Genomic DNA, 110,041 nt, shown 5'->3' with positions numbered 1-110,041 from the left:
GGTTGCCGGCACGGCAAGCGCGGCACGCAGACCGTCCAAGCCGTTCTTTTCCGCCTGAAAGGGCTGTTCGCAGGCATTTTGCATCACTTCAGATGGGGCGGCATAGCGATCCTTGCGTCATGACGATGTCGCGCGACCGCCGTAACGGCCGGTTAACCATGGATATTTACGGTGTCGAAAGCCTCTGAGCTTCGTCTGTCAGTTGATTTCGAATAGAGCCCATGGCGTTCGGTAGCCGCGTATCTCCGCGAAGCATCGCCCCGACGGAGCCCGCGGCTTCGTGGGAATCGCCGCGGGCTGCGCGATTGAGGCCCGACGGTGCCGCGCCGGCGCTGCTCAAGGGATCGCTGACCGTTTCCGGAACGCTCGCTTTCCTGCGCGAGAACGGGCGGCGCATCCTCACGCTGGCGCTGGCGCTGTTCGCCCTCGGCGTGCTCGCCCTGATGGTTCTGCCGGTCCGCTATGCCGCGACGGCCCTGGTCGTCCTCGATCCCCGGGAGCTGCGCATCACCACGGAGCAGGACGTCTTGCCCGGCATCGGCCAGGACGCCGCTGCGCTGCAGAGCCAGATCGAGATCGCCAAATCGGACGGCTTTCTCCGCCCCCTGATCGAGCAGCTCAAGATCGCGGATGACGATGATATCGCGGGTGGTCACACCGACATGACGCGCCTGCTCGAGAAGTTCCGCAACCGCCTCGAGATCACGCGTCGCGGGCTCACCTATGTCATTGCGATCTCCTTCACCTCGAACCGCGCCGACCGGGCCGCCTACTACGCCAACGCCATCGCCGAGGCGTTCGTCGCCAGCCAGGGCCGCGTCCGCACCGAGGCCACGGACGAAGCCGCCGACTGGCTCAAGAATCGGCTGAACACGTTGAGCGAGCGCCTGCGCGCGTCGGAGGACGCCGTCGCCGCGTTCAGGCTCGAGCACAAGATCCTCAATGCCGGCAAGGATTCCACCACGCAGCAATTGCGGGTGACCGATCTCAATCAGCAGGTCTCCGCGGCGCGTCTTCGCACCGAGGAAGCCAAGGCGCGCTACGAGCAGGTGCAGCGCGACCTCAAGGCCAATGTCGAAGGGCCGGTGAAGCAGGATCTGCTCAGCATGCTGCGGGCGCAGCGCTCGGCCCTGAACGACCAGATCGCGCAGAAGAAGGCGGTGTATGGCGAGCGCCATCCCGACCTCGCGATCTCCTACAGCCAGCTGGCCGATATCAACCGCCAGATCGAGGTCGAGCGGAAGAAGAACATCGATACCGCCAAGTCCGAATATGAGGCCCAGCTGGAGCAGCAGAACGCGCTGGAAAAGCAGCTCAAGGCGGTCGAGACGCAGATGCTGGTCGACGGCCAGGCGCTGGTGAAGCTGCAGGAGCTGCAGCGCGACGCCGATGCCAACAGGAACATCTACGAGCAGTTCCTGTCGCGGTTCAAGACCACCAACGAGCAGCGTCAGCTGCAGGCGTCGCAGACCAAGGTCGCTTCGGCGGCCATCCCGCCGCTGCGCTCGACGCGCCCGCCGCTCGCTCTGCTGCTGGCAGCGCTGGCGATCGGCTCGCTGCTGACATCGACGGCTGCCGTTGCCGTCATGACGACCATGTCAGCCCAGCCCGCGCCCCTTGAGGCGCCCATCCACGTAGCCGTGACGGGCACGCAACCCCGGCAGGTTCAGTCTCAAGTCCAGCCGCAGGCTCCGCCACAAGTTCAGCCTCCGGCCGCTGCCGTGGACCGGCCCGAGGCGATACCGCGGCTTCCGGTCTGGGCCCGTATCCCCGAACTGGCGTCGGGGACCGCGACCAACACCGTCTGGCAAAAGCCGATTGCGAGCGCGGCCGAGCTCGATCTCGGGGCCTATCTGGGGCCGCTGCTCGAGCGGATCGATCGCGTGCCGGTGCGCGGTTGCAAGGTCGCCCTCGTGCTGTCGGTTGGCAAGAGCGCCGGCGGCAACACCGTTGCGCGCTCGCTGAATCGCGCCGCCGTGAAACGCGCCATGATGAGCGTCTTGATCCGCCTGCAGGGCGAATTCGCAGGCCACCAGCCGCCGGTGACCGAATGGAATGACGGCTCGACCACGGCGGGACTTCAGTCGATCGACGAGCTGCTGAGCGCCGGCCGCAAAGCCGATGCGAGACCTGAGGACGACATCCGGTCCGAGTTCGATCTGATCATCGTCCATGCCGGCGATCTGGCTTTGCAGCCCGACGCCATCGCGCTGGCGGCGCATGCGGATTTGATCGTCCTGGTGGCGCGCGCCGGCGAGCTCGGTTCGGCGGCGATGCGCCGCGTGACTGCGGCGCTGTCGCGGTACGAGACTGTCCCAACGGGGCTCGTGGTCAATCACGCGCCCGCGGGCTCGCAGGCGCCGCAGCCCGAGGGCGGCGCATTAGGCCTTGCGGTCTGACGATGGCCGCATCGCGCCGTCGCCTGCTGACTGCGGCGATGCTGCTGTCGATCTCGCTCGGTCCGCCGGCCGTCGCCAGCGATTGCGTGCCGGTGCCGCAGACGGTTGCGCCGGGAAGGCTTGCCGCGCTGGCGCGCGGCTTCAATGCCGACGGCTGGATCAACGGCGAGTTGCCAAGCCGCGAGTTGCTGCAGCAATTGCGCAAGTCGGGAATGAGCCATGTCCGGCTGCCGGTGCCGGCAGAGCGCGTGATGCCCCGTTTCGCTGCCAAGGCCGAGCGCGACGAGACGCTGCGCGTGCTCGACAAGGCACTGAAGCAGCTCACCGCGCTCGGCTACGCAACGTCCGTCGATCTTCATCCCGGCGAACGCTTCAATCGCCTGCACAAGGATGATCCGGACGCGGCGTTGCAACAGATGCAGAAGGCCTGGAGCGGCCTTGCCGAGGTCATCCGATTCTATCCGGCTGATCGCGTCTTCGCCGAGCTGCTCAACGAGCCCGACATCGACGCCGGCAAATGGCAGAGGGAGGTCGAGACGCTCGCCGCCGTCGTGCGCCGATTGCTTCCCACCACGACCCTCATTGTCGGTCCGGTCAACTGGCAGCGGGCGGACTCGCTGCCGAGCTTCCGTCCGCTGCCGGATCCCGAGGTCGTCTATGCCATCCACTTCTACGATCCCATGGTGTTCACCCATCAGGCCCATTGGGATGCGCAGGATCCGCTGCACGACATCATCGATCTGCCTTACCCGATCAACGCCGGCGATCCCAAGGTTCGGGCGCTGCGCCAGGACTTGCAGGATCGGGGCGCGACCAAGGCGCTCGGCATGCTCGACACGGCGATTGCCGCGGCCAAGGACAGACCAAGCGTCGATCGCTGGCTCGCGCCCGCGCTCGCATGGCAGCAGAAATTCGCGCGTCCGATCATCGTCAACGAATTCGGCGTGCTGAAAGCCGGCGCGCCCAGGGAAAGCCGGTTGCGCTGGCTGGCCGAGGTCACAGCTTATGCCCGCGACCATTGCTGGGGTTGGACGCATTGGGAGCTGGCGCAGGGCTTCGGCCTCGTCGACCGAACTACCGGCAGGCCCGATCCCGACGTGATGCGGGCGCTGCTCGGCGCACCGCAGCCCGGCCGGCGCTGACGGTGCACTCCGCTATCGTTAACGAATCCTTACACATCGCCCCGCTATCGTCTCTTTCGCGCGATGCCGAAGGACGATTGATGAGCGCCCGCTACTCACCGCAGGATCAGAGCGTGCAGGCCGTGACGTCGCCGCCGGCCTGGCGCGAGCTGGCCGCCACATTCTGCATCGCCACCGCAACGATCGGCTTTGCGCCGGTCCTGCATCTGGCCAATCCGGCGCTGGCCATCGCCGTCGAGGTCCTCGTCGGCATCGCCATCGTTCTGGCGGTCCCGACCTATGCGCCGGCGATCGCGATCTTCGTCCTGTTCTTCCAAAATCTGTTCGTCTCGATCCTGTCGCCGCTGGTGCCGCTGCCGTCCGATCTCGACTTCATCAAGGGCTACAATTTTCTCGTCTGCTCGGTCATGTGGCTGGCGACGTTCGGCCTCTACGTGCTGGGCCAGCGGACTCAATCGGCCGAGGTCAACCGCATCATGCGCTGGGGCGTCGTCACCCTCGCCGTGGTGTCGCTGTATTTCGCGATCGGCTTCAGCCAGAACGGACAGCCCGCCGCGGTTTACTTGCGCAACATCGTGCTGCCGCTGTTCCTGTTCCAGCTCTCGCTTCTGACGGCGGCGACCTATGAGGTGCGCATCACGCCGTTCCTGGTGACGCTCGCGGTTATCCTCATCTGTTGCGGCTATGCCGAGCTCGCCTTCCGCGACGTCTGGCTGGCCATCACCAACGGCTATACGTTCTGGGGTTTCGACGAGCTCAAGGCGACCCATTCGGGCGTCTGGGAAGCCGAGATGCGGGCCACCGGAAACGTGCCCGTCGACCTCAAGGATCGCTTCAGCTTCGACTTCCTGAACACGCCGCTGCTCGAAGGCTTCGGCCTGTCGAAGATGCTGCGCATCCACGGCCCGAACATGCACCCGATCAGCTTCGCCTACGGGATCGGCTTTCTCGCGCTGTTCCTGTTCTCGGTCGGACGTCCGCTGCTGGCTCTCGCGGCGCTGCCGCTCCTGGTGTTCTGCAGCGTGAAGGGCGCGCTGATCGTGGTGATCTTCGTGGCCGCGGCCTGGCTCTCGACCCGGCTGCTCGGCGCCGTGCTGACGCTGCTGCTCGGTTTCCTCGGCCTGATCGGGTTCGCGATTCTGGCGGTCCGCGTCGGCCTGCAGATCGGCGATTATCACGTCATCGGCCTGATGGGCGGCCTCAACGGATTTTTGGAGAAGCCGCTTGGCCGCGGCCTCGGCGTCGGCGGCAATCTGTCCGAGAGCTATTTTTCGATCGACTGGAGTGCCGCGCAGGCGGCCGGGACGATCGACGGCGCGGTCGAGAGCGCGATCGGCGTGCTGTTGTACCAGATGGGCATCGCCGCCCTCGTGCCGCTGGCCTTCTATTTCGCGATGGCGCTCAAGGCCTGGCGTCTCTATGCATCGTCGGGCTACCTGACGCAGGGGCTTGCCGGCTTCGGCGTCCTGGTCGTGCTGCTCAACGGCTTGTTTCAGGAAGAGGCCCTGTTCGCGCCGCTCGCGCTGGGCCTGATGCTCTCGCTCTCCGGCCTCGTCATCGGCAGCCATGAGAGAATGCAGGCGGTCGCCAGCGAGGATGCAGGGCTCGAGCAGATCAGGCGCTACCAGCCCGTGACGTAGCTCGGCGGCCGCCGGCGCGCCTTCCGACGGCAGGTAGGAACTTCCACTTTTTCCCGACGTTGAGCCGCGGTCCGCATCAGCGGCCGGCTTGCGCGATGAAGAACTTTTCCAACGCTGCATTTTCCCCCGAGGTGATCGAGATCATGACGACCGCCCTGGAAGCTGCGGTTGCGAGCCTGCCGGAGCCAGTGCATGCCTCGCACGTCAACGCACTCGCCGAATCCATCCTGCGCACCGCGGGCGCGGGCGAGCGCAACGTCGCCGATCTGCAACGGATCGCCTTGATGGAGCTGCAACTGATGCCGCGCAAGGGATGAGGCGGGACATGAGAACCACACTCGCTGCCACGCTGGCGCTGCTTGCCATGGTGTCTGCCGCCCGGGCCGATATCTGGACCAGCTATCGGATTGCCGAGACCGGAACGTCGGTCGAAATTCCCGCGTCGCTGTTCACGGAGGTGGCCGGCAAGCCCGATGGTTACGGTCAGCAATTTCGTACGGCCGACGGCAGGGCCGATCTCACCATACAGGCCGTTTCGAATCGGCAGGGTCTTTCGCCGGCGGAATTCCTGGCCAGGAAGAATCCACCATCCGGAATCATTTATAGGCGCGTGGCGCGTGACTTCTTCGTGGTCTCGAGCATCAAGCGCGACACGATCTGGTACGATCGCTGCAATTTTTCTCGGGCCTATGTGCACTGCGTGCTGATCAATTATCCCGAGGCCGAGAAGCGCCAATGGGACCCCATCGTGACGCGCATTAGCCGCAGCCTGAGCGCCGACTGAGCGGATCAAGAAAAAGAGCTGCCCGAGCAAGTCGGGCAGCAGGTCGTGAGGGTTAGCGTGCGGTCGTTGACGTGGTCGACATCGTCGGCTTCGAGCCCGGCACATGCGACATCGTCTTGGTGGTCGAGCCCACCTCTTCGCCGGCCTTGACCTTGGTGCGCGTATGCGAGCGGCTGAACGTGCCGCCCTCATGGGCCTGCGCTCGGGCATTCGAGTTCATCACCGGGCCATTGCCCTTGTTCATGCTGACGCCGGTTTGCGTCTTGCCGCTTACGGCAGCGGCGCTGCCGCCGGCCGCGATCGACGAGCCGGTGCGGCCCGTCGCCGAGGTGGACGTGCCACCGGTGCCGACCGTCGAGGCCGAGGTGCCGCCCACCGCGGCCGAGCCACCGCTTCCGCCGGTGATACTGGTCTGCGCGAGAACCGGTGAGGCGGCAAGCAGAGCCGCAGCCGCTGCGGTCATGACTAGGTTTCTCATGTTCAATCCTCTCTGGGTCTGGAGCATGATCCGGACAAATGCTCAGCGCTTTTCCGAAACGATCATGCGCGAACGATTAGGGTGACGAGGTCGAGATCGTGCAGCCGTTGACGGTGATGGTGCTGGCGCTGGTCGTGCCAGGGCCGCCCGCCGTCGACGAGGAGCTCGAGACGTTGCCGCCGCCCGCCTGCACGTGAACGGACGATCCGCCGGCCGAGCTCGAGCTCGAAAGCGAACCGCTCGACGCCGTCGACCCGGTGGTGCCCGAACCCGACGCGCCGACTGCGCTGATGCTGCCGTCTGCATGTTTCTCGACGGTGACCTTGCAGGTCTCGCCCGATGACGTCTTGCCAGTCTTTTCCATGGTTTCTGCCGATGCAGCGCCGCCCATCAGAACCAGTGCCGCGATCGCAACGATTGACTTGTTCATGGCAGCTCCTCCTCAACATGGACGAAGGGAGCGGCACGCGGCCGCTCCCGGGATCGGACTAGTTCTTGTCCTTCTTCCACTCGTCCTTGTTGTGGCCCTTGCCCTTTTCAAGGCCCATCTCGCTGGCATGGCTGCCGGACTTGCCGTCGCCCATGCCCGGCGACTTCGACGAGCCGGACTGGCCGACGGTCGAGCCACTGCCCGCGGCCGAGCCGCCGGTGCCGACACTGGACGAGCTCTTGCCGCCGCCGGCCGACGAGCCGCCGGTGCCGAGCGTCGAGGCCGAGCCGCTGCCCGTGCCGCTGCCGGCTGCGGAGCCGCCGGTCCCCACGGTCGAGCTGCTGGTGCCGCCGCCCGCCGACGAGCCGCCGGTGCCAAGCGTCGAGGCCGAGCCGCTGCCCGTGCCGCTGCCAGCCGCCGAGCCGCCGGTGCCGACGGTCGAGTTGCTGGTGCCGCCGCCCGCCGACGAACCGCCGGTGCCGACCGTCGAGCTCGATTGCGCAACAGCGAGTGCCGTGCCGGCCAGCAGCGCGGCCGCAGCCGCAGAAAGCTTCAGGGTCCTCATGTCCATCTCCTCCAAGGTTTTGCAAAGACAAATCGCCAAAGCAGGCTCGGGATAAATTGGTAATCGTGCAAACGTTCCTTGCGTCGGACACGCTGACGCATCGATTCAGTGCTGATGGGAGTTCCGGCCCGAGCGCGGCGCGCATCGCATTCGTTCATTCATTCAATGTTCATCTGCGCCGAACGCGAGCAGTTCGTGCGCGCGATGCCGGGACCGACGCCGGCAGCTGTCAGAATGCTCCGACCATCGCCTGACGATCATAAGAGCGGTGCGAAGAGGCGGCACGCGCAGTGCGCTTCGAACGAAGGCTCGTCCCGTGAGCGGCGTTCGGCTGGGATGCCGGCGGCGTTTTCGTCTCCGGCTTCTGCGGCGCAGCCATCGCGAACGCATGGCCGGCATGATCGTCCTGCGGCTGCTGGCCGGCAAACAGGGGCGAGGAAACGGCTGTCGCGATCTGGCTGGACGTGTCGAAGATGATCTTTTCAGGCCAGGTGCGCGCGGAGTGGATGCGAATGATGCTGCGGTCGACCGCGGGCGCCGAGGCGAGCTCGGCGAGCGGCGGCAGCGAGCGATCGAGTGCGAACAGCAGCGCCACAATGAAGGCGCCGGCAAACAGGACGTAGCGAACGATGGGCATCGAAGCTACCGCAGCAAGAACGGGTGCGATGCAGGCGGGCCGCTTCTCCGCGGCCCGCTGCGTGGCGGCGTTAGTCGACTTCCTGGACGACCATGCGGGTCTCGGGATCGACCAGCATCACGTGGCTGCCTGAATAGACGTAGCGATATTTGGTGAGCGAAGGACCCCAGTCGCTCGGAACAGTCGCGAGCTCGACGTCCCGCGGCACCGGCGAGCCGACGACGATCTTCTCGCGCGTTTCGACGGGGCGGATCTTGTGTTCGGTGACGTAGGACCGGATCTTGGTGCGATATTCCGGTTCGATCTGCACGGCAGCGCCATGCGCCGCACCGGTCGTCGTCGTCGTGACGGTGGTTTGCGCCATCGCGCCGGTCGACACGAGCAGCGCGGCGGCCGATATCAGCAGGAATTTCTTCATTGCATTCTCCCTCGCCGCTTTATGCGGCGCTGCGATGAACTCGCCATCGGCCTTCCCGTTCCGTCTGCGGCGGAACATCTACCTTTTTTTCCCGTTGCGTTACGGGAGCAGTGATTGGAGGAGAGGAAAATGCCTGTATTGATTCTCTGGGCCGTGCCCGCCATCCTGGTCGTCGGCGGCGGCATCTATCTGATCGGCCACATGCACTGAATGCGGAGGGCCCCGGCTTCTGCGATGTAGAAAGCCGGGGCCGCGCAATTTGCCTGTTTATAGAGTACGCGCGGCCGAACCGACGATCGTGCCGGTGCAAGGTTGCGACGGGTTACCTTCAGCGCAGCCGCCAGCTCACCTGTAATCTGCTTCACACGCAAAGTTGTCCGATGAGGTTAGATGAACGAGGCCTCGCCACCGCGCGGCCTGGTTCGGAGCTGGCGATGATGGCTGCATTGGCAAGGGCAATATCCCGTGCGACGCGAACGACTGTCGAGGTCGAGACTCTCAAGGTGCTCGTGATTTTCTCCGCCTCGGGTCTGCTGCTCTCCCTTGTCGCCGCCATGATCTACAAACAGGCCTTCAGCGCGGCGCTATTTTGAGACCGTGCCAGCCGCCGTTTGGCCGCGGGGCAATACCTCGTCCCGAGCTTGCCGATGTCAAGGCGGTGATCGAACTGTCGTAGGATGCGCCCCCATCATCGAACTGTCACCGCCCTGTCATTCGCCCTCTATTGATCGCTGCTCCTTTCGCCGCGCATTGTGGAGGCTGATATGCACCTGACTGAAACGATTTCGTCCGAGCGCCGGTCGCTCCTGAAGGGCCTTGTGGCCGCAGCGGTGGCGCCGCTTGCGGCGCCCGCGATGGCGGCTGAGGGCCTTCCGGCGCAGCCGACCGGTTCGGCCGGCGCGCTGCCGACCGACAAAGTCTATTGGGCGGACGTGAAGCAGCTCTATGCCGTGACGCCCGACATCGTCAATTTCGAGAACGGCTATTGGGGCATCATGGCCGAGCCCGTGCGGCGCGAGTTCATCCGTCAGTCCGACATGGTCAACTATCAGAACACCTACTACGCGCGGCTGCGTGCCGGCGCGGACTTCGAGGCCGTGCGGGCCAAGGTGGCAGAGGCGGTCGGCGCGCTGCCCGAGGAGATCGCGCTCACCCGCGGCGCGACCGAAGCGCTGCAGCTCCTCATCGGCGGCTACAACAGGCTGAAGCCCGGCGACGGCGTGCTCTATGCCGACCTCGACTACGATTCGATGCAATATGCGATGAACGCGCTGCGTGCGCGCCGCGGCGTCGACGTGGTCAAGTTCGACGTGCCGGAGCCCGCCACGCGCCAGGCGGTGCTCGACGCCTATGCCCGCGCCATCGAGGCCAACCCGAAGACGCGACTTCTGCTCCTGACCCATGTCAGCCACCGCACCGGCTTCGTGATGCCGGTGGCCGAGATCGCCCGCATGGCGAAGGCCAAGGGCATCGACATCATCGTCGACGCCGCGCATTCCTGGGGGCAGATCGACTTCAAGGTGAGTGAGCTCGAGGCCGATTTCGTCGGCTTCAATCTGCACAAATGGATCGGCGCGCCGCTCGGCGTCGGCTTCCTCTACATCAAGAAGGATCGCCTCGCCGCGATCGATCGCGACATGGGCGACGAGGACTTTGCGGAGAGCGACATCCGCTCGCGGGTCCATACCGGCACGGTCAATTTCGCCACGGTGCTGACGGTGCCGACCGCCGTGGCGCTGCATCAGCAAATCGGCGCGGCGGCGAAGCAGGCCCGCCTGCGCTACCTACGCGACTATTGGGTAAGCCGCGCCCGCGGATTCAAGGACATCGAGATCCTGACGCCGGACGAAGTCGGCTCCTACGGCGCGATCACCTCGTTTCGTCTCGCCGGCAAGACCAGCAAGGCTGACAACGAGGCGACCGTGGCGAAGCTCCGGGACGGCCACAAGATCCTGACGGTGCGCCGGGCCGGCGTCGCCAAGGGCCAGTGCATCCGCGTGACTCCGGCGCTCTTCACCGATGAGGCCGATCTCGACCGCCTCGTCGAGGCGCTGGCGGTCATCACGGGGACGAAGACAGGGTGAAGGAGCGACGCGGCGTCAGCTGCGTTTGATGGACTGGATCAGGTCCCAGCGGTTGCCATAGAGATCCTCGAAAACCGCCACGATGCCATAGGCCTCATGCCGTGGCGCCTCGATGAACCGCACGCCGGCGGCCATCATGCGCGCATGATCGCGCTCGAAATCGTCGGTCTCCAGAAACAGAAAGACCCGTCCTCCGGTCTGATCGCCGATGCGCGCCGTCTGCACCGGACCGTCCGCCCGCGCCAGGAGCAGACCAGAACCAGGATTGCCTCGGGGCCGCACGACCACCCAGCGCTTGCCGCCACCAAGCGGCGTGTCCTCGCAAAGCTCGAAGTTCAGAGCGCGCGTGAAGAAGGCGATCGCTTCATCATAGTCGGCGACCACGAGACTGACGAGGGAAAGGTGCTGAGTCATCGCCCAGCCCTGCGAGGGATTGCTGCTCGCCTCACCGCCACCCCAGCGCCGGTGCCACATGCTTCAGGATCGCCTCGATCGCATGTGCGCAATAGTCGACGCCGAGCTGGTTCGGGATCGTCAGCAGCAGCGTATCCGCCTCAGTGATCGCTTCGTCCTGCCGCAGCTGCTCGACCAGCATGTCCGGCTCGGCGGCATAGGAGCGGCCGAAGATCGCGCGCGTGCGCGGGTCGATGAAGCCGATCTGGTCCTCGCTGCCGCGCTCGCCGCCGAAATACGCGCGGTCGCGATCGTCAATCAGCGCGAAGATGCTGCGGCTGACGGAGACGCGGGGCTCGCGGCTGTGGCCGGCTTCCTTCCACGCAGCGCGATAGGCCCGGATCTGTGCCGCCTGCTGCACATGAAAGGCCTCGCCGGTCTCGTCGTTCTTCAGCGTCGAGCTCTGCAGGTTCATGCCGAGCTTGGCCGCCCACACAGCGGTCGCGTTCGAGCCGGCGCCCCACCAGATCCGCTCGCGTAGGCCTTCCGCATGCGGCTCCAGGCGCAACAGCCCCGGCGGATTGGGGAACATCGGCTGCGGATTGGGTTCGGCAAAGCCTTCGCCGCGCAAGAGGTCGAGGAAGACCTCGGCGTGGCGCCGGCCCATGTCGGCATCGCTCGCGCCCTCGGCCGGCCGGTAGCCGAAATAGCGCCAGCCGTCGATCACCTGCTCGGGGGAGCCGCGGCTGATGCCGAGCTGCAGCCGCCCGCCGGCGATGAGATCGGCGCTGCCGGCGTCCTCCACCATATAGAGCGGGTTCTCGTAGCGCATGTCGATCACGGCCGTGCCGATTTCGATCCTGCTGGTTTTGGCCCCGACGGCCGCGAGCAGCGGAAACGGCGAGGCGAGCTGGCGCGCGAAGTGATGCACGCGGAAATAGGCGCCGTCCGCCCCGAGCTGCTCGGCCGCGACCGCGAGCTCGATCGATTGCAGCAGCGTGTCGCGCGCAGAGCGCGTCTGCGATTGCGGCGAGGGCGTCCAGTGCCCGAAGGAGAGGAATCCGATCTTTTTCATGAGGGCAACATATGGATGATCGGAACAGTTTGCGAGACGTTGGCCGAGGGAAAATGGCTTGATCTGCCCCGCCTGAAGCGGCCTTCAGATTTCGCAACCGGTCAAGTTCAACGCCTTGAGCAGGCCGCCGAACGCCTTGAGTCGACAGGGCTCGGCCCCGCTGGCGGCCTTTGCACGCTGAGCATCGGCAGTTGGCCTGGCCGCAATTGCCTTTGGCTTCGGCTTGGGTTTCGGCTTGGGACGTTCGGCGGTCGCGATCGGCTTCGCGTCGCGCCGACGATGGGCGATCGTTTCCGGCGCGGACGAGCCGCCTTGGATGACTTGCGGAGCAACGGGATTATCGACTGGAGCAGCCTGTATGGGCATCGCACTGCTCACGGTGGCAACCTCGAGGCGATCGGCCTTCGGCAACGCGTCATGTGATGCAGAGACACTTGCGCTCTGCTCGGCGCGCGGCTGGTTGATAGCGACGACGCGACGCGGTGGAGCGTTCAGCTCCATTGCCGACAGCACTCCCGCACTCAACAGGATGAGGAGGCCCAACAACGCCATTTTCAACATAACGCGCCTCTAACGCAGGTGAGTGCGGCCCGGAATTCTCCGCGCCAATAAGGCAACTTTGTCGGCGATTGCCTGCCACCGGCGAATCATTTGCCGACAGGGTTAACGTCGGCGCTGCTCCTGCAGCCGCGGAGGATGCCGCCGCTCACGTCGGTGAGCAGACGGTGCGTCGCCGTCCGAAGATGGTGGATTGGCGGCCGCGAACTGAGTGCCAAGAGGCTCATCGTCATGTCTGCTGTCGGAGGGAAGCCGGACATCGACTGAGCGAGTGACGACCGCTGCTCTTGACCCATTGCAGAAGTGAGATGGAGTGGTGTGATCTCTGACGCCCTTACGCGATTTCGGCAACCTGAACTTAACCAAGGACATGAGCGGGAAATTCACCGGTGCGCTCTACCCAAAGTGGGCTCTAGTTGAACGCCTCAAGCAGCTTTGTGGGGCGGTGAAAGGGTGCCGGGCATGGAAGTACAGGCGGCAAGGCCTCTCTTGAAGACGGTCGGCTTCGTATTCGGGTTGTTCTGTCTTCTTATGACCTATGCTTCGGGCGTTCGTCTTTACGAACACGTGCTGGGAGGCCACTCCATGCCACAGCACGGAGTAAGCCTTGTGCTCGATACTGGCGGGAATGTCCTTCTTTTTGGCATGAGTTGCTTCGGGGTGATTGCAGTATTGCTCATCGGCCGAAGAGGGTTGGACGGAGTTTTAGGAAACTGGCCATACGTCCTTCCCGGCGTGCTGGTCGCTGTATTCTGCGCGACAATGGCCGCTACGCTGGGCGCTAGACGAATGACCTGGGTTCTTCCTGCGGCCAGTCTCTTCGGCCTGATCGGGTTATGGGCCGGATGGAGTGTTCTTAGACAGCACGGATTGCGTATCACTGCCCGCGTCTCGGACATGTCTCTAATTCGAAGACAGAACGAGACCGGTCAGTGACGGGACATCCGAACGTACGTCCGCTTCTGGCCCATCGCGTCGCTTCCGGCGGTGCCGCGCCATGTCTGAAGTCGAGAGTTGATCGGACATGGGCAGTTACCAGCCAAATCGGCACTTTTGACCCGTTGCGGACCTCGAACAGCCGGATTAAAAATTGGACCTTGAGGCCAAGCCGTCGGCTTCAAGTGGACGCCGCAAAGGCCAATCTATACCGCACCCGACACCGACAAAATGCCATCAAGAAAGCAGCTTATTGCGGACGCGATGGTCGTTGATGGTCGAGGGCGCGTCTTTGTGCAAAGGCGCTCGTCAACCCGTCGCTTGTTTCCCGGGTGTTGGGACTTAATCGGCGGGCACGTCGGAGACGACGAGGACGTTCTTTCTGCTCTGCGCCGCGAAATACATGAGGAGACCGGCTGGTACCTCAAAAACATCGTTCTTGAGCTAACACCTAAGTATTGGAGCTATGGGCCGACACCCTACGAAGAACGACAGTTCATCGTGACCGTCGACGGGGATCTCACAACTCCAACTCTGGAAACCGACAAAGTGTCAGAAACTCTCTGGGTTGATCGCACGAACGTGGAGAAGCTCAAAGAGAACCGTAAGCCGGATGACCAATTGATCTACAATTCGGTGGTGGAGGCTCTGAAAGCTCTGGAGACGGTGCGCCCTCGGATATGAGATCGTCGTTGCGATTTGCTCCGCAACTGCGACGTCCGTTGTTGGCCCGTCGCTGCCGTATCCCACGGCCGAGGATGTCGGCTGTCAGGCGTAGACCGGCTCTAACTTAAACCGGGCCAAACCGTCGCGATTGAGCAGAAGCAGACTTCGGTTCAGTTGCATCTACTCACTTCGCTCACCGTGCAGCTCCGCTTTGAAGCCATCAGTGTTTTCGAAGTTCACCGTCACTTTGTCGCCTACGAAAGTCAGCGTCCAAGCTTGAGTTTCGCTATGGCCTAAAATCCGGCGCTCCATCACAAACGTATGATCACTGGTCCAGCGGCCCCTCGCGGCATTGATGCCATACCGTGCCGGAGGACTTTTTCGATAACGGCCGTCCAATCCAAGCAGTCCCGAAAATCGGTTACTACCATTCTCGCCATACGTCGTAATAACCCACGACGAGTCCGAATCATAAAAGTTAAGGGTGAAGCTCTTCACCCGCAGCTTGTTGTCGTTGAAACCGTAGACCTTACCCGAAATTGCGCTGGCCAATTCAGGCGTGTTGGCAACAACGTAAGGCTTCTCCTCCGCTGCGCGCTGTATGGCTTTGGCCAATAACGCTTGTGCGACTGGGTTCTCAGGTAACGGCTGATCAGATCTAACCGCGCTGGAAATATCGTCGATCAATGACGAGGCCGAATAGAATTCGGTGTCATTCAGGAAGCCGGTCATGACAGCGATGATATCGAATTTGGGAATCACGAGTATCAGTTGGGAATGACGGCCCCGCGCCATGTAGGCGCCCTTCTCCGGATAGGACCACCACAAATTTCCATAGTGGAATCCAAATGTCGCAGCGACTGGCCCGGATTTCGCTCTCTCGACCCACGATGACGGGATAATCTGCCGTCCTTCCCATTGTCCGTTGTGCAGGTAGAGATATCCGATCCTGGCCATGTCGTGAGGGGATAGGGAGAGACCCGCTTCGCCGTCCGTCACGCCCTGTGCGTCCACCTTTCCCCATTTGGCGCTCTTGATTCCAAGCGGCTCGAACAACTCCTTCGTTGCATATTCAAATGCGCTCTGTCCGGTCGTTTTGGTGATGAGCGCCGAGAGAAGATAGGGGTTGCCGCTGTTGTATTGGAAAGTCGAGCCAGGCGTGTCGGCCATCGGCTGGTTCAGGACGAAGGCTGTACGATTGGCGCTGTCGTACATCTTCATGATAGTCTCGCCTGGCGTATACAGCTTCTCGACCCATTCGATGCCCGAGGTCATGTCGAGAAGGTTTTGAACCGTCACCGCTTTCTTTCTAGCGTCGACGTTTTGAACTTGTCTGTCCGAAAATAGATCGACCACCGAATGCTCGACGCTATCAAGACCGCCTTTCTCCAGGAGAATAGCAGTCAGCGTGCTTACAACGCTCTTGGTGACGGACCTCAAATCGTGACTGACACCCGGGACATAGGGAGCATAGTAAGCATCGGCAACGATCCTTCCGTGGCGAATGATCGTAAGACTATCCTGTTTGTAGGTGCCGACAGCCTCTATGAGTCGAGCCAGGCTGGCTGAGTCCATCCCCTGTAGTTCCGGACTCGATGTCTGCCAGGATTTCGTGGGCCAGACGACTTCCTGGTTGTCTTGATTTTCAGCCGCGACAGCGAACGACCCGAATGCTCTTAAACTGGCAACGAGGACGGCAGCCATCAGCATTCTGGTCCGCATACGATCCTCATGGTTGTGAGTATGTTTTCGTGCTATCCTAGAGCGCGCTTCGGCCGGAAGCTAGCCCGAAATGAATGTCGCCTGCTGGCCTTTGCTGCCCAGCAGGGGTGAACTGGCCACATCCGGCTCTGGCAGGAATGCCCGGCCGTGCTGACGAAGCAGCGCCTCACGCGTAGGCGACCCAGCCCCGGAAGGCGAAACCGGTATAGAACAGGGTGGGGTTCGAGAAGCCGGCCTCTCGCAGGATCGTCTCGTCCTGCGCGGGCGCGAGGATTTCCAGATGGTTGGTGACGGCGTCTTTCGCGGCCGTCGCCTTGTCGGGCTCGACTCCGGACGCAGCCAGGAAGGCTGAATAGCGCGACAGCCACAGCGGGCGTTCGTCTTCGCCGTCCGGTGCGCTCAAATGCGCGACCACGAACGGGGCGCGCGGCTTCAGACGGCGGCGGATTTCCGCGGCGATGCGGCGCCGCTCCGCGACATCGACGAAGTGCAGGGTCAAGAGGCAGGTGGCGCCGTCGAACGGTCCTTCCGGCGCGTCGTCGACATAACCTTGATGAAGCTGCGCGCGCGGCGCGAATGCGCCGAGGGTTTGCTTCGCGAGCGCCAGCATCGCGGCGGATGGATCCACGCCGTCGAACTGCCAGCCCTGATGCGCCTGAGCAAAAGCCTTCAGCTCCAGGCCACCGCCGGCGCCAAGCACGAGCACCCGTGCATCGTCGGGAGCGCGCTCGGCAAGAAGGATCGCCGCCATGGACAGCATCGCATTGTAGCCCGGGACGAAGCGGGGCGGCCCGTCGGTATAGCTCGCCACGGCCTGCGGATCGGCGAACATGGTCTGAATGTCGGTCATGATGCGGCCTTGCCGGATGGAGTTCATTCAGGCGTGATGGGCGCTCAGGCCCTGAAGCTTTCGGGAGCCGAGCCGCTTGCGCAGATCCTCGGCCAGCATCGCCAGCGTCACCTCGCCGAGGCGTGCCAGCAGCACCGCCTCGGCGTCGGCAAAGGCCCGATCGAGCGCGGCATTGACCGCCTGCTCGACGAGGCAGCCCGGCGCCTCTGTCCGATTGCCCATCGCCAGCAGCGATGGGCTGCCGAGCGCGGCATAGACGTCGCGCAGCGTCACCTTCGACAAGTCGCAGGCGAGCGACCAGCCGCCGCCATGCCCCTTCTCGGAGCGGACGTAACCGAGCTCCCTCAGGCCCGCCATGATGCGCCGGATCACCACGGGGTTGGTGTCCATGGCCTTGGCCAGCCTCTCGGATGTGAACGGCCCAGGCTGCTGCGCCATGTGCAAAAGGACATGCAGCACGCCGGATAATCGGCTGTCTCGTTTCATGTAACATTATATGTTACATGAGGGCGCCGAAGTCAATGGGTTTGCTCAGGACGTGCCGCCACGGCGCGGCGACATGCGCGCAGCGCGGGAAGAGGCTTTGGGACATCAGTGCTGAGCAGCGGCGGGAACGGACATCATCCCATCTGCCGATGGTGGCATCCTGCGCCTGTTTTGCCCGACGAAGCAACGTTTCCCTGCCCGATCGATCAACTCGTTTGCGCGCGCCTTAAGCCATTGATCTGGCTAGCCCCGTCTACTGTGCATGGGGTTGTTTTCGAGATTCTTGTCCTGAAGGCGAGGCTGGGCCGGATCGCTGCCCGCTACTTCATCACCCGCAGGCCCTTGGTCGTGAACTTCTGCGTCTTGCCGCCGGGGCGAACGGGACGCCTGGTGCCGGCGGCCTTGCCGGTGCCGGGCGGCTGGTGTGCGGGCACGAGCTGATGGGGCTGCGAGCCGATCAGGTCGCGCCGGCCCATCTCGATCAGGGCCTCGCGCAGCACCGGCCAATTGTCGGGATCGTGGTAGCGCAGGAACGCCTTGTGCAGGCGGCGCTGGCGCAGGCCCCTGATCGCCTCGACCTTGTCGCTGCCGCCGTGGCGCACCCCGCGAAGCGGATTGACGCCGGTGTGATACATCGCGGTTGCGGTCGCCATCGGCGAGGGCAGGAAGGTCTGCACCTGGTCGGCGCGATAGCGGTTCCTCTTGAGCCACAGCGCGAGGTTCATCATGTCCTCGTCGGTCGTGCCCGGATGCGCCGCGATGAAATAGGGGATCAGGTAATATTTCTTGCCGGCCCGTTCGGCCGCTTCGTCGAACATCCGCTTGAACTTGTTGTACGCGCCGATGCCCGGCTTCATCATCTTGTCGAGCGGACCGCGCTCGGTATGTTCAGGCGCGATCTTGAGATAGCCGCCGACGTGATGGGTGACGAGCTCCTTGATGTATTCCGGGCTCTCGACCGCAAGGTCGTAGCGCACCCCGGAGGCGACCATCACCTTCTTGATGCCACGGGTCTCGCGCACCTTGCGATAGAGCCGGATCAGGTCGTCATGCGAGGTGTTGAGGTTCGGGCAGATCTCGGGGAAAACGCAGGACGGCCGGCGGCACGCCGCCTCGACCTTCGGATCCTTGCACGCCATCCGGTACATGTTGGCGGTGGGCCCGCCGATGTCGGAGATCACGCCGGTGAAGCCGGGCGTCTTGTCGCGGATACGCTCGATCTCGCGCAGGATCGATCCTTCCGAACGGTTCTGGATGATGCGGCCCTCGTGCTCGGTGATCGAGCAGAAGGTGCAGCCGCCGAAACAGCCGCGCATGATCGTGACCGAGAACTTGATCATCTCCCAGGCGGGAATTCGCGCATCGCCGTAAGACGGATGCGGCGCGCGCGCGTAAGGCAGATCGTAGACCGCGTCCATCTCCGCGGTGGTTAACGGGATCGGCGGCGGGTTGAGCCAGAGGTCGCGGTCGCCGTGACGCTGCACCAGCGGCCGCGCATTGCCGGGATTGCTCTCCCGGTGCAGCACGCGTGAAGCGCGGGCATAGGCTTCCTTGTCCTGCTCGACCTGCTCCAGCGCCGGCAAGCGGATCACGGTTAAGCCCTTCTGACGCGTTGCGCCTTCATCGGCGGAATCGAGATCGTCGGCGTGCAGCTCGGTGTAATCCTCAGGCACCTTGCGGAACAGCGCGACGCCCCTGATGTCGTCGAGCGCACGCGGCGCTTCGCCGGCGGCGAGCCGCTGCGCCACCTCGACCACGGCGCGCTCGGCATTGCCGTAGAGCAGCAGGTCGGCCTTGGCGTCCGCCAGCACCGAGCGGCGCACCTTGTCGGACCAATAGTCGTAATGCGCGATCCGGCGCAGTGAGGCCTCGATGCCGCCGAGCACGATCGGGGTGTCCTTGAACGCCTCGCAGCAGCGCTGGGCGTAGACGATCGTGCAGCGGTCCGGCCGCTTGCCGCCTTCGCCGCCGGCCGTATAGGCATCGTCATGGCGCAGGCGGCGGTCCGCGGTGTAGCGGTTCACCATCGAGTCCATGTTGCCGCCGGTGACGCCGAAGAACACGCGCGGCTTGCCGAGCGCCTTGAACGGCTCGGCCGAATGCCAGTCCGGCTGCGAGATGATTCCGACCCGAAAGCCTTGCGCCTCCAGCAGGCGGCCGATGATCGCCATGCCGAAACTCGGATGGTCGACATAGGCGTCCCCGGTCACCAGCACGATGTCGCAGGCATCCCATCCGAGCGCGTCCATCTCGGCGCGGCTCATCGGGAGGAACGGCGCCGGCTTGCGTGGCCGGGCCTGGGCCATCAGCGGCTTTTCGGCGGTGATCATCTGGGTATTCATGGGGCCAAGGGATAAGACCCCACGCTTGCGAATACAACCGACGGAGGCGTGAAAGATTGCAGGTTCCCTGCCGGGCGGATGCGGCCCCGCATGCTCTGCGCGCTGCTGGCGGTGCTCTCGGTCTCGGTCACGCGGACCCAGGTCGCACCGACGCTGCTCGCCGGTGTTGCCTCGACCCATTAAGCAGCGTCGCAATCGTCACATGCGGCGATCCGGGTTCTCACCGCCGCGGGCATGGCGTATTGGGTCGCTCCATGGGCAAGGGAACATCAGAGGACGGCAGTGAGCCGGTCGCCGGCGCGGTATCGCCTGCGGGGGTCTGGCTCGGCGCGGTTGCGCTGATCGGCTTCATTCTGGTGGCGACCGCGCAGGCCTCCAATCAGATTCTGGCGCGCGGGCTTGCGGGCTCCGTCCCGCCGTTTGCTCTGGCCTTCTTTCGCTGGAGCATCGTCGCCATCGGGCTCGCGCCGATCGCGCTCAAGGAAATCCGCGACGGGCGCGTGCAGCTCGGACGAAACATCTGGCCGATCCTCGCCGCCGGCTTCATGGGCATGTTCCTGTGTGGCGGTCCGGTCTATGCCGCCGGCGTGTCGACGACGGCGATCCACATTGCGCTGATCATGGCGCTGTCGCCGATCGTAGTGCTGCTGATCTCGGCCATGCGCGGCATCGAGCATGTCGGTCCGCTGCAATGGCTCGGCACGGCGCTCGCGCTCGCAGGCGCGCTGCTCATCATCTCCGGCGGCCAGCCGCGGACGCTGATCGAGCTTCAGACCGCCTCGGGCGATGGCCTCGTCGTGATCGCGATGCTCGGCTGGTCCGGCTACACGCTGCTGCAATCGCGCGCCGCGCCGAAGGCGTCGCTGCTCGCACGGATCAGCCTGTTCTCGGGCGCCGGCGCGCTGTTCTCGCTGCCGCTTGCGCTGATGGAGATGTGGGCGATGCCGGGGCAGGTCTTCAGCACCAGGGCGCTCTCGGCCTATGTCTTCGCCGGGATCGTTCCCGGCCTGCTTGCCTATGCCGGCTTCGCCTGGCTCGGCGGCAAGTTCGGCTCGGTACGAACCTCGCTCGTGCTCTATCTCGGGCCGATCGCAAGCGCGCTGCTATCTTTCGTCATCCTGGGCGAGCCGCCGAAGCTGATCCATCTTGTCGGCGGGTTGCTGATCCTGGGCGGCGTCTGGGCCAGCCTGCGCCGCTAGTTCCATCAGCGTCCGGGTTCACCTGCAGGAACCATCCGTCGTCGTGGACATTCTGATGCAGGGGTTGCTGCGAGCCCGGCTCGCGCGCGCTCGCAAATGTTCGCCTCTGGCGATGGGGGAGCTGTGAGTACAGTCATAGAGAACTTGCTGTTGCGAAAGCAGAAGCTCGTGGAACAGCTCGAACAGGCGCCGTCGATCGAGGATCGCGACAAGATCGAGCACCAGCTCGAACAGATCAACACCGCGCTCGACTTCCTGGACAGGCCCGGACCGCAGGATGCGAAATAGTCGCGCTCAATCCGCCCTGGGCGCCTCCACCTTCAGAGCCCTGGCATAGACCACGCCCGAATTGGTGATGTGCGTGGTCATCAATTCTTCGAAGGCGGCGAGCTCGCCGCGCGCGAACAAATCGAGCAGCTTGCGATGCTCGTCGAACGAGGTGCGGGTCCGGACGTCGATCGGCGAGGTCAGATTGGTGCGGAGCGCGGCGACGCGGCCGGAAACCAGCTGATAGGATTCGGCGAGGTAGCGGTTGCCGCAATGCGCGAAAAGCGCCTCGTGAAAGGCGGCGTCGGCGCGGCCATAAGCAACGTTGTCCTTTGTCGCGACCGCCGGCTCCATCGCCGCGATCGCGTCGTTCATCGCCGCGACAGCGCCGTCGCGGTCGTAGCGATGGGCGAGCTCGGCCGCCTTCGGCTCGAGCGCGATGCGGAAGGTGCAGAGCGCGTTGATGTCGTCCGCGCTCGGCGTGAAGACAAAGCTGCCGACTTGCGGGCGGATCACCACGAGGCCTTGCGCCTGCAGCTGTCCCATGGCCTCGCGCACGGGCGTGCGGCTGACGCCGAAGGAGTTCGCCACCATCTCCTCGGAGATGGCGGCGCCGAGCGCGAACTCGCCCTCGATGATCGCCTGCCGCAGCCGCTGCATCACCCGCTGCGACAGCGATTTCGGCGTATCGAGCTTGAGCGATCGCATGCGCGTTGCTCAGATCACCTTGCCGGGATTGAGCAGCTGATCGGGATCGAGCGCGGCCTTCAGCGTCCGCATCAGCGCGATCTCGGCGTCGCTCCTGGCATGACCCAGCCACTGCTTCTTCAAGGTGCCGATGCCGTGCTCGGCGGAGACGCTGCCGCCGAGCTCGCGCACCAGCCCGTAGATGATCGCATCCATCTCTTCCTTCGGCTGCTGCTCGACGGGAAGGCCGGCGACCCAGGAGACCAGATGCAGATTGCCGTCGCCGATATGGCCGTAATAGACGCTCTCGCAGCCCTTGATGCCGGAGGCGAGGGCGGCCTTGCAGCGCGTGACGAACTCGTCCATCCGGGCCACCGCAAGGCCGAGGTCGTAGGAGATGTGCGGCCCCAGCACCTGGCCGAATTCGGCGCAGATGTCCCGCACGCGCCAGAAGGCCTGCGTCTGCGCCAGCGATTGCGCCACGGCGGCATCCGCCAGCAGCCCGCGCTCCATCAGCTCCTCAAGCCAGGCCTGGAAGCGTGGCGCATCGACGCTCTCGTCGGTGCCTTGCGCTTCCACCAGCACATAGAGGCCGTGGCCGGCGACCGGCGGCTTCACGCCGGCGCGGGTCGTGATCACGTCCCAATAATCCGGCCACATCACTTCGAACGCCGACAGCAACGGGCCGAGCCCGCTGCGCGCGGCGCCAAGCAGGGCGATCACCGCAGCATAATCCTTCAGCGCGCAGAGCGCCGCCATGGTCGAGCGCGGCTTCGGGAACAGCTTCAGCACCACGCGGGTGATGATGCCGAGCGTGCCTTCCGAGCCGATGAAGAGGTGTTTCAGATCGTAGCCCGCGTTGTTCTTCATCAGCTTGTTGAGGCCAGTGATGATGGTGCCGTCCGGCAGCACGACCTCGAGACCGAGCACCAGCTCGCGCGTCATGCCATAGCGGATCACGCGGTTGCCGCCGGCATTGGTCGAGAGATTGCCGCCGATCGCGCAGGAGCCCCGCGAGCCGAGGTCGAGCGGAAAAAAGAAGCCGGCCTCGTCCGCGGCCTTCTGGATCGTCTCCAGCGGCGTGCCCGCCTTCACCGTCATCGTCGCGGAGGCCGCATCGATCTCCTCGATGCCGGTCATGCGCTCCAGCGAGATCGCGACCCAGCCGGCTTCGGGCGAGGCGCCGCGGCATAGTCCGGTCAGTCCACCCTGCGGCACGAACGGCAGACGTGCCTGCCGGCAGGTCGCAATCGCATCGGCCACGCCTTGCGCATCGACGGGGCGGATCACCGCCAGCGGCGTCTGTGGCAGGCTCGCGCTCCAGTCGTTGCAATTGCGTGCCGGCACGTCGTTGCCCACAAGCACTGCGGTCGCGCCGAGCTTGTCACGCAACGCGCCGAGCAATTGGTCGGGTTGCCCGATGGGGGTCACCATGTTCATGCGAGACCTCCTCAGAAATGGGCCGCACGGTGGAAAGGGTTTGCATGCGTCTTGTATGTAAGGTACAAGATAAAAAGTAAAGCAAAAACAAGGTCCGACAAAGCTTCGTAAGATCGTTTGGGATCAGAGGCTTAGGTCGGAGTCGAAGCAAAGGGCAGTGTGATGACCGAGGCAATTCGCGGGTTCTGGGTGGCGTCGGCGACGCCGCTGGCGGACGACGGCAGCGTAGACTCGGCAAAGCTCACGGCTCACGCCAAGCAGCTGTTCGGCAAGGGTGTCGATGGCGTCGTGCTGTTCGGCACCACCGGCGAAGGTACCTCCTTCAATGTCGCCGAGCGCGTCGCGACCGTCGAAGCCGTGCTCAAGGCCGGCGTCGCTCCGGAACGCATCGGCATCGGCGGCGGCTTCCCTGCCATAACCGACAGCATCGCACTCTCGCGCGCCGTGCTCGGCCTCGGCCTGCGCCATGTGCTGGTGCTGCCGCCCTATTTCGACCGCGGCGTCTCGCCCGAGGGTATCGAAGATGCGTTTGCCGCAATCATCGACGGCGTCGCCGACGATCGCTTGCGCGCCTATCTCTACCACATCCCGCAAATGTCGGGCGTCGCGATTCCGACCACCGTCGCGGCGAGCCTGCGCAAGCACTACGGCAAAGTCGTCGCCGGCCTGAAGGACTCGAGCGGCGACTTCAAGCAATTCCAGGCCTTCCGTGCCGCAGCGCCCGAGCTCGCCATCACCGTCGGGAACGAAGCCGATATCGCTCGAGCGATCGCCGGCGGCGGCGCCGGCACCATCTGCGGCATGGCCAATGTCGTGCCCGACCTTGTCAAGGGCATGGTCGAGGGCAGGGATGTCGAGGCGCGCATGCAGGCTGCGATCGACATCGTGCTGAAGACGCCTTCGTTCACCGCGACGCTGAAGGCGATCCTGGCCGCGCAGACCGGCGATGCCGCCTGGCAGCGCGTGCGCCCGCCGCTGCGGGCCTCGTCCGACGGCGCGGCGTTCAAGCGAATGCTCGATGAATTGACCGCTCCCGCCATCGCGTGAGACCGCACGAAATCGTGATGGGTCGCCGCGAATCCTCGTGCAGCGTGTCGCGGTCTCCACGATCGCAATCGCAGATTGGTGTTCGGGGCCGCTCCATCCTTAGAATGATTCAACACTAGAGCGATTCAACTCCGCCTCCGGTTCTCTTTGCGCACAGCGACTGTTAGACGCGCCAGCTTCAATGCTGCGTCTGACCTGGAAGTGAATCGAACGTGCCTGCTTATCTGGATGGCCTCTGTATCAACGGCCGTCGAACCCGCGCCGGCAAGAGCCGGGCGGGTCTACTCATCGGAGCGGCTGTGCTGCTCGCTGAATGTCCCTCCAGCATGACGACTGCGCAGGCGCAATCGGCCCTGCCGCCGGTGACGGTGGAGGCACCGGGACCCCGGTCGAAGCCGGTGCGCGCGTCGGACCCGTCTTCACGCCGCACGCAGACCGCCGCGCGCCAGCGCAATCGCAATCCGGCACCCGCCGCGCCGACGCTCTCGGAGCGCGCGGCCGCGGAAGCCCCTGCGCAACAGGCCGCAAAGCTCGGCTATCGTGCAATGCCGAGCGCGACCACGTTGCGCAGCGGCGCTTCGCCGCTCGACACCTCGCAGTCCGTCAACGTCGTGCCCGAGCAGGTGTTGAAGGACCAGCTCCCGCGCAACATCGACGATGCCCTAGTCAATATCAGCGGCATCACCCAGACCAACACGCTCGCCGGCACGCAGGACGCCGTGATCCGCCGCGGCTTCGGCGACAATCGCGACGGCTCGATCATGCGCAACGGCATGCCGCTGGTACAGAGCCGCAGCCTCAATCCCGCCGTCGAGAGCGTGGAGGTACTGAAGGGGCCGGCGTCGCTGCTCTACGGCATCATGGATCCCGGCGGCATCGTCAACACCATCAGCAAGCGCCCCGAGCTCTATCAGCACGGTTCGGTCACGCTGCTCGGCTCGGCCTTCAGTGCTTCGAAGACCGGAGCTGACGGCACGCTCGACATCACCGGTCCGATCGGCGACCAGGGTCTCGCCTATCGCTTCATCGGATACGGCGTCAGCGAGGATTATTGGCGCAATTTCGGCAGGCATCGCGAGATGCTGGTGGCGCCGTCGCTCGCCTGGTACGGCCAGGACACCACGGTTCAGCTCAATTACGAGCACCGCGAGTTCATCTCCCCGTTCGATCGCGGCACGGCCTTCATCAACGGTGTACCGCTGGCGATCCCCGCGACGCGCCGTCTCGACGAGCCCTACAACAACATTTGGGGGACATCCGACCTGATTCAGGCCTCGGTCGAGCATCGCCTCAACCAGGACTGGAAGGTGACTGCCGCTTACAGCTACAACACCGAGACTTTCCGCGCCAACCAGCTCCGCATCACTGGCGTCAACGCGAAGACCGGAGTCGAGACGCGCAGCAATGATGGCACGCAGGGCTCGCTCAGTAATTCGAGCTACGGCACGTCCTACATCTCGGGCGGGTTCTGGCTCGGCGACATGCGCAACGACGTGCTGTTCGGCGGCGATGGTCAGTACCGTACGATCTACCGCGACAATCTGATCCGGCAGGCGACGCCCTCCTTCAATGTCTACAATCCCGTCTACGGCCTGATCGGGCCGGGTACGACGGTGTCGAACAGCGACAGCGCCCAGACCGACAAGCTCGGCCAGTGGTCGCTGTTCTTCCAGGACACGCTGCATCTGACGGAGCGGTTCGCGCTGGTCGGCGGTGTGCGTTACATGGACTACGACCAGATCGCCGGCCGCGGAAAGCCCTTCATCACCAACACCAACGTGTCGGCGGACGCGGTGCTTCCTCTCGGCGGAGTGATCTTCAAGCTCACCGACCAGATCTCGCTCTATGCGAGCTACTCGCAGTCGGTGAAGCCGAACTCGACGATCGCTCCGCTGAGCAATGGCGGTGGCGTTGTGCTGGGATCGAACATCGCCCCCGAGGAGGGAACGCAGTACGAGACCGGTGTGAAATTCGATCTCGACAAGCGCCTGTCGGGCACGATCGCCGTCTACGACATCGAAAAGCAGAACGTGCTGGTCAGCCAGATCAACGCCGCGACGGGCCTCAACGTGTACACCGCGGCCGGCAAGGTCCGTTCGCGCGGCCTCGAGATCGACGTTACCGGCCGGCTCTCCACCAATTGGAGCATGATCGGAAGCTATGGTTACACCGATGCGCGTGTGACCGAAGACCCGACCTATGCCGGCAAGCAACTGCAAAACGTTGCGATGAACACGGCTTCGCTCTACCTGGTCTACGATTTTGGCACCATGCTTCCCGGCCAGCTCAGGCTCGGCGGGGGCGCCCGCTATGTCGGCGACCGGGCTGGCGATGCGTTGAATACGTTCGTGCTGCCGTCCTACGTCGTCGCCGACATCTTCGCGACCTATGAGGCGAAGCACCAGGCATTGCCGGTTGTCTATCAGCTCAACGTCAAGAACCTGTTCGACACCGTTTATTACACATCCGCACAGAACAATCTGGGCGTCGCCATCGGCGACGCGCGTCGGGTATCGCTCTCGGCGACGGTGAAGTTCTAGCGATGACGGGGCTGAGGGGGCATACGATCAAGGCGGTCCTGTTCCAGGTCCATTCCATCGCAGGACTGATTCTTGCGCTGTTGCTGTCCCTGGTCGCGCTGACCGGCGCGATCATGAGTTTCGAGGACGAGATCGTCGATCACCTCAACGCTGGCATCATGCAGGTCGCGCCGCGTCAGGCGCCGGCGCTGATGCCTGACGCGCTGGTGGCGCAGCTGAAGGCGGCGCAGGACCTCGGCAAGGTCTCGGCCGTCACGTTGTCGAGCGATCCGTCGGCAGCGGTCCATGTCCGCTTTGCGCGTGACGAGCGGGGTGATCGGCCGACCTCGCTTTATGTCGATCCCTATGATGCGCGCGTGCTGGGCTTGCCGCGCGGCGAGGCGTTCTTCGCGACCGTGCGCCGGCTGCATCGCTGGCTGCTCATTCCCGGTGACGGCAAGGGCTGGGGGCGCCCGATCACCGGCACGATCGCACTCTCTCTGATCATCATGCTGGTCTCGGGCCTCGTGCTGCGCTGGCCGCGTCGTGCAGGCAGCGTAAAGATGTGGTTGAAGCCGAACCTCGCGCTTGGTGGGCGCGCCCTGCATCGGTCTCTGCACACCGTGATCGGCACCTGGGTCCTGCCGATCTATCTGGCCATGACGCTCACCGGACTGTATTTCTCCTTCGAATGGTACAAGGACGGCGTGGCCTGGCTGCTGGCGCGTCCGCACACCACGGCGGTGAAGATGCAGTCCAAGATGCCGCCAAAGCTGCCACGCGCGGATAACCCTGCCAGGGCCGCGCAGCCGATCGGATTCGATCAGGCATGGACGACTTTCCTACGCGAGGAGGGCGATCGGTTCTCCAGGGCCTCGCTGACGCTGCCGGGCGGTCCGGGCACGACGATCCGGATCCGGTCGTGGGGGAAGGCATCGCTGCTCGAGACCACACGCGACGAATTCCGCATCGATGCCGTCACCGGCCAACTGGTCTCCGCCGATCGCTACGCCGACAAGACCTTCGGCGAGAAGATCATCGCTGCCATCTACGACATCCATCGCGGCGCGATCCTGGGGTGGCCCGGCAAGCTCGCCTTCATGATGGCGGCGATCCTGATGCCGTTGTTCGCGGTCACCGGCATCCTGCTCTATCTGTCGCGCCGCAAGCTGCGACGCCCGGCGCAAGCGCCGCTCGGACGTCTCGTTCCGGGCGAGTGAGCGCGCAAGGCTAGCCAGCGCGCCAAGGCTAGCCAACGCGCTTCTAATCGTTCAAAAGTCCAGGGCCTGTCCTTCCCCCTAGGGCCCACGTCATGAAGCTTCCCACCGTCGCCCCCGCCGATATCCGCCGCGCGCTGCTGCTGCGCGAGGAGATCGCACTGCTCGATCTCAGATACGAGGCGGGCTTTGCGACCGGGCATCCGCTATTCGCGGCCAATATGGCCGTCGACCGGATCGAGATCGAGGCCGAGGCGAGATTGCCGCGCAAGGACGTGCCGATCATCCTCTACGACGACGGTGAGGGGCTGGTCGCGACAGGCGCCGAGCGTCTGGCAGCGCTCGGATACACTGACATCAGCGCGCTCGACGGCGGGCTGAAGGCCTGGCGCGCGGCGGGCTATGAAGTCTTCCAGGACGTCAATTCCTATTCGAAAGCGTTCGGTGAGCTGGTCGAATCGCGCAGGCACACGCCCTCGTTCAGCGCCGACGAGGTGGCCAAGCTCATCGCGGACAAGGCCAACATCGCCATTCTCGACGTTCGTCGTTTCGACGAATATGCGACCATGAACATTCCAGGCTCGGTCAGCGTGCCCGGCGCGGAGCTGGTGCTGCGGGCAGGGCAGGTCGCGCCGGATCCCGAGACCACCATCATCGTCAATTGCGCCGGCCGCACCCGCTCGATCATCGGCACTCAATCGCTGATCAATGCCGGCGTGCCCAACAAGGTGCGGGCGCTGCGCAACGGTACCATCGGCTGGACGCTGGCGCGGCACACGCTCGACCACGGTGCTAACAGGCGTGGCGCGATCGGCTCGTTCGATGGCGGCCCGGCCAATGCACGCGATGTCGCCTATCGCGCCGGCGTTCGCCATATCGGCGCGAGCGAGATGGCCACGCTCGTCGCGCAGACGGATCGTACGCTCTACCGCTTCGACGTGCGCGACGCGGAAGAGTATGCGGCCGGCCATCTCCCGGGCTTCCGTCATTATCCGGGCGGGCAACTTGTGCAGGAAACCGACATGGCCGCGCCGGTGCGCGGGGCGCGCATCCTTCTGACCGACGACCGGAGCGTCCGTGCCGACATGACGGCATCGTGGCTGGCGCAGATGGGCTGGGAGGTCTATGTGCTCGAAGGCGGCTATGACGGTGCGCTCGAGATCGGCCCGCCGCGCGTGCTGCCCAAGCCGGATCCGGCCCACCGCTATCGCCGGCCCTATGAAGGTACCGATGTCGCGGAGAAGGCGATGCAGGCCTATCTCGACTGGGAATACGGCCTCGTCGAGCAGCTCCGCCGCGACGGGACTCACGGATTTTATGTGATTTGATTCCGCTATCCGTCACCCCGCGCAACGGCGCGCCGGATGCCAAGCCCACCCATCGCCCGCCATCTTCTCCCCGTATCCAAACCCTATTGTGCTCGGCCTCGTCCGCAGTCTATGAGCTGCGGCAAAGCCGCTATTTCAGGAGATACCATGTCAGCCCCAGGCCAAAGCCCTGAGCGGAGCGCGAAGGCGCTGTTGCTCGAAGGCGTCAATGATAGCGCTGTCGATCTTTTCAGGGGCGCGGGCTTCACCAATGTCGAGCGGCTGACCAAGGCGCTGGACGGTGAGGATCTGCGCCGGGCGCTCGACGGCGTCTCGCTGCTCGGCATCCGCTCGCGCACCCAGATCACCGATGAGGTTCTCGGGGCCGCCAACCAGCTTCTCGCGGTCGGCTGCTTCAGCGTCGGCACCAACCAGGTCGACCTCCTGGCCGCGCGCAAGCGCGGCATTCCCGTGTTCAACGCGCCGTTCTCCAACACGCGCAGCGTCGCCGAGCTCGTGATCGGCGAGATCGTGATGCTGCTGCGGCGGATCTTCCCGCGCTCGGTGTCGGCCCATGCGGGCGGCTGGGACAAGTCGGCGACCGGCAGCCGCGAGGTGCGTGGCCGCACGCTCGGCATCGTCGGCTACGGCAATATCGGCTCGCAGCTCTCGACGCTCGCCGAAGCCATCGGCATGCGCGTGATCTATTTCGACCGCACCGACAAGCTCCGTCACGGCAACACCGAGCCGGTCGAGAGATTGGAAGAGCTATTGGCGCAGAGCGACATCGTCAGCCTGCACGTGCCGGAAACGCCGGAGACCGCAGGCATGATCGGCGAAAAGGAACTGCGGGCGATGAAGCCCGGCTCGTTCCTGATCAACAACAGCCGCGGCACCGTGGTCGATCTCGATGCGCTCGCGCGCGCCTTGCGCGACGGCCATCTCGCCGGCGCCGCCATCGACGTGTTTCCGATCGAGCCGTCCTCGAACGCGGAGCGTTTCAATAGCCCGGTGCAGGGCCTCGAGAACGTCATCCTCACCCCGCATATCGGCGGCTCGACCGAGGAGGCGCAGGAGCGCATCGGCGGCGAGGTCGCGCGCAAGCTGGTCGACTATTTCATTACGGGCTCAACCATGGGCGCGGTGAACTTCCCGGAAGTGCAGTTGCATTTGCGTCCCTCCGGCGCGCGCTTCAGCCACGTCCATCGCAACGTGCCCGGCATGCTGCGGCGGCTCAACGAGGTCTTCCTCCAGCGCGACATCAACATCGCCGCGCAATATCTGGAGACCTCAGGCGATCTCGGTTACGTCGTGCTCGATGCCGATCTTGGCGGCCAGGATTCGGCGACGCTGCTGCAGCAGATCCGCAGCCTCGAAGGCACGGTCGGCGCGCGGCTGGTGTTCGAGCACTAAAGGGTTTTCGCACGACCGGTTCGCGTCAGGAAAACGCGTCATTGACGGCTGGCCGGAGGTCGCATTGAATGCGGCCTCTGTCGGGCTGAATGAGAACACAAACCGGGTGGGAACGATGACGCTGACGAGAGCGAAGCTGTGCGCATGGTTCGTGGGCACGGTGACGGCCCTGAGCGCGAATTCCGCTTTGGCGCTGACCCTGGCGGAGGACGCGGAAACCGTCTGCAAGGGCCTCGTCGGCGGCACTGAAGCCGTGAAGATCGATTCCGCAGCGTTGCAGGCGCCCTCGCAGCTTGCCGTGGCCGAACGCGGGCCGACACCGTCCGGCCGCATCACGCCGGCCAACCCTGCTTTCTGCAAGGTGCTCGGCCATATCGACCCTGTCGATCCCAAGGCCCCGCCAATCAGATTCCAGGTCAACCTCCCCGTCGAATGGAACGGGCGCTCGCTGCAATATGGCGGCGGCGGATTCAACGGCGTGCTGATCACGGGCCTTGCGCTGCCGCCGGCCTATCCCTTCGACAAGCCGTCGCCGCTGGCGCGCGGCTTCGTCACCTATGGCACCGATTCCGGGCATGAGACCAAGCAAGGCGAGCCGCCGCAGGTGTTTGCGCTGAACGACGAAGCCTTCGAGAATTTTGCCCATCGCGCCTACAAGCGCGTGCGCGACGGCGCGGTTGCGCTGATGGAGCGCGCCTACGGCAAGAGACCTGAGAAGATGTATTTCATGGGCTCGTCCGAGGGCGGCCGCGAAGGCCTCACCATGGCACAGCGATATCCCGATGATTTCGACGGCATCTTCGCCCGCGTGCCCGTGATCAATTGGGTGGGCCTGCAGCACGCCGGCACGCGTTCGGGTCTCGTCACCATGGGGGCAGGCTGGATCAATCCGGTTCAGGTCAAGCTCGTCGGCGAGGCGGTGCGGGCGGCATGTGACAAGGCCGATGGCTCCGACGATGCGCTGGTCCAGGACCCCGTCGGGTGCAAGGCCGCGTTCAAGATCGAGACGCTGCGCTGCGCAGCCGGTGAAAGCGGCGATCAGTGTCTGACCGATGCGCAGATCAAGGCGATCGAGACGCTGCACAGTCCTTACAAATTCCCGTTCGCGCTGGCCAACGGTCTCGACGATTATCCGGGCTGGGGCGTATCGGGCGAGGACACGCCGGCGATCGGGCCGACCGGCGGCTGGGTGGCATGGTGGCTCGGCACGGCGCCGCCCGCGCAGCCGCCTGCGCCTAACAACGGCATCGCCTGGATCTACGGCGCCGGCGGCATCCAATATGTGTTCGCGCGCGATCCCAAACTCGACGTCACCACCTACAAGGTGGAGGAGCACAAGGCGCGGCTGCTCGAAGTGTCGAAGCTGATGGATTCGACCGATCCTGATCTCAGCCGTTTCCGCGCCCGCGGCGGCCGGTTGATCGTGCTCGAGCACATGGCCGATTACGCCCAGAGTCCCTATGCCGGAATCCGCTATTTCGAGAGCGTCGAGCGCAAGATGGGCAAGGCCGAGACTGCGGAATTCGCGCGGCTCTACACCGCGCCCGGCGTCGACCATGTCGGCTCCGGCGCTCCGGCCAATGTCGATATGCTCAGCGTGCTGGTCGATTGGGTCGAGAAGGGCAAGGCGCCCGGCGACCTCGAAGTCGCCGAGCAGAAGCTCGACGCGCCATCCTTTGCGACGCTGCGCGCGCTGCCGCTGTGCCGCTGGCCGGCCTGGCCGCATTACAAGTCCGGACCGGTGACGGAGGCGACCAGCTTCACCTGCGCGTCGTAAGCGACAAGGCCAGTTTGACAATGAGCGTGCGTCCGATTATCTATTTCGCATGCGAAACAATAACGCCGACGCGCGGCATCCTCGGCTGATCTATCTGCTCAACGTCGCCCAGCGCCGGCTGCAGCGCTGGATGGCGGCGCGGCCGGAAAACGAGGTGACGCCGGCGCAGGCGGGGCTGTTGTTCATCCTTGGCAAGCAGGACGGCGTCCTGATGGGCGAGGCGGGCGCGGCGCTCGATATGGGGCCGGCCGGCATCTCCGGCCTCGTCGACCGCACCGAGGCTGCGAAGTTGATCGAGCGGCGGGCCGATCGCGGGGACGGGCGCGCCTGGCGCATCTTTCTGACGCCGAAGGGGCGGGCCGCGCTGGCGCAGGCGAAAGCTGCCGCGGCGGAAGTCAACGCTGCGCTGACGGACGGATTCACGGCTGCGGAGATCGACATCGTGGCGCGCTGGCTGACCAGCATTCAGGACAAGTTTCCAAGATCTTCGGAAACAAGACATTCAGACGAATAGAAGGAGAGACCCATGACCGAACATGTCCGGATCGAGAATAGCGGCGGAATCCTCACCCTCACGCTGGCGCGTCCCGACAAGAAGAACGCGCTGACAGACGCAATGTACGGCAAGCTCGCCGACGCCATCGAAGCCGCGGAGCGCGATCCCTCCGCCCGCGTGATCCTGATCCGCGGGGAGGGCGACATGTTCACCGCAGGCAACGACGTCGGCGAATTCGCGGCGGTCGCCACCGGCAAGTCCGAAGGCAGCCGCAATGTGGTGCGCTTCATCCAGTCGCTGGCGCGGTGCACCCGGCCGCTGGTCGCGGCGGTGCAGGGCCGCGCGGTCGGCGTCGGCACCACGATGCTGCTGCATTGCGACCTCGTCGTGCTCGCCGACAACGCACAACTGTCGACCCCCTTCGTCAGCCTCGCGCTGGTGCCGGAAGCGGCGTCCAGCCTGTTGGTGCCGGCCCGCATCGGCTATGCGCGCGCCTATGAGATGTTCGCGCTGGGCGAGACGGTGCCGGCCCAGGCCGCGCTGCATTGGGGCCTCGCCAATCGTGTGGTGCCGCTCGACAAGCTCGATGCCGAGGCGCTCGCGCTGGCGCAGCGTCTCGCCTGCCAGCCGGCCGGTGCGCTCACGGCCACCAAGCGCTTGATGCGCAACGGCGAGGCGCTGGTCGCGCAGATGCAGGCCGAAGGCGAGCAGTTCGCCCAGCGCCTGCGCACCGCCGAGGCGCGCGAAGCCTTCACGGCCTTTGCCGAGCGCCGTCCGCCAGATTTCACCAAGGTGACGTAAAGCCGGCGACCGGAAGGGCTGGCGATTAACATTTGATATAAGCTTAACTGAACGTTGGCATGTCACAGTGCAGGATGGCCTCTCGCAGAGTAGGTCCCCCGGCCCATGTCAATTTTTAAGAAATCAGTAAGCAAGCTGCTTCTTGGTCTGATGGCGCTTTTGGCCGTCGGCGCGCTGACCAGCACGGCGATCCAGATGATCGGCGCCTTCGGTCGGTACAGCGACAGTCTGGAGACCGAGCGGCTTGCTGCCGCCGACAAGGCGATCTTCCAGGGCGTGCTCGCGCTACGCACCAATCGTGGCGATGCCCAGAGCGCGCTGCTTGGCGAGGACGATCCGCGCGCCAAGCTCGAAGCGGTGGAGAAGGCCGAGCAGGCCGGCTATGAGGCCATCGCAGCCGCCCTCTCGACCGTCGAATTCGCACGCCGAGATGAATTCGCCGGCACGCTGAAGCAGCGCTGGGCCGACGCCGCACCGCAGTTCCAACTGTTCTACGACGAGGCCAAGCGTCCGCGCGCCGAACGCAAGATCGAGCGAACCAATTCCTGGTACGATGCCGTCACCAAGGTGATCGACACCGCGAACCTTGCGTCCACGGCGGTGTCGAACCGCGCCTGGATGAACGATTCCTATATCGCGCGCATGATCCAGGTCCGCCGCTTCGCCTGGCAGGTGCGCGATCGCTACGGCATCCATTGCTCGTCCCTTCGCTCCAACGTCAACGGCAGCAAGCCCCTCGACGATGCCCAGAAGCGGTCGGTGGCGCAATGGGATGGCACGATCACTTCCGCCTGGGCAGGGATGGCGGAACTACTGGCGGCGCCCGACGTGACCGCGGAGCTGGTGGCCGCGGCCAACGACGCCAGGGCCAAGACCGATGGCGCCCTCAAGCAGATCAACGAGCTCACCAGGAATTTCGACGGCAGCGGCAAACCCGCGCTCCCCGCGGCGGAATGGAATGCGCTGTGCCAGTCGCCCTTCGCGCCGATCGTCGCGGTCGCCAACAAGGCATTGGACCAGTCGATCGCGCGTGCGGAAGCCGTGCAGGCGAAAGCCCTCACCAACCTCATCGTGCAGTCCTTCGCGTTCCTGCTTGCGCTGGCTGTGACCCTGGCCGGCGTGTACGTGGTGCGCAGTCGCCTGATGCGCCCGGTGCGGGCCATCCTTGGCGCCATCGCTCGCATCAGCGCGCACGATTATGCGACGCCGGTGCCGCAATCCCGGCATCCCGACGAGTTCGGCACCATGGCCGCCGCGCTCGAAAGCCTGCGCGAGAGTGCGGCGACCGCCGAACGGCTCGGCCGCGAACGCGAATCGCAGCAGGCGCTCCAGCTTGCCCGCTCCAGCACTGTCGATGCGGCCTGCCGCAGCTTCGACGACACCGTGCAGGCGGTGATCCAGAGCGTCGCGGCCTCGACGCGGGAGCTCGATGCCACCGCGACCGGTGTGCGCTCGCTGGTTTCGCAATCGAGCAGCCAGACCGCGGCGGTCTCGTCCGCCGCCGAGCAGGCCACCAACAATCTCGAAACCATCGCGGCTGCGACGGAAGAGCTCTCCGCATCCGTCGGCGAGATCTCCGCGCAGGTGCAGTCCAGCGCCCGCGAGGCCCGCGAAGCCGTATCGCAGGCCGAGCAGACCAACGCGACGGTCGAGATCCTCGACCAGACCGCCAGCCGTATCGGCGAGGTCGTGAAGATGATCAACGCCATCGCCGCCCAGACCAACCTTCTGGCCCTGAACGCCACGATCGAAGCCGCGCGTGCGGGCGAAGCCGGCCGCGGTTTCGCCGTGGTCGCGGGCGAGGTCAAGAGCCTCGCCTCCCAGACGGCGACGGCGACGGAAGAGATCTCGCGCCAAGTCCAGGAGATCCAGGGCGCGACGGGCCAAGCGGTTGCAGCGATCCGCTCGATCGGCAGCGCCATCAGCGGCATCGACGAGAAGATGACGGCGATCGCCGCCGCAGTCGAGCAGCAGCGCGCCGCTACTACCGAGATCTCGCGCAACTTCCAGCAGGCCGCGCAAGGCACTCGCGAGGTCACCGACACCATCGGCAGCGTCGCGAGACTCAACCAGGAGACCGGCAATGCCGGCACGGTGTTGTCGGAATCGGTCAAGAGGATGTCCGCCGACGCCGACCGTCTCCGCGTCGCGGTCGAGGGCTTTTTGGGCGCGGTGAAGACTGCGTAGTTCCGCCATCGCATGTGGCAGCTCAGAATTGCCCTCGCGTCCCGGGCCTGCGTGGTTCGAGGCGCCCGCTTCGGCGGGCTCCTCACCATGAGGCTCTGATATCTCGCCAGGAACCGAGACCTCATCCTGAGGGCCCGCCGGAGGCGGCGTCTCGAAGGATGGCCGCAAGCAAACTCTTTTCCATTCTTCATCTGACCTGGCGCGGGCATTGCCGCAGCTCTCCGCGGCAGGTACATCTGTGCCGCCTCGCTCCGCGAGCGTAGCGCCAGACGCAAGACACAAGACACATCAGGGATGGAGAGTTCGATGCCGGTCACCCCACACAAGGCCCAGCGCCCCTATCGCGGCGTGTTCCCGGTCGCGCCCACCATCTTCGACGAGCGCGGCGAGCTCGATCTCGAGGGCCAGCGCCGCTGCATCGACTTCATGATCGATGCCGGCTCGCATGGCATCTGTATCCTTGCGAATTTCTCCGAGCAATTCGTGCTCACCGATGCCGAGCGCGAGACGGTGATGCATGCGGTGCTGGAGCATGTCGCGGGGCGAGTTCCAGTGATCGTCACCACCACCCATTTCAGCTCGGCCGTCTGCGCCGCGCGAAGCAAGCAGGCCGAGGCGGCGGGGGCCGCCATGGTCATGGTGATGCCGCCCTATCACGGTGCGACCTTCCGGGTGCCTGAGAAGGGCATCGTCGAGTTCTTCAGGGTGCTCTCGGGCGCGATCGACATTCCCATCATGATCCAGGACGCGCCGGTGGCGGGCACCCCGCTATCGGTCGAGCTGCTGGCGCAGCTGTCGCGCGAGTTCTCCAATATCCGCTACTTCAAGATCGAGGTGCCAGGCGCGGCTTCAAAGCTCCGGAGCCTGATCGAGGCGGGCGGCAAGGACATCGAGGGTCCGTGGGACGGCGAGGAGGCGATCACGCTGCTGGCCGATCTCGATGCCGGCGCCACTGGCGCGATGACCGGCGGCGGCTATCCCGACGGCATCCGCCAGATCGTCGATCCCTATTTCGCCGGCGATCGCGAGAAGGCCAAGGCCGCTTACGAACGCTGGTTGCCGCTGATCAACTACGAGAACCGTCAATGCGGCCTGATCGCCTGCAAGGTCATGATGCAGGCTGGCGGCGTGATCAAGTCGGACGCCGTGCGCCACCCGCTGCAGCCACTGCATCCTGCAACGCGCGCGGGATTGCTGGAACTCGCCAAGGAGCGCGACGCGCTAGCGCTGAGGTGGGGGAAGTAAGTCTCTCGAATCGCCTGCTGTCGCCAAATACTCCGCTGTCGTCCCGGACAAGCGCGCAACAAGCGCGCGCAGATCCGGGACCCATACGCCGCAGCAGGAGTTTGGCGGGGACTCTGAGTTACCAGCGCGTCCCATAACCGCTCCCTGTGGTTATGGATCCCCGCGTTCGCGGGGATGACACTGAGTGTGTCGTGCGATCTCGCCTAACCAGCCAGCGTCCACTCGCCGATGATGCGAAACCGCGCCTTGCCATCGTCCTGCCTGAACAGCGCGATGCGGTCGATCTCGAGCGTCTCGATCCGCAGCGCCGCAAACCGCGCCCTCAGCATCTCCAGGATCGGCCCGCGCCGCTCCGCATCCAGCCGCCCCGTCAGCGTCATGTGGAAGCGGAATTCTTCCATCACGTAAGGATAGCCCCAGCGATCGAGATAATCCCGCTGCCGTTCGCTCAGCTTCTCCGGCTTGCGCCGCGCGCGGTCTTCCGCCGTCAGCGCGGTACGAAACGAATCGAAATCGCGGACGCAATCGGCGGCGAGCTGCTGCAGCGCCTCGACCGGCCGGGCCGGAATGACGGCAATGAAGCCGCTGATGGTGTCCACAATCGGAGCGATCACGGGCCGTGGCCGCGCCTTGCCGGCGAATGCCGCGCAAGCGGCCATCAGCTCCGCTTCGGTCCTGCCTGATGCCAGCGCCATCGGCGCCTTCAGCGTGGCATGAAAGCCGTATTTGCGGGGATCGCTGGTGACGTCGCGCCAGTCTGGCGCGACCTGCAGCGCATCTTGCGGAAACGAAAGCTCGTCACCCGAATAGGCATCATAGCCGAGCAGCTCGGCGCCGAAGCGGGAGAGGGGGCTGTTGCGCCCAGCGGCAAAATAGATCGCGTAGCGGGGAAAACCTGTCATTGGCTCAGCATAACCAATTTATGCCGCAACGATAGCCTCGCGCGGCGTTGCTGCCGCGGTGAGCAGTCGAGCCGCATCGGTGAGATGCACGAGCTTGCCGCCCGAGATCACCGCGATCAGCCGCGGCCGCAGCGGCACACTGTCGTCGACCAGCAGAATGTCGGCGCGGCGACCTTCCGCGAGCATACCGCGATCAGTGAGGCCGGTTGCGCGTGCAGGCCCGCCAGAGACCAGATCCCAGGCTTCCGTCAGCGGCAGCACGCCATCGGCAGCAAGGCGGAACGCGGCGAGCAGCTGCGCGGGATAGTAATAGTCCGACGCCAGCACCGAGCAGAGCCCCTTGGCGATCATGTCGGAGGCCTTGGTCCAGCCGGTGTGGCTGCCGCCGCGCACGACGTTCGGCGCGCCGTAGACGATGGCATCGCCGTGACTGGCCGCGGCCCGCGCCGTCTCCTCGTTGATCGGAAACTCCGCGATCAAGGCGCCGAGCTCGCGAAACTCGCGGCGCATCGCCGGCGTCGCGTCATCATGCGAGAGCATCCGCACCTCGGCCCCGCGGGCGGCGGCAGCGAGCCGCGATACCGAAGCGGGCACCTCATCGGCGCGCGACACCACGCGCTCGACCAGGCGGTCGAATTCCTCGGCTGACAATCCGGTGCGCTCCACCATGCGGTTGCGCTTGCGCGGCTTGGCCATGTCGGCGACCGTGCCGTCCATGTGGTCGTTGAAAGCAAACAGGTCGACGCGGCCTTCAGCCAGCCATTGGGCGATTTCGGCCTCGGCATCGAGATTGTAGGTCTCGTGCCGCAGATGGAAGCGGGTGTCGGCGGCGAATTGCGGACGCTGCCGCTCGATCGCCTCCATCAGGCCGCGCGCGTTGTCTGCGCTGCGCAGGCCGGGCTCCCAGGAACAGGTCGTAGCGTGAAACACCGTGGTGATGCCGTTGCTGATCGCCTGGCGATCGCTGTCGGCCAGTGCGACGTCGATCGGAAAGTCGACGCCGGCGCGGGGCATCATCTGCCGCTCGAAGGCATCGCCATGAAGATCGACGATGCCGGGCAGCACCAGCAGGTTGCGCGCATCGATCGCCAGCCGTGTACGGCCGCGAGAGGCGTCGATCGCGGCGATGTCCTGCCCGGACACCGCCAATGACGTTTCGACGAGTTCGGCGTCGATCAGGGCCCGGCCGCCTTCGAGAAGAATGTCTGTCACGCGACCGCGCTTCGTTTGCTGGGAGAATTGGCGAGAGAGCCCGTCCGTGCTTCGTATGCCGCAAGAAAATCTTCAATCCCGAGCTTGCGGAAATCGGGCAGGGCCTCGCGCAATTTGTCGTGATCCCAGTCCCACCAGGCGAGCCGCGCGAGCCGTCCGGCGATCTCTTCAGAGAACCGCCGCCGCACGATCCGGGCGGGATTGCCGGCGACGATGGTGTAGGCCGGCACATCCTTGGTGACAATGGCGCCGGCCGCGATCACCGCGCCGGTGCCGATGTTGCGGCCCGGCAGCACGATCGCGCCGTGGCCGATCCAGACGTCGTGGCCGATATGGACGTGATGCTGCCGCCGCCAGTCGAAGAACTCGGCATCGTCGCTCTCGCCTTCGAAATAGGCGCTGGAGCGATAGGTGAAATGCGCCTGCGCCGCGCGGTGCATCGGATGGTTGCCGGGATTGATCCGCGTCATTGCCGCGATCGAGCAGAACTTGCCGATGGTGGTGTAGGTGATCTGCGAATCGTTTACGACATAGGAGTAATCGCCCATCGCCACTTCATGCAATATCGTGCGCGCGCCGACCTCGGTATAGGCGCCGCTTGGCCGAGGGGTCGATGGTCGGCTGAACCGAAAGAGCTTTGGCGGCCATGTCGAATCCGGGGAGCGCGAGGGCGGGCGTTCCTCTTCGAGCGACTTGATGACAATGTCATGACGTTGCGATGACAGGGGATGAGGTGTGTAGGATCGCCGCACCGCAACGCGGCTGTCACACAAGTGTTAAGCGCCGGCGTTAGCGGTTGGCTCCAGTAATCTGGAGCCCTGCATGCTGGTGGTGGAAGGTCTGACGTGTCGCTTCGGCGCAAAGGCCGCGGTGGACGATGCCTCGTTTCAAATCTCCCCCGGCGGCTTCGTCGGTGTGATCGGACGATCCGGCGCCGGAAAGTCGACGCTGCTGCGGACCATCAACCGCCTGGTGACGCCGACTGAGGGCCGCATCCTGTTCGACGGGACCGACGTCACCGCGCTGCGCGGCAAGGAGCTGCGGCAGTGGCGGGCGCGCTCGGCGATGATCTTCCAGCAGTTCAACCTGGTCGGCCGGCTCGACGTCCTCACCAACGTCCTGATGGGACGACTTGCGACCATGCCGGCCTGGCGCTCGCTGTCGCAGATCTGGCCGGAGCAGGACAAGGCGCTGGCGATGTCGGCGCTCGAACAGTTCGACATCGCCTCGCTCGCCGCCCAGCGCGCCGACCAGCTCTCCGGCGGCCAGCAGCAGCGCGTGGCGATCGCGCGCGCCCTGGTGCAGCAGCCAGACATCATCCTCGCCGACGAGCCGATCGCCTCACTCGATCCGCGCAACACCAAGATCGTGATGGACGCGCTTCTGCGCATCAACAAGCATTTCGGCATCACCGTGCTCTGCAACCTGCATTCGCTCGATCTCGCCCGCAATTATTGCGATCGCCTGATCGGCATGGCGGCCGGACGCGTCGTGTTCGACGGTGCACCGTCCGCGCTGACCGATCACGTGGCGCGCGAGCTCTACGACCTCGAAGCCGCCGACGTCATGGGCGGGATGCCTGTTCCGGCGCCCGACGCCGTACCGGCGCTCGGTACGGCCGCAGCCGCCTGAGCGGCTTCTGTTTCGTTGCAAGTTTTTGCGTCAACCGACCCCAACCGATGAAGAGGGTATCATGATCACTCGCAGATTAATCCTTGCCGGCGCCGTTGCGCTCGCCTTCACCGCTTCCGCCTCCGCCGAGGACTGGAGAGTCAAATATCCCGAGCTGACCTTCGCGGTCATTCCTGCAGAAAACGCCTCGGGCGTGACCGAGCGCTGGGCGCCCTTCATGAGCTATCTGTCCAAGGAGCTGGGCGTGAAGGTCACGCTGCGCATCGCCAATGACTACGCCGCGGTCATCGAAGGCCAGCGCGCCGGCAACATCCACATTGCCAGCTACGGCTCGGCATCGTTCGCGCGCGCCCGCCTGACCGGCGTCAAGACCGATGCCTTCGCCAACGACATCAACGCCGACGGTTCGACCGGCTATTACTCGGTGTTCTTCGTCAAGGCGAACAGCCCCTACAAGAAGATCGACGACCTCAAGGGCAAAAACCTCGGCCTGGTCGATCCGAACTCGACCTCCGGCAACAACGTCCCGCGCTTCGAGCTCGACAAGATGGGCATCCACGATGCCGATGCCTATTTCGGCAAGGTCGTCTTCACCGGCAGCCACGAGAATGCGATGCTGGCGCTGGCGCAGGGCACGGTCGAGGTCGCCGCCAACCAGTGGACCAGCGATGACGATTCCACGCTGGCGCAAATGCTGACGAAGGGCATGCTCAAGAATGCCGACGGCACGCCGATGAAAAAGGACGATTTCCGCATCATCCACAAGTCGGCGCCGATCATCAACGGCCCGTACGCCTACAATTCCGACCTGCCGGAGGAGGCCAAGGCGGCGATCGCGAAGGCGTTCTTCGACGCGCCGGCCAAGGACAAGGCGGCCTTCGACCGCCTCCAGGACGGCCAGAAGAAGGGCTTTCATCCCGCCACCACCAAGGACTGGGATGGCACGATCGAGCTGATCAAGTTCGTCGACGCGTTGCGCAAGAAGAAGGCGTCCTGAGTTTTCGGGACGATGCATCTGAGCCGGGTCCCGAGGACCCGGCTCTTTCTTTGACGGACCTGTTCGACCCATGACGACAGCGGTTTCGATCCTCCCCGCGCAGCAGCTTGCCGCGCTGAATGCCGCCTATCGCCAAGCGGTTTCGCGCCGGCGGCTCCGCCTGCTGTTGGGAACCGCGATCTTTGCCGCGGCGCTGGTGCTCGCCGCGGTCGGCGCCGAAGTGAATCTGCGCACGCTTTTCACCTATTTCGGCAACTTCCTCAGCTATTTCGACCGCATCCTCACGCTCGAGAACGGCCAGCGGGTCTGGACCGATGCCGGCGAGTGGTTCTGGGGCTGGCGCAAATGGCTGAAGATGCTGGGCGAGACCCTGCTGATCTCCTATGTCGGCACACTGATCGGCGCGACTTTCGCATTTGGCCTGAATTTCTTCGCAGCCGAAAACACCTCGCCGTCCCTCTGGCTGCGCTTCGTGGTCCGGCGCCTGCTGGAATTCGCCCGCACGGTTCCCGGCATCGTCTTTGCGCTGGTCTTCGTCATCGCCTTCGGGCTCGGACCGATGGCGGGCGTGCTGGCGATTGCGATCCACTCTACCGGCGCGCTCGGAAAACTGTTCTCGGAGATCGTCGAGAATGCCGACATGAAACCGGTCGAGGGCATCCGCTCCACCGGCGCGAGCTGGCTCTCCTGCATGCGCTTTGCCATCGTGCCGCAGGTCACCGCCGGCTATGCCAGCTATGCGCTGCTGCGCTTCGAGATCAACGTGCGCGAGGCTTCCGTGATGGGCTTCGTCGGTGCCGGCGGCATCGGCCAGGAGCTCGTCGTCGCCATCCGCAAGTTCTACTACTCCGACGTCAGCGCCATCCTGCTCACCATCATCGTCACCGTCTTCATCATCGACATCACCACCGGCTGGCTGCGCGGCCGCCTGTTCGGCAAGGAGGTGCGGACGTGACGAAGCCGCACGAGGTCGACGCGCGAGAGATTCGCGCGCGCTACCCCGACGTGTTCGACCGGCCGGCCTCGGCGCGTCTTGCCATGCCCGCGATGATCGTCGCGGCGTTCGCGCTCCTCGTTTACGGCCTCGTCGACCTCGATTTTTCGCCGTCGCGGTTCTTCGCGGGCCTCAGCCAGCTCGGCTGGATCACGTTCATGATGATCCCGCCCGATCCCGGCTCCTCGCTGCCGGCCTATCTGAAGGCGCTGGGCGAGACGCTCTCGATCGCGCTGCTCGGCACGACGCTCGCCGCTGTCTTCGCGCTGCCGGTCAGCCTGCTGGCCGCGCGCAACGTCATACCCTCGCAGATCTTGCGCTTCCCTGTACGCCGCATCCTGGATTCGATCCGCGGGGTCGACACGCTGATCTGGGCGCTGGTGTGGATCAACGTGGTCGGGCTCGGCCCGTTCGCCGGCGTGCTCGCCATCGCGGTGTCGGATTTCGGCGCCTTCGGCAAGCTGTTCTCGGAGGCGATCGAGGGCGCCGACCAGAAGCAGGTCGAAGGCATCCGCGCCTCCGGGGGCAGCGCGCTGCACGAGATCCGCTTTGGACTATTGCCGCAGGTGCTGCCGGTCATCGCCGGCCAGGTGCTCTATTTCATCGAGTCGAACACCCGCTCGGCCACCATCATCGGCATCGTCGGCGCCGGCGGCATCGGCCTCCAGCTCGCCGAGCAGATCCGCGTGCTGGAATGGCAGAAGGTGTCGTTCCTGATCCTGATGATTCTGGTCGCGGTCGCCGCGATCGATTTCATCTCGGGCAAGCTGCGGTTTGCGATTATTGGAAAGCGGGCAGTGGCGTAGTCCTTCCCTTCTCCCCTTGTGGGAGAAGGTGGCGCGAAGCGCCGGATGAGGGGTTCTCTCCGAGAATTCAATAAGCATTGGTGCGCGCGGACAGAACCCCTCACCCGTCTCGCCGCTGCGCGGCGAACCACCCTCTCCCACAAGGGGAGAGGGGAAGACAGCGCACCGCTCAACAGAAACCTCACCCGTTCTCCACCAGAAACTCGACCCGCTCCGCGGCAAATCGCGAATGCTTCGTCACCAGCGGCTTGCCCTGGAGATCGTGGTCGGTGGCGTCGACCACCAGGATCGGGCGTCCCAGCGCGAGATCGAGCCGGGCTGCGTCGGTGGCGTCCACGATGCCGGCCGTGATCCGGGTGGCGCCGCGGCGATAGTCGCGCACGCCATAATGCGCGAGCAGCTTCGTCATCGAGCGCGTGGCGGCGAACACCGCGCCCGCATTCGGAAACAGCTCGGCCGACAGCCAAGTGGTCGAGACGCAGATCGGCGTGCGGTCGGCGAGGCGGATGGCCTCGATTCGGACCAGGGGAGCGCCGGCTTTCAAGCCCAGCTCGCGCGCCAGCTCCCGGGTCGCGACATCATCGGAGGCCTCGATCAGCTGGCCGCGCGGCTCGCGGCCGCCGGCGCCGACGATCTCCGAGAAGCGGGTGCGCGAGCGTAAGGGATAGGCGAGCTTCTGCGCCTCGACATAGGTTCCGCTGCCGCGCTCGGCGCGCACAAGGCCGCGCTCGGCAAGGGCCGCCAGCGCGCGCCGCACGGTGTGGCGGTTCACGCGATAGGTTTCGGCGATCTCCATCTCGCCCGGCAATTTGTCGCCGGCCGCAAAGCGGCCGTCGGCGATGCCGCGTTCGATGCCGTCGGCAACGAGGCGCCAGAGTGCCACGCCGGACGATGCAGTGTCTTGCATGCTCATATCGCCGGTCAGCCTAGCCCAGAAATCACGGACTTGTCACGAAACAGTCATGGCGCTCCCGTATGAAGTTGTCTATTATCATAGACAACTTGGGCGCGGCAAGTTCTCTCAAGAGGTTCGGTGGATCGGGTGACCCAGCACAATGACCAGCAAGCCCAGCGCAAGGCCGCGATGGCCGTGCTGGCGAACGCGGAGGCGGGCGAGATCGCCGCCCGCCTCCGCAACCTAAGCATCCCGGCCCATCGGGATCTGCGGGCGCCGGAAAACGGCCTGGTCATGCTGCGCGGCCGGATTGGCGGCGACGGCGCGCCGTTCAACCTTGGCGAAGCCACGGTGTCGCGTGCCGCGGTCCGGCTCGAGAGCGGCGAGGTCGGCTTCGGCTACACGCTGGGGCGCGACGGCGAGAAGGCGCGGCTGATTGCGCTGTGCGATGCGCTGGTGCAATCCCGCGATTTCGGTAGCGCGGTGGAGCGGGACGTGATCGCGCCCCTGCGCGAGCAGCTGACGGCCGCGCGCCAGCGGGCTGCGGCCGAGACCGCTGCGACGAAGGTTGATTTCTACACCATGGTGCGCGGTGAGGGGTGAGGTCATGACGACGATTGCGGAACTGCCGCCGGGTTTCGCCGACAAGGTGCTGTCGGCGCAATCGACCTTTCGCTCGGTGATGGATGCGATGGCGCGCCCCGGCTCGGTCCAGCGCATCGTGCCGGCAGCGGGGACGCCCGGGACGATGATGCGCGGCACCGCCGCGATCGCGCTGACTCTGTTCGACCACGACACGCCGCTGTGGCTGGATGCGCGGATGGCGGAGAGCCCGGACGTGGTGAAATGGCTGAAATTCCATACCGGTGCGCCCGTGGTGCAGGATTGTTCGATCGCGAGCTTCGCCTTGATCGGCGACGGCGCCTTGCTGCTAGCGCTGGAGCGCTTCGCGCTCGGCACCAGCGAATATCCGGATCGTTCGACCACGTTGATCGTGCAGGTCGAGAGTCTCGAATCGGGCCGCCCCTTCGAGCTGCGCGGACCGGGCATCGACGGCACCGCGACGCTGCAGGCGTCGATCAGGCCGTTCGATCTGTTCGAGCGCCTGCATCTCAACGAGGCGTTGTTTCCGCGCGGCATCGACGTGGTGCTGGTCGCCGATGATGCCGTGGTCGCGATCCCCCGCACCACCCGCGTCGTGAGCAAGGGAAGCTGAAAGCATGTATGTCGCAGTCAAAGGCGGCGAACGCGCCATCGAGAACGCCCATCGCCTGCTCGCACATGAGCGGCGCGGCGACCAGCGCGTTCCGGAGCTCACGCTCGACCAGATCTCGGAGCAGCTCGGCCTCGCCGTGGATCGCGTCATGAGCGAAGGCTCGCTCTACGATCGCGAACTCGCGGCGCTCGCGATCAAGCAGGCACGCGGCGACCTGATCGAAGCGATCTTCCTGACCCGCGCCTTCCGTGCCACGCTGCCGCGTTTCGGCGCGAGCGAGCCGGTCGACACCGGCACGATGCGGGTGCAGCGGCGGGTGTCCTCGACCTTCAAGGACATTCCGGGTGGCCAGATCCTCGGGCCGACTTTCGACTATACCCACCGCCTGCTCGATCCCTCGCTCGCGCAGGGATTCGTGCCGGAGGCGCCGGCGGCGGCTGAAGCGTCCACCGCGCCGACACCGCGCGTGACGGACATTCTCGGCCGCGACGGCCTGATCGAATCCTCGCCGCAGGCCGAGGACGGCGCCAGCGTCGGGGATCTCACCCGCGAGCCGCTGAATTTTCCGGCGGACCGCGATTTGCGCCTGCAGAACCTCGCGCGGGGCGACGAAGGATTCTTGCTGGCGATGGGCTATTCCACCCAGCGCGGCTACGGCCGCAACCACCCGTTCGCCGGCGAGATCCGCTTCGGCGAGGTCGAGGTGGAATTCTTCGCGGAAGACGCCGGCCTCGTCGTGCCGCTCGGCGCGATCGAGCTGACCGAGTGTCAGATGGTCAATCAGTTCAAGGGCTCGGCGACCGAAGCGCCGTGCTTCACCCGCGGCTATGGCCTCGCCTTCGGCCAGAGCGAGCGCAAGACCATGTCGATGGCGCTGGTCGACCGCGCGCTTCGCGCCCGAGAGCTCGGCGAAGAGGCGCTGGCCCCGGCGCAAGACGAGGAATTCGTGATGTCGCATTCCGATAATGTCCAAGCGACGGGCTTCGTCGAGCATCTCAAGCTGCCGCATTATGTCGACTTCCAGTCCGAGCTCGGACTGCTCCGCAAGCTGCGTCAGGAGTTCGCGGATGCCAATGCGCCCGCTGCCATGAAGGAGGCCGCGGAATGAACGCGCCCGCCTACAATTTCGCCTATCTCGACGAGCAGACCAAGCGGATGATCCGCCGCGCCATCCTGAAGGCGATCGCGATCCCCGGCTATCAGGTGCCGTTCGCCAGCCGCGAAATGCCGATGCCCTATGGCTGGGGCACCGGCGGCGTGCAGGTCACCGCCGCGATCCTCGGTCCTGCCGACGTGCTGAAGGTGATCGACCAGGGCTCTGACGACACCACCAACGCGATCTCGATCCGCAAATTCTTCGCCAAGACCGCCGGCGTCGCCACGACGACCGCGACGATTGATGCGACCGTGATCCAGACCCGGCACCGCATCCCGGAGACATCGCTGCGTGCGAACCAGGTGCTGGTCTATCAGGTGCCGATCCCGGAACCGCTGCGCTTCCTGGAGCCGCGCGAGACCGAGACGCGGCGCATGCATGCGCTCGCCGAATACGGCCTGATGCATGTGAAGCTCTACGAGGACATCGCCCGCTTCGGCCACATCGCCACGGCCTATGCCTATCCGGTCAAGGTGAACGCCCGCTATGTGATGGACCCGTCGCCGACGCCGAAATTCGACAATCCCAAGATGGACAATTGCCCGGCGCTGCAATTGTTCGGCGCCGGCCGCGAGAAGCGCATCTATGCGATCCCGCCCTACACGCAGGTGGTGTCGCTCGATTTCGAGGATCATCCGTTCGAGCCGTACCGGTTCAACGCACCTTGCGCGCTGTGCGGGGCGGAAGATTCCTATCTCGATGAGATCGTCACCGACGACAAGGGCGGGCGGATGTTCGTCTGCTCCGACACCGACTATTGCGAGAGCCGCCAGGCCGCCGGCCATCACGGCAGCCTCAGCGCCGCGCCGTACAAGGAGAAGGCGCAGGAGAGATCAAATGGTTGACCAGGGCGCGCTCGACAACGATCAGCCGCTGCTGGTCGCGGAATCGCTCAGCAAGTCGTTCGGCCGCATCGCTGCGTGCCGCGATGTCTCGTTCTCGCTCTATCCCGGCGAGGTGCTCGCGATCGTCGGCGAGTCCGGCTCGGGCAAGTCGACGCTGCTGCAAATGCTGTCGGGCCAGCTCGCAGCCAGCGCAGGGCGCGTCTCCTATCGGATGCGCGACGGTGTCGCGCGCGATCTCGCCACCCTCGGCGAGGCCGAACGCCGGTTCCTGTTCCGCACCGATTGGGGCTTCGTGCACCAGGATCCCGCGCAGGGCCTGCGCATGGCAGTCTCGGCCGGCGCCAATGTCGGCGAGCGGCTGATGGCGGTGGGGTGGAATCACTATGGCCGCATCCGCGAGACCGCGTCCGACTGGCTCACCCGCGTCGAGATCGACATCGCGCGCATCGACGATGCGCCGCGCACCTATTCCGGCGGCATGCGTCAGCGGCTCCAGATCGCGCGCAACCTCGTCACCGAGCCGCGCCTGGTGTTCATGGACGAGCCGACCGGTGGCCTCGACGTCTCCGTGCAGGCCCGCCTGCTCGACCTGCTGCGCAGCCTCGTCGCCGAGCTGCACCTCGCCGTCATCATCGTCACCCACGACCTCGCGGTGGCGCGCCTGTTGTCGCATCGCGTGATGGTGATGAAGGCCGGCCGCGTCATCGAAACCGGCCTGACCGATCAGGTTCTCGACGATCCGCGCGAGCCCTATACTCAGCTCCTCGTCTCCTCGATCCTGCCGCCATGAACTTTACAAGATGAGTTTTCCGATGACCGCCATGATCGACATCGCCGATGCCCGCAAGACCTTCACGATGCACCTGCAGGGCGGCATCGAATTGCCTGTCGTCAGCGGCGTGACCTTCCACGTCGACCCCGGCGAATGCGTCGTGCTGTCGGGGCCGTCAGGCGCCGGCAAATCGTCGATCCTGAAGATGATCTTCGGCAACTACCGCTGCGACGCCGGCCGGATCGGTATCCGCCATCGCGGCACGGTGGTCGATCTTGCCACCGCGGAGCCACGGCAGATCCTGAACATCCGCCGCTCGACGATCGGCTATGTCAGCCAGTTCCTGCGCGCGGTGCCTCGCGTTGCGACCATCGACGTCGTCGCCGAGCCGCTGATCGTCAATGGCATGACGCGGACCGAGGCGCAGTCCCGCGCCGGCGAGCTGCTGCACCGCCTCAACATTTCCGAGCGGCTCTGGCAGCTGCCGCCCGCGACCTTCTCGGGCGGCGAGCAGCAGCGCGTCAATATCGCGCGCGGCTTCATCTCGGACCTGCCGATCCTGCTCTTGGACGAGCCCACCGCCTCGCTCGACGCCGCCAACCGCGCCGTGGTGGTCGAGCTGGTCGCCGAGAAGAAGCGCCAGAACGTCGCCATGGTGGCCATTGTGCACGACGATGAAATCCGACATCTGATTGCCGACCGTATCGTCGACGTCACCAGCTTTGCCGCCGCGGCCTGAAGGAATGGAAATGAACCCGAAGGAATCAGTGATCGCCAACGCCAGGATCGTGCTGGCCGACCGGGTGATCGAGCAAGGCTGGCTTGCGCTTGCCGATGGCCGTATCGCCGAGATCGGCGAGGGGCGAGCGCCCACAGGCGCTGAGGATGCCGGCGGCGATCTGATCATGCCCGGCCTGATCGAGCTCCACACCGACCACCTCGAAGCCCATTACGTGCCGCGGCCAAAGGTGTTCTGGAATCCGGTCGCCGCCGTCATCTCCTATGACGGCCAGCTCGCGACCTCAGGCATCACCACCGTGTTCGATTCGCTCCGGGTCTGGCGCGAGGACGGTGCCGAGGAGGTCGACGGCCGCGCCGGCGTGCTGGCCGCCGCGATCACGACGGCGCGCGAGGCCAGCCTGCTGCGCGCCGACCATTTCCTGCATCTGCGCTGCGAGATCCCGATGCCGAGCGTGGTCGAGGAGGCCAAGGAGCTGATCGACCGCCCCGACGTCAAGCTGATGTCGCTGATGGATCACACGCCCGGCCAGCGTCAGTTCCGCGACGAGGTCAAGCTGCGCGACTATTACCGCGGCAAGGGCGGCGGCAAGACCGACGCCGAGCTCGACGAGCTGTTCGCAAAGCGCTTCGAGTATCAGAAGCAATATGCCGCGACCAATATGCGGCAGATCGTGGCGCTGGCGCATCAGTACAACATCCCGCTCGCGAGCCACGACGACACCACCGAGGAGAACGTCGCCGACGCCGTGCGCGATCGGGTTTCGGTCGCGGAATTCCCGACCACGCTGGAGGCCGCGCGCGGCCTGCACCAGGCCGGCATCGACATCCTGATGGGCGCGCCGAACGTCGTGCGCGGCGGCTCGCATTCCGGCAACATCGCTGCGGTCGATCTCGCGCGCGAAGGCCTGCTCGACATCCTGTCGTCGGACTACATCCCCTCGAGCCTTCTGATGGCCGCGCTGCAATTGCCCGAGCACGTGCCCGCCATCAGTCTTCCGGCTGCGGTCCGCACCGTGACGAAGGCGCCCGCTGAGGCGGTCGGCCTCACCGACCGCGGCGAGGTTGCGGCGGGCAAGCGCGCCGACCTGATCCGCGTGCATGTCGCAGGCAGTGTTCCCGTCGTCCGCAGCGTCTGGCGCGAGGGACACCGCGTCGCATGAGCGAGACCGCGACCACGGCCGAGGGCGAGACGGGTGCGATCGGCCCCGGCCGGCTCGTGCTCGTGGTCGGCCCCAGCGGCGCCGGCAAGGATACGCTGCTGCGGCTGGCGCGGGCGGCCTGCGCCGCCGATCACGATGTCGTCTTCCCGCGCCGTGTCGTGACGCGCGAATCGTCGGCCGACGAGGACAATATCGCGGTAAGCCCGGACGAATTCCGTCACGCGCGCGAGCGTGGCGATTTTGCCGTGCATTGGGAGGCGCACGGCCATTGTTATGCCCTGCCGTGCGACATCAATGACGATATTCGCGCCGGCCGCGCCGTGGTCGCCAACGTCTCGCGCACCATGCTCGGCGCGCTGCGCCAAGCCTATGCCAACGTCGTGGTGGTCGCCATCACGGCGCCGCCGGAGGTGCTGGCGCAGCGGCTTGCGGCGCGCGGCCGGCAAAGCGACGGCAACATCGCGGAGCGGCTGTCGCGCAGCGTCGACGATTCGTCGGCGCAGGCCGATGTCACCATCCTCAACGCCGGCAGCGCAGAGTATCACGGCCGCCAGCTCGTGCGCGTGATCAGGAAGGAAAGCTGGCACGATTAGAGCTTTTTCAAGCGAAGTGGATACCAGTTCGCGCCAAGAATACGCGTCCAAACAATAATCCGGCCAGCGCAACCAGGAGAGAGTGGAATGTCGATGATCGAAACGGTCGAGCAGCTCGAGGCCATCTACGGCGCCGTTGGTGACGCCTCGACCGTGAAAGTCGCCGACCACGTCACGCCGCTTTACCGCATCTTCATCGAGAAGGCGCCGTTTGCGGCGCTCGCCACCATCGGGCCGGAAGGCATCGACTGCTCGCCGCGCGGCGATCTGCCGGGCTTCGTCCGTGTCCATGACCCGAAGACGCTGATGCTGCCGGACCGCCGCGGCAACAATCGGGTCGATTCCCTGCGCAACATCGTGCGGGACCCCCGCGTGTCGCTGATGTTCCTGATTCCCGGTTCCGGCAACGCGGTCCGTGCCAATGGCCGCGCCCATCTCTCGATCGATCCGGAGCTGCTGGCTTCGTTCAAGGTCGAGGGCAAGGCGCCGCGCAGCGTCATGGTGATGAATGTCGAGGAGATCTATTTCCAGTGCGCCCGCGCCATCGTCCGCTCCGACCTCTGGAATCCCGACAAGCGCGTCGACCCGATAACGCTGCCGACACCGGGCCAGATTCTCGCCGAGATGAGCAACAACAAGGTCGGCGGCGCGGAATACGATCGGATCTGGCCCGAGCGCGCGGCGGCAACGATGTGGTGAGCTTTGCCTTCTCCCACGAGGGGAGAAGGGAAGAAGAGATCGCCGCTCCGCTTCAATTGAACGCCATGCCCCCGCTCAGCGCGACCGTCTGCCCGGTCATGTAGGCATTGTCGACCAACAGCATCACCGCCTTCGCGACCTCCTGCGCTGTGCCGAAGCGACCGAGCGGGATGCGGCTGACGAGCTGCGGCTGGCCGCTCATCATGTCGGTCTCGATCAGTGACGGCGCCACGGCGTTAACGGTGATGCCATCCTTCACGAGGCGCGCCGCATAACCTCGGGTCAATCCTTCCATGCCGGCCTTGGACGCATTGTAATGCGGCCCGATCGAGCCGGCGCCGCGCGCGGCGCCCGAGGAGATGTTGACGATGCGGCCCCATTTCCGTGCACGCATCGACGGCAACACCGCTTGCGTGCACAGGAACGCGGATTTCAGATTGACCAGGATCGTTCGGTCGAAATCCGCCTCGGTGAGGTCGTCGAGGCCGCGTGTGATGGCGATGCCGGCATTGTTGACGAGGATGTCGATGGGGCCGAGCCCGGCCGTGACACGCTCGACCATTCCAGCCACGGCCTCGGCCTGCGAGACGTCGGCGGGAGCAACGATGGCGCGGCCGCCCTGCTTGACGATCTCTCCCGCGAGTTGTTCAGCTTGGTCAATTTTCTCGCGGCAATTGATGGCCACCGCCGCGCCTGCTTCGGCCAGCGCCCGACAGACGGCTGCGCCAATTCCGCGCGATCCGCCGGTGACCAGCGCCGTGTGCCCCTTCATGGTATCCGTCATGTCGTCCTCCTGTACTTCTTTGCGCCTCTGGGGGCAACGGTACCACGCTATGGACGCCCAACGTGTTGACATCATCGCGAGATGATTTCGGCTGCGGCGCCTTGCGCGCAGAGACGTGCGCGCACGCGACCGCGCCAAATATGGATAGCCATTTCATTGACCGATCGGGGCAATGGCTCGATATTCGAAACATCGAAACTGCATCTTCGAGCCGAGAGCCGCTGCATGACATCGAATGACCAGCGAGTGAGGAGCGACATGCGCAAGCGCATGATGCGTCGCTGCGTCTCGGCCGCGACCGGTGCCTGTTGTTGCTGCTGATCGCCGAGCCAAAATCCCGATCGCAATCTCTTGACAGGAACGCCGACCCGTTCGGCGAACGAGCAGCCATGCCCAAAGCCTATATCATCGAAGTTCATGACCGCACCGCCGGCATCATTGCCAGCGACGAGCGCGGCTTCCGCTTCTTCTCCTCCGAACGCCTGTTCGACAGTCTCGAAGGCCGCCAGTTCCGCTCGGCCCGGGATGCCGAACGCGCCGCCCGCGCCGTGTTGGCGGAGCACCGGCACCTTGTCTCAATCTGAGCACCAGCAGACCGAAAGGACTTCGCAAATGATCACGCGACGACATATCATCGCCGGCGCTCTGTTGCTGGCAACTGCGGCAGGCTCGCCCGGGCACGCCGAGGACAAGCCGGCGGAAATCCGCATTGGCACGCAGAAGGGCGGCTTCTTCCCGGCGGTGCGCCAGCGCCAGACGCTCGAGAACGCCTTTAAGCCGCTCGGCATCGAGGTCAAATGGATCGACTTCCAGTTCGGTCCGCCGCTGCTGGAGGCCATCAATGTCGGCAGCGTCGATTTCGGCTTCGTCGGCGACACGCCGCCGATCTTCGCGCAGGCCGGCGGCGCCAAGATCCGCTACGTCGCTGCGGTGAAATCGGAAGGAAACACCCAGGCGATCATCGTGCCGAAGGGTTCGCCGATTCACGCGCTGGCTGATCTCAAGGGCAAGCGCGTTGCCTTCGGCAAAGGATCGAGCGCGCATAATCTGCTGGTCGCTGCGCTCGAAAAGGCCGGCCTGTCCTGGTCCGACATCACGCCGGCGCCGCTTGCGCCCGCCGATGCGACGGCCGCCTTCATCAAGGGCTCGGTCGACGCCTGGTCGATCTGGGATCCGTATCTCGCGCTCGCCGAGCTGAAGGAAAACGCACGCGTCATCGCTTTCGACAAGGACGTGCACAAGCCGAATGCCTTCTACATCGCGGGTTCCGACTTCGTGGACAAGTACCCATCGCTGGTCGCGCAGCTCAATGCCGCCTTCGCTTCCGAAGGCAGTTGGGCCAACGGCCATCACGAGGAAGTCGCCAAGGCGCAGGCCGAGGCCACTGGCGTCGACATCACGGCTGTCAGGCGCTTTGTCGATCGCTCCAACTTCAGCGTGGTGCCGATCGACGGCGAGGTGATCAGGAGCCAGCAGGCGGTCGCCGATCGGTTCGCCAGGCTCGGCCTGATCCCGAAGCCGGTCAACGTCTCCGACATCGTCTGGAAATGGAATCCGGGCTCCTGAGCGGGGCATCCTTTTGAGGAGGAGCAGTATGAGTTTCTACAGAGACTTCAACGACAAGCTCGCGATCGAGCGGTGGAACGCCCACCGGCGCGAACCGTTCGAGACGATCAGGGTAAGGCAGCTCTCGCCGACCGTCGGCGCGGAGATCTCCGGTATCGATCTCTCAAAGGAGGTGAGCGAGACGCAATTTGCCGAAATCAGGCGAGCGATCGACGAGAATCTTGCCGTGATCTTCCGCGACCAGAAGCTGTCCCCGGACGATCATAAGCGCTTCGCGCGCCGCTTCGGCAAGTCTTTGCACCGGCATGAGCTGGCCGCCACGCGTTTCAAGGGCGATGGTCCGTTCGATCCGGAATTCCTGTCATGGAAGACCGGCCGGGACTCGCGCTTCACTGCCGGCGACGGCTGGCATCCCGACGTGTCCTGCGATCCCAGCCCGATCGCCTATTCGCTGCTGCGGGTGACGAAGACCCCGCCGCTCGGCGGCGATACCGCCTTCGCTAACATGTATCTCGCCTACGAATTTCTGTCGGATCCGGTCAAGCAGTTGCTGGACGGCCTGACCGCCATCCACGATGGCTCGCTGGCCTGGACTGCCGGCTATGGTGCGAAGCCTGATCCGGGCAAGACCTATCCGCAGACCGAGCACCCGGTAGTGCCGATCCATCCACGCACGGGACGAAAGTTCCTCTACGTGAATGCGTCCTTCACCTCGCACATCGTGCAACTGACGCGGCGGGAAAGCGACGCCATTCTGCAGCTCTTGTTCCGGCATGTCGAAAGCCAGCTTGCGTTGCAGACGCGCGTCCACTGGCAGCCGAATTCGCTGCTGGTATGGGACAATTGGGCGAGCCAGCACCACGCGATCTGGGATTACTATCCCTGGGAACGCTGGGGCGAGCGTGTCTCGGTGGTGACCGGAGAGGCACCGCGAGCCCGGCTCGATCTCGGCGAGGCCGCCGAGTAGTTTCGCCCGGCGCGGCGCTCCACTTACCTCCGGCGGCGCGCGCGGGTGCGTGCCGCCTTCTTCGCGGCGGCGGAGCGGACCTTGGCGCCCTTGGTCTGGCTGGCCTTCCTGGCGGCCGCCGAACGCGACGCCGCGGTTCGCCGGCCCGCGGCACGCTTGCCTTGCTTCGACAGCGCGCTGCGCGATGCCGTCGAGCGCGGCTCCTTCTTCAGGACGTTCTCGACCGCGCGCGACACTTTCGGTCGGCGCTTCGGCGTGCGTTTGCCCTGGCCGGCCTCATAGGCATATTTGGCGCTGCGTCGCGTCGACTTCTTGGTTCGCCCCTTGCGCGGCGGCGGGAGATCGACGCCGGCGCGGCGCGCCTCGGACAGGCCGATGGCAATGGCCTGCTTGGTCGAGCGCGCGCCGTGTCTGCCCTTCCTGATCTTGTCGATCTCGTCCTTGACGAATTCTCCGGCCTGCGTGCTCGGCGATTTTCCGGCGCGCTTGTCCTGCCTGGCTTTGCGAATCACTTGCTGTCTTGGCATGGGTCGAGTTCCCTTCTTGAGTCGCAGGGATGTTCGACCGCAACGCGCAACGCGGAAGATTGATCCGATCAACCCTTCAACGCCGCCAGCAATTCGTCCGGCCGCTCGGCCATGATCATGTGTCCGGCGCCCGGCACCACGACGGTCTTCGCATGAGCGATCGCGGCTGCGAGCGCCTTGCCTGCCTTGGCTGGTGTCATCATGTCGCGCTCGCCAAGGATCAGCGTTGTCGGCACTTTGACGCTCGCGGCGGCGGTGAGCGCATTCGTATAGGAATTGCAGGCGGACAGATCCCTGAACAGCACGCCCGGTTCGCACGACTTCAGCACGGCCTGCGCGCCACCATGCATCCACAGGCCGGGCGCGAGGCTGCCGCCGAGCTCGGCGTTGAAGCCGAGGCCCCAGATCGAGACCATATCATTGGCATCCTGCGAATTGGCCTCGGCGGCCTTCAGGAGATCCGGGCCGACCGTCATGGTTGCGGCGGTGCCGATCAGGCTCAGCGCGGAGACCTTGTCCGGATGCCGCGCGGCGGTCTCCAGGGAGACCAGCGATCCCATGGAATGGCCGATCAGATGCGCCTTCGAGCTGCCAGCCGCATCGAGCAGTGCCGCGGTCCAGTCGGCCATCTCGGCGATGCTGCCGAGCGAAGGCCCAGTCGAGCGGCCGTGCCCGGGGAGATCGGGCGCCAGCACGCCAAAGCCGTGATGGGCGAACCAGCGCGTATGCAGCGCCCAGGTCGAATGGTCGAAGCCGGCCCCGTGGATGAACACCACTGTGGGCAACGATTTGTCGAAGTCGCGGCCGCCGGTTGCGACAAACACGTCAGCGCCGTTGACGGAGAGCTTCATGGTGTCAGACCTTTTGCGAGATGCGCAGCGCCTGCGCCAGATCGTCGATGATATCGCTTGCCGTCTCGATGCCGACCGACAGCCGCACCAGCTCTTCACCGATGCCGGCCGCCTTGAGCTGCTCGGCATCCATCTGCTGATGCGTGGTCGACGCCGGGTGGATCACCAGTGTCTTGGCGTCGCCGACATTGGCGAGATGGCTGATCATGCGCAAGCTCTCGATGAACTTGCGCCCGGCGGGCCGCCCGCCCTTGATGCCGAAGGAGATGATCGAGCCGGCGCCGCGCGGCAGGAGCTGCTTGGCGAGCTGATAGTCCGTATGCGTCTCCAGCGAGGGATGCAGCACCCAGTCCACGGCCTTGTTGGACTTCAGTGCTTCGAGCACGAGATGCGTGTTCTGCATGTGCCGGTCCATGCGCACGCCGAGCGTCTCGACGCCCTGCAGCAGCTGGAATGCGTTCGTCGGTGACAGGCAGGCACCGAAATCACGCAAACCTTCCGTGCGCGCGCGCATGATGAAAGCCGCGGTGCCGAACTGCTCGTCGAAGACGATGCCGTGATAGCCGCCATAGGGCTCGGTCAGCACGGCGAACTTGCCTGATGCGCGCCAGTCGAACCGGCCACCGTCGATGATCGCGCCGCCGATCGCGATGCCGTGGCCGCCGATCCATTTGGTCGCCGAATGCATGACGATGTCGGCCCCGAGTTCGATCGGACGGCTCAGATATGGCGTGGCAAAGGTGTTGTCGATCAGCAGCGGGATCTTGGCCTCATGGGCGATCGCCGCAACCTTCGGGATATCGAGCACTTCCAGCCCGGGATTGCCGATGGTCTCGCCGATCACGAGCTTCGTGTTCGGCCTGATCGCCGCGCGGAACGCGTCGAGATCGCGCGGCTTGACGAAGCTGGTGGTGATGCCGAAGCGCGGCAGCGTGTGCGCCAGCAAATTGATGGTGCCGCCATAGAGCGAGCTCGACGCCACGATGTGGTCGCCCGCGCTCAGCAGCGTCGCGATCGCCAGATGCAGCGCGGCCATGCCGCTCGCGGTGCAGATCGCGCCGACGCCGCCTTCGAGCGCCGCGAGCCGCTCCTCCAGCACGCCGGTGGTGGGGTTCGAGATGCGGGTATAGATGTGGCCGGCGCGCTCCAGATTGAAAAGCGCCGCGGCGTGGTCGGAATCCTGGAACACGTAGGACGTGGTCTGGTAGATCGGCACTGCCCGGGCGCCGGTCGCGGGGTCCGGGTGCTGGCCCGCATGCAGGCTCAGGGTCTCGAAGGCAGGCGGTTTCGGCGCGGGCATGCGTGGCCTCGTCTGGTCGGTCGGCGGTGGGGGCGTTGTGCCATAAAACGGAGTGCGAAGTCAGCCCATTGACAGCCCGCACAAGAGGTCACCCCCGGACCGGGACAAGGCCGGCCATGACGCTGCGGCAGGTCCAGTGCGTTCAACGCGAAGCGCACATGCGCTGCACTCTCCGAACGAGAGAGGGAAAGCTACCCCCCGATCGCCTGCTCGATGATCCGCGCCTCCCGCAGCAAGATCTCCGCGACCTCCTGCTCGCGTCTTGGCCCCAGCCTCGTGCGAACGGCGGAGACCGTCATCGCTGCGGCCGGCTGGCCATCCGGCGTCTTGATCCAGGTCGAAATCGATTTCGTGCCCTGGATGAGGCCGATCTCCCTCATGCCGTATCCCAGCCGCCGCGCCGCGGTGACCTCGCCGAGCACCGTCGCCACGTCGGTCTTGTAGGCCTCGAACCGCTTCTCGTTGGCCGCGACGATTTTTCGCGCGTCCTGCGCCGGCATCGCGGCGAGGATGGCAACGCCCGCGCTGGAGACGCCGAGCGGCCGCCGCGCGCCGACCTCGATCGACAGCACCTGGATCGGGTAGACCCCGATCCTGCGATCGACGCACAGCGTGTCGTTGCCGGTCCGCACCGTCAGGAACAGCGTGTCACCGATCTCGGCGGAGGCACGCTGCAGCGACGGATTGGCGGCGATCAGCAGCCGCGACGGGCGGGGACGCGCGAGCGCCAGTTCCGGCACCTGATTGCCGATCGCGTAGCGGCCGGTTCGCTCGTGGCGCTCGACGATGCCCTCCTCGATCAGGACGTGGACGATGCGATGCACGGTCGGACGGGTGAGGCCGGTTGCGCGTACCACCTCGGCCAATGGCACACCGTCCTCGCGGCCCGCGGCAAGAATGCGCAGCACGGTGAGCGCCCGCCGGATCGCCTGCGCGCCTTGTCGCGGTTCCGCCGTGTTGCGGGCGGCTTTCGAGGAGGATCTCTTGTCCATAATATGGACGAGAACGCCACAATTCACTCGACAGGTAAAGCGCTCATCTGGAGATTGCGCCGCGATCGGGCGCCAAGCGCAACGTCAGGCGTTCGAGTTGAATTGGAAGCGCCGTCGGGAGGTTAACATGAGATTAATCTGGATTGCCATAGCTGCTGCAGCCGCAATGTTGGCGGGGCCCGCATCGGGCCAGCAATGGCCGGCGCGCGGCGTCAAGCTGATCGTGCCTTATCCCGCAGGCGGAAATGTCGATAGTGCCGCGCGCATTGTCGCCGACAAGCTTCAGGAAAAGCTCGGCCAGCCCTTCATCATCGAGAACAAGGCCGGCGCCGGCGGCATGATTGCCGGCGAGGCCTTCGCCAAGTCGGCGCCCGACGGCTACACATTGTTCGTCGGCGCCAACGGTCCGGTGCTGTTCGCGACCGAGATCAACAAGCGCGAGGCCTATAACTGGAAAAAGGACTTCATGCCGATCTCGACCATCTCGATGACGCCGTTGGTGCTCGAGGTGCATCCGTCGGTGCAGGCGGCGACCTTCAAGGAGTTCATTGACCTTGCCAAGCGCGAGCCCGGCAAATTGACGATGGCCTCGCCCGGTCCCGGCACCACCAACCATCTGCTCAGCGAGCTGATGCAGTCCAATCTCGACCTGCAATGGGTCACCGCGCATTACCGCGGCAACGCGCCGGCGATCAACGATCTGCTCGGCGGCCAGGTACAGTTCGCGTTCGACCAGCTCACCGTCAGCCTCCAGCACATCAAGGCCGGCCTGTTCCGCCCGCTCGCCGTCACCAGCCCGCACCGCCTGAAGTCGCTGCCTGACGTGCCGACCTTCATCGAGCTCGGCTACAAGGACTTTGACGGCCAGACCTTCACCGGCCTGTTCGCGCCCGCCGGTACGCCGGCACCTGTCATCGAGAAGCTGCACGAGACGCTGGTCGCGATCCTGAAAGACCCCGGCGTGGTCGACAAGTTCGAAAAGCTCGGCGGCGAAGCGACGGCGATGACGCCGGACGAGTTCAAGGCCTATCTCGAGCGCGAGGACGCCAAATGGATTCCGGTCGTGCGCAAGGCCAACATCAGGGCTGAATAACCGATGCGGATCGACCCCAGCGAGCTCGGCGCGGAGCGCATCTATCGCCTGATGACCGGCATCGTGGTGCCGCGCCCGATCGCCTGGGTTACGAGCCTGTCAGCCGCGGGCGTGCTCAACCTCGCGCCGTTCAGCGCTTTCACCTTCGTCTCCCAGAAGCCGCCGATGCTGGCCATCAGCGTCGGCCGCAAGGGGGCCGATTATAAAGACACCGCGCACAACATTCTCGATACCGAGGAATACGTCATCCATATCGCCGATACGCCGCTGATGCGGGTCTTGCACGACAGCTCGGTCGAGCATCCGCCAGAGATCAGCGAAGTGGAGCATCTCGGGTTGGAAACGTTGCCCTGCGAGCGCATCAAGGTGCCGCGGCTCGCGGCCGCGCCGGTCGCGATGGAATGCCGCTTCCGCCAGTGCCTGGAATTCGGTGATGCCAAGAGCCGGCTCATCGTGGGCGAGGTCGTGATGTTCCATTTGCGCGACGGCCTCGTCAACGACGGCAAGGTCGAAACCAGGGCGCTCGATCCGATCGCCCGCATCGGCGGCCCGCGCTACGCCCGGCTCGGCGAGATCGTGACGCTGAACACCGTGTTCCAGACCCCCAAATCGAAAGACTGAGCGCGGGCCAGTCGCCGGCCAGTCCGCCTCAACTTTATCGGAGGAAACGACAATGCGACTCCTGAGCTATCTCCTCGACGGCGAGGCGCGCTATGGTGCGGCCGTCGAAGGCGGCGTGGTCGATCTGACCAGGCGGATCGGCCGCGACTATTCGGATGTGAGGGCGCTGATCGCCGCCAACGCGCTCGCCGATGCGCAGGAGGCCGTTGCCGGACAAATGCCGGACTACGCGCTGGACAAGCTCGTGCTGCTGCCGCCGGTGCTGGCGCCGGAAAAGCTCTGGTGCATCGGCGTCAACTACGCCGAGCGCAACGCCGAGTATAAAGACAATTCCGACCTGCCCAAATATCCCAGCCTGTTCGTGCGCAGCATGTCGTCGATGACCGGCTCCGGCCAGCCGCTGGAGAAGCCCAAGGTTTCCGATCAGCTCGACTATGAAGGCGAGCTCGTCATCGTGATCGGGCAGGGCGGCCGCCACATCTCGCGCGAACAGGCGTGGTCGCACATTTTCGGCATGACCTTGTGCAACGAGGGCACGATCCGCGACTGGCTGCGCCACGGCAAGTTCAACGTCACGCAAGGAAAGAACTTCGACCGCTCCGGCAGCATCGGTCCGTGGATCGTCACTGCGGACGAGCTCGACCCGCGCGGCCCGCACGACATCGTCACCCGCGTCAACGGCGAGGTGCGGCAGCAGGATACGACCGAGCGGCTGATGTTCCCGTTCGATTTCCTGATCTCCTATCTCTCTACTTTTGCGACGCTCAAGCCCGGCGACATGATCGTGACGGGCACGCCGACCGGTGCGGGCGCGCGCTTCGATCCGCCGCGCTGGCTCAAGGTCGGCGATGTCGTCGAGGTCGAGTCGAGCCACATCGGCGTGCTGCGCAACGAAGTAGCTGCGGAGCAATAGATCATGCTGGATAACGCGACGATCGAACGCCTCGCCGCGCGGCTGGACGAGGCCGAGCGCACCAAGGCGCTGATCCCGATGTTCTCGAAGGACTATCCGGACTTCAGCATCGAGGATGCCTACGCCGTCCAGCGCGCCTGGACGAAGCTCCAGCTCGGCCGCGGCCGAATCATCAAGGGTCACAAGATCGGCCTGACCTCGAAGGCGATGCAGAACGCGGTCGGCATCAACGAGCCCGATTACGGCGTGCTGTTCGCCGACATGTTCTATGCCGACGCCACGCCGATCCCGTTCGACCGCTTTCACGCGCCAAGGATCGAGGTCGAGCTCGCCTTCGTGCTGAAGGCGCCGCTGCGCGGACCGGATTGCACCATCTTCGACGTGCTCAATGCCACCGACTACGTGACCCCCGCGCTGGAGATCCTGGAGACGCGCATGCATCGCGTCGATCCCGAGAACGGCAAGACGCGCAAGGTGATGGACACGATCTCGGACAACGCGGCCAATGCCGCACTGGTGCTGGGTGGCCGGCCTATCCGCCCCTTGGATGCGGATCTGCGCTGGATCGGCGCGCTGCTGTTCCGCAATGGCGAGGTCGAGGAGACCGGGCTTGCGGCCGGCGTGCTCAACCATCCCGCCAACGGCATCGCCTGGCTCGCCAATCGCCTCGCCCCGCATGACGAGCATCTCGGGGCCGGCGAGGTCGTGCTGGCGGGATCGTTCACGCGGCCCGTCGACATCCGTCGCGGCGACACTTTCCATGCCGATTACGGCGTCTTCGGCTCGGTCTCGTGCCAATTCGTCTGAAACAACAAGAAGAGGGAGCGCATCATGAATGGTCACACGCGGCGCAAGAGCATCCATATTGGCGGGTTCAAGCACGCCAATCCGATTCCGAACGCCTGCCGCATCGGCAATCTCGTCATGTCCGGCGTCATCCTCGGACGTGATGCGGCCGGCGTGATGCCGGAGAGCCTCGATGCGCAATGCGCCAACATGTTCGCGCATATGAAGGCGACGGTGGAGGCCGCCGGCGGCACCACCGACGACATCATCAAGATGACGGTGTGGCTGAAGGACCGCACGCAGCGCGGCCCCGTCAATGTCGAATGGCTCAAGATGTTTCCGGACGAGCATTCGCGCCCGGCGCGCCATGCGCTGCCGATGGATAATATGGATGGCGGCGCGCTGGTGCAGTGCGACTTCACCGCCGTGATCGACTGAAGGAGCGCTTGCATGCCGACTTATCTGCCGTTCGACCCCAATCCGCGCCGCCCGATCAAGGCGCCGCCGCCCAAAACCGTCGATAGCCAGTTTCACGTGCTGGGCCCAATCGACAAATATCCGGAGCGTCCCGGTGCGGCCTACCGGATGCCGACGGCGACCTGGGAGGCGGCGCTGCGCATGCACAAGCAGCTCGGCATCGAGCGCGGCATCATCGTGCAGACCACGACCTATGGCGCCGATCATGCCGTCGTGCTCGATGGGCTCAAAGCCATGGGCCCGAACTATCGCGGCTGCGCCAATGCGTTGGTGTTCGCGGAAGCCAGCGACTCCTATCTCGCCAAGCTGCATGATGCCGGCGTGCGCGGCGCGCGCTTCAGCTTCCGTCAGGAGCTCGGCGCCGTGCTGTCCGATGCCGATTTCGCCCGCGCCATCGCCCGCATCCGCGAGCTCGGCTGGTACGTCAAGATCCAGCCCGAGAAGGACGGCATCGTCTCCAGCGTCGCCAAGTACGAGAACCTCGACGTGCCCGTGCTGATCGACCACATGGCGCGGCCTGATCCGCAGGCCGGCAAGGACGATCCGAATCTGCGCAAGATGCTGGAGCTGCTCAAGAAGGGCAATTTCTGGGTGATGCTGTCGCTCGGCGAGAAGACCTCGAAGGCCGGCGCGCCCTATGACGACGTGATCCCGATCGCGCGCGCCTATATCGAAGCGGCGGTCGACCGCTGCGTCTGGGCCAGCGACTGGCCGCATCCGGTCTCCGTCAAGCAGCCGCCCAACGATGCCGATCTGCTCGAGCTGATGTACCGCTACGCGCCGGATCAGGCGGAGCTGGAAAAGATACTGGTGCACAATCCGGCAAAGCTGTTCGGCTTTCCGGACTAGGGCGGGATGAAATTCGGCGCCGAGCAGCGCTCTCTCCATTCCCTCCCCCCTTGTGGGGGAGGGGCAGGGAGGGGGGTGCCACACGGGGATTCCATCCGCTACCTGGCGACCCCGATACTTCGCTCAACAATCGACATCTTTTCCTGAGCTACCCCCCTCCCTAACCCTCCCCCACAAGGGGGGAGGGAACACACCTCTGTCGGAGCGGATCCCGCTCACACCGCCGGCTGCTTCGCCAACCGATCCCGCACCTCGGCCGCGATCTCGAACGAGCGCAGCCGTGCGGCGTGGTCGTAGATCTGCCCGGTGGTGATCAACTCGTCCGCGCCGGTCTCAGTGATCAGCGCCTTCAGCTTCGCTTCCACTACATCAGGCGAGCCGACTGCGGAGCACGACAGCGACTGGTCGACCATGGCTTTCTCGGCCGGCGACCACAGCGCGTCCATGTCGTCCACCGGCGGCGGCAGCGGGCCGGGCGTGCCGCGGCGTAAGTTGATGAACTGCTGCTGCAGCGAGGAGAACATCCGCTGTGCCTCGACGTCACTATCGGCGGCGAACACGTTGACGCCGACCATCGCATAGGGCTTGTCGAGCTGCGCCGACGGCGCGAAGCGCGCGCGATATTCACGCAGCGCCGGCATCATCATCTGCGGCGCGAAATGCGAGGCGAACGCGAACGGCAGCCCGAGCATCGCGGCAAGCTGCGCGCCGAAGGTGCTCGATCCCAAGATCCACAGCGGCACCTTGGTCCCCATGCCGGGCACGGCGCGGATCGCCTGGTTCGGCTGCACGTCGCCGAGCAGCGCCTGCAACTCCAGCACGTCATGGGGAAAATTCTCGGACGTGGTGGCGAGATCGCGCCGCAGCGCCCGCGCGGTGAACTGGTCGGTGCCCGGCGCGCGGCCAAGCCCGAGATCGATCCGCCCAGGATAGAGCGATTCCAGCGTGCCGAACTGCTCGGCGATGACCAGCGGCGAATGGTTCGGCAGCATGATGCCGCCGGAGCCGACGCGGATCGTCTTGGTGCCGCCCGCGATGTGCCCGATCACCACCGACGTCGCCGCGCTCGCGATGCCGGTCATGTTGTGATGCTCGGCGAGCCAGAACCGCTTGTAGCCCCAGCCTTCCGCATGCCGGGCGAGATCGAGCGAGTTACGGAACGCCTGCGCAGCGTCGCCGCCCTGGCGGATCGGGGCGAGGTCGAGCACGGAAAAGGGGATCATGGGACATACCGGCGGGGAGGATCTGTGCTGTCACATGTAGTATCGTTGCGCCGCATGGGTAGAGCACCTGCGAAACCATCTGGCCTTTGCCCTTGAGCGCGGCTTCGATGGGTTTCGCGCGATCTCTCCAGGACGGTGTCCGAGCGGCCGCATTCCCGTTCACAACACTGTTATTGCGACCGATGGCGTCGTTCGCAGCAACTGGGCACTTTGCGCGTGTCGTTTAGGCCTTGGCGCAGCCTTTGCCTGGCCGCCTCACGCTGCGGCCGCGAACCTGGCGCTTCATTCATATGCCGCTGGCGATCGTCATCGTCGGAGGCAGCGTGGCCCATTGCCTCCTTGGATGATGGAGACTTCCTCGAAGGCGCCCTATGCGGACTGGCGCCCGTGGCAACCGTGAAGGTCGTGATTGACCTGCAGGTGTAGCGAAAGCGAAGGACGCTGCTCGGCTTGCCGCAGTCGGCGGCGGGGCGTAACCTTGTACAATGAACGTCGCTGGCCCCGATCTGAAAGCGTTCCTGCTCGCGACGCCGTTCTTCGGCGGCCTTTCGGAGCCAAGCCTCGACCTCCTGATGTCGATGCTGGTCGAGCGCCATTTCGATGGCAACGCCACCGTCGTGACGGAAGGCGAGCCGGGACGCTCGATGTTCATCGTCAAGTCCGGCCGGCTCGCGGTGAGCAAACGGACAAATACGGGCAGCGTCATCCCGATTTCAGTTCTGGAGCGTGGTGATTTCTTCGGCGAGATGACGCTGATCGAAATGCAAAACCGCTCCGCCACGGTGGTCGCGGAGGTACCGACGGTGCTGTACGAGCTGACCGCCAGGAATCTCTACACCTGCTATAAGGCCGACATCCACGCCTATGTGATCGTGCTGCAGAACATCAATCGCGAGCTGTGCCGGCGCCTGCGCCGGGCCGACGAACGTTTTGCGGGGCGGCGTCGCGAGGACGGTTGATCGCGTCTGCTGGGCTGACGGTTAGAGCGGTAGGATGGGTAGAGCACTTGCGAAACCCATCAGGCATCATCATCGCCGTAAGACTTTGATGGGTTCGCTTCCGCCTTCTCCTTGAGCTACGGCGGACAAGTCGCTCTACCCATCAAAGCTACGACGAACAGGTCGCGCTACAGCAACGCCATCGTGTGCAGCGAGTTTCTATGAAGGCCGAAGGCAACGATGCCGGAGAGAAGCAGCACAGTCCCAGTCACGATCAGGCAACACGCAAACACAATCGGAGCCTCAGGTTCGTTATCCACGCAAAGACGATAATAGATAAAACTTTACCGACAATCGAAAGGAAGAATTAACCTTACCTGCACGGTGCCCGTCGCGACGCATCGGCAAAACGCCAAACCCCTGTCAATCCCTTTTCGCAAAATATTCCGCTTTACCGAAATTGCGCAGTATCCCGCCATCCTGGCCCAAGGAGAGGGGCGATCGTACGTCGCAACGAACGTGGGCCGGAGGGCGGTGGACGCGGAGCTGGTTCGAATATCTTAACCGCCGCCCAGCTATCTTTCGAAATTCAACCCGTGGGTACGTTTTGAGCGCGTACATGAACAGGATGCTTATCGGCTGTGCGGTCCTCTTGATCGGCGCTGTTGCGGCCGGGGCCTCCATTGCCAAGAAGCAAGCGTTTCTCGAATCGCATCGCCGGAGCCGGCAAGTCATCCTTCATTACACGCTGTCCCGGGTCGATAAGCCCATTATCGTTGTCGGCGACAGCGTCGTCGAGGCCTCTGCACTCCCGCACGAACTCTGCGGCCATCCGATCGTCAATGCCGGCCTCGATGGTGCCTCGACAACGAGCGACCTGGGCAATTGGCTGATGGATGTGCTCGACGGGAGACCTGCCGCTGCCATCGTGATGGCCTTGGGGATCAACGATGCGCTCGGAGCGGCGCGTGACTTGCCGCAGTTCAAGGCGAACTACAGCGCATTGTTGGCGCAGCTTTCGGAGACCAAAGCCCGTCTTGTGGTGCTTGCGGTTCCGCCGCTCGAGGTTTCAGCTCGCCTGACGGCCGAGGCGCAAACGAAGGCGATGCGCCTGATCGAGAGCTATAACTCCGCTCTACCTGAACTCGCTTTGCGTGGCGGCGCGACCTTTGCCGCGCTGCCGCCAATGCCGGTGCCGCACACGATCGACGGGGTGCATCTGAACGCCGCCGGCTATCAGACGTGGAATCAAGCCGTCTTGCAGGGAGCATCCGTCCTATGCAGCACGAATTGACGCCACCGGTTGCTCCTGATCAGGCAAACAAGCTTCTCGGATTGGAGCTGCTGCGCTTCCTGACGGCCTTTGCGATCCTGGTGTTTCACTATCGCCAATTCGCTTTCGTTGGCGACAGGGAAGTGGGCCTTGTCCCGGATCAGCTGCCGCTCTATTGGCTGCTTGCGCCCTTCTATGGCAGCGGTCCCTATGCCGTGCGGATGTTCTGGTGCATCAGCGGCTTCATATTCTTCTGGAAGTATCGCGACGCTATCGCCGATCGGGTGCTCGATGGCTGGCGGTTTTTCGTCCTGCGCTTCTCGCGGCTCTACCCGTTGCATCTTGCCACGCTTCTGCTCGTGGCGCTGTTGCAGCCGTTATATTTCAAGGCCAATGGATCGTTCTTTGTCTATCAGAATAACGATCTCATGCATTTCGTGCTGCAGCTGTTGATGGCCGCCAACGCGACGTCGCAGGATGGGCTGAGCTTCAATGGCCCGATCTGGTCGGTATCGGTCGAAGTGCTGGTCTATTTCTTCTTCTTCGTCATGTTGCTGGCAACCCGCTCCTGGTTGCTCAATGTGGCGCTGATCGCCATCAGCCTGACGATTCCCGGAGAGATTGCGGACTGCTTTGCCTTCTTTTACGCCGGCGGGCTGGCGGCGATGGTGCGCCAATCCTTGCAGCCTTCGCCCGCTCGTGCGTTGGCCGTCGAAAGCGCGAGCTGGATTGCTGTCGTGTGCTTGATCTCAGGGTACTGGCTGATGGGCGGCCGACTGGAATCGATCGGCTTGTTGCTGTTTCTGATCTGTACGCCGATGCTGCTCTACAGTTTCTCTCGCGACGTCGTTTTGCCGGCCCGGCTTCAGCGGGTTGTCGAGGCCGCCGGTAACGTGACCTATTCAAGTTATCTGCTGCATTTCCCAATTCAGTTGGCGGTCATGCTGGGCTTTTCCCTGATGCAAGCCCCGGTTCCCCTCTATGACGGCGCGTTCTTCGGACTGTTCATCGGCGCCACGCTGCTGGCCTCACATTTCACCTACCGCTATTTTGAGGAGCCGGCGCAACGGCTCATCCGTGCCTCGTTGCTGCCGGCGCGTGCCGAGGCGATCCGCCGCCCCGCCATCGCCTGAGCACGCAGCGGTGTTTCGCAGTCATTCCTTAACCAACAAGTTCAGCCCTGGCTGGACTCCGTTTCAAGTTTACTCGACCTTAGATGCACTCAACCATAAAGCGATAGTCCGCTCATTACGCCGCAAGCCGAGGGCGCTGTAGCTTGCAAGCCCCGCATCGGAGGTCAGAGGGCCGAAATGTCCGCTCTTGAGGTTTGGAACGGTCTTCGACCCGGCCGCGAGACGTCGAACTCGGCATATCTCGGCGGACACGCCATCTACATCTTCCTGATTTCGTTGGCCTGCCTCTACTACGCGGCAAATGCGCAGCTTCTGCTCGGCCACTATGATCTAGGGTGGCACCTGGCCGCCGGAGATCTCATCAGGGAGAGCGGCAGCATCCCGTTTCAGGATCCCTGGGCGTTCACCCTTGGCGACAAGCAGTGGATCAATCTCTCCTGGCTTTGGGATGTAATTGCCAGCGTGGTCTATGAGTACACGGGCTTTGGCGGTATCGCGATTCTGGTCGTCGCCTGTGGTGCGATCATCGTCGGCTGTCTGACGTGGATCACCTTGGGCAGCGGGGCCTCCGCGCTGGCGGTTTGCACGGCCGTGTTGGCCGCTTCGGTGTTCTATCCGGCTTTTGCCACGCCGCCGAATATCTACCTCGCGGCTTCGCCGAATACGTCGACGATGCTTCTGTCCGTGGTCTTCTACGCCTCATGTCTGAGGAAAACGCGCTATTTGCTGCCGCTCCTCATGATTCTCTGGGCGAACCTGCACGGCGGCTTCGTGATGGGCCTACTGATCATCGGACTGTTTGGCGGCGTGGCGCTGCTTCGCCGCGATTGGGTGAACTTCAGCTATCTTGGCTTCACCGGCGTAGCCTGCCTCGCCGCCACCCTTGTCAATCCGCTCGGCTGGCACATTTACGTCGGCGTCATCGAGACACTTGGTCACTTCGTGCAGGCCTACATCACCGAATGGAGGCCATATTTCGAGAACTTCCAGGTGCCCGGAAGCATTGCCGGCCTGACCTACATCTTTGTGTTCGTCGCGCTCGAACTGCGCAACGGACGCTCGGTTGCCGTTCCCTTGGAGGCAAGGCTGTTCTCTTGGCTTTTCTTGGGCCTGGGATTCTACGAGTACAGGTACATGTCCTTCTTCTACCTGTTCTCGACCATTCCGCTCGCGCTTCACTTCGATCTGATCCTGCCAAAGCGGCTGAAAGCGCTGGGCGCGGAGGGCTATCTTTTCACCTCAGGTGTCATTGTCTCTTGCGCTCTGCCGTTGGTGTTCGCCTTGAAGGCATCGGCTCTCACGTTCTCGGACGATTTGATCTCGGAACAGGACGCCGCTTATCTCAAGGCCAACCTGTCGCATGCGCGCGTTCTGAATCATTGGAACGTGGGTGGCCCTCTGATCGCCCGCACGCATGGCGCTGTGCCTGTGTTCATTGATGGCCGGGCAGCAACCGCCTATCCGGATTCGCTGCTGCGCGACTATTTCAAACTGGCCAAATGGAACATCGACGAGTCCGTTTGGGTCGAAGTTCTCGAGAAATATGAGATCGACGCTGTGCTCTGGCCGACTGCGCATGACGTGCTGAGACGCTTCCTCGTCGAGAAGCGCGGCTGGAAGGAACAGTATGTCGGCATTCACGAGACGCTTTATGCCAAGCCGTGACCGATGATGACGTCTTGCGCCAGAGACGGACGCGCCGATGATCAGGGGACCGCGCGCCTTGCGCTGCCCGCGGCTTCCCAAGGTAATCCTGAAGCCTGTTCGTCGCTCAGGTCCGAACTTCCAATGAAATCGATGTTCCCAGCGGGGTGATGGTGCTGCCAGACAGGATTGAACTGTCGACCTCTCCATTACCAATGGAGTGCTCTACCACTGAGCTACGGCAGCATGTGCTGGTGAAGAATCGGGCGCCCGAGGGGCCCTGCCAAGCGGGCCGATATCTGCCACAAGCCCCCCTCCTGCGCAAGCTTGCTAGGCCCGTCAAAACGAGAAAATCGGGCCGATATCAGGGCTGAAATGCCCATTTTGGCTCGAAATCACCAACTTCCCGCTGATTCCGGGGCCCGAATCCCTCGCCAACTGGCCAGTTGCCCCAAGGCTCGGAGTCGCTCCATTTCGCGTTTCGCACGAATGGATTGTGCGGGCCTCTTGAGCTGCCACGTTCGTTAGGCATGTTAGGCCCAGATCCCGTGAATGGACCTGTCCGTGATGGCTGACGAGACCGACAAGAGTGCGAGACAGGCGAAGGTGTCCCGCGATGACCGGCTGAAATCGGCGCTGCGCGAAAACCTGAAGCGGCGGAAGCTGCAGGCGCGCGAACGCGCCGCGAGCGCTGGGCCCTCGCAGAATGAAGATGGTTCCCTAAATGAGGGGGCCGCCGGGAAAGCCGGCAGCTGGAACGAGCGAGAATGACAATGGGGCAGGACGGACAGCAACGAACCGGTGGTGACGCGATGATGTCGCGCTTCACCCGTCCCGAGCAGACCTTTCCGGCGCTGACGCCGGCCGAGATCGAGCGTATCAGGCATTTTGGCGAGATCCGCAATTACGCCGACGGCGAGTTCCTGTTCGAGACCGGCAAGCCCGGACCGGGCATGTTCGTCGTGCTGAAGGGCCATGTCGCCATCACCCAGCGCGACGGTCTCGGCCACGTCACGCCGGTGATCGACCAGGGACCGGGGCAGTTCCTGGCCGAGCTCAGCCAGCTCTCGGGACAGCCGGCGCTGGTCGACGGCCGTGCCGAGGGCGATGTCGAGACGCTGCTGTTGCCGCCGAACCGGCTGCGCGCGCTGCTGGTCGCCGAGGCCGAACTCGGCGAGCGCATCATGCGCGCGCTGATCCTGCGTCGGGTCAATCTGATCCAGGGCGGCATCGGCGGTCCCGTGCTGATCGGCCCGTCGCATTCGGCCGGCGTGGTGCGGCTGCAGGGCTTTCTCACGCGCAACGGCCAGCCGCATCATCTGCTCGATCCCGAGCGCGATCGCGACGCCGCCGAAGTGATCGCGCGCTATTCGCCGAAGCCCGAAGATTGGCCGCTGGTCGTCACCGCCAGCGGCGCGGTGCTGCGCAATCCCAATGAGACCGAGCTTGCGCGCGCCATCGGCATGATCGGCGGCGCCAAGGACGACCGCATCTACGACGTCGCGGTGGTCGGCTGCGGGCCGGCCGGGCTCGCCACCGCCGTGTATGCGGCGTCCGAAGGATTGTCCGTCGCCGTGCTCGACATCCGCGCCTTCGGCGGCCAGGCCGGCGCCAGCGCGCGAATCGAGAACTATCTCGGCTTTCCGACCGGCATCTCCGGCCAGGCCCTGACCGCGCGCGCCTTCACCCAGGCGCAAAAATTCGGCGCCGACATCATGATCCCCGTCACGGTGAAGTCGCTCGACTGCACGCGCAAGGACGGCGCGTTTTCGGTGGCACTCGAGGGCAGCGATCCCTTGCGCTCACGTTCGGTCGTGGTCGCGAGCGGTGCACGTTATCGCCGACCTGCCATCGAGAACCTCGACAAGTTCGAAGGCCGCGGCGTATGGTACTGGGCCTCGCCCGTGGAAGCGAAGCTCTGTGCCGGCGAGGAGGTGGCTCTGGTCGGTGCCGGCAATTCGGCCGGCCAGGCTGCCGTGTTCCTGTCGGGTCATGCGAAGCGCGTGCTGATGATCATCCGCGGCGGCGGCTTGGGCGCCAGCATGTCGCGCTATCTCATCGAGCGCATCGAAGCCACGCCGAACATCGAATTGATGTTCAACACCGAGATCACCGCGCTCGAAGGCGACGAGGCTGGGTTGCTGCGGCGGCTCCGCTGGAAGAGCCGGTTGTCCGACGACGAGGATTCCGCCGACATTCGCAACCTCTTTCTGTTCGTCGGCGCCGATCCCGCCACCTCCTGGCTCGACGGCTGTGGCGTGACGCTCGATCGCGGCGGCTTCGTCGTCACCGGCGCGCAGTCCGAGCAGAACCAGGGCCGGCTGGTGGCGCCGCTGGAGACCTCCGTGCCCGGCGTCTATGCCGTCGGCGACGTCCGCTCCGGCTCGGTCAAGCGCGTCGGCGGCGCAATCGGCGAGGGCGCCCAGGTCGTGGCCTCCCTGCACGGCTATCTCGGCGACGCCGCAAAACCGGCGCTTTAGGCAAGGAGAAGACAAGCGGACGGCAAGTCGAAGAGGCTTGCGGTTTTGCCGCGTCCAACGGACTATCGTCGCACCCGCGCGGCGTATCGCCCGTGGAACGAACAAAATATTCAACGGGAGGACTCAATGGCTGAACTCGTCGTGCTCTACAAAACGCCCAAGGATACTGCCGCCTTCGACAAGCATTATGCCGAAACGCATATTCCGCTGGCGAAGAAGCTTCCCGGCTTGAAGAAATACGCAGTCAGCACGGGCACGGTCGGCTCTCCCGCCGGGCCTTCCGGAATTCACCTCGTCGCCATCCTCACCTTCGACAGCGTCGCTGCCATCCAGTCCGCCTTCGGCAGCGCAGAGGGCAAGGCGGCCGCGGCCGACGTGCCGAAATTCGCCAGCGGCGGTGCCGACCTCTTGATCTTCGACACCAAGGAAGTGTGAGTCGCTGGTTCTGCTTTCGTCGAGCCCGCAAGCTACAAACGACCTCTGCCGTCGCTTGTGACGGCGAATGCAAGAAATTCAGCCATGCGTTGTCGATTCGCACGATGACGCATGGCTTCGCACCTGCATGTGATGACGACGCCGGTGGCAATCCCATGAGGAGCGTAATACTACTCTCGTCATCTCAATGCGGAGAGTAGGAGAGATGTCATGGTTCTTGGGTTGAGCCTGCCCGCCTTCACGATGGTTCATGTCATCATCAGCCTGATCGCCATCGCCGCCGGCCTCGTCGTGATGTTCGGCCTGCTCGGCTCGAAGCCGCTGCCGGGTCTCACCGCGATCTTCTTGGCTTTCACCATCCTGACCAGCGCTACCGGCTTCCTGTTCCCGTTCAAGGAGCTGCTGCCTTCGCACATCATCGGCATCATCTCGCTTGTGCTGCTCGCGATCGCCTGCGTCGCGCTGTACGGCATGAAGCTCAGCGGCATCTGGCGTCCGGTCTATATCGTGACCGCGATGGTCTCGCTCTATTTCAACGTCTTCGTGCTGGTGATCCAGTCGTTCCTCAAGGTGCCGGCGCTCGCCGCACTCGCGCCCGCCGTGCCGCCGGCACCGCCATCGGGTCCGGTGTTCGCGGTGGTGCAGGGCATCGTGCTGGTGTTCTTCGTCGTGCTCACCGTCGGCGCCTGGCGTCGTTACAAGCCGATGGCATTTGCCTGATCACTCACATCTCGTCGTCATTTCCGGGCCATCGCGCAGCGATGAACCCGGAATCTCGCGCCTCAATCCGGCTTTGCGCTCCGCGCGCCCCGGCATGACGTCTCACACTTAAGGAGTCCCACAATGGCCACCATCACCACCAAAGACGGCGTCGAGATCTTCTACAAGGACTGGGGAAGTGGGCAGCCGATCGTGTTCAGCCACGGCTGGCCGTTGTCGTCGGACGACTGGGACGCGCAGATGATGTACTTCGTCACGCGTGGCTATCGCGTCATCGCCCATGACCGCCGCGGTCATGGCCGCTCGGCGCAGGTCGCGGACGGTCACGACATGGATCATTATGCCGACGATCTCGCCGCCGTCACCGGGCATCTCGACCTCAAGAACGCCATTCATGTCGGCCATTCCACCGGCGGCGGCGAAGTGGTGCGCTATATCGCGCGCCACGGCGAGAGCCGGGTGGCGAAGGCGGCGATCCTGTCGGCAGTGCCGCCGCTGATGGTGCAGACCGCGGCCAATCCCGGCGGCCTGCCGAAGAGCGTGTTCGACGGCTTCCAGGCCGCGCTTGCCGCCGGCCGTTCGGCGTTCTACCGCGACATCGCCGCGGGCCCGTTCTACGGCTACAACCGTCCGGGCGCAAAGCCCTCGGAGGCGGTGATCGAGAACTGGTGGCGCCAGGGCATGATGGGCGGCGCGAAGGCGCATTACGACGGCATCGTCGCGTTCTCGCAGACCGATTTCACCGAGGACCTGAAGAAGATCAACGTGCCGGTGCTGGTGATGCACGGCGACGACGACCAGATCGTGCCTTACGCCGATTCCGGGCCGCTGTCGGCGAAGCTTCTGAAGAAGGGCATCCTGAAGACCTACAAGGGTTTTCCGCACGGCATGCCGACCACGCACGCCGAAACCATCAACGCGGACCTGCTGGCGTTTTTCAGGGAGTGAGATGCGACTCGCACCCGCATGAAGGGGGCGTCGCATTGGATTTCGCAGGCATTGTCTGCGGCTTGCGCCTCTCCCGCTTGCTGGCGGGAGAGGCGGCGCGTTTGCAGAGCGTGGCGCGTGAGGGCTCTTGCCGCGAAATGCTGCGGGATCTCTCGGCGACGCTGACGGTGTGTCGTGTGACGAATTCCAAGATGGCCAGGGTGCAGGCGGTCCATACTGCAACCTCGCCGCTTTGGTCGCAGCTGCGTCGGCCCTCGCCGCGGCTCGTCACGTCGACCGAGCAGATTGGCCGCGCCATGATCCGCGTCGCCCGGGAGGGGTATCTGCGGAAGGTGCTGGAAATGGAGGATATCAATAGCCTCTAGCCCGCCGGCCCGTTAGTTTGTGCGGAAATTTTGGGCCCTGGGCGCGTTGAGCCCTGTCCACCCGAAGGAGAAGCGTCGGCGATGTCGCCCCAGCTCAAACTGATCGCGCTCGACGCCGACGATCTCGCCGTGATCTCGACCCATGTCCAGGACGCCCGCGTCCAGGCCTCCGACATCATCTGGCGACAAAGCGAGAAGCGGCTCGTGGTCGGGATGAGCCGGCTGGACTGGGAGCAGACGCTGGAGGGCGAGGCCGAGCCGCGCCGGCTGGTCGCCGCGCTCCGCTTCGACCGCGTGCTCGCCTGCAAGTCGCGCAACATCGACCTCAATGCTCCCGACAAGGTCCTGGACCTCGTCGGCATCGAATTTCACCCGAGGGGCGGGCGCAGCGAGGAGCCCGCCGGCAGTGCCCTGCTTTTGTTCGCCGAGGGCGGTGCCATCCGCCTGGACGTCGAATGCCTGGAATGCGAGCTGACCGATCTCGGGGCGGACGCGCTGGGAACGGGGGTGGCGATCGAGGGGGAAGGCTGAGGTGGCATGCCAATCACCGGCCCTGCCGTCGCCGGGACGATCCCAAGGGCGACGGCCCGGTCCCAAGGGTTGACGCCGCTTCCCCGCCGCGCCATTGAGCAGGGGACCTGGTGCGCCAATCCGCCCCCAAGACCAGCCAGAAGCCAAGCCAGACATGCCCGTTCGTCTCGATCGCAACAGCGCCGATTTTAACCAGCGATTCGCGGCCTTCCTCGCCGCCAAGCGCGAGGTCTCGGCCGACGTCGAGGCCGCCGCGCGCGCCATCGTCGACGACGTGGCCAAGCGCGGTGATGTCGCCCTGCTCGAGGCCACCGCGAAGTTCGACCGCCTGACGCTGGATGCATCCGGCCTGCGCGTCACGGCCGCCGAGATCGAGGCCGCGGTGAAGGCCTGCGATGCCGCCACGCTGGACGCGCTGAAACTCGCGCGCGACCGCATCGAGACCTATCATCGCCGCCAGCTGCCGAAGGACGAGCGCTTCACCGACGCGCTCGGCGTCGAGCTCGGCTGGCGCTACACCGCAATCGAATCGGCCGGCCTCTACGTGCCCGGCGGCACCGCGGCCTATCCGTCCTCGGTGCTGATGAACGCAGTGCCCGCCAAAGTCGCCGGCGTCTCGCGCCTCGTGATGGTGGTGCCCTCGCCGGACGGCAAGCTCAACCCGCTGGTGCTGGCGGCCGCGCATCTCGGCGGCGTCACCGAGATTTACCGCGTCGGCGGCGCGCAGGCCGTGGCTGCGCTGGCGCACGGCACCGCGACGATCGCGCCGGTCGCAAAGATCGTCGGCCCCGGCAATGCCTATGTCGCCGCCGCCAAGCGGCTGGTGTTCGGCAAGGTCGGCATCGACATGATCGCGGGCCCGTCCGAGGTGCTCGTCATCGCCGACGACACCGGCAATGCCGATTGGATCGCCGCCGACCTCTTGGCGCAGGCCGAGCATGATGCCAGTGCGCAGTCGATCCTGATCACCGACTCGGCGCGGCTTGCCGCCGATGTCGAACAGGCGGTCGAGGCGCAGTTGAAGACGCTGCCGCGCGCGGCAATCGCCGGTTCCTCCTGGGCCGATTTCGGCGCCATCATCATGGTGAAGAACCTGGACGAGGCCATTCCGCTCGCGGATGCCATCGCCGCCGAACATCTCGAGATCATGACTGTGGATCCCGACGCGCTCGCCGCCAGGATTCGCAATGCCGGCGCGGTGTTCCTCGGGCCCCATACGCCCGAGGCGATCGGCGATTATGTCGGCGGCTCCAACCATGTGCTGCCGACGGCGCGCTCGGCGCGATTCTCCTCAGGCCTGTCGGTGCACGACTTCATGAAGCGCACTTCCATCCTGAAATGCGGGCCGGACCAGCTCCGTGCGCTGGGCCCGGCCGCGATGACGCTCGGCAAGGCGGAGGGGCTGGACGCCCATTCGCGCTCGATTGGATTGCGCCTCAATCTGTCATGACAAAGCCGCCCGAACAGGACGACTCCAACAATCGCATCGTCGCGGTCACCCTCGACGAAGACTCGATCGGGCGTTCCGGGCCCGATATCGAGCACGAGCGGGCGATCGCGATCTACGATCTGATCGAGCAGAACCTGTTCGCGCCCGAGGGCGCGGAGGGGCAGGGCCCGTTCACGCTGCACATCGGCATCACCGGCAATCGGCTGATGTTCGACATCCGCCGCGAGGACGGCTCGCCCGTCGTCGCGCATCTGTTGTCGCTGACGCCGTTCCGGCGGATCGTGAAGGACTATTTCATGATCTGCGACAGCTACTACCAGGCGATCCGCACGGCGACCCCCGACAAGATCGAGGCCATCGACATGGGCCGCCGCGGCATCCATGACGAGGGATCGCGCACGCTGCAGGAGCGGCTGAAAGGCAAGGTGCGGGTCGACTTCGAGACCTCGCGCCGGCTGTTCACGCTCATCACCGTCCTGCATTGGAAAGGCTGATCCCGCATGATCCCGAAAAGTGGGAACCGGTTTTCGGATCGGATCATGCGCGAAAATATAAGAGCGTAAGCGATGGCTGCGCCGCCACGCGCAAGCAATCCGCAATCGGTGCTGTTCGCCTGTGCGATGAACAGCGTGCGCTCGCCGATGGCCGAGAGCCTGTTGCAGCACATGTTTCCGCAGGGTCTCTACGTGAAATCGGCGGGCACCAGAAAGGGCGAGCTCGACCCGTTCGCGGTTGCCGTGATGGCCGAGCTCGGCCAGGACATCTCCGCCCATAAGCCGCAGACCTTCGAGGAGCTGGAGGATTGGGAGGGGCTGAATTTCGATCTCATCATCACGCTCTCGCCCGAGGCGCACCACAAGGCGCTGGAGCTGACGCGGACGCTCGCCGCCGACGTCGAATATTGGCCGACGCAGGATCCCACCACCATCGAAGGCAGCCGCGACCAGAAACTGGCGGCTTATCGCGAGGTCTGCGACCAGCTCCTGCTGCGCATTCGCCGGCGGTTTGCCAAGGTCGGCGCGGCGAGCGGGTAGCATTCGGCACCCGTAACACCGGCGTCACAGACTGAGGGCACAGCGATGTCGGACACCTCGAATCAGCAAAGTCCGGGTTCCCGGGTTGTGAAATCAGCCCCCTTCCGATAGGTTCCGCGCGCAATTCACCCCTGCCTCATCCCCCAAATCACCTGATGCTCGGCCGCCCCAAATTCGTACTTGCCTCCGGTTCGCCGCGTCGGCTGTCGCTGCTCAACCAGGCCGGCATCGAGCCGGATGCGCTGCGGCCGGCCGACGTCGACGAGACTCCGAAGCGGGGCGAGCTGCCGCGTGCCTGCGCCAATCGGCTCGCGCGGGCCAAGGCCGATGCGGCACTGAAATCGGTGCAGCTCGACGACGAGCTGAGAGGCGCCTTCATCCTCTCCGCCGACACGGTGGTAGCGGTGGGCCGCCGCATCCTGCCCAAGGCCAACCTCGTGGACGAGGCTGCGCAGTGCCTGCGGCTGCTGTCGGGCCGCAACCACCGGGTCTACACCGCGATCTGCCTGGTCACGCCGCGCGAGGCCTTCCGCCAGCGCCTGGTCGAGACCCGCGTCCGCTTCAAGCGCCTGTCGGAGGACGACATCCAGGCCTATATCGGCTCCGGCGAATGGCGCGGCAAAGCCGGCGGCTACGCGGTGCAGGGCATCGCCGGCTCCTTCGTGGTCAAGATGGTGGGGTCCTACACCAACGTCGTCGGCCTGCCGCTCTACGAGACCACCACGCTGCTCGGCGGGGAGGGCTTTCCGATTCGCTTCGGCTGGCTCAATTCCACCACGGTGTGAGCCGGCCGGCCGCGGCCCAACAAGAGTCGCGAAAACAACCCCATGCACAGTAGAATGGCCCGCCGCGGCGCCCGCGCCGCTGCACCAGGAACCGGTTTGCCGACAGGCTCTTGAACCCTTTCACCCGTGCAAGCTGCCGACATCATGGACGACCAGGTCAAAAAGCCCGCCAGCCCGCTCAAAGCCTGCCCGATCTGCGGCAAGCCGCAGTCACAGGCGACCCGCCCGTTCTGCTCCTCGCGCTGTCGCGACGTCGACCTGAACCGCTGGCTGAAGGGCGCCTACGTCATCCCCGGCCGCGACGACGACCCGGATGACGTTGAATAGATAAACAATATCAGTAGCTTGATTGAGCGGGTGCGACGCCGCGCGCCAGCCACGGCAAGTCCGCCGCAGCTTGTGCACAGCCGGGCCGCGCCCCGCGCAGCCTCTTGGCGAAGCCGGGTGGACAGGCCGCGTCCGGCCCACTATAAACCGCCCGCTCGATGGGCTTTGGCCCCTCTCTTGGAGCACGCCCAGGTAGCTCAGTTGGTAGAGCATGCGACTGAAAATCGCAGTGTCGGTGGTTCGATTCCGCCCCTGGGCACCATTCCTCTCGGCCCGCTGCCCTGGGTGGCGACCAACCGCCTAGCGGCCAGGAGTGCCGCAAGACCCGGTCAGCTTCGCCGCGCAAACACCAGCTGCCCGACGTCGATCTTCCCGGCCCTGAACCCGGCCTCGCAATAGCACAGGTAGTATTCCCACAGTCGACGGAAGGGCTCGTCGAACCCGATCGACGTCAGATCGGTCCAGGCTCGGCTGAAATTGTCGCGCCAGAGTGCGAGCGTCTTCGCATAATCCTGCCCGAACGCGCGCTCGCGAATGACGGGCATCTCGAAGCGTTCGCCAAGCGAACGCAGGATATTGGCCGAAGGCAGCATCCCGCCTGGAAAGATGTATCTCTGGATGAAGTCCACACGCTGCCGATAGCTGCCGAAAAGCTCATCGCGAACCGTGATTGCCTGGATGCCGGCCAGGCCGCCGGGCTTGAGCCGCTGGTTCAGCTGATTGAAATAGGCAGGCCAGAACTGCTCGCCCACGGCCTCGATCATCTCGATGGAGGCGATGCGGTCGAAGCGGCCGTCCTGGTCGCGATAATCCTGCAGGCGAACCTCGACTTTCTCGGCGAGTCCAGCCTCATGGATCCGTCGTCGGGCAAATTCATGCTGCTCCCGACTGATGGTGAGCGCCAGCACGCTCGCGTCGTAAGTCTTTGCGGCGAATTCGGCGAAGCCACCCCAACCGCATCCGATCTCGAGCACGCTCTGGCCGGGCTGCAATTCGATGGCCTTCGCCAGCTGTTCGTATTTGTGCTGTTGCGCGGCGGGAAGGTCGGCCGTCTCGGCCGCGAAGAGGGCCGATGAATAGGTCATGCTGGAATCGAGCCAGGCAGCGAAGAAGTCGTTTCCGAGATCGTAATGTTTGTGGATATTATGCCTCGACCCGTGCCTGGTGTTGCGGCGCAGGTGATGAAGCGCTCGCCGGCAGAGGCGAACCAGCATGCTTCCGGCAAAAGCGCTCTCGACGAGGTCTTCGTTGAGGCAGAACAGGTAAAGAAGCTGAGCGAGATCGGGCGTGGTCCAGTCGCCCCGGATATACGCCTCGGCCATGCCGATATCACCGCCGACAACAAGGCTGCGCGCAAACCTGTAATTATTGAGTTCGATCGTGGCCGTCGGGCCCGCAAGCTGGCCACGCAATGTGACCATTCGCTGGTCGGGAAGGCGCACGTGAACGGTGCCGCACCGAAGTTGCGACGCAAGGCGCAGAGCCAGTCGGCCAAAGAACGGGACGCCGTCAAATTGCATGGTCTGATGCGGGACTGCGAGGTCCATTGTCTAGGTCTCACGTTGTTTCAAGCGGGGCACATAGGGAACTCCTTTCAGCCAGAGCCGCAGTGCTTCCCAGTGAATGGCTGCGATCACCTTGAACGTCAGCAAGGGCAGGCCGACGAGCGCCACCAGCAGGGAGTGGCTGGTGAGAGCACGACGTCGTCCGCAGAACGCGGCAGCGAACATCGCACCCTGCGCGCCGCTCTGCAGAATCCTGACTTTCACATCCTGCTCCGGTGGAGAAACGCTGAAACGGTAATGCGTGTCCATCGCCATGAAAGGTGAGACGTAGAACTGCTTTGCCTGGCTTTGTCGTATGCTGCGGCCCGCCGCCTCCTGCACGGGAAGGACGTAGGAATGCAGTTCGCCGTAAGTGTTGCGGACTTCGTAGATCAACAGCGCTGGATTGCCGGACGCATCGTAACAAAAATAGATCGAGAGCGGGTTGAACACGTAGCCGAGGACTCGGGGATAGCAGAGCAGGAGCACGCGGCCTGCAGAGAGATCGATACCACGTTCCGCTGCGAGGCGCCGGACATAGTGGCTGAGGCCGGTGCGCTTGCCTTCACCGTGATCGCGCTCGTAGAAGCTGAAGGGCGCCGCGCGGTTGATGCCGAACAGGTGCGATTGGCGATCCGCTTCATTGAGCTTGTCGAGATCGATCAGCAGGCTCATCACGCGGTAGGTGAATCTGTGCTGCACGGGCCGCCATCGCGCGTGCATCACCTTTCCCCAATAGAGCGCGGCGGGCGCTGCCACATTCTCCACTCTGGCTGGTCCGGTTTGAGCCACCGCTTTACTCGGCAGCCTGGGCCTGCAACGGGGCGGGCTGTCGCCACGGAACCTCGCTGCCAAGGGCTTGGGCAACAGCGATGCCCGCCTGCAGGCCATCCTCGTGAAAGCCGTAGCCGGCCCAGGCGCCGCAGAACCAGGTTCGGCGACGCCCCTGAATCGCGGGGAGCCGTCGCTGCGCCGTGAATGCAGCCAGGTCGTATTGCGGATGGGCGAAGCTGAATTTCCCAAATGTCAGATCGGCCGCCGGCTCGAACGGCGGGTTGAGGCTGACGAACAATGGCTTGCGCTCTTCGATGCCCTGCAGCCGATTCATCCAATAGGTCACCGCCACGTCGTTCTGCGCGGGCGTCTGTCGCGGCCAGCGCAGGAAGTTCCAGGATGCCCATCCCTGGCGACGCCGGGGCATGAGATTGGGATCACGGTGCAGATAGACGGTGTTCGGGGCATATCTGATCGCACCGAGAATGGAGCGCTCCTGCGCGTCGGCATCCGACAGTGCCGCCAAGGCCTGATCGCTGTGACAAGCCATCACTACGGCGTCGTAATTCTCCACACCGCCATGACTGTCGCGGACGGTCACGCCATGCCTCGTTCGGTCGATAGAGGTCACCGCGCAGCCTAATCGAATGTTGTGCCTGAACAAGGCAGTCAGCTTCTCGACATAGTGGCGGCTGCCACCCCGCACGGTCCGCCAGCGCGGCCGATCGAGGTGCAGCAGCCGGTGATTGTCGAAGAAGGCGACGAAGTTCTCCGCCGGAAACGACAGGATGTCGTCCGACGAGGACGACCAGATGGCCGCCCCCATCGGGCCGAGATAGTCCGAGAACAGCCGCGGCTCGAACGCTCCCTGGCGCAGATACGCGCCGAGAGTCAGGTCACGCAGCCGGCCGGCGCGCAGATCGGCTACGGCCTGTTTGTTGAAGCGCAGCACCTCGGCCAGCATGCGATAGTATGAGGGCGAGGCGAGGTTGCGCTTCTGTGCGAACAGGCCGCGGGCCGTTTGCAGGGCGGTCTCGCCGCCGCCTCGCCACTCGAATCGGCCGCCATCTACGGATAGGGCAAAGCTCATGCAGGTCTCGACGGTCTTCACGCCCAGATGCGCGAACAGCGAGGTCAATTGCGGATAGTTCGTCTCGTTGAACACGATGAAGCCGACGTCGACGTCGATGGACTCACCGTCATAATCCACCCGAACGGTATGGCTATGTCCGCCTGGCTGCAGCTCGCGCTCGTAAACGGTGACTGCGTAACGTTTCGACAGGAGCCACGCGGCGGCATTGCCGGCAATTCCCGTCCCGATCACGGCCAAACGCATTCTCTTTCGCCCCCACTGCGGTACCGTCCGCCGACGGTCCTTGAAGCAACGGCTAAGAAACGTTCGGCGAGATGGCGCGGATCACCTGGCTCCCGTGGAGCCGCCCGCCGCAGAGCACGAAACCGGCACCCGCAGGGGACGTATCCGGAGGAGTGAATTCAGGTGAGGGCATGATTCTTCCATACGTTCTGGCGCTCGGCGGCATTGCGCTGGCCCTCTGCCTTTTGATGGGACTGGCCTGGGTCGTTCAGCAGCGCACGGGCAATTCCGGCTGGGTCGATGCCATCTGGTCCTATGCGACCGGCCTCGTCGGCGCGGCCGCTGCCTTGTGGCCGCTTGACGAGGGGGCACCGGCCCGCCAGGTGCTCGTCGCAGGCCTCGTGCTGCTCTGGTCGGTGCGGCTCGGCACGCACATCGCGCGCCGCTCTGCGGCCGGGATCGACGATCCCAGATATGCCAACTATGCGCGCCAATGGGGGCCTGACGCTCCTCGCCGGATGTTCCTGTTCCTGCAATCACAGGCGCTGGTCTCGGTGCCGCTGCCGTTCGCGGTCTTCCTGGCCGCACACGCGCCGGGGCCCGGACTGCGACTGCAGGACTACGCCGGAGCAGCGATCATCCTGGCTGCGGTCGCCGGCGAGGCATTGGCCGACCGCCAGCTGCGCCGCTTCAAGTTCGATCCGTCCAACGCCGGCCATGTCTGCGACGTCGGCCTTTGGCATTGGTCGCGTCACCCGAACTACTTCTTCGAATGGTTGGGATGGCTGGCCTACCCGGTGATCGCGCTGTCGCCCGGATATCCATGGGGTTGGCTCAGCCTGGCGGCGCCGGCCATCATGTACCGGATCCTGGTCCACGTGACGGGAATACCGCCGCTCGAAGAGCAGATGCTGCAATCGCGCGGCGAGCGGTATCGCCAATATCAGGCGCGCACCAGCGCATTCTTTCCATGGCCGCCGCGCACGCGCGGCGATGAGCGGTCGATGTGATCCGCAATGGCCCGCGGATCGTTCTTCCGACAGCCAGCTCGACAAACCCGGCCTGACAGCCGACGGGAACGCGGACATGACCCTTTTCTTGACCTATCTTGCGGTGGCCGTGACCTTCGTTGCCGTCGACATGGTCTGGCTTACGACCATGGTCGAAAGACTGTACCGGCCGATGCTGGGCGATATGTTGCGGGCTCAGCCCAATCTTGTGGCCGCGGCCGCGTTTTATGTGCTGTATCCTGTCGGCCTGATCTGGTTTGCCGTGTTGCCGGCGCAGCAGGATGGCGGCGCGCTGCGTGCGTTCACGTCCGGCCTGCTGCTCGGCTGCTTCACCTATGCCACTTACGATCTGACCAATCAGGCGACACTGCGAAACTGGTCGACCGGGCTGACCCTAGCGGACGTGTGCTGGGGATCGTTGCTCGGCGGCGTCAGTGCCTGGATCGGCTTTCTTGTCGCGCAAAAGCTGTCGCACTGATCACGCTTGCTGCTCCGACGAAGCTGAGCTCGCGTCTTGGTCTAGGGATGCTTTTGCTTCCCAAGCTGCTCGAACGCCGCTCTGGTTTGCGCGATCTTGTCGGACAAGTCCTGGAATGCACTCAGAGCCTGCAGCTTTGCCTCTTCCTCGAGTAAGAGGCATGCGAGATCGACAAGTTGATCGCTCATGCGCTCCATCATTGCAAGCAGCCGATCGGCACCGGATTCAGGCTCGTCGGATACGACACGCTCGACCTCTCTCACGATGGCTTCGAGCCGTGCCGTTGAAAAAACAAGCCGGTTCCTGCGCCCGCGCTCGGGAAATTCGATGATCTCTGCGTCCATGCAGGAGCTCTCGCCGGGTTCAGGCTGCGGCCGATGCCGCGAGGCAATCCTTGCGCACCGTCAAGATAGTTCGGTGGAGCCAGGTCTTGATGGTGCCGACCGGCACGCCAAAACGCCGCGACAGACTCGCGCGGCTCTCGCCTTCGAGATAGGCCAGAGCGACCAGCCTGCGGCGATCTTCCGGCAAACGCGCCAGTGCGCCGTGGGCAATGGGTTCGGCGCTGGCGTAATCGAAGTCCTCCGCTGGTGACGGCCCGGCTGCTGTCGGCACCATCAGCGCCTTGTCCAGCTCGACACTTGGCCGTCGTCTGATGCGCAGATGATCAATCGTCGTGTGCCGCACGATCGCGGACATCCAGGCCATGGCAGGTGCCCGTCCGGAATCGAAGCGGGCGGCATTGCGCCAGATCTTCAAAAAGCTTTCCTGGAGGATGTCGTCGACGTCGTGCGGCGCGGCTCCTACGGCCAGCGCGATCCTGCGCAGGCTGCCGCGTGTCAGCGCATGGAGCTCGGCGAAGGCGCGTGTTTCGCCTGCGCAGACACGCGCCAAAAGTTCGTCCAACCTCTCGCTCTGCACCTGACTTCCCGGGCTTGAACAAGCCATGTCCTGTCTCCCTTGCGTTTCCTTGAGAACGCTCCGAGTGCAGGCCCGGATCACTCGACGGGGGGACGGGACGTGACTACAGCCGCACGAACGGTCCGATCAGCCGGCCGAGGAAACCGTTCATGCGCAGGTCGCCGGTCATGGCGACCAGACAGAGGCAAGGGCCTTCGTCGCCGACGATGGGACGATGATCGATCTCGTCGTCACCGTAGTCGAAATCTCCGGGACCAAAGTGCCCGCCCTCATGGCTGAAGCTGCCTTCGAGCACCAGGGTCAACTCGGTGCCGGTGTGGGTGTGCTCAAGCATGCGCGAGCCTGGGGCTGATCGAAGCAGGAAGGCGCGCGCCTTGCCCGAACCGGACAGCTCGATCGGCCGCAGGCTAAGACCCGGCGCGACACGCCGGCGTTTGCCGATGCGATATTTTCGCAGTGCCGGCGGAAGATCATGGTCCGCGCCGCGGGCGAGGGGAGGCGCGGCTCTCTGCTGCGGAGGCTCGTGAATTCGCGACATCACGCGATCGAAGGCATCTGAGGCGACCGGCACCGGTGCGACATCCTCCAGCGCCGCGCCCGCGAGCTGCTCGATAGCCTGCACAAAGCGGGCGCAGCGCTTGCAGCCGGCCACATGCACGCCGACGACCAGTTGGTGGGCCTCTTCCAGCTTGCCGGCCGCGAAATCGGCCAGAAGATCTTCCGGCGGATGATGGCTGATCGTCATGCTTCTTCGTCCAAAATGTCGCGCAAGCGGTTCATCGCCAGCCTGATCCGTGACTTGACCGTCCCAACCGGAATTCCGAGCGCGCGTGCGATTTCAGGGTGCGGCCTTTCCTCGATGAATGACAGCCTCATTACCATCGATTGCTCTTCCGAAAGTTGCTTGAGGGCCGACGCGATTCGTGCCGCATCCTGCCCGCGCGAGATCAGGACATCAGCTGTCTCGGCCTGATCCGGCTCGTCAGGCGGTACGGAACCGGTTTGGAGGCGCTCGGCACGCACCCTGCGGCGGAATGAATCGATCCGCAGATTGCGCGCGATCGTGAATATCCAGGCCGGCGCGCCTGCCGTCGCAGGATCGAATTGCAGCGCCTTCCGCCACACGGCGATCATGGTATTCTGGGCGATCTCTTCCGCTTCGTCGGGGCTGCACCCGGCTTTGAGCATCAGCCCCTTGATGCGGGGCGCGAAATGCTCGAACAGCCGCTTGAAAGCCCCCCGGTCGCCTTCAGAGGCGACGCGTCCGATCAAATCAGCCCAGTCCACCTTTGCCTTCGGCCCTTTACTCGCATCAATCGATAGCCGCGCCGCGACCCTCCGGGGCAAAACAGCCTCAGCGCGGATTGGCACATTTAAAGCCCGGATAGCAGCGATCATAGCGCCTCGACAAGCGACCTCTCGGACTGAAAACGACCGGGGCCGGCCGCTGGATCACCGCGAAACGCGTGTTCCGGGCCGTCTGCCGGGGGCGAGGTCCATTCCTGGCACCTTGCTTGCTCAGTCCTGACCAAAGTCGGGCCTCACTGGGGAGGCTCGTTTCAGGTTGAGGCAAACGATGCAAGAAGTGTCCCGTCTTGGTACTAAAGGCGAACAGCGGCTCGATGCGTTGATCGCCGATTTGTGGTGGCGCGTTCGGCTCTTGAATACCGATATTCTCGAGGAAGAGGCCAAGGCCGGCGTGTTCGACGTGCAACAGCCGACCTATCCGATGCTTGCACTCAACCTTCGCGCACGCCGGGACAATCTGGTCTCCACCCTTGCCGTCCTCGAGCAGCGCGCGAAATCGGTATCCGTGGCGGCCTGAGAGCGATCTCCGGTCACACGGCGGGGCTATCGCATATGAGTGCGGTTGCCTGTGGCGCATCCTTCGAGACGCCCGCCCTTGGCGGGCCCTTTAGGATGAGGACGGAGTGCACGACAGCACTTTCAGCGGACACCGATACAGTTCAGCCTCATCCTGAGGAGACCGCGAAGCGGGCGTCTTGAAGGAGAGGCGCTTGCTCAGGCCCCGCCACAAAGCCATATGCGATAGCCCTGGGCGACACGGGGAGCGTCAGCGATCTTGCTCGTCTGACGAGATCGATTTGATGCCGGCGCTCCCTCATTCCGGAGAGATGTTACTGCGACACGCAATGTACGATCTTCTCTAAACGCCCGACAATCGCCCCGCGCACAACGCCGATGTCCATTCGCGATTGTGAGGCCTGAGCAGGCGCAAGGTTCCCGCCGTCATGCTATGGCTGTTCCCCTGCAACTTCGCGCGAGGACGCCATGCTGCCCATTCCCGCCGACATCTTCACCGAGCCCGAGGACGTCTCGCCCGACGGCCTTGCCAATCTCGGCCCGCTGCGGCACCTCGCCGGCCACTGGCAGGCGGACAAGGGCATCGACATCAATCCGAAGGCGGAGGGGCCGGAGCGGCGGACCTTCATCGAGCGCATCCGTATGGATCCGATCGATCCGCAGGCCAATGGCCCGCAGCTTTTTTACGGGCTGCGCTATCACATCCACATCAACACGCCCGAGGAAGACATCACCTTCCATGACCAGGTTGGCTATTGGCTGTGGGAGCCCGCGACCGGGCTGATCCTGCAGACGCTGGCGATACCGCGCGGGCAGGTGCTGCTGGCCTCGGGCAAGGCCGGGCCGAACGACAAGAAGATTGCGGTTACCGCCAAGCGCGGCGACACCGCCTACGGCATCTGCTCGACCGATTTTCTGGAACAAGCTTTCCGCACCGACTCCTACCGCTGCGACATCAGCTTCAACGATGACGGCAGCTGGACCTATCTGATCCAGACCGAGTTGTTCGTGCGCGGCGCGCCGTTCAATCATCGCGACACCAACACGCTGCAGCTGGTCGCGCCGCCGAAGCCCAATCCGCTCACGGTGATCGTCAACGAGCGCGCCAAGAGCGATGGCGGCAGTGGAACGGCGGCCTGAGCGCCATCGGGAGAGTTCCATGAAGCCCTACGTCATTTGCCTGATGCATTCCAGCCTGGACGGCCGCACCCATCCCAGCCGCTGGCGTCCGAAGGGGGCGGGCACGGACTGGTTCGAGAAGATCCACGACGAACTCGGCGGCGATGCCTGGGTGATCGGCCGCGTCACCGGGTCGGAGTTCGCCAAGGGCAAGCCTTATCCTGCGACGACGGACGAGACGTTTCCGCGCCAGAACTGGTTCGCCTGGCGCGATGCAAAGACACCCGATGTCAAGAGCTACGGCGTCGTGCTCGATGCGCAGGGCAAGATCAGCTGGGGGCGCTCCGACATCGGCGGCGACCCGATCGTCGTGGTGCTGACCGAAAGCGTGCCGGATTCGCATCTCGCAGGGCTGCGCGGCGAGGGCGTGTCCTACATCTTTGCCGGCAAGTCCGAGATCGATCTGGTGCTGACGCTGGACATCCTCAACCGCGAGCTCGGCGTGAAGCGTCTCCTGGTGGAGGGCGGGGGCGTCGCCAATGGCGCGTTCCTGCGTGCCGGCCTGATCGACGAGTTCAACCTCATCCTCAGCCCCGCGCTCGACGGCGCGACGGGCGCGCCTTTCGTGTTCGACTCGACGGAAGCCGATCGCGACAAGCGCGCGCCGATCGCTGCGATGACGCTGGAGAGCACGCGGGATCTCGGCGGCGGCGTCCTGCTGCTGCGCTATCTGATCAAGAACGATCCGCAAGCCGCGAGCCGGTAAAGCGCGGTCATGCCGAAAACAATGGAGCATATCGTCATCGTCGGCGCCGGCGCGGCCGGCTTGATGGCGGCGCGCGAGCTGGCGCGTGCCGGCCGGAAGGTGACGGTCCTCGAGGCGCGCCAGCGCTGCGGGGGCCGCATCCATCCGCTGCCGGCCTCGGAGTTCGGCTATCCCGCCGAGGGCGGCGCCGAATTCGTCCATGGCGAGGCGCCGGTCACGCGTCGACTGCTGCGCGAGGCCGGGCTGTCGCTTCAGGAGATCGAAGGGGAGCAGTGGAGCTCTGACGGGACGAGGCTCTCGCGCGAGCAGCGCGACGATCCCCACGAGGCCGAGCTTCAGGCCGTGCTGAGGAATTTGAAGGACGATCTCACCGTTGCCGAGTTCATGCGCCGGCATTTTGCCGGGGATGAGTATGCATCGATGCGCCATTCGATCGAGCGGATGGTCGAGGGCTATGACGCGGCCCACCCCGAGCGCGCCTCGACGCTGGCGCTGCGCGAGGAATGGATGGACGGCGGCCACGCGCCGCAGGCGCGTATCATTGGCGGCTACGGGACGATGATCGACTTCCTGGCGGCCGAGTGCCGCCGGCATTATGTCGTGTTTCGCTTGGGATGCGTTGTGTCGGCGATCGAGGAGCAAGGCGAGGCCGTGGCCGTGCGTTGCGCGGACGGTGCCGTGCATGGCTGCGATCGCGTCATCCTCACCGTGCCGCTGCCGCTGCTGCGCGAGATTGCGCTGCCGGCGAGCGCGGCTGCGAAGCTTGCTGCAACGGACGACATCGGCTTCGGCAATGTCGTCAAGATCCTGCTGCGCTTTGCGCGGCCATGGTGGCGTGAGCGGCAGCCGGAGCTCGCAGCCATGACCTTCCTGTTGTCCGACCGGACGATCCCGGTGTGGTGGACGCAACATCCGAGCCGGCATGCCGTGCTCACCGGCTGGTTCGGCGGCCCGCGCACGGTGGAGCTGGAAAGCCTCGATCCGCAAGCACTGATCGAGGCCGGGCTCGATTCGCTCGCGGCCATCTTCAAGCTGGCGCGCAAGGATATCGCGCGCGAGCTCGTGGCCTCCGCGGCGACCAACTGGGCGCACGATCCCTTCGCCCGCGGTGCCTATTCCTGGGCGACGCCGCGGACGCGCGAGGCTCAGGCGATTCTGGCGCGAGCCGACGGCTTGGTGTCGTTTTCAGGCGAGGCGCTCTATCGCGGCCGCGACATGGGCACGGTCGAAGCCGCGCTCGCGAGCGGGCTGGAGACGGCCGGATTGATCCTGCGGGGATAGCTGCTCCTCAAGTCCGGCCGTGACGGTCGCGATGTCGTCAAGAAAAAGGCCCGCATGCTTGCGGGCCTCGTCGCTTACCAGCGGCTGCCGCCGAAGCCGAATGTCACGCTGGGGCCGCCGTAATATCCATACGGTCCGCCGCCGTAATAGCCGTGATGCCGCGGGTAATATCCGTAGTTCCGGTAGTGCGGACGGTAGTAGCCGTGATGGTGGTGATGGTGTCGCCAGTGATGATGGCGATGGCCATGGTGGTGCCGGTGCTGCGCGCTGATGTCGGTCGATTGGCCGGCCGGAGCGTTCTGCTTCGCGCTTGAATTGCTGGCCGCGTTCGCCACCGATCCGCCGGCAAGCGCCGCGGCTCCGACGGCCATCGCGACGATGAGATACTTCATGTCATCACTCCAGTTGAATGTCCTGTGACAACAGATGGGCGTCGGCTGTGTTCCAGCAAGTTACGGGCGTCGAAACGACGCAGCGTGCGTGCGATTCGCCGGCGAATGATCCTGCGTCGTGAGATTTATTGTCGCAGCATCGGCGTCGATCGCATTGCTGCCATCACTTGGCCGCGAATGACGCGATCACCTCGCCGGTGGTCACGATGCGGGCGAATTCGCCGTTGAGGTTCGACAGCGTCATCGCATGGATCGCCTCGGCGGAGTGCGCGTCGCCATCGGGCCCGATGCGCTCGAACGTCCATGTCGCATCGCGTACCAGGCGTGCGTCGAAGCCGAGATTGCCGGCCATCCGCGTCGTCGTCTCCACGCAATGATTGGTGGTGGCGCCGCAGATCACGAGCGTGCCGATGCCGGTCGCGCGCAGGCGCGCTTCCAGATCGGTGCCGATGAAGGCGCTGTTGACGCGCTTGACGATCACCGTCTCGCCGGGACGCTCGCGCGCCTCGTCCTTGACGACATAGCCGGAACGCGACGGCAGAAACGACGAATTGGGCTTCGTGCCTTCATGACGGATGTGGAAGATCGGCGCGCCGCGCGCCCTGAACGCCTGCAGCAGATCGGCGATCCGCGCCACCGCGTCCGGATTGTTGCGTCGCTTGCCCGCCGCCTCCCATTCGTCGAACGCGCGCTGGACGTCGATGACGATGAGGGCGGGCAGGGAGCTGGTCATGGTCGGAGCTTTCGGCGGGTCGTGGAAGCCAATATGCGAGGCGGCAGGGACGGCGCGCAATGACGATCTTCCCTCGTTTCGCGACGATCTGCCTCGGATGCGCTCCGCTCCTTCCGAGTCCGCGATACAAGAATTGCGCGAGTTATTTGTCACGGATGCGGATCGGGAAAACCGTGGCGTTCGGAAAGTGCGGTGAGGATTGCGTCCTTGTCGGCAATGAAGGCGCGGCCTTCATGGCTGCCGGTCTGGTGCGGCGAGGTCGATCCGTCCTGGAGCACCAGCAGCGGCAGCGACTGATTCTGCTCGCCGAGTAGTGCGATCACCGGCTGCCGCGGGCGCGGCCACGGGATTCGCTCGACGTCAAGCCTGGCGGCGAGCTGCGGAAACGAGGCCAGCACGCCCTCGATCAGCGCGCAATGCCAGCAATAGAACAGGCGCCCCGGAAAAGCCGGATCAGCAAAGCCTGGGCGCAGCAGAAACAGACGGTCGCGCGTCATGGGTCGCTCCGAAGCATGGCCGTCTTGCTGAGGATCAAAGCGGCCAGAGCTGGCGGGACTAGTGTCCAGCCACCAAATGGTCTGGAATCGACGAGATGCGAGAGAACGCCATGCCGGAGCCGACGAGTCAACCGGACGGGCTTGCCGGAATCAGGACGCTGCCCGAGCTGCTGCGCTGGCGCGTCAAGGCGACCCCGGCGGGAGAGGCCTATCGCCATTTCGATACGGCCGCGCAGCGCTGGGTCAGCCAGTCCTGGCACGAGATCGATGCCGAATTCGAGCTGTGGCGGCGGGCGCTCGCCGCGGAGGCGCTCGCGCCGGGTGAGCGCGTCGCCATCCTGATGCCGAACGGAATTGCGCATATCGCGATGGACCAGGCGGCGCTGTCGCGCGGCCTTGTGCCGGTGCCGATGCATGCCGTCGATAACCCCGACAGCATCGCTTACGTCCTCGTCGATTCCGGTGCGCTGCTCTTGTTCGTCGATACGCTGGAGCGCTGGCAGGGGATCGTGGCGACCGGCCAGCCGCTCGACCATCTCAAGCGCGTCGTCTGCGCGGATGCGAGCGGGCTCATCACGCCGGATGGGCGCATTGTCGGGCTCGACCACTGGCTTGCGCACGCACCCGGCGCCACCGCGCCGCTGCCCGACGTCGCGGTCGCGCCGGATGATCTCGCCGCCATCGTCTACACGTCGGGCACGACCGGGCGGCCAAAGGGCGTGATGCTGTCGCATGGCAACGTCGTCGCCAATGTGAAGGCGATCGCGCGCCGGATCAGCGCCGAACCGCACGACGTCTTCCTGTCCTTCCTGCCGCTCTCGCACACCTTCGAGCGCACCGGCGGCTATTATTACCCGATCGCAGTCGGCGCCTGTGTCGCCTATGCCCGCTCGGTGCCGCAGCTCGCGGAGGATCTGAGGCACGTGCGGCCGACCGTGCTGGTCTCGGTGCCGCGGATCTACGAGCGCGTCTACGCGCTGATCATGCAGCATCGCGCGTCAGCCGGCGCCATCGAGCGCGCGCTGCTCGATCTCACGATCGCCGTCGGCGGGCGACGTTTCGACGCGCGGCAGGGGCGCGGCGTGCTGTCGCCGCTCGACCGGCTGGCCTGGCCGCTCCTGAAGCGGCTGGTCGTCGACAAGGTGCTGGCACAGCTCGGCGGGCGCCTGCGCGTTGCGGTCTCCGGCGGGGCGCCGATCGCGGAGCCCGTTATCCGCCTGTTTCTCGCGCTCGGCCTCGACGTGCTCCAGGGCTACGGCATGACCGAGACCTCGCCGGTGGTCTCGGTCAACACCGTCGAGGACAACGATCCGCGCTCGGTCGGCCACGTTCTCGACGGCATCGAGGTCAAGCTAGGCGAGAACGACGAGTTGCTGGTGCGCGGCCCCAGCGTGATGCTCGGCTATTGGCGCAAGCCGGAGGAGACGCGCCGCGTCAAGGACCCCGACGGCTGGCTGCATACCGGCGACCAGGCCCGCATCGCGAGCGGGCGCATCACCATCACCGGTCGCATCAAGGACATTCTGGTCACCTCGACCGGCGAGAAGATCGCGCCGGTCGATCTGGAAACGGCGATCCTCACCGATCCGCTGTTCGAGCAGGCGCTGGTGGTCGGTGAACAGCGGCCGTTCCTCGCCGCGCTGGTCGTGCTCAACGCCAAGGCCTGGGTGCAGGAGAAGGAAAGGCTGGCGGCGAGCGGCCGGCAAGGCGGTGCGGCGGAACGGGCCGCGCTGCTGGCGCGAATAGCGGCGGCTGTGAAGGCCTATCCGTCCTACGCGACGCCGCGCGCGGTGTGGTGGACGCTCGATCCGTGGACCATCGCTGCGGGCCTGCTTACGCCGACGCTGAAGAACAAGCGCCCCGCGCTCGAACGCCGCTTCGCAGACGAGATCGAACACATCTATGCGAAGAAGGCGAATGTCTCGGCGCCCCCTGGCAAGGCGCTCACTTCCTCTTGAACCCTGGCGTCGCCGCGCTTGATCCAGCGCAACATCGGCCGCCGCCTCCGCAGGCAATGTTGCCGGAGAGAGTTCGCACGGCAATCGAGGCAAATCATGAAGGCGTATTTCATCGGCGGTGGCATCGGATCGCTCGCGGGCGCAGCGTTCCTGATCCGCGACGCGCAGCAGGCAGGGCGTGACATCGTGATCTACGAGGCGCAGCCCCTGGTCGGCGGCAGCCTCGACGGCGCGCTGCTTGCGAACGGCGCCTATTCGCTGCGCGGCGGGCGCATGCTCACCACCGACCATTACGAATGCACCTGGGATCTGCTCTCCGGCATTCCCTCGCTCGAACATCCCGGCCTCAGCGTGCGCGACGAGACAGTCGCGTTCAATTTGGAGAATCCCGCGCACTCCAGGGCACGTCTGGTCGACCGCAACCGCTTCAAAATCGACGTCTCGCATATGGGCTTCTCCGCGCGCGACCGGCTCGAGCTGCTGCGGCTCACCGAGGCGTCGGAGGAGGCGCTCGGCAACAGCCGCATCACCGACTGGTTGTCGCCCGGATTCTTTGAATCGAATTTCTGGTACATGTGGCAGACCACCTTCGCGTTCCAGCCCTGGCACAGCGCGGTCGAGCTGAAGCGCTATCTGCACCGCTTCATGAGCGAGTTTCCGCGCATCGAGACGCTCGGCGGCGTCAAGCGCACCGTCTACAATCAGTATGACGCGATCGTGCGGCCGCTGGCCGACTGGCTGAAGCGGCAGGGGGTGCAGTTCGTGCGCGGCACGCGCGTCACCGACATGGCGATCGAAAGCGAGGGCGGGCGCTTGCGGGTGCGCCAGCTCGTGCTCGATCGCGACGGCCGCCTCGCCAATGTCCGGCTCGAGGACGGCGATCTCGTATTCTTCCAGAACGGCTCGATGACGGACGCCTCGAGCCTCGGCACGATGACCGAGCCGCCGCCGCGCCTGACCAAGAAGGACAGTCAGGGCTGGGCGCTGTGGGAGACGATCGCGGAGGGACGACCCGAATTCGGCAATCCCGCCGCCTTCAATCGTTCTATCCCCGAATCCTATTGGCTGTCCTTCACCGTCACCTGCCGCGATCCGCTCTTCTTCGACCGGATGGAGGCGTTCTCCGGCAACAGGGCCGGCACGGGCGGCCTGGTGACGTTCAAGGATTCCAACTGGCTGATGTCGGTCGTGCTCTATCATCAGCCGCATTTCGTGGGACAGCCGAAGAACGTGCAGGTGTTCTGGGGTTATGCGCTGCATCCCGACCGCGTCGGAAACTTCGTCGGCAAGCCGATGTCCGATTGCGGCGGCGCGGACATCTTGAAAGAGCTGTGCGGCCACCTGAACTTCGATTCCGAGGTGTTCGAGGACGCGATCTGCATCCCCTGCCGCATGCCCTACATCACCAGCATGTTCATGCCGCGCCGTCTCTCCGACCGGCCGCTGCCGGTGCCGAAGAGTTCGGTCAACCTCGCTTTCGTCAGCCAGTTCGTCGAAATCCCCGACGACGTCGTGTTCACCGTCGAATATTCGGTGCGTGCGGCGCAGATGGCGGTCTATCAGCTGATGAAGATCGATCGTCCGGTGCCGCCGGTGACGCGGCACGACAAGTCGCTCGCGGTGATCTTCGCCACGCTGGAAAAGGCGTTCGCGTGACGGCTACTTGAACGGGTCCTGGATCGACGGAGCCGATTGCCGGATGCGGCGCACGCTCACCGGCCTACCGTCGGAGACGAACAGCAGTTCATATCGACGGCCTTGGTCGTCGGTCGCCGAACAGGTCACGTCGTTCACCTTCCTGGCAGCGAAGTTGCCGGTCTGGCGGCAGACGCCGGTGGAGGTCTGCTCGGCCGGCACCGGCAGGCCGTCGACCCTGGGCCGGTCCTTGGAGTTGAGCAGCATACGGTCAATCGGCAACTCGTAGGAATTGTCATCGGCGCGCTTGCCGTTCTCGCCGGAGAACGACACGACGTGGCTGTCGTCGGAGGGATCGTCGACCGCAACGGCGAAATTGACCCGGCCCGTGTCGCCATGGGCATAGGCCACCGTCTTGCAGCCAAAGGTGCGGCCGGCGACCTTGAACGTCTTGCAATGGCCGGACATCAGCGCCAACAGGTCGATGAAGGCGGTCTGCTGCGCCGGCGCATTGTTGACCCGGATCGGTTCGGAAGTTTCGGCAAAACAAGGACTTGCCCAAGGACTTGCCAAGGTGATGGCCAAGACGGCGAGGACCGGTCGGCAGAGGCGCATGGTCAGGCTCGTGTGCCAGGGGGCCGCGGCGGCGGGAAACTCCCGCACCATAACCATCGAACCGCAAATTGGTTGCGATCCCGTTTGTTCTGCAACACCCGCCTGGAATACCACCGCGTCACACCCCCACCGGCGATTCGCCCAATCGCTTGCCCCGTCCGGCCGGCACTTGCCGTCAGACTGGTGTTTTTTTCGTGGCAAAGCTAGCCCGTTGCCGCCTGCCAGCGCGTATCGCGAAGCGAAGGCCGGCGGTGCAGGCGGGCGTCCAGCAGGGCCCGGGCACGGGGCAACTCGCCGCTGCGCATGAGCGCGACGATGTAAGTGTCCTCGATCAGCTCGCGCTGGGCATGGCTGCCGCCGATCCGCACGACTTCCCCAAGGACAGGCGCGAGTGTTTGCGCGCAGGAGGCGTAATCCTCATCGGCAAAGGCCGCCAGCGCACGGAAGATCGCCGGCACCACGGGCCCGGCCGGCAGCTTACCTTCGGCGAGCCGCTGCTCGATGGTCGCAAGGCGCGTGCTGAGCGCGGCGCGGTCTTGCGTCGCCGCCGCGAACAGCGCCATGTGGACATCCGCGAAGGATAGGCTCGACTTCGGAAACAGTTTTTGGGCGGCGGCGTCGGCGTCAAGCCACAGCGCCCGCGGCACGCTGTGGCCATAAGCCGAGAGGCGCCACAGCAGCGAGGCGGCGTCGGTGATGACGTTGAGCGGCGGCGCCTGCGTGACTGACGGCTGGAGCACGTCGGAATAGATCGACAGCGCGCGCGCCGCATCGCCATGCTCGAGCGCACCGAGCGCCTGGTGCCAGCGGATATGGCCGTGCAGGATCCCGGCGCGGTCGTAGCCCGTTATCCAGTCGTCGACGAGGCGATCGGCCGCCTCGATCGAGCCGTCCTCGAACATCGCATGCAGCACCGCGTGCGCGGCATGGGCATTGGCTCGGCGGAGGCCGAAGCCGCGCTCGGTGACGGCGCGGCCGCGCGCGACGTCGCCGTTCTCGGTCATTGCCCAGCCGGCCATGGTGAGAAACCACCAGTCCTCGCCATAGTGCTGCGCGACGCGTTCGCACAGCTCGTGCCGCGCGCGGTCGTGGTCCGCCATGCCGGAGAAGGCGAACAGGCCGAACGCGCCGAGCGGCAGCGACAGCACCACGGCATCGCGCGGCCAGCTCTCGATGTGCTTCAGGGTCGATGCGATCGCGTCTGGCAGCCGGCCTTCGATCGCCAGCGCCAGCGCCTCGACATGCGCGCGCTCGCGCTCCGTGCCGCGCCTGGCGACCAGCTCGCGCGCTCGCGCCGCCTTCTGCCGTGCCAGATCGCCCTGCTGGTAGAAGGCGTGCACGCGGGCGCGGGCGATATGGGCCAGCGCGAAGTCGGGGTCGGCCGCAATCGCGCGCTCCAGCGTCTCTGCCGTGCCGGTCCAGCCGGAGAGCATGAGGTCGACGCCGTCGCGATAGGCGCCGGCAGCCGCATCGGATGCGGTGGAGAGCGGCAGGCCGTAGCGGTCCTCGTGTGCCATCGTCGTCTCCGAAAGTTCACGCCGTCCGCGCGCGGCGGCCTTCGATCGGATAGGCGGGATCGTTGTAGCCCGGCGTCGAGGGATGACCTGGCACGACCAGGCGATCGATCAGCGCCTCGTCCTCCGCGGTGAAGCGGTAGTCGAGCGCGCCGATGTAGCCGTCCCATTGCTCCTCGGTGCGCGGACCGGCGATCACCGACGAGACGAAGGCGGAGTTGAGCACCCAGGCGACGGCGAATTGGCCTGCGGTGATGCCGTTCTTCTCGGCGTGCGCCTTGATCTCCTGCGCGAGCCGCAGCGATTCGGGCCGCCATTCCGTCTGCATCATGCGGGTGTCGTTGCGGCCGGCGCGGGTCTCCTTGTCGGGAGCCGCATCCACCTTGTACTTACCGGTGAGCACCCCGCGCGCCAGCGGGCTGTAGGGGACGATGCCGAGCCCGTAGTAGGAGCAGGCCGGAAAGTGCTCGACCTCGGGCATGCGGTTCATGGCGTTGTAATAGGGTTGGCTCACCGCGGGCCGGTCGATGCCGAGGCGATCGCAGATGTTGCAGATCTCGGCGACGCGCCAGGCGCGGTAGTTCGAGACGCCGAAATAGCGCACCTTGCCTGCGCGGATCAGATCGCCCATCGCGCGCACCGTTTCCTCCAGCGGCGTCGCATGATCTTCCTTGTGCAGGTAGTAGATGTCGATGTGATCGGTGCCGAGCCGCTTCAGGCTCTCGTCGGCGGCCTGCAGCACCCAGCGCCGCGACAGCCCGCCGCGATTGGGATCATCACCCATGGGGTTTGCGAGCTTGGTGGCGAGCACCCAGGCGTCGCGGTTGCTCGCGATCGCACGGCCGACCACCTCTTCGGATGCGCCCTTCGAATAGGCGTCGGCGGTGTCGATGAAGTTGATGCCGGCGCCGCGCGCCTTGTCGATGATCCGCTTTGACGCGGCTTCATCCGTCGGCCCGCCGAACATCATGGTGCCCAGGCAAATCGGCGACACTTTCAGGCCGCTGCGGCCGAGCTGGCGGAATTGCATGAGCGAGTCCTCGATGTTGGTGGACGGCAGCATAGCCAGCAACGTCCGTCATTGCGAGCGCAGCGAAGCAATCCAGAGATGGGTCTGGGGAGGGATTCTGGATTGCTCCGCGGAGCCTGTCATCGGGCCGCGTTTCGCGCGGACCCGTTGGCTCGCAATAACGGTGGGCACGCTTGTGCCCGATATTCAGTGTCATCGCCCGCGAAGGCGGACGATCCAGTACTCCGAGACAGTTGTGATTGATCGAGAGGCCACGGCGGACTGGATTCCCCGCCTTCGCGGGGAATGACAGTGGTGTGGGGTCGCTGCGGGTAGCAGGCCTGATCGCCCGCTACCCCGGGCCCTTCAAGATTTTGAACACGCCGTTCGCCATCACGATGCAGCGATCATCCACCGTCACCTCGGTGCTCATGAAGATCAGGCTGCGGGTCGAGCGCACCACGCGCGGGCGGGAGATCAGGATGTCGCCGATCTGGCCGGCCTCGACGAAATGGGTGTCGAGCTGCACCGTCGCCATGTACTCCTTGCCGGAGACGTGACGGGCGGTCATACCGCAGGTGCGATCGGCGAAAGTCATCATCACGCCGCCCTGGACCATGCCGCGGCGGTTGTGATGCTTGTCTTCGGTCGCGAGCGCGAATTCGTATTGGCCGTCGACCTTGCGCTGCCACAACGGGCCGATCAGGTGCAGGAAGCCCGTGGTCTCCAGGATGCTCCAGCCCTCCGATTTCAGCCTTGCGGCGGCCTTGCTCGTCATCTCTCCGTCCATCCCTGCAACGCTGTCTCTCCTCGTTTCATCAGATGCGGTCCTGGTGTAGTCAAGCATCATGAGACCTTTCGGCGATGCCACCAGACGGAATATCGCGGAGGCCTGCGCCTCCTTCGCGCGGCTGCCCGACGGGGCCGAGCCGTCGGCGCTGAAGCGCGCCGCGGTGGTGCTGGCGCTGACGCAATCCAGTGACGGCGACGACACGGCTTTCCTGCTCACCAGGCGCGCCTCACACCTGCGCGCGCATCGCGGCCAATGGGCGCTGCCCGGCGGACGCTGCGATGCCGGCGAGACGCCGGTCGAGGCCGCGCTGCGCGAGCTCGACGAGGAGCTCGCGCTCAAGCTCTCGGCCGACGCGGTGCTCGGCCTGCTCGACGATTATCCGACCCGCTCCGGCTATCTGATCACGCCCGTCGTGGTCTGGGCAGCCGACAGCGCCGCGATCACGCCGAACCCGGACGAGGTCGCTTCCGTCCATCGCATCGCGCTCGACACGATCGAGCGCGACGACGCCTTCGATTTCACCGCGATCCCCGAAAGCACCCGCCGCGTGATTCGCTTCCATCACCAGATGAGCCTGATCCACGCGCCGACCGCGGCCCTGATCTATCAGTTCCGTGAGGTGCTGGCGGGGCGGCACACCCGCGTCACTGAGCTGGAACAGCCGGTGTTTGCGTGGACGTGATGGTAAACGGCGCGTTAACGTGACGGTTACCGGATGCCTGCTAAGAGGGCGGCATGCATCGATCGATTCGAAACACATGGGCGCTGGTTCCACTTGCGCTTGTCCTGATTACACCCGCCGCAAGCGGCGGCGAAGCCGACGCGTTGCCGCCGGCCGTCCGCAATGCCAATGCGCAGTTGCTGTCGCAGTTCTTCGCGCCAAGTGCGGGCGCTTCGCCCGCCGTGCTGGAATATCGCCGCAAGCTTGCGGAGTACCAGGCGGCGCGCGCGGCCTTTGACGCCGAGGCCGGTGCCTATTGGAACCAGATCTCGGAGAAGCGGAAAGGCCGCAACGCCAAGCGGCGCAGCGGGCAGCAGATCACGCTCGATGATTACGTGCTGGAGCATCCGCCGCTTTACACCGGGCCGAAGAAGCCGGTGAATCCCGAACCGGAGGAAACGCCGGACCGGCCGCCCCGCAAGCCGATTCCTGTCGTTGCCGATTTCCTGCGCGCGGCGCAGGAGCTCTACCAGTTCACGCCGCAGCGCCCCACGACTGAGCTCGAGTTCAAGCGCGCCTATGCGCGCTACGCGCTCGCCTCCGGGCTGACGCGGGAGCAGGCCGTGCGGGTCTATTCGTTCGAGACCGGCGGTACCGGGAGTCACGACGTGCAGGCGGGAATCGAGCATGGCGGCAAACGCGCGATCTCGACCGCGATAGGCTACAACCAGCTCCTGACCACCAACAGCGTCGAGCTACTGGCCGAGCAGGGTCATGAGCTGGTTCGTGCGCTCTCCGAGAAGGTGGCGCGCATGTCGGGACCGGCGCGCCAGTCACTCGAGCACAAGCTCACTGTTCTGAAGAAGATGGTGGCGCATGCCAAGGCGGTGCCCGACACCTGGTCGGAGCACGAGAAGATCGGCAACACCGCGCAGGGCTGGGCCATGCATGCCATGGTGCTGGACATCGATGTCGGCCCCATGCTGCAGACCCACAAGCTGCTGACGTCGGTGCTGTTCGCCCGCGCCAAGGGCTACACCCGTCCTCTGACCGCCGCCGAGCTCGAGATGATGAACCTCACCGGCGACGGCACCGGCCTCGACATGGTGACGATGCCGCAGGCGATGCGCGAGCAGGTGCCGACCTCGAACTTCTTCCAGCGCGGCGGCTACGAGCGCAATCCGGTCGCGATCCGCCACAACACGGTGGCCAAGCTGCTCGCCGTGACGGATGAGCGGATGGACGTCAACAGCGGCAAGCCCGGCGCAAGGGAGCTGGCGGGCGCGTTCTAGCTCCGCTGGCGCTTTCTTCACCTCTCCCCGCTTGCGGGAGAGGTCGGATTGCATCGTCAGATGCAATCCGGGTGAGGGGGTACAGGTCCCTCGACAATCTGATGCGTGGAGAGAGAACCCTCACCCTAACCCTCTCCCCGTAAGAACCGGGCGAGGGAGCGCGCTCTGACCGTGGCCCCTACTGATCCGGTCCGAACTTGAACTTGCCGTCGCCTTCGAGATAGGGGCCGCTGCGCATGTAGAGCTGGCCGTTATGGCCGATGAAGAACAGCGTGCCCCTCGGCACCTTCTTGGCGCCCTTCAGGAGCTCGCCGGCATTGCTGGTGCCCATCTTGTAGGAATAGGTCTTGCCATCCCGGTCGTAGGCATAGCCCGTATCGGGCTTGAGCTCCCAAGGCATCGCTGCGGTTTGCGCCAAGGCGGGCGTCGCCAATGCGACGAGCGCAGTTGCGGTTGCAAATGTCTTGATTGAAAATGCCGTCATCCCATCCTCCCACGGTCGGGACATTTCAAGGTTGAACAAATCACGAACGATGCGTCCCGGTCAATTTGCGAAAGCGCCGCAGCGGTTCACGTCTTGCCCAGCAGTTTGTGATTTTCCCTTCGTCCCCTCGCGACTATGTTCCGCTTTCCGTCTAGAACGCAACTCGACAAAATTATTGGTGGGGATGATTCGGATGCGCCATGTGATCGAATTTTGCTGGGCTGCTGCATTGTCGTTGACGGCGCTGGCGCCGGCCGCCCGGGCCGACGACTACCAGCTCAGCCACAACCAGCGCATTTCGTGCAGCCGCGGCCTCGCCCCGGGCAAGCTGAACACGGCGACCTGCAAATCCTACACCTATCTGTTCAACACCAAGACGTCGGAATATTTCCGCTGCCAGGTTTCGCTGGCGCTGACCCGCGACAACAAGGAAGTCATCAACGTCCAGACCGACGGCGGCTGCACCAAGAAGCCGCGGATCTTCGAGACCGACGGCAAGTATGATTTCGACGCCACCGAGACAGAGCCGCCGAACACCAACTCGTTTTTCGGTCCCGGCGGCTATTCGGTGTGGGCCGCCGACGTCGGCGCGCAGAAGGTGCGCGGCTGCATCACCATCTCCTCCGGCCTCGGCTCCGACATCTCCAAGTGCCTGGACATGACGTTCCAGTGAGACAGCGCTCGATCGCCACTGCGTAGACGGTGCGCTCCCTCCCCCGCCTGCCGGGGAGGGCTGGGGAGAGGGTGCCTCCGTATCGGGACGATCCCCAGAGGTGAAAGCCCTCACCCGGATCGCTTGCGCGATCCGACCTCTCCCGCAAGCGGGAGAGGTGAGCGAGCCCGCGGCATGCGGGGGTAAGTCTCACGCAAATCCCCTCGCTGCGCCACCTCGCCGCACCTTCCGGTTCCCAAGAATAGAGCCGGATCGGCCGCAGTCCTGTTTTGTCTTTTGGATGGGTTGACCGGCCCGCCTCATCCGGCCAATTTCGCCGCCGGTTTGGGGAGTACAGAAAATCATGAAACGGACGTTTTTCGGCGTGGCCGCGGCTCTTGCTCTGGCGGCGTCGGCACCTTGCGCGCAGGCGCAATCCTTCATCAACGTGCTGACCGGCGGCACCTCCGGCGTCTACTATCCGCTCGGGGTCGCGATCGGAAAAATCTACGGCGACAAGATCCCGAACGTGAAGACGCAGGTGCAGGCCACCAAGGCGTCGGTCGAGAATTTGATCCTGCTGCAGCAGGGCCGCGGCGAGCTGGCGTTCACGCTGGGCGACTCGCTGAAGGCTGCCTGGGATGGCGAGGAGGAGGCGGGCTTCAAGACCAAGCTCGACAAGCTGCGCACCATCGGCGCGATCTATCCGAACTACATCCAGATCGTCGCCACCACTGAGTCCGGCATCAAGACGCTGGCCGACCTCAAGGGCAAGAGCCTCTCTGTCGGTGCGCCGAAGTCGGGCACCGAGCTGAACTCGCGCGCGATCCTCAGCGCGGCCGGCATGAGCTACAAGGATCTCGGCAAGGTCGAATATCTGCCGTTCGCCGAATCCGTCGATCTCATGAAGAACCGCCAGCTCGCAGCGACGCTGCAATCGGCCGGTCTCGGCGTCGCCTCGCTGAAGGACCTTTCGACCTCGAGCCCGATCACCGTGGTGTCGGTGCCAAAGGAGACCGTCGACAAGATCGGCCCGCCCTTCATCTCCGCGGTCATTCCGGCCAACACCTATACGGGCCAGGACAAGGACGTGCCGACCGCTGCCGTCGTGAACTACCTCGTCACCAGCTCGGCCGTGTCGGACGATCTCGCCTACCAGATGACCAAGCTGGTCTACGAGTCGCTGCCGGAACTCGCCAACGCGCATGCCGCCGGCAAGGAGATCAAGCTCGAGACGGCGGCCAGCGGCAGCCCGGTTCCGCTGCACCCCGGCGCGATTCGCTATTACAAGGAAAAAGGGCTGATCAAGTAATCAGCTCTCCGTCGTCATTCCGGGGCGGCTCGTCAGAGCCGAACCCGGAATCTCGAGATTCCGGGTTCGCCCTTGGGCGCCCCGGAATGACGGAGTGAGTGTTGATGCCCGGGTCGTCTGCGCGAACACGCGCTTCTGCCCGGGCATGACGGTTTCAGGGCGGGGACATATCGATGTTGCAGGCAGAGGGCGCTGAAGCTGCGCCCATCAAGGTCGAGTTCGACAATTTCGAGCACGGTTTCCCGGAAGGGTTCGGACCGGGCGGGTGGGGCGCGCTCGCCTATTGGATCGGCATCGCCTTTGCCTCCTTCCAGCTCTATGTCGCCGCCTTCAACTATCTGCCCAGCCAGGTGGTGCGCGGCGTCCATGTCGGCTTCCTCATTCTCCTCACCTTCGGTCTGATTGCGAACTTCACGGCGCGGAGCAATTTCGGCCGCGCGCTCGGCTGGGTGATCGGCGGCGCCGGCTTCTTGTGCGGCCTCTACCAGTGGATTTTCTACGCCGATTTGATCGCGCGCGACGGCGATCCGACGCGGCTCGATCTCGTGGTCGGCACGCTGCTGGCGGTGCTGATCTTCGAAGGCACGCGGCGCCTGATGGGCGCGGCGCTACCGTTGATGTGCGGCGCCTGCCTCGTCTACTGGTTCTTCGGCCAATATCTGCCGTCGCCGCTCAATCACCGCGGCTACGACTTCGACCAGATCATCACGCATCTGTCGTTCGGCACCGAAGGCTTCTACGGCGTGCCGATCTACGTCTCGGCGACCTACATCTTCCTGTTCATCCTGTTCGGCTCGTTCCTGGAGCGCGCCGGCATGATCCAGCTGTTCACCGACGTCTCGCTCGGCCTGTTCGGCCGGACGCGCGGTGGACCGGCCAAGGTCGCAGTGTTCGCCTCGGGCATGATGGGCACGATCTCCGGCTCCGGCGTCGCCAATGTGGTGACCGTCGGCCAGTTCACGATTCCCCTGATGATCAAGTTCGGCTACCGCCGCGCCTTCGCCGCCGGCGTCGAGGCGACGGCCTCGATGGGCGGGCAGATCATGCCGCCGGTGATGGGCGCGGTCGCCTTCATCATGGCGGAGACGCTCGGCGTGCAATATTCGGAGATCGTGAAGGCGGCGGCGATTCCTGCGATCCTGTATTTCGCCTCGGCCTTCTGGATGGTGCATCTGGAAGCCGGCAAGCACGGTCTCGTCGGCATGAAGCGCTCGGAGCTCCCGAGCGCCTGGAAGGCCCTGGTGACGCGCTGGTACCTCGTGCTGCCGCTCGCCGCCCTGGTCTACATGCTGTTCGAGGGCTTCACGCCGCTCTATGCCGGCAGCATGGGGCTCGCGCTGACCGTGGCGCTGATCCTGGGGACCAGCATCACGGCGGGCGTATCGGCAACCGTAATCCGCACCATCTTCTGGATCGGCCTTGCGCTCGTCGTCGCGGCGCTGTCGCGCGACGGCCTTCAGATCGTGCCGGTCGCTTGCGTCGTCGTCGGATTGATCGTGATCACCGCCTTCGTCCGCGGCGGCTTTGCCCCGCTGCGGGCCTGCCGCGACGCGCTCGCCGAGAGCGCGAAATCCGCCATCACCGTCGGCATGGCCTGCGCCATCGTCGGCGTCATCATCGGCATGATGTCGCAGACCGGCGTCGGCACCATCTTCGGCGGCTGGGTGATCGGCCTCGGTGAGAAGAGCCTGTTCCTGGCGCTGATCATGACCATGTTGCTGTCGATCCTGCTCGGCACCGGCATTCCGACCATCCCGACCTACATCATCACCGCCGCGCTCGCCGCGCCCGCGCTGGCCAAGCTTGGCGTGCCGCTGATCGCAAGCCACATGTTCGCGTTCTACTACGGCATCATGGCCGACCTCTCGCCGCCGGTGGCGCTCGCCGCGCTCGCGGCGGCGCCGATCGCGAAGGAGAATCCGGATAAGATCGGTTGGGAGGCGATGCGCATCGCGCTCGCCGGTTATGTCATCCCCTTCATCTTCGTCTATTCTCCGGCCTTGATGCTGCAAGCCGGCGATCCCATGGCAGCCAAGCTCGGCTTCTATGGCGCGGTGGCGCTGGCGAGCCTGAAGGCACTGGTGGCGATCGGCCTGTTCGGCATGGTGGCGATCGGCTTCCTGTTCACGCGGCTGACGCTGATCGAGCGCCTGGTCGCGCTCGGCGCCGCGTTCTGCCTGCTCGGCGAATTCCCGTTCAGCGACACCGCGGGCTTCGTGCTCGCTGCGGCGATCGTGTTGTGGCAATGGCGGCAGCGCCCGGCGCCAGTCGAGGCGGTGTGAGTCTCTGCCTCGCAACCGCCGTCGGCGTGAAGGCGCTGGCCCTGTCCGCGTTCACGCTTGCATGGACGCATTCGATCGCGAAGGTCGACTGGCAGGAAGACTGGCGCGTCACGCCCGCCGGTCTCGAACTGGTGCAGGCCCGCGTCAAGGGCACCGGGCCCGGCATGGAGCCGCCGCCCGAGGCGCGATTGGTCGACGGCTGGTTTCAGTGGCAACCGAAGCGCGAAGCCATGCAGGAGGTCGTGCTCGGCAATTCGGGTGCAGCCGGGGAATGGCGGCTGTGCCATGACGGACAGTGCCGGACGCTGTCGGAGATTGTCGGGCATCCCATCGGTGCTAACGTCACGACGATGAAGATTTGCGAGAGTCCGTAGCCCGCGTGAGCGGAGCGATATGCGGGACCATTGTTCCCGGATATCGCTTCGCTCATCCGGGCTGCAAGAAGAACAACAAAGGAGAACCCAATGGATCGGCTCAAGGGCAAGGTTGCGATGGTGGTGGGGGCCGGCTCGATCGGGCCCGGCTGGGGCAACGGCAAGGCGACCGCAGTGACCTTCGCGCGCGAGGGCGCGCAGGTGTTTTGCGTCGACCGCAACGGCGCTGCGGCCGAGGACACCGCAAAGATCATCAGCGGCGAGGGCGGCAGGGCGACCGCGTTCACCGCCGACGTCTCGCGACCTGCGGAGATCGAGGCGATGGTGGCGGCATGCCTGAAGGCCTATGGTCGCATCGACGTGCTCGACAACAATGTCGGCATCGCCGAGATGGGAAGCGTGGTCGAGGTGACCGAGGAAAGCTGGGACCGCGTCTTCAGCGTCAACCTCAAGAGCGCCTATTTCGCCATGAAGCACGTCATTCCCGTGATGGTGAAGCAGGGCGGCGGCTCGATCATCAACATCTCCTCGATCGCCTCGATCCGCCACATGGGCATCTCCTACGTCACCTACGGCACCTCCAAGGCGGCGATGAACCAGATGACGCGCACCACGGCGATCGAGTTCGCGCGGCATCATGTGCGGGTGAACGCGATCCTGCCCGGCCTGATGAAGACACCGATGGTGGAGCATTCCGCCGGCCTCGCCAACAGCTATGCCAAGGGCGATGTCGAAGCGATGTGGCGCGCTCGCGATGCGCAGGTGCCGATGGGCCACATGGGCGACGCCTTCGACGTCGCCAACGCTGCGCTGTTCCTGGCCTCGGACGAATCGAAATATGTGACGGGGATCGAGCTCGTGGTGGACGGCGGGATCACCTGCAAGGCCGGGGCTTAGCTCCGACCACCGCTGTCGTCCCGGATCGGCGCTCCGCTCCAGTCAACGCTGCGCGTTGCCTGGAGCTGCGCTTGTCCGGGACGACAGCGGGTTGTTGGGTTGGTTACTGCGCCAGCGCCAGAATCCCGCCGGCGAAGGCATGCCAGGCGGCGCTCTCGCTGACCGGCCAGTTCAGGACCTTCACTGCCAGCAGCGCCAGCGTGCCGTAGATATAGACCGGGTGCACGCGGCCTTCGCTGCGCCAGTCGCGCACCATGGCGACCACGAGCAGAAGCGAGGCGACGACGGCCGGCGCGATGGTCACCGGCACCGGCGGCGGACCGGGCGGTCCCGGAGGGGCCAGGAAGGTCAGGAACCAGCGTGCGATCGCGGCATCGAGGATCGAAACCGCGGCCAGCAGCATCAGGCGCTTGTGAATCTCGGGTCTGCGCGTGTTCACGATGGCGAGCACGAACACGACCGCGAAGAACGCGATCCCGCTCATCGGCACGATCGAGAAGCCGATGCCGGCCTCCTTCTGCCCGAGCGCTGCGGAATGCTGCATCACATGCACCGAGGCGAGGAAGCCGAAGATCGTCATCGCGGTCGCGAGCGACACGCCGGCGATACCGAGCGAGCGGTGATTGACCACGCGGCCCGAGGCCGCGAGCCAGGTCTGCAGCACGAAATAGAGAGACCATGTGAAGAACAAGACGCCGTGAAAGTGAATCACGGGGCTTGCGGACAATGTCCGGTTGGCGAGGGGCACCCAGTAGGTCGGTGCGAAGCCGAGAAAGGCGGTGGCCGCGCAGGCCAGGGCCATGTGGAGATAAAAATATCGTGCGGGCGACGCATCTCGCGCGCGGACACGACGGTCGTCGATCAGGGTCGTCATCAGGAGTGTGTCTGGAGAACCGGGGTTTGGTTCAAACTACGGGACGCTATGTGTGACTTGGCGCACGTTGCTTGACGCCAGAACCCGCCGTCGTCCCGGACCGTGGAGTTTACCCGCCCGCGCTCAATTCCGCGCGATCGAGCTCCTCCTCGATCCGGTGGAAGGCGTCGTCGCCGATCACCTCGGTGGCGCGAAGGTCGAAGATCGATTTGCGCGCGGCCGCGATGGCGCGGCGGCGCAAGGGATCGGCGGGCAGCTCGCCATTGGCGACGCCGCCGTTGGGATCGCTCTCGGCCTGCATCAAGATAGCGCGGTATTCGAGCCGCAGGATCTCCGCCTCCTCCGATGGATCGCTCTCGATCGCATCGAGCGCGGCGCGATACGCGACGGCGCGCGCACGCGCGACCTCGGTACCGACGGGATCGTCATCCTTGAGGCCGAACGCCAGGATCAGCGGCCGCAGCGTCAGGCCCTGGATCACCAGCGATCCCAGCACCACTGCAAAGGCGATGAAGACGATGAAGTCGCGATGGGGAAAATTCTCCGGCAGCGCGAAGGCGGTGGCGAGCGTGACGAGGCCCCGCATGCCGCACCAGGAGATGATGAGGCCGCCCTCGGGCGAGGCGACGGCCTTGGGGTCCTTGGGATGATAGATCCCCTGTGCGACCAGCACACGCAAGGTCGTGCGATAGAACGTCACCCAGCCGAGGCGCACCAGGATCACGGTCAGCAGGATCCAGGCCGCGGCCACGCAATATTCCCAGCGCACGTCCGCATCCAGCCGCGTCCAGATCGGCCGCATCTGCATGCCGATCAGCATGAAGGCGAGTACGTTGAGCACGAATACCGTAGTCTCCCAGACCGCATAGGACGGTACCCGCAGCCGCGCCGGCATGCGCTCGCCTGCGGTGCGCGCGAGGGTGATGGCGTAGACCACGATGGTGAGGATGCCGGAGAGGCCGAGATGCTCGGCGCCGATCCAGATCATGAAGGTGGTGGCGAATTGCACGATGATGGCGCTCGGCGCCTCGGTCACCCGATCCATGAACAGCGGGATGATGCGGCCCGCGAGCAGGCCGGCGATGACGCTGCCGACCAGTGCCAGCGCCATGGTCGGCGCGACCTGGCTCCATGTCAGATGCTCGGCGGCGACCGCGCCGACCGCGATGCGGTAGATCAGAAGCGCGCTCGCATCGTTGAGCAGGCTTTCGCCCTCCAGCACCTTCACCATGCGGTAGGGTAGTTTCACCTGGCTCAGGATCGCGACCGCGGCGGCCGCATCTGGCGGCGCCACGATGGCGCCGAGCGCAACCGCGGCGGCCCAGGGCATGTCAGGCACCAGCCGGTGCGCGACGAAGGCGACGCCGGCCGTGGTCAGGCCGACCGCGGCGACGACCAGGGTCGAGACCGGAACCCAATTGTTGCGCAGATCGCGCAGCGAGGTGTCGAACGCGGCATCGAGCAGGACCGGTGCGACAAAAAGGGCCAGGGCCAGGTCGGGCTGCAGCGTCCAGGACGGACTGGACGGCACGAAGGCGATCAGTGCGCCGCCGATGGCGAGAAAGGTCGGGTAGGGGACCTTGATCCGCCGCGCCAGCGCCGATAATCCAACGGCGCCGAGTAGAAGCGCGATGATCCATTCGAATGTCGACACGATGATCCCCGAAACCGATATGGGTGGCGCCACAAGCTAGCACCAATCCGGCCGCATCATGGCTAGCACGGCCTCGAAGCGAGCCTTAAACGCAAGACTAAAGGCGAGACCGAAAACAAGATTTCCGACTGCAACGAGCATGCGTTTTCGAAAACTCATTCAATCGTCAGGCGCCATATTGCTGAGCGCGCTCCCGCTCGCCGCCGCCGAGGCTGCGACCGGCGGCGAGCCGGCTGCGGTGATCCAGGTCGATGTCGCGCCATGCCTCGCGGCGACCGCGGCCGACGACATCGACAAGGCCGCGACGGCTTGCGCCGCCGTAATCGACAACGAGAAGACAGCGAAGGGGGATCTGATCAAGGCGCTGATCGCGCGCGCGGCGCTCTATGCGCGGCATGACCAGGTCGACCGCGCCATTGCCGACGACAGCCGCGTGCTGCTGCTCGACCCCACGCTTGCCGACATCTTCAATGCCCGCGGCGAGCTCTGGCTCAAGAAGGGCGACAAGCCCAAGGCGGTGCAGGATTTCGGCGCAGCCCTGA

115 protein-coding genes, 2 tRNA genes and 1 pseudogene (2 of these 118 only partly in view) are annotated in these 110,041 nt (G+C 64.9%); 76 read left to right on the top strand and 42 right to left on the bottom strand.

What is annotated here, in order from left to right; all coding sequences use genetic code 11:
* From P6U31_RS34065 to P6U31_RS34040, 6 genes are all read left to right on the top strand, one after another.
* A protein-coding gene (locus tag P6U31_RS34065) for a LysR family transcriptional regulator (protein ID WP_407185981.1) crosses the window boundary here: on the top strand, positions 1–58 show its 3' portion. Its footprint begins 599 nt before the window's first position; 58 of the gene's 657 nt are visible here — the last part of the coding sequence; its start codon lies off the left edge, out of view; it ends in the stop codon at positions 56–58.
* A 163-nt stretch (positions 59–221) separates the two neighbouring features.
* Positions 222–2,399: a GumC family protein gene (locus tag P6U31_RS34060; RefSeq protein WP_407185980.1), complete on the top strand. Its 2,178-nt coding sequence runs from the start codon at positions 222–224 to the stop codon at positions 2,397–2,399.
* A 2-nt stretch (positions 2,400–2,401) separates the two neighbouring features.
* Entirely contained in the window at positions 2,402–3,541 is a 1,140-nt protein-coding gene (locus tag P6U31_RS34055) for a glycoside hydrolase family 5 protein (protein WP_407185979.1), read from the top strand.
* An 80-nt stretch (positions 3,542–3,621) separates the two neighbouring features.
* Complete coding sequence (locus P6U31_RS34050) at positions 3,622–5,181, top strand: hypothetical protein (protein WP_407185978.1); 1,560 nt, start codon at positions 3,622–3,624, stop codon at positions 5,179–5,181.
* Between the two features lie 95 nt (positions 5,182–5,276).
* Positions 5,277–5,498 (top strand): hypothetical protein, encoded by a 222-nt coding sequence (locus tag P6U31_RS34045; protein WP_407185977.1) that lies wholly within the window; start codon positions 5,277–5,279, stop codon positions 5,496–5,498.
* A gap of 8 nt (positions 5,499–5,506) precedes the next feature.
* The gene (locus P6U31_RS34040; protein WP_407185976.1) at positions 5,507–5,965 is read left to right on the top strand and encodes a hypothetical protein; all 459 of its coding nucleotides are present in this window, start codon (positions 5,507–5,509) and stop codon (positions 5,963–5,965) included.
* Between the two features lie 52 nt (positions 5,966–6,017).
* Here P6U31_RS34040 and P6U31_RS34035 read toward each other — a convergent pair whose 3' ends face one another.
* From P6U31_RS34035 to P6U31_RS34015, 5 genes are all read right to left on the bottom strand, one after another.
* Positions 6,018–6,443, bottom strand: coding sequence for a hypothetical protein (locus tag P6U31_RS34035; protein ID WP_407185975.1), 426 nt, complete (start codon positions 6,441–6,443; stop codon positions 6,018–6,020).
* Positions 6,444–6,519: 76 nt separating this feature from the next.
* Positions 6,520–6,873: a hypothetical protein gene (locus P6U31_RS34030; RefSeq protein WP_407185974.1), complete on the bottom strand. Its 354-nt coding sequence runs from the start codon at positions 6,871–6,873 to the stop codon at positions 6,520–6,522.
* 58 nt (positions 6,874–6,931) lie between these two features.
* Positions 6,932–7,438 carry a hypothetical protein gene (locus tag P6U31_RS34025; protein WP_407185973.1) on the bottom strand — a complete coding sequence of 169 codons (507 nt, stop codon included), beginning with the start codon at positions 7,436–7,438 and terminating at the stop codon, positions 6,932–6,934.
* A 229-nt stretch (positions 7,439–7,667) separates the two neighbouring features.
* Positions 7,668–8,075, bottom strand: a complete 408-nt coding sequence (locus P6U31_RS34020; RefSeq protein WP_407185972.1) for a hypothetical protein — start codon at positions 8,073–8,075, stop codon at positions 7,668–7,670.
* Between the two features lie 70 nt (positions 8,076–8,145).
* Positions 8,146–8,493, bottom strand: coding sequence for a DUF1236 domain-containing protein (locus P6U31_RS34015; protein WP_407185971.1), 348 nt, complete (start codon positions 8,491–8,493; stop codon positions 8,146–8,148).
* A gap of 434 nt (positions 8,494–8,927) precedes the next feature.
* Here P6U31_RS34015 and P6U31_RS34010 point away from each other — a divergent pair, with 434 nt between their 5' ends.
* Entirely contained in the window at positions 8,928–9,086 is a 159-nt protein-coding gene (locus P6U31_RS34010; RefSeq protein ID WP_407185970.1) for a hypothetical protein, read from the top strand.
* Positions 9,087–9,257: 171 nt separating this feature from the next.
* A complete protein-coding gene (locus tag P6U31_RS34005) occupies positions 9,258–10,577 on the top strand; it encodes an aminotransferase class V-fold PLP-dependent enzyme (RefSeq protein WP_407185969.1) in 1,320 nt (439 codons plus the stop codon).
* Between the two features lie 15 nt (positions 10,578–10,592).
* Here the strand turns inward: P6U31_RS34005 and P6U31_RS34000 are convergent, their stop codons facing one another.
* The 3 genes from P6U31_RS34000 to P6U31_RS33990 all read right to left on the bottom strand — a co-directional run bounded on the left by P6U31_RS34000 (position 10,593) and on the right by P6U31_RS33990 (position 12,606).
* Positions 10,593–10,991: a VOC family protein gene (locus P6U31_RS34000; protein ID WP_407185968.1), complete on the bottom strand. Its 399-nt coding sequence runs from the start codon at positions 10,989–10,991 to the stop codon at positions 10,593–10,595.
* A gap of 31 nt (positions 10,992–11,022) precedes the next feature.
* Entirely contained in the window at positions 11,023–12,045 is a 1,023-nt protein-coding gene (locus P6U31_RS33995) for an LLM class flavin-dependent oxidoreductase (protein ID WP_407185967.1), read from the bottom strand.
* Positions 12,046–12,129: 84 nt separating this feature from the next.
* Entirely contained in the window at positions 12,130–12,606 is a 477-nt protein-coding gene (locus P6U31_RS33990; protein WP_407185966.1) for a hypothetical protein, read from the bottom strand.
* Between the two features lie 459 nt (positions 12,607–13,065).
* On the opposite strand from P6U31_RS33990, the gene P6U31_RS33985 reads away from it, so the two are divergent.
* A complete protein-coding gene (locus P6U31_RS33985) occupies positions 13,066–13,539 on the top strand; it encodes a hypothetical protein (RefSeq protein WP_407185965.1) in 474 nt (157 codons plus the stop codon).
* 231 nt (positions 13,540–13,770) lie between these two features.
* Positions 13,771–14,223: an NUDIX domain-containing protein gene (locus P6U31_RS33980; protein WP_407185964.1), complete on the top strand. Its 453-nt coding sequence runs from the start codon at positions 13,771–13,773 to the stop codon at positions 14,221–14,223.
* 162 nt (positions 14,224–14,385) lie between these two features.
* Here P6U31_RS33980 and P6U31_RS33975 read toward each other — a convergent pair whose 3' ends face one another.
* The 4 genes from P6U31_RS33975 to P6U31_RS33960 form a co-directional block, all read right to left on the bottom strand.
* The gene (locus tag P6U31_RS33975; protein WP_407185963.1) at positions 14,386–15,915 is read right to left on the bottom strand and encodes a serine hydrolase domain-containing protein; all 1,530 of its coding nucleotides are present in this window, start codon (positions 15,913–15,915) and stop codon (positions 14,386–14,388) included.
* Positions 15,916–16,093: 178 nt separating this feature from the next.
* Positions 16,094–16,777, bottom strand: coding sequence for a class I SAM-dependent methyltransferase (locus P6U31_RS33970; RefSeq protein ID WP_407185962.1), 684 nt, complete (start codon positions 16,775–16,777; stop codon positions 16,094–16,096).
* A 27-nt stretch (positions 16,778–16,804) separates the two neighbouring features.
* Complete coding sequence (locus P6U31_RS33965; protein WP_407185961.1) at positions 16,805–17,263, bottom strand: Rrf2 family transcriptional regulator; 459 nt, start codon at positions 17,261–17,263, stop codon at positions 16,805–16,807.
* A 320-nt stretch (positions 17,264–17,583) separates the two neighbouring features.
* Entirely contained in the window at positions 17,584–19,605 is a 2,022-nt protein-coding gene (locus P6U31_RS33960) for a YgiQ family radical SAM protein (protein WP_407185960.1), read from the bottom strand.
* A 254-nt stretch (positions 19,606–19,859) separates the two neighbouring features.
* Between P6U31_RS33960 and P6U31_RS33955 the strand changes: the two genes are divergently transcribed.
* Positions 19,860–20,804 (top strand): DMT family transporter, encoded by a 945-nt coding sequence (locus tag P6U31_RS33955; RefSeq protein WP_407185959.1) that lies wholly within the window; start codon positions 19,860–19,862, stop codon positions 20,802–20,804.
* A 294-nt stretch (positions 20,805–21,098) separates the two neighbouring features.
* Here P6U31_RS33955 and P6U31_RS33950 read toward each other — a convergent pair whose 3' ends face one another.
* Positions 21,099–21,779 (bottom strand): GntR family transcriptional regulator, encoded by a 681-nt coding sequence (locus P6U31_RS33950; RefSeq protein WP_407185958.1) that lies wholly within the window; start codon positions 21,777–21,779, stop codon positions 21,099–21,101.
* Between the two features lie 9 nt (positions 21,780–21,788).
* Positions 21,789–23,198 carry an FAD-binding oxidoreductase gene (locus P6U31_RS33945; RefSeq protein WP_407185957.1) on the bottom strand — a complete coding sequence of 470 codons (1,410 nt, stop codon included), beginning with the start codon at positions 23,196–23,198 and terminating at the stop codon, positions 21,789–21,791.
* 162 nt (positions 23,199–23,360) lie between these two features.
* On the opposite strand from P6U31_RS33945, the gene P6U31_RS33940 reads away from it, so the two are divergent.
* The 10 genes from P6U31_RS33940 (at position 23,361) to P6U31_RS33895 (ending at position 37,207) form a co-directional block, all read left to right on the top strand.
* On the top strand, positions 23,361–24,245 hold the full coding sequence (locus P6U31_RS33940; protein WP_407185956.1) for a dihydrodipicolinate synthase family protein: 885 nt from the start codon (positions 23,361–23,363) through the stop codon (positions 24,243–24,245).
* A 326-nt stretch (positions 24,246–24,571) separates the two neighbouring features.
* Positions 24,572–26,785, top strand: a complete 2,214-nt coding sequence (locus P6U31_RS33935) for a TonB-dependent siderophore receptor (protein ID WP_407185955.1) — start codon at positions 24,572–24,574, stop codon at positions 26,783–26,785.
* A gap of 2 nt (positions 26,786–26,787) precedes the next feature.
* On the top strand, positions 26,788–27,984 hold the full coding sequence (locus P6U31_RS33930) for a PepSY-associated TM helix domain-containing protein (RefSeq protein WP_407185954.1): 1,197 nt from the start codon (positions 26,788–26,790) through the stop codon (positions 27,982–27,984).
* 92 nt (positions 27,985–28,076) lie between these two features.
* Positions 28,077–29,309: a rhodanese-like domain-containing protein gene (locus P6U31_RS33925; protein ID WP_407185953.1), complete on the top strand. Its 1,233-nt coding sequence runs from the start codon at positions 28,077–28,079 to the stop codon at positions 29,307–29,309.
* A 147-nt stretch (positions 29,310–29,456) separates the two neighbouring features.
* A complete protein-coding gene (gene serA, locus P6U31_RS33920; protein ID WP_407185952.1) occupies positions 29,457–30,701 on the top strand; it encodes a phosphoglycerate dehydrogenase in 1,245 nt (414 codons plus the stop codon).
* Positions 30,702–30,816: 115 nt separating this feature from the next.
* Positions 30,817–32,478 (top strand): tannase/feruloyl esterase family alpha/beta hydrolase, encoded by a 1,662-nt coding sequence (locus P6U31_RS33915; protein WP_407185951.1) that lies wholly within the window; start codon positions 30,817–30,819, stop codon positions 32,476–32,478.
* Positions 32,479–32,527: 49 nt separating this feature from the next.
* Positions 32,528–32,992 (top strand): MarR family winged helix-turn-helix transcriptional regulator, encoded by a 465-nt coding sequence (locus P6U31_RS33910; RefSeq protein WP_407185950.1) that lies wholly within the window; start codon positions 32,528–32,530, stop codon positions 32,990–32,992.
* A 12-nt stretch (positions 32,993–33,004) separates the two neighbouring features.
* Entirely contained in the window at positions 33,005–33,775 is a 771-nt protein-coding gene (locus P6U31_RS33905) for an enoyl-CoA hydratase (RefSeq protein WP_407185949.1), read from the top strand.
* 105 nt (positions 33,776–33,880) lie between these two features.
* Positions 33,881–35,962 (top strand): methyl-accepting chemotaxis protein, encoded by a 2,082-nt coding sequence (locus tag P6U31_RS33900; protein WP_407185948.1) that lies wholly within the window; start codon positions 33,881–33,883, stop codon positions 35,960–35,962.
* Between the two features lie 306 nt (positions 35,963–36,268).
* Positions 36,269–37,207: a dihydrodipicolinate synthase family protein gene (locus tag P6U31_RS33895; protein WP_407185947.1), complete on the top strand. Its 939-nt coding sequence runs from the start codon at positions 36,269–36,271 to the stop codon at positions 37,205–37,207.
* Between the two features lie 203 nt (positions 37,208–37,410).
* Here P6U31_RS33895 and P6U31_RS33890 read toward each other — a convergent pair whose 3' ends face one another.
* The 3 genes and pseudogenes from P6U31_RS33890 to P6U31_RS33880 form a co-directional block, all read right to left on the bottom strand.
* Positions 37,411–38,109, bottom strand: coding sequence for a DUF1045 domain-containing protein (locus tag P6U31_RS33890; protein WP_407185946.1), 699 nt, complete (start codon positions 38,107–38,109; stop codon positions 37,411–37,413).
* A gap of 18 nt (positions 38,110–38,127) precedes the next feature.
* Positions 38,128–39,321: an alpha-D-ribose 1-methylphosphonate 5-triphosphate diphosphatase gene (locus P6U31_RS33885; RefSeq protein WP_407185945.1), complete on the bottom strand. Its 1,194-nt coding sequence runs from the start codon at positions 39,319–39,321 to the stop codon at positions 38,128–38,130.
* Positions 39,318–39,969, bottom strand: a pseudogene (locus P6U31_RS33880) (chloramphenicol acetyltransferase). Before P6U31_RS33880 ends, P6U31_RS33885 begins: the two are co-directional and overlap by 4 nt.
* 174 nt (positions 39,970–40,143) lie before the next feature.
* Here P6U31_RS33880 and phnC point away from each other — a divergent pair.
* The 4 genes from phnC (at position 40,144) to phnE (P6U31_RS33860) (ending at position 43,750) form a co-directional block, all read left to right on the top strand.
* Positions 40,144–40,953 carry a phosphonate ABC transporter ATP-binding protein gene (gene phnC, locus P6U31_RS33875; protein WP_407185944.1) on the top strand — a complete coding sequence of 270 codons (810 nt, stop codon included), beginning with the start codon at positions 40,144–40,146 and terminating at the stop codon, positions 40,951–40,953.
* A 61-nt stretch (positions 40,954–41,014) separates the two neighbouring features.
* Positions 41,015–41,950 carry a phosphonate ABC transporter substrate-binding protein gene (phnD, locus tag P6U31_RS33870; protein WP_407185943.1) on the top strand — a complete coding sequence of 312 codons (936 nt, stop codon included), beginning with the start codon at positions 41,015–41,017 and terminating at the stop codon, positions 41,948–41,950.
* 70 nt (positions 41,951–42,020) lie between these two features.
* A complete protein-coding gene (gene phnE / locus P6U31_RS33865) occupies positions 42,021–42,905 on the top strand; it encodes a phosphonate ABC transporter, permease protein PhnE (protein WP_407185942.1) in 885 nt (294 codons plus the stop codon).
* Positions 42,902–43,750 carry a phosphonate ABC transporter, permease protein PhnE gene (phnE, locus tag P6U31_RS33860; RefSeq protein ID WP_407185941.1) on the top strand — a complete coding sequence of 283 codons (849 nt, stop codon included), beginning with the start codon at positions 42,902–42,904 and terminating at the stop codon, positions 43,748–43,750. Before phnE (P6U31_RS33865) ends, phnE (P6U31_RS33860) begins: the two co-directional genes overlap by 4 nt.
* 181 nt (positions 43,751–43,931) lie before the next feature.
* Here phnE (P6U31_RS33860) and phnF read toward each other — a convergent pair whose 3' ends face one another.
* A complete protein-coding gene (gene phnF / locus P6U31_RS33855; protein WP_407185940.1) occupies positions 43,932–44,663 on the bottom strand; it encodes a phosphonate metabolism transcriptional regulator PhnF in 732 nt (243 codons plus the stop codon).
* Between the two features lie 120 nt (positions 44,664–44,783).
* On the opposite strand from phnF, the gene phnG reads away from it, so the two are divergent.
* From phnG to P6U31_RS33810, 9 genes are all read left to right on the top strand, one after another.
* Positions 44,784–45,248, top strand: a complete 465-nt coding sequence (gene phnG, locus P6U31_RS33850) for a phosphonate C-P lyase system protein PhnG (RefSeq protein WP_407185939.1) — start codon at positions 44,784–44,786, stop codon at positions 45,246–45,248.
* Positions 45,249–45,252: 4 nt separating this feature from the next.
* On the top strand, positions 45,253–45,861 hold the full coding sequence (gene phnH, locus P6U31_RS33845) for a phosphonate C-P lyase system protein PhnH (RefSeq protein ID WP_407185938.1): 609 nt from the start codon (positions 45,253–45,255) through the stop codon (positions 45,859–45,861).
* 4 nt (positions 45,862–45,865) lie between these two features.
* Positions 45,866–46,969 (top strand): carbon-phosphorus lyase complex subunit PhnI, encoded by a 1,104-nt coding sequence (locus P6U31_RS33840; RefSeq protein ID WP_407185937.1) that lies wholly within the window; start codon positions 45,866–45,868, stop codon positions 46,967–46,969.
* Positions 46,966–47,862, top strand: coding sequence for an alpha-D-ribose 1-methylphosphonate 5-phosphate C-P-lyase PhnJ (locus P6U31_RS33835; protein WP_407185936.1), 897 nt, complete (start codon positions 46,966–46,968; stop codon positions 47,860–47,862). Before P6U31_RS33840 ends, P6U31_RS33835 begins: the two co-directional genes overlap by 4 nt.
* Entirely contained in the window at positions 47,855–48,652 is a 798-nt protein-coding gene (gene phnK, locus P6U31_RS33830) for a phosphonate C-P lyase system protein PhnK (RefSeq protein ID WP_407185935.1), read from the top strand. Before P6U31_RS33835 ends, phnK begins: the two co-directional genes overlap by 8 nt.
* A 22-nt stretch (positions 48,653–48,674) precedes the next feature.
* On the top strand, positions 48,675–49,373 hold the full coding sequence (phnL, locus tag P6U31_RS33825; RefSeq protein WP_407185934.1) for a phosphonate C-P lyase system protein PhnL: 699 nt from the start codon (positions 48,675–48,677) through the stop codon (positions 49,371–49,373).
* A 4-nt stretch (positions 49,374–49,377) separates the two neighbouring features.
* Complete coding sequence (locus P6U31_RS33820; protein WP_407185933.1) at positions 49,378–50,535, top strand: alpha-D-ribose 1-methylphosphonate 5-triphosphate diphosphatase; 1,158 nt, start codon at positions 49,378–49,380, stop codon at positions 50,533–50,535.
* A complete protein-coding gene (gene phnN / locus P6U31_RS33815; RefSeq protein ID WP_407185932.1) occupies positions 50,532–51,128 on the top strand; it encodes a phosphonate metabolism protein/1,5-bisphosphokinase (PRPP-forming) PhnN in 597 nt (198 codons plus the stop codon). Before P6U31_RS33820 ends, phnN begins: the two co-directional genes overlap by 4 nt.
* 87 nt (positions 51,129–51,215) lie before the next feature.
* Positions 51,216–51,827: a pyridoxamine 5'-phosphate oxidase family protein gene (locus P6U31_RS33810; protein WP_407185931.1), complete on the top strand. Its 612-nt coding sequence runs from the start codon at positions 51,216–51,218 to the stop codon at positions 51,825–51,827.
* Positions 51,828–51,879: 52 nt separating this feature from the next.
* Here the strand turns inward: P6U31_RS33810 and P6U31_RS33805 are convergent, their stop codons facing one another.
* Positions 51,880–52,611 (bottom strand): SDR family NAD(P)-dependent oxidoreductase, encoded by a 732-nt coding sequence (locus P6U31_RS33805; protein WP_407185930.1) that lies wholly within the window; start codon positions 52,609–52,611, stop codon positions 51,880–51,882.
* A gap of 389 nt (positions 52,612–53,000) precedes the next feature.
* Between P6U31_RS33805 and P6U31_RS33800 the strand changes: the two genes are divergently transcribed.
* From P6U31_RS33800 to P6U31_RS33790, 3 genes are read left to right on the top strand one after another with little or no spacing between them, the layout of a single operon-like run.
* Positions 53,001–53,195, top strand: a complete 195-nt coding sequence (locus P6U31_RS33800; RefSeq protein ID WP_407190033.1) for a hypothetical protein — start codon at positions 53,001–53,003, stop codon at positions 53,193–53,195.
* Between the two features lie 28 nt (positions 53,196–53,223).
* On the top strand, positions 53,224–54,177 hold the full coding sequence (locus P6U31_RS33795) for an aliphatic sulfonate ABC transporter substrate-binding protein (protein WP_407185929.1): 954 nt from the start codon (positions 53,224–53,226) through the stop codon (positions 54,175–54,177).
* Positions 54,178–54,205: 28 nt separating this feature from the next.
* Positions 54,206–55,144 (top strand): TauD/TfdA dioxygenase family protein, encoded by a 939-nt coding sequence (locus tag P6U31_RS33790; protein WP_407185928.1) that lies wholly within the window; start codon positions 54,206–54,208, stop codon positions 55,142–55,144.
* A gap of 23 nt (positions 55,145–55,167) precedes the next feature.
* Here P6U31_RS33790 and P6U31_RS33785 read toward each other — a convergent pair whose 3' ends face one another.
* From P6U31_RS33785 to P6U31_RS33770, 4 genes are all read right to left on the bottom strand, one after another.
* Positions 55,168–55,671, bottom strand: coding sequence for a DUF6496 domain-containing protein (locus P6U31_RS33785; protein WP_407185927.1), 504 nt, complete (start codon positions 55,669–55,671; stop codon positions 55,168–55,170).
* A 68-nt stretch (positions 55,672–55,739) separates the two neighbouring features.
* A complete protein-coding gene (locus P6U31_RS33780) occupies positions 55,740–56,522 on the bottom strand; it encodes an alpha/beta fold hydrolase (protein ID WP_407185926.1) in 783 nt (260 codons plus the stop codon).
* 4 nt (positions 56,523–56,526) lie between these two features.
* On the bottom strand, positions 56,527–57,822 hold the full coding sequence (locus tag P6U31_RS33775) for an O-acetylhomoserine aminocarboxypropyltransferase (protein ID WP_407185925.1): 1,296 nt from the start codon (positions 57,820–57,822) through the stop codon (positions 56,527–56,529).
* 191 nt (positions 57,823–58,013) lie between these two features.
* A complete protein-coding gene (locus P6U31_RS33770) occupies positions 58,014–58,814 on the bottom strand; it encodes an IclR family transcriptional regulator (protein WP_407185924.1) in 801 nt (266 codons plus the stop codon).
* A 127-nt stretch (positions 58,815–58,941) separates the two neighbouring features.
* Between P6U31_RS33770 and P6U31_RS33765 the strand changes: the two genes are divergently transcribed.
* The 6 genes from P6U31_RS33765 to P6U31_RS33740 are packed head-to-tail and all read left to right on the top strand — an operon-like array spanning position 58,942 to position 63,553.
* Positions 58,942–59,907 carry a Bug family tripartite tricarboxylate transporter substrate binding protein gene (locus P6U31_RS33765; protein WP_407185923.1) on the top strand — a complete coding sequence of 322 codons (966 nt, stop codon included), beginning with the start codon at positions 58,942–58,944 and terminating at the stop codon, positions 59,905–59,907.
* 3 nt (positions 59,908–59,910) lie between these two features.
* A complete protein-coding gene (locus P6U31_RS33760) occupies positions 59,911–60,528 on the top strand; it encodes a flavin reductase family protein (protein WP_407185922.1) in 618 nt (205 codons plus the stop codon).
* A gap of 52 nt (positions 60,529–60,580) precedes the next feature.
* Positions 60,581–61,441, top strand: a complete 861-nt coding sequence (locus P6U31_RS33755) for a fumarylacetoacetate hydrolase family protein (RefSeq protein ID WP_407185921.1) — start codon at positions 60,581–60,583, stop codon at positions 61,439–61,441.
* Positions 61,442–61,444: 3 nt separating this feature from the next.
* Positions 61,445–62,248, top strand: coding sequence for a 2-oxo-hept-4-ene-1,7-dioate hydratase (gene hpaH, locus P6U31_RS33750; RefSeq protein ID WP_407185920.1), 804 nt, complete (start codon positions 61,445–61,447; stop codon positions 62,246–62,248).
* A 24-nt stretch (positions 62,249–62,272) separates the two neighbouring features.
* Positions 62,273–62,665 (top strand): RidA family protein, encoded by a 393-nt coding sequence (locus tag P6U31_RS33745; RefSeq protein ID WP_407185919.1) that lies wholly within the window; start codon positions 62,273–62,275, stop codon positions 62,663–62,665.
* A 12-nt stretch (positions 62,666–62,677) separates the two neighbouring features.
* Positions 62,678–63,553 (top strand): amidohydrolase family protein, encoded by an 876-nt coding sequence (locus P6U31_RS33740; RefSeq protein ID WP_407185918.1) that lies wholly within the window; start codon positions 62,678–62,680, stop codon positions 63,551–63,553.
* Between the two features lie 215 nt (positions 63,554–63,768).
* On the opposite strand, the gene P6U31_RS33735 is transcribed toward P6U31_RS33740, so the two are convergent.
* Complete coding sequence (locus tag P6U31_RS33735) at positions 63,769–64,776, bottom strand: LLM class flavin-dependent oxidoreductase (RefSeq protein ID WP_407185917.1); 1,008 nt, start codon at positions 64,774–64,776, stop codon at positions 63,769–63,771.
* A 485-nt stretch (positions 64,777–65,261) separates the two neighbouring features.
* On the opposite strand from P6U31_RS33735, the gene P6U31_RS33730 reads away from it, so the two are divergent.
* The 4 genes from P6U31_RS33730 to P6U31_RS33715 all read left to right on the top strand — a co-directional run bounded on the left by P6U31_RS33730 (position 65,262) and on the right by P6U31_RS33715 (position 69,785).
* Positions 65,262–65,735, top strand: a complete 474-nt coding sequence (locus tag P6U31_RS33730; RefSeq protein ID WP_407185916.1) for a cyclic nucleotide-binding domain-containing protein — start codon at positions 65,262–65,264, stop codon at positions 65,733–65,735.
* 598 nt (positions 65,736–66,333) lie between these two features.
* Positions 66,334–67,008 carry an SGNH/GDSL hydrolase family protein gene (locus P6U31_RS33725; protein WP_407185915.1) on the top strand — a complete coding sequence of 225 codons (675 nt, stop codon included), beginning with the start codon at positions 66,334–66,336 and terminating at the stop codon, positions 67,006–67,008.
* Complete coding sequence (locus tag P6U31_RS33720) at positions 66,993–68,120, top strand: acyltransferase family protein (protein WP_407185914.1); 1,128 nt, start codon at positions 66,993–66,995, stop codon at positions 68,118–68,120. Before P6U31_RS33725 ends, P6U31_RS33720 begins: the two co-directional genes overlap by 16 nt.
* 177 nt (positions 68,121–68,297) lie before the next feature.
* Entirely contained in the window at positions 68,298–69,785 is a 1,488-nt protein-coding gene (locus P6U31_RS33715) for a hypothetical protein (protein ID WP_407185913.1), read from the top strand.
* 150 nt (positions 69,786–69,935) lie between these two features.
* Here the strand turns inward: P6U31_RS33715 and P6U31_RS33710 are convergent.
* Positions 69,936–70,010 (bottom strand) — tRNA-Thr (locus P6U31_RS33710).
* Between the two features lie 321 nt (positions 70,011–70,331).
* On the opposite strand from P6U31_RS33710, the gene P6U31_RS33705 reads away from it, so the two are divergent.
* The 13 genes from P6U31_RS33705 (at position 70,332) to P6U31_RS33645 (ending at position 79,101) form a co-directional block, all read left to right on the top strand.
* Positions 70,332–70,535 carry a hypothetical protein gene (locus P6U31_RS33705; protein WP_407185912.1) on the top strand — a complete coding sequence of 68 codons (204 nt, stop codon included), beginning with the start codon at positions 70,332–70,334 and terminating at the stop codon, positions 70,533–70,535.
* A 2-nt stretch (positions 70,536–70,537) separates the two neighbouring features.
* Positions 70,538–72,244: an FAD-dependent oxidoreductase gene (locus tag P6U31_RS33700; protein WP_407190032.1), complete on the top strand. Its 1,707-nt coding sequence runs from the start codon at positions 70,538–70,540 to the stop codon at positions 72,242–72,244.
* A gap of 126 nt (positions 72,245–72,370) precedes the next feature.
* A complete protein-coding gene (locus tag P6U31_RS33695; protein ID WP_407185911.1) occupies positions 72,371–72,679 on the top strand; it encodes an EthD family reductase in 309 nt (102 codons plus the stop codon).
* Between the two features lie 210 nt (positions 72,680–72,889).
* On the top strand, positions 72,890–73,399 hold the full coding sequence (locus tag P6U31_RS33690) for a hypothetical protein (protein WP_407185910.1): 510 nt from the start codon (positions 72,890–72,892) through the stop codon (positions 73,397–73,399).
* A 123-nt stretch (positions 73,400–73,522) separates the two neighbouring features.
* The gene (locus P6U31_RS33685) at positions 73,523–74,347 is read left to right on the top strand and encodes an alpha/beta fold hydrolase (protein ID WP_407185909.1); all 825 of its coding nucleotides are present in this window, start codon (positions 73,523–73,525) and stop codon (positions 74,345–74,347) included.
* Between the two features lie 35 nt (positions 74,348–74,382).
* Complete coding sequence (locus tag P6U31_RS33680; RefSeq protein ID WP_407185908.1) at positions 74,383–74,712, top strand: hypothetical protein; 330 nt, start codon at positions 74,383–74,385, stop codon at positions 74,710–74,712.
* Between the two features lie 81 nt (positions 74,713–74,793).
* Entirely contained in the window at positions 74,794–75,243 is a 450-nt protein-coding gene (locus P6U31_RS33675; RefSeq protein WP_407185907.1) for a DUF2948 family protein, read from the top strand.
* Between the two features lie 154 nt (positions 75,244–75,397).
* Positions 75,398–76,693: a histidinol dehydrogenase gene (hisD, locus tag P6U31_RS33670; protein WP_407185906.1), complete on the top strand. Its 1,296-nt coding sequence runs from the start codon at positions 75,398–75,400 to the stop codon at positions 76,691–76,693.
* Entirely contained in the window at positions 76,690–77,187 is a 498-nt protein-coding gene (locus tag P6U31_RS33665) for a UPF0262 family protein (RefSeq protein ID WP_407185905.1), read from the top strand. The genes hisD and P6U31_RS33665 overlap by 4 nt, the downstream gene beginning before the upstream one ends.
* 72 nt (positions 77,188–77,259) lie before the next feature.
* Entirely contained in the window at positions 77,260–77,727 is a 468-nt protein-coding gene (locus P6U31_RS33660) for a low molecular weight phosphatase family protein (protein ID WP_407185904.1), read from the top strand.
* A 155-nt stretch (positions 77,728–77,882) separates the two neighbouring features.
* Complete coding sequence (locus P6U31_RS33655) at positions 77,883–78,512, top strand: Maf-like protein (RefSeq protein WP_407185903.1); 630 nt, start codon at positions 77,883–77,885, stop codon at positions 78,510–78,512.
* A gap of 144 nt (positions 78,513–78,656) precedes the next feature.
* Positions 78,657–78,839, top strand: coding sequence for a DNA gyrase inhibitor YacG (yacG, locus tag P6U31_RS33650; RefSeq protein WP_407185902.1), 183 nt, complete (start codon positions 78,657–78,659; stop codon positions 78,837–78,839).
* 186 nt (positions 78,840–79,025) lie between these two features.
* Positions 79,026–79,101: transfer RNA gene (locus P6U31_RS33645), tRNA-Phe, on the top strand.
* Positions 79,102–79,168: 67 nt separating this feature from the next.
* Here P6U31_RS33645 and P6U31_RS33640 read toward each other — a convergent pair.
* The 3 genes from P6U31_RS33640 to P6U31_RS33630 all read right to left on the bottom strand — a co-directional run bounded on the left by P6U31_RS33640 (position 79,169) and on the right by P6U31_RS33630 (position 82,493).
* A complete protein-coding gene (locus P6U31_RS33640; protein WP_407185901.1) occupies positions 79,169–80,359 on the bottom strand; it encodes a class I SAM-dependent methyltransferase in 1,191 nt (396 codons plus the stop codon).
* Between the two features lie 30 nt (positions 80,360–80,389).
* A complete protein-coding gene (locus P6U31_RS33635) occupies positions 80,390–81,106 on the bottom strand; it encodes a DUF1365 domain-containing protein (protein WP_407190031.1) in 717 nt (238 codons plus the stop codon).
* Positions 81,107–81,179: 73 nt separating this feature from the next.
* The gene (locus tag P6U31_RS33630; protein WP_407185900.1) at positions 81,180–82,493 is read right to left on the bottom strand and encodes an NAD(P)/FAD-dependent oxidoreductase; all 1,314 of its coding nucleotides are present in this window, start codon (positions 82,491–82,493) and stop codon (positions 81,180–81,182) included.
* 170 nt (positions 82,494–82,663) lie between these two features.
* Here P6U31_RS33630 and P6U31_RS33625 point away from each other — a divergent pair, with 170 nt between their 5' ends.
* Both P6U31_RS33625 and P6U31_RS33620 read left to right on the top strand, forming a co-directional pair.
* On the top strand, positions 82,664–83,482 hold the full coding sequence (locus P6U31_RS33625) for a DUF1295 domain-containing protein (RefSeq protein WP_407185899.1): 819 nt from the start codon (positions 82,664–82,666) through the stop codon (positions 83,480–83,482).
* Between the two features lie 76 nt (positions 83,483–83,558).
* Positions 83,559–83,960 (top strand): DUF2177 family protein, encoded by a 402-nt coding sequence (locus tag P6U31_RS33620; protein ID WP_407185898.1) that lies wholly within the window; start codon positions 83,559–83,561, stop codon positions 83,958–83,960.
* Between the two features lie 41 nt (positions 83,961–84,001).
* Here P6U31_RS33620 and P6U31_RS33615 read toward each other — a convergent pair whose 3' ends face one another.
* The 4 genes from P6U31_RS33615 to P6U31_RS33600 all read right to left on the bottom strand — a co-directional run bounded on the left by P6U31_RS33615 (position 84,002) and on the right by P6U31_RS33600 (position 86,168).
* Positions 84,002–84,304, bottom strand: coding sequence for a hypothetical protein (locus P6U31_RS33615; protein WP_407185897.1), 303 nt, complete (start codon positions 84,302–84,304; stop codon positions 84,002–84,004).
* Between the two features lie 19 nt (positions 84,305–84,323).
* Positions 84,324–84,866, bottom strand: a complete 543-nt coding sequence (locus P6U31_RS33610; RefSeq protein ID WP_407185896.1) for an RNA polymerase sigma factor — start codon at positions 84,864–84,866, stop codon at positions 84,324–84,326.
* Positions 84,867–84,984: 118 nt separating this feature from the next.
* Positions 84,985–85,626: a ChrR family anti-sigma-E factor gene (locus P6U31_RS33605; RefSeq protein WP_407185895.1), complete on the bottom strand. Its 642-nt coding sequence runs from the start codon at positions 85,624–85,626 to the stop codon at positions 84,985–84,987.
* Positions 85,623–86,168 (bottom strand): sigma-70 family RNA polymerase sigma factor, encoded by a 546-nt coding sequence (locus tag P6U31_RS33600; protein ID WP_407190030.1) that lies wholly within the window; start codon positions 86,166–86,168, stop codon positions 85,623–85,625. Before P6U31_RS33600 ends, P6U31_RS33605 begins: the two co-directional genes overlap by 4 nt.
* A 289-nt stretch (positions 86,169–86,457) precedes the next feature.
* On the opposite strand from P6U31_RS33600, the gene P6U31_RS33595 reads away from it, so the two are divergent.
* From P6U31_RS33595 to P6U31_RS33580, 4 genes are all read left to right on the top strand, one after another.
* Positions 86,458–86,706 carry a hypothetical protein gene (locus P6U31_RS33595; protein ID WP_407190029.1) on the top strand — a complete coding sequence of 83 codons (249 nt, stop codon included), beginning with the start codon at positions 86,458–86,460 and terminating at the stop codon, positions 86,704–86,706.
* A 467-nt stretch (positions 86,707–87,173) separates the two neighbouring features.
* Entirely contained in the window at positions 87,174–87,845 is a 672-nt protein-coding gene (locus tag P6U31_RS33590; RefSeq protein WP_407185894.1) for an FABP family protein, read from the top strand.
* A gap of 19 nt (positions 87,846–87,864) precedes the next feature.
* Positions 87,865–88,590 (top strand): RibD family protein, encoded by a 726-nt coding sequence (locus tag P6U31_RS33585; protein ID WP_407185893.1) that lies wholly within the window; start codon positions 87,865–87,867, stop codon positions 88,588–88,590.
* A gap of 9 nt (positions 88,591–88,599) precedes the next feature.
* Positions 88,600–89,871, top strand: a complete 1,272-nt coding sequence (locus tag P6U31_RS33580) for a flavin monoamine oxidase family protein (protein ID WP_407185892.1) — start codon at positions 88,600–88,602, stop codon at positions 89,869–89,871.
* 74 nt (positions 89,872–89,945) lie between these two features.
* Here the strand turns inward: P6U31_RS33580 and P6U31_RS33575 are convergent, their stop codons facing one another.
* The 3 genes from P6U31_RS33575 to P6U31_RS33565 form a co-directional block, all read right to left on the bottom strand.
* Positions 89,946–90,263: a hypothetical protein gene (locus tag P6U31_RS33575; protein ID WP_407185891.1), complete on the bottom strand. Its 318-nt coding sequence runs from the start codon at positions 90,261–90,263 to the stop codon at positions 89,946–89,948.
* Between the two features lie 163 nt (positions 90,264–90,426).
* Positions 90,427–90,996, bottom strand: a complete 570-nt coding sequence (locus P6U31_RS33570) for a cysteine hydrolase family protein (protein ID WP_407185890.1) — start codon at positions 90,994–90,996, stop codon at positions 90,427–90,429.
* Positions 90,997–91,145: 149 nt separating this feature from the next.
* Entirely contained in the window at positions 91,146–91,493 is a 348-nt protein-coding gene (locus tag P6U31_RS33565; protein ID WP_407185889.1) for a DUF3088 domain-containing protein, read from the bottom strand.
* Between the two features lie 110 nt (positions 91,494–91,603).
* Here P6U31_RS33565 and P6U31_RS33560 point away from each other — a divergent pair, with 110 nt between their 5' ends.
* Positions 91,604–93,451: an AMP-dependent synthetase/ligase gene (locus tag P6U31_RS33560; RefSeq protein WP_407185888.1), complete on the top strand. Its 1,848-nt coding sequence runs from the start codon at positions 91,604–91,606 to the stop codon at positions 93,449–93,451.
* Between the two features lie 96 nt (positions 93,452–93,547).
* Entirely contained in the window at positions 93,548–95,107 is a 1,560-nt protein-coding gene (locus P6U31_RS33555) for an oleate hydratase (RefSeq protein WP_407185887.1), read from the top strand.
* Between the two features lie 3 nt (positions 95,108–95,110).
* On the opposite strand, the gene P6U31_RS33550 is transcribed toward P6U31_RS33555, so the two are convergent.
* The 4 genes from P6U31_RS33550 to P6U31_RS33535 all read right to left on the bottom strand — a co-directional run bounded on the left by P6U31_RS33550 (position 95,111) and on the right by P6U31_RS33535 (position 99,002).
* Positions 95,111–95,701 (bottom strand): hypothetical protein, encoded by a 591-nt coding sequence (locus P6U31_RS33550; RefSeq protein WP_407185886.1) that lies wholly within the window; start codon positions 95,699–95,701, stop codon positions 95,111–95,113.
* A 203-nt stretch (positions 95,702–95,904) separates the two neighbouring features.
* Positions 95,905–97,218 carry a tetratricopeptide repeat protein gene (locus P6U31_RS33545; RefSeq protein ID WP_407185885.1) on the bottom strand — a complete coding sequence of 438 codons (1,314 nt, stop codon included), beginning with the start codon at positions 97,216–97,218 and terminating at the stop codon, positions 95,905–95,907.
* 16 nt (positions 97,219–97,234) lie between these two features.
* Positions 97,235–98,245: an aldo/keto reductase gene (locus tag P6U31_RS33540; RefSeq protein ID WP_407185884.1), complete on the bottom strand. Its 1,011-nt coding sequence runs from the start codon at positions 98,243–98,245 to the stop codon at positions 97,235–97,237.
* A gap of 331 nt (positions 98,246–98,576) precedes the next feature.
* Positions 98,577–99,002 (bottom strand): PaaI family thioesterase, encoded by a 426-nt coding sequence (locus P6U31_RS33535; protein ID WP_407185883.1) that lies wholly within the window; start codon positions 99,000–99,002, stop codon positions 98,577–98,579.
* Positions 99,003–99,072: 70 nt separating this feature from the next.
* Between P6U31_RS33535 and P6U31_RS33530 the strand changes: the two genes are divergently transcribed.
* Together P6U31_RS33530 and P6U31_RS33525 are read left to right on the top strand one after the other, a co-directional pair.
* The gene (locus P6U31_RS33530; RefSeq protein ID WP_407185882.1) at positions 99,073–99,699 is read left to right on the top strand and encodes an NUDIX hydrolase; all 627 of its coding nucleotides are present in this window, start codon (positions 99,073–99,075) and stop codon (positions 99,697–99,699) included.
* 53 nt (positions 99,700–99,752) lie between these two features.
* Positions 99,753–100,970 carry a hypothetical protein gene (locus P6U31_RS33525; protein ID WP_407185881.1) on the top strand — a complete coding sequence of 406 codons (1,218 nt, stop codon included), beginning with the start codon at positions 99,753–99,755 and terminating at the stop codon, positions 100,968–100,970.
* Positions 100,971–101,148: 178 nt separating this feature from the next.
* Here P6U31_RS33525 and P6U31_RS33520 read toward each other — a convergent pair whose 3' ends face one another.
* Positions 101,149–101,454 carry a hypothetical protein gene (locus P6U31_RS33520; protein ID WP_407185880.1) on the bottom strand — a complete coding sequence of 102 codons (306 nt, stop codon included), beginning with the start codon at positions 101,452–101,454 and terminating at the stop codon, positions 101,149–101,151.
* A 193-nt stretch (positions 101,455–101,647) separates the two neighbouring features.
* Between P6U31_RS33520 and P6U31_RS33515 the strand changes: the two genes are divergently transcribed.
* From P6U31_RS33515 to P6U31_RS33495, 5 genes are all read left to right on the top strand, one after another.
* The gene (locus P6U31_RS33515) at positions 101,648–102,127 is read left to right on the top strand and encodes a hypothetical protein (RefSeq protein ID WP_407185879.1); all 480 of its coding nucleotides are present in this window, start codon (positions 101,648–101,650) and stop codon (positions 102,125–102,127) included.
* A gap of 343 nt (positions 102,128–102,470) precedes the next feature.
* Entirely contained in the window at positions 102,471–103,418 is a 948-nt protein-coding gene (locus P6U31_RS33510) for a TAXI family TRAP transporter solute-binding subunit (RefSeq protein ID WP_407185878.1), read from the top strand.
* A 173-nt stretch (positions 103,419–103,591) separates the two neighbouring features.
* Positions 103,592–105,700, top strand: a complete 2,109-nt coding sequence (locus P6U31_RS33505; RefSeq protein WP_407185877.1) for a TRAP transporter permease — start codon at positions 103,592–103,594, stop codon at positions 105,698–105,700.
* The gene (locus P6U31_RS33500) at positions 105,664–106,074 is read left to right on the top strand and encodes a DUF1850 domain-containing protein (RefSeq protein ID WP_407185876.1); all 411 of its coding nucleotides are present in this window, start codon (positions 105,664–105,666) and stop codon (positions 106,072–106,074) included. Before P6U31_RS33505 ends, P6U31_RS33500 begins: the two co-directional genes overlap by 37 nt.
* A 90-nt stretch (positions 106,075–106,164) precedes the next feature.
* Positions 106,165–106,971, top strand: a complete 807-nt coding sequence (locus tag P6U31_RS33495) for an SDR family NAD(P)-dependent oxidoreductase (RefSeq protein ID WP_407185875.1) — start codon at positions 106,165–106,167, stop codon at positions 106,969–106,971.
* A 103-nt stretch (positions 106,972–107,074) separates the two neighbouring features.
* Here P6U31_RS33495 and P6U31_RS33490 read toward each other — a convergent pair whose 3' ends face one another.
* A complete protein-coding gene (locus P6U31_RS33490; RefSeq protein WP_407185874.1) occupies positions 107,075–107,845 on the bottom strand; it encodes a hypothetical protein in 771 nt (256 codons plus the stop codon).
* A gap of 109 nt (positions 107,846–107,954) precedes the next feature.
* Positions 107,955–109,532 carry a cation:proton antiporter gene (locus tag P6U31_RS33485; protein ID WP_407185873.1) on the bottom strand — a complete coding sequence of 526 codons (1,578 nt, stop codon included), beginning with the start codon at positions 109,530–109,532 and terminating at the stop codon, positions 107,955–107,957.
* 106 nt (positions 109,533–109,638) lie between these two features.
* On the opposite strand from P6U31_RS33485, the gene P6U31_RS33480 reads away from it, so the two are divergent.
* Positions 109,639–110,041, top strand: partial view of a tetratricopeptide repeat protein gene (locus P6U31_RS33480; protein WP_407185872.1) — the 5' portion only. Its footprint extends 362 nt past the window's final position; the window shows 403 of its 765 coding nt (coding positions 1–403); it begins with the start codon at positions 109,639–109,641; its stop codon lies beyond the right edge, outside the window.

The sequence above is a fragment of the Bradyrhizobium centrosematis genome, from assembly GCF_045571495.1.
Classification (GTDB): Bacteria; Pseudomonadota; Alphaproteobacteria; order Rhizobiales; family Xanthobacteraceae; genus Bradyrhizobium; species Bradyrhizobium centrosematis.
This window is presented reverse-complemented; position numbering and strand designations above follow the sequence as displayed.

Excerpts from the sequence above, each read along its gene's own strand:
- hpaH (WP_407185920.1), top strand. The coding sequence starts at position 61,445 with ATGCTGGATAACGCGACGATCGAACGCCTCGCCGCGCGGCTGGACGAG.
- P6U31_RS33530 (WP_407185882.1), top strand. The coding sequence starts at position 99,073 with ATGAGACCTTTCGGCGATGCCACCAGACGGAATATCGCGGAGGCCTGC.
- P6U31_RS33900 (WP_407185948.1), top strand. The coding sequence starts at position 33,881 with ATGTCAATTTTTAAGAAATCAGTAAGCAAGCTGCTTCTTGGTCTGATG.
- P6U31_RS33835 (WP_407185936.1), top strand. The coding sequence starts at position 46,966 with ATGAACGCGCCCGCCTACAATTTCGCCTATCTCGACGAGCAGACCAAG.
- P6U31_RS34035 (WP_407185975.1), bottom strand. The coding sequence starts at position 6,443 with ATGAGAAACCTAGTCATGACCGCAGCGGCTGCGGCTCTGCTTGCCGCC.
- P6U31_RS33700 (WP_407190032.1), top strand. The coding sequence starts at position 70,538 with ATGGGGCAGGACGGACAGCAACGAACCGGTGGTGACGCGATGATGTCG.
- P6U31_RS33540 (WP_407185884.1), bottom strand. The coding sequence starts at position 98,245 with ATGCAATTCCGCCAGCTCGGCCGCAGCGGCCTGAAAGTGTCGCCGATT.
- P6U31_RS33625 (WP_407185899.1), top strand. The coding sequence starts at position 82,664 with ATGATTCTTCCATACGTTCTGGCGCTCGGCGGCATTGCGCTGGCCCTC.
- P6U31_RS33550 (WP_407185886.1), bottom strand. The coding sequence starts at position 95,701 with ATGCGCCTCTGCCGACCGGTCCTCGCCGTCTTGGCCATCACCTTGGCA.
- P6U31_RS33525 (WP_407185881.1), top strand. The coding sequence starts at position 99,753 with ATGCATCGATCGATTCGAAACACATGGGCGCTGGTTCCACTTGCGCTT.
- P6U31_RS33970 (WP_407185962.1), bottom strand. The coding sequence starts at position 16,777 with ATGACCGACATTCAGACCATGTTCGCCGATCCGCAGGCCGTGGCGAGC.
- P6U31_RS33775 (WP_407185925.1), bottom strand. The coding sequence starts at position 57,822 with ATGCCCGCGCCGAAACCGCCTGCCTTCGAGACCCTGAGCCTGCATGCG.
- P6U31_RS33560 (WP_407185888.1), top strand. The coding sequence starts at position 91,604 with ATGCCGGAGCCGACGAGTCAACCGGACGGGCTTGCCGGAATCAGGACG.
- P6U31_RS33720 (WP_407185914.1), top strand. The coding sequence starts at position 66,993 with ATGCAGCACGAATTGACGCCACCGGTTGCTCCTGATCAGGCAAACAAG.
- P6U31_RS33760 (WP_407185922.1), top strand. The coding sequence starts at position 59,911 with ATGCGGATCGACCCCAGCGAGCTCGGCGCGGAGCGCATCTATCGCCTG.
- P6U31_RS34000 (WP_407185968.1), bottom strand. The coding sequence starts at position 10,991 with ATGACTCAGCACCTTTCCCTCGTCAGTCTCGTGGTCGCCGACTATGAT.
- P6U31_RS34005 (WP_407185969.1), top strand. The coding sequence starts at position 9,258 with ATGCACCTGACTGAAACGATTTCGTCCGAGCGCCGGTCGCTCCTGAAG.
- P6U31_RS33675 (WP_407185907.1), top strand. The coding sequence starts at position 74,794 with ATGTCGCCCCAGCTCAAACTGATCGCGCTCGACGCCGACGATCTCGCC.
- P6U31_RS33575 (WP_407185891.1), bottom strand. The coding sequence starts at position 90,263 with ATGAAGTATCTCATCGTCGCGATGGCCGTCGGAGCCGCGGCGCTTGCC.
- P6U31_RS33765 (WP_407185923.1), top strand. The coding sequence starts at position 58,942 with ATGAGATTAATCTGGATTGCCATAGCTGCTGCAGCCGCAATGTTGGCG.
- P6U31_RS33655 (WP_407185903.1), top strand. The coding sequence starts at position 77,883 with ATGCTCGGCCGCCCCAAATTCGTACTTGCCTCCGGTTCGCCGCGTCGG.
- P6U31_RS33945 (WP_407185957.1), bottom strand. The coding sequence starts at position 23,198 with ATGAACATGGTGACCCCCATCGGGCAACCCGACCAATTGCTCGGCGCG.
- P6U31_RS33795 (WP_407185929.1), top strand. The coding sequence starts at position 53,224 with ATGATCACGCGACGACATATCATCGCCGGCGCTCTGTTGCTGGCAACT.
- P6U31_RS33495 (WP_407185875.1), top strand. The coding sequence starts at position 106,165 with ATGGATCGGCTCAAGGGCAAGGTTGCGATGGTGGTGGGGGCCGGCTCG.
- P6U31_RS33955 (WP_407185959.1), top strand. The coding sequence starts at position 19,860 with ATGGGCAAGGGAACATCAGAGGACGGCAGTGAGCCGGTCGCCGGCGCG.
- P6U31_RS33595 (WP_407190029.1), top strand. The coding sequence starts at position 86,458 with ATGCAAGAAGTGTCCCGTCTTGGTACTAAAGGCGAACAGCGGCTCGAT.
- P6U31_RS33785 (WP_407185927.1), bottom strand. The coding sequence starts at position 55,671 with ATGCCAAGACAGCAAGTGATTCGCAAAGCCAGGCAGGACAAGCGCGCC.
- P6U31_RS33555 (WP_407185887.1), top strand. The coding sequence starts at position 93,548 with ATGAAGGCGTATTTCATCGGCGGTGGCATCGGATCGCTCGCGGGCGCA.
- P6U31_RS33840 (WP_407185937.1), top strand. The coding sequence starts at position 45,866 with ATGTATGTCGCAGTCAAAGGCGGCGAACGCGCCATCGAGAACGCCCAT.
- P6U31_RS34040 (WP_407185976.1), top strand. The coding sequence starts at position 5,507 with ATGAGAACCACACTCGCTGCCACGCTGGCGCTGCTTGCCATGGTGTCT.
- P6U31_RS33995 (WP_407185967.1), bottom strand. The coding sequence starts at position 12,045 with ATGAAAAAGATCGGATTCCTCTCCTTCGGGCACTGGACGCCCTCGCCG.
- P6U31_RS33590 (WP_407185894.1), top strand. The coding sequence starts at position 87,174 with ATGCTGCCCATTCCCGCCGACATCTTCACCGAGCCCGAGGACGTCTCG.
- P6U31_RS33960 (WP_407185960.1), bottom strand. The coding sequence starts at position 19,605 with ATGAATACCCAGATGATCACCGCCGAAAAGCCGCTGATGGCCCAGGCC.
- P6U31_RS33975 (WP_407185963.1), bottom strand. The coding sequence starts at position 15,915 with ATGCTGATGGCTGCCGTCCTCGTTGCCAGTTTAAGAGCATTCGGGTCG.
- P6U31_RS33620 (WP_407185898.1), top strand. The coding sequence starts at position 83,559 with ATGACCCTTTTCTTGACCTATCTTGCGGTGGCCGTGACCTTCGTTGCC.
- P6U31_RS33940 (WP_407185956.1), top strand. The coding sequence starts at position 23,361 with ATGACCGAGGCAATTCGCGGGTTCTGGGTGGCGTCGGCGACGCCGCTG.
- P6U31_RS33605 (WP_407185895.1), bottom strand. The coding sequence starts at position 85,626 with ATGACGATCAGCCATCATCCGCCGGAAGATCTTCTGGCCGATTTCGCG.
- P6U31_RS34030 (WP_407185974.1), bottom strand. The coding sequence starts at position 6,873 with ATGAACAAGTCAATCGTTGCGATCGCGGCACTGGTTCTGATGGGCGGC.
- P6U31_RS33985 (WP_407185965.1), top strand. The coding sequence starts at position 13,066 with ATGGAAGTACAGGCGGCAAGGCCTCTCTTGAAGACGGTCGGCTTCGTA.
- P6U31_RS33695 (WP_407185911.1), top strand. The coding sequence starts at position 72,371 with ATGGCTGAACTCGTCGTGCTCTACAAAACGCCCAAGGATACTGCCGCC.
- P6U31_RS33755 (WP_407185921.1), top strand. The coding sequence starts at position 60,581 with ATGCGACTCCTGAGCTATCTCCTCGACGGCGAGGCGCGCTATGGTGCG.
- P6U31_RS33890 (WP_407185946.1), bottom strand. The coding sequence starts at position 38,109 with ATGACAGGTTTTCCCCGCTACGCGATCTATTTTGCCGCTGGGCGCAAC.
- P6U31_RS33635 (WP_407190031.1), bottom strand. The coding sequence starts at position 81,106 with ATGCACGCGCGATGGCGGCCCGTGCAGCACAGATTCACCTACCGCGTG.
- P6U31_RS33980 (WP_407185964.1), top strand. The coding sequence starts at position 13,771 with ATGCCATCAAGAAAGCAGCTTATTGCGGACGCGATGGTCGTTGATGGT.
- P6U31_RS33685 (WP_407185909.1), top strand. The coding sequence starts at position 73,523 with ATGGCCACCATCACCACCAAAGACGGCGTCGAGATCTTCTACAAGGAC.
- P6U31_RS33895 (WP_407185947.1), top strand. The coding sequence starts at position 36,269 with ATGCCGGTCACCCCACACAAGGCCCAGCGCCCCTATCGCGGCGTGTTC.
- P6U31_RS33770 (WP_407185924.1), bottom strand. The coding sequence starts at position 58,814 with ATGGACAAGAGATCCTCCTCGAAAGCCGCCCGCAACACGGCGGAACCG.
- P6U31_RS34060 (WP_407185980.1), top strand. The coding sequence starts at position 222 with ATGGCGTTCGGTAGCCGCGTATCTCCGCGAAGCATCGCCCCGACGGAG.
- P6U31_RS33730 (WP_407185916.1), top strand. The coding sequence starts at position 65,262 with ATGAACGTCGCTGGCCCCGATCTGAAAGCGTTCCTGCTCGCGACGCCG.
- P6U31_RS33780 (WP_407185926.1), bottom strand. The coding sequence starts at position 56,522 with ATGAAGCTCTCCGTCAACGGCGCTGACGTGTTTGTCGCAACCGGCGGC.
- P6U31_RS33570 (WP_407185890.1), bottom strand. The coding sequence starts at position 90,996 with ATGACCAGCTCCCTGCCCGCCCTCATCGTCATCGACGTCCAGCGCGCG.
- P6U31_RS33910 (WP_407185950.1), top strand. The coding sequence starts at position 32,528 with ATGCGAAACAATAACGCCGACGCGCGGCATCCTCGGCTGATCTATCTG.
- P6U31_RS33990 (WP_407185966.1), bottom strand. The coding sequence starts at position 12,606 with ATGTTGAAAATGGCGTTGTTGGGCCTCCTCATCCTGTTGAGTGCGGGA.
- P6U31_RS34010 (WP_407185970.1), top strand. The coding sequence starts at position 8,928 with ATGATGGCTGCATTGGCAAGGGCAATATCCCGTGCGACGCGAACGACT.
- P6U31_RS33705 (WP_407185912.1), top strand. The coding sequence starts at position 70,332 with ATGGCTGACGAGACCGACAAGAGTGCGAGACAGGCGAAGGTGTCCCGC.
- P6U31_RS33715 (WP_407185913.1), top strand. The coding sequence starts at position 68,298 with ATGTCCGCTCTTGAGGTTTGGAACGGTCTTCGACCCGGCCGCGAGACG.
- P6U31_RS33660 (WP_407185904.1), top strand. The coding sequence starts at position 77,260 with ATGGCTGCGCCGCCACGCGCAAGCAATCCGCAATCGGTGCTGTTCGCC.
- P6U31_RS33565 (WP_407185889.1), bottom strand. The coding sequence starts at position 91,493 with ATGACGCGCGACCGTCTGTTTCTGCTGCGCCCAGGCTTTGCTGATCCG.
- P6U31_RS34025 (WP_407185973.1), bottom strand. The coding sequence starts at position 7,438 with ATGAGGACCCTGAAGCTTTCTGCGGCTGCGGCCGCGCTGCTGGCCGGC.
- P6U31_RS33915 (WP_407185951.1), top strand. The coding sequence starts at position 30,817 with ATGACGCTGACGAGAGCGAAGCTGTGCGCATGGTTCGTGGGCACGGTG.
- phnK (WP_407185935.1), top strand. The coding sequence starts at position 47,855 with ATGGTTGACCAGGGCGCGCTCGACAACGATCAGCCGCTGCTGGTCGCG.
- phnN (WP_407185932.1), top strand. The coding sequence starts at position 50,532 with ATGAGCGAGACCGCGACCACGGCCGAGGGCGAGACGGGTGCGATCGGC.
- P6U31_RS33520 (WP_407185880.1), bottom strand. The coding sequence starts at position 101,454 with ATGACGGCATTTTCAATCAAGACATTTGCAACCGCAACTGCGCTCGTC.
- P6U31_RS33725 (WP_407185915.1), top strand. The coding sequence starts at position 66,334 with ATGAACAGGATGCTTATCGGCTGTGCGGTCCTCTTGATCGGCGCTGTT.
- P6U31_RS33515 (WP_407185879.1), top strand. The coding sequence starts at position 101,648 with ATGCGCCATGTGATCGAATTTTGCTGGGCTGCTGCATTGTCGTTGACG.
- P6U31_RS33665 (WP_407185905.1), top strand. The coding sequence starts at position 76,690 with ATGACAAAGCCGCCCGAACAGGACGACTCCAACAATCGCATCGTCGCG.
- P6U31_RS33545 (WP_407185885.1), bottom strand. The coding sequence starts at position 97,218 with ATGGCACACGAGGACCGCTACGGCCTGCCGCTCTCCACCGCATCCGAT.
- P6U31_RS33790 (WP_407185928.1), top strand. The coding sequence starts at position 54,206 with ATGAGTTTCTACAGAGACTTCAACGACAAGCTCGCGATCGAGCGGTGG.
- P6U31_RS33585 (WP_407185893.1), top strand. The coding sequence starts at position 87,865 with ATGAAGCCCTACGTCATTTGCCTGATGCATTCCAGCCTGGACGGCCGC.
- P6U31_RS34050 (WP_407185978.1), top strand. The coding sequence starts at position 3,622 with ATGAGCGCCCGCTACTCACCGCAGGATCAGAGCGTGCAGGCCGTGACG.
- P6U31_RS33490 (WP_407185874.1), bottom strand. The coding sequence starts at position 107,845 with ATGACGACCCTGATCGACGACCGTCGTGTCCGCGCGCGAGATGCGTCG.
- P6U31_RS33935 (WP_407185955.1), top strand. The coding sequence starts at position 24,572 with ATGACGACTGCGCAGGCGCAATCGGCCCTGCCGCCGGTGACGGTGGAG.
- P6U31_RS33965 (WP_407185961.1), bottom strand. The coding sequence starts at position 17,263 with ATGAAACGAGACAGCCGATTATCCGGCGTGCTGCATGTCCTTTTGCAC.
- P6U31_RS33930 (WP_407185954.1), top strand. The coding sequence starts at position 26,788 with ATGACGGGGCTGAGGGGGCATACGATCAAGGCGGTCCTGTTCCAGGTC.
- hisD (WP_407185906.1), top strand. The coding sequence starts at position 75,398 with ATGCCCGTTCGTCTCGATCGCAACAGCGCCGATTTTAACCAGCGATTC.
- phnD (WP_407185943.1), top strand. The coding sequence starts at position 41,015 with ATGATCACTCGCAGATTAATCCTTGCCGGCGCCGTTGCGCTCGCCTTC.
- P6U31_RS33690 (WP_407185910.1), top strand. The coding sequence starts at position 72,890 with ATGGTTCTTGGGTTGAGCCTGCCCGCCTTCACGATGGTTCATGTCATC.
- phnL (WP_407185934.1), top strand. The coding sequence starts at position 48,675 with ATGACCGCCATGATCGACATCGCCGATGCCCGCAAGACCTTCACGATG.
- phnE (WP_407185942.1), top strand. The coding sequence starts at position 42,021 with ATGACGACAGCGGTTTCGATCCTCCCCGCGCAGCAGCTTGCCGCGCTG.
- P6U31_RS33740 (WP_407185918.1), top strand. The coding sequence starts at position 62,678 with ATGCCGACTTATCTGCCGTTCGACCCCAATCCGCGCCGCCCGATCAAG.
- P6U31_RS33505 (WP_407185877.1), top strand. The coding sequence starts at position 103,592 with ATGTTGCAGGCAGAGGGCGCTGAAGCTGCGCCCATCAAGGTCGAGTTC.
- P6U31_RS33950 (WP_407185958.1), bottom strand. The coding sequence starts at position 21,779 with ATGCGATCGCTCAAGCTCGATACGCCGAAATCGCTGTCGCAGCGGGTG.
- phnC (WP_407185944.1), top strand. The coding sequence starts at position 40,144 with ATGCTGGTGGTGGAAGGTCTGACGTGTCGCTTCGGCGCAAAGGCCGCG.
- P6U31_RS33510 (WP_407185878.1), top strand. The coding sequence starts at position 102,471 with ATGAAACGGACGTTTTTCGGCGTGGCCGCGGCTCTTGCTCTGGCGGCG.
- P6U31_RS33500 (WP_407185876.1), top strand. The coding sequence starts at position 105,664 with ATGGCGGCAGCGCCCGGCGCCAGTCGAGGCGGTGTGAGTCTCTGCCTC.
- P6U31_RS34020 (WP_407185972.1), bottom strand. The coding sequence starts at position 8,075 with ATGCCCATCGTTCGCTACGTCCTGTTTGCCGGCGCCTTCATTGTGGCG.
- P6U31_RS33630 (WP_407185900.1), bottom strand. The coding sequence starts at position 82,493 with ATGCGTTTGGCCGTGATCGGGACGGGAATTGCCGGCAATGCCGCCGCG.
- phnF (WP_407185940.1), bottom strand. The coding sequence starts at position 44,663 with ATGAGCATGCAAGACACTGCATCGTCCGGCGTGGCACTCTGGCGCCTC.
- P6U31_RS33810 (WP_407185931.1), top strand. The coding sequence starts at position 51,216 with ATGTCGATGATCGAAACGGTCGAGCAGCTCGAGGCCATCTACGGCGCC.
- P6U31_RS33735 (WP_407185917.1), bottom strand. The coding sequence starts at position 64,776 with ATGATCCCCTTTTCCGTGCTCGACCTCGCCCCGATCCGCCAGGGCGGC.
- P6U31_RS33580 (WP_407185892.1), top strand. The coding sequence starts at position 88,600 with ATGCCGAAAACAATGGAGCATATCGTCATCGTCGGCGCCGGCGCGGCC.
- P6U31_RS33805 (WP_407185930.1), bottom strand. The coding sequence starts at position 52,611 with ATGACGGATACCATGAAGGGGCACACGGCGCTGGTCACCGGCGGATCG.
- serA (WP_407185952.1), top strand. The coding sequence starts at position 29,457 with ATGTCAGCCCCAGGCCAAAGCCCTGAGCGGAGCGCGAAGGCGCTGTTG.
- P6U31_RS34055 (WP_407185979.1), top strand. The coding sequence starts at position 2,402 with ATGGCCGCATCGCGCCGTCGCCTGCTGACTGCGGCGATGCTGCTGTCG.
- P6U31_RS33800 (WP_407190033.1), top strand. The coding sequence starts at position 53,001 with ATGCCCAAAGCCTATATCATCGAAGTTCATGACCGCACCGCCGGCATC.
- P6U31_RS33535 (WP_407185883.1), bottom strand. The coding sequence starts at position 99,002 with ATGACGAGCAAGGCCGCCGCAAGGCTGAAATCGGAGGGCTGGAGCATC.
- P6U31_RS33615 (WP_407185897.1), bottom strand. The coding sequence starts at position 84,304 with ATGGACGCAGAGATCATCGAATTTCCCGAGCGCGGGCGCAGGAACCGG.
- P6U31_RS33640 (WP_407185901.1), bottom strand. The coding sequence starts at position 80,359 with ATGCAATTTGACGGCGTCCCGTTCTTTGGCCGACTGGCTCTGCGCCTT.
- P6U31_RS33925 (WP_407185953.1), top strand. The coding sequence starts at position 28,077 with ATGAAGCTTCCCACCGTCGCCCCCGCCGATATCCGCCGCGCGCTGCTG.
- P6U31_RS33745 (WP_407185919.1), top strand. The coding sequence starts at position 62,273 with ATGAATGGTCACACGCGGCGCAAGAGCATCCATATTGGCGGGTTCAAG.
- P6U31_RS33820 (WP_407185933.1), top strand. The coding sequence starts at position 49,378 with ATGGAAATGAACCCGAAGGAATCAGTGATCGCCAACGCCAGGATCGTG.
- P6U31_RS33905 (WP_407185949.1), top strand. The coding sequence starts at position 33,005 with ATGACCGAACATGTCCGGATCGAGAATAGCGGCGGAATCCTCACCCTC.
- yacG (WP_407185902.1), top strand. The coding sequence starts at position 78,657 with ATGGACGACCAGGTCAAAAAGCCCGCCAGCCCGCTCAAAGCCTGCCCG.
- phnH (WP_407185938.1), top strand. The coding sequence starts at position 45,253 with ATGACGACGATTGCGGAACTGCCGCCGGGTTTCGCCGACAAGGTGCTG.
- P6U31_RS34015 (WP_407185971.1), bottom strand. The coding sequence starts at position 8,493 with ATGAAGAAATTCCTGCTGATATCGGCCGCCGCGCTGCTCGTGTCGACC.
- P6U31_RS34045 (WP_407185977.1), top strand. The coding sequence starts at position 5,277 with ATGAAGAACTTTTCCAACGCTGCATTTTCCCCCGAGGTGATCGAGATC.